The 85,197-nt window shown below is 65.5% G+C and carries 65 protein-coding genes, 1 tRNA gene and 1 pseudogene (1 of these 67 cut by a window edge); 26 read left to right on the forward strand and 41 right to left on the reverse strand.

The features are described 5' to 3' along the window. Both PKE71_RS13980 and PKE71_RS13985 read right to left on the reverse strand, forming a co-directional pair. Window positions 1–1,114, reverse strand: the 5' portion of a protein-coding gene (locus PKE71_RS13980) for a sulfatase-like hydrolase/transferase (protein ID WP_271187608.1). The gene continues 530 nt to the left of window position 1, outside the view; only the first 1,114 of its 1,644 coding nucleotides appear in the window; its start codon is at window positions 1,112–1,114; the stop codon falls past the left edge of the window. A 1-nt stretch (window position 1,115) separates the two neighbouring features. Further along, a complete protein-coding gene (locus PKE71_RS13985; RefSeq protein WP_271187609.1) occupies window positions 1,116–1,817 on the reverse strand; it encodes a glutathione S-transferase family protein in 702 nt (233 codons plus the stop codon). A 109-nt stretch (window positions 1,818–1,926) separates the two neighbouring features. Here PKE71_RS13985 and PKE71_RS13990 point away from each other — a divergent pair, with 109 nt between their 5' ends. The 4 genes from PKE71_RS13990 to PKE71_RS14005 are packed head-to-tail and all read left to right on the forward strand — an operon-like array spanning window position 1,927 to window position 5,853. After that, window positions 1,927–2,319: a hypothetical protein gene (locus PKE71_RS13990; protein ID WP_271187610.1), complete on the forward strand. Its 393-nt coding sequence runs from the start codon at window positions 1,927–1,929 to the stop codon at window positions 2,317–2,319. Further along, window positions 2,316–2,936, forward strand: coding sequence for a TetR/AcrR family transcriptional regulator (locus PKE71_RS13995; RefSeq protein ID WP_271187611.1), 621 nt, complete (start codon window positions 2,316–2,318; stop codon window positions 2,934–2,936). Before PKE71_RS13990 ends, PKE71_RS13995 begins: the two co-directional genes overlap by 4 nt. Beyond that, window positions 2,933–4,087, forward strand: coding sequence for a glutathione S-transferase family protein (locus PKE71_RS14000; RefSeq protein WP_271187612.1), 1,155 nt, complete (start codon window positions 2,933–2,935; stop codon window positions 4,085–4,087). Before PKE71_RS13995 ends, PKE71_RS14000 begins: the two co-directional genes overlap by 4 nt. A gap of 2 nt (window positions 4,088–4,089) precedes the next feature. Next, on the forward strand, window positions 4,090–5,853 hold the full coding sequence (locus PKE71_RS14005) for an arylsulfatase (protein ID WP_271187613.1): 1,764 nt from the start codon (window positions 4,090–4,092) through the stop codon (window positions 5,851–5,853). A 155-nt stretch (window positions 5,854–6,008) separates the two neighbouring features. Here the strand turns inward: PKE71_RS14005 and PKE71_RS14010 are convergent, their stop codons facing one another. The 7 genes from PKE71_RS14010 to PKE71_RS14040 form a co-directional block, all read right to left on the reverse strand. Further along, window positions 6,009–7,964 carry a serine hydrolase domain-containing protein gene (locus PKE71_RS14010; RefSeq protein WP_271187614.1) on the reverse strand — a complete coding sequence of 652 codons (1,956 nt, stop codon included), beginning with the start codon at window positions 7,962–7,964 and terminating at the stop codon, window positions 6,009–6,011. A gap of 52 nt (window positions 7,965–8,016) precedes the next feature. Then, complete coding sequence (locus PKE71_RS14015) at window positions 8,017–9,153, reverse strand: DUF819 family protein (protein WP_271187615.1); 1,137 nt, start codon at window positions 9,151–9,153, stop codon at window positions 8,017–8,019. Window positions 9,154–9,205: 52 nt separating this feature from the next. Further along, on the reverse strand, window positions 9,206–10,189 hold the full coding sequence (gene dgcA, locus PKE71_RS14020; RefSeq protein ID WP_271187616.1) for an N-acetyl-D-Glu racemase DgcA: 984 nt from the start codon (window positions 10,187–10,189) through the stop codon (window positions 9,206–9,208). Continuing rightward, complete coding sequence (locus tag PKE71_RS14025; protein ID WP_271187617.1) at window positions 10,186–11,274, reverse strand: DUF1611 domain-containing protein; 1,089 nt, start codon at window positions 11,272–11,274, stop codon at window positions 10,186–10,188. Before PKE71_RS14025 ends, dgcA (PKE71_RS14020) begins: the two co-directional genes overlap by 4 nt. After that, a complete protein-coding gene (locus PKE71_RS14030) occupies window positions 11,252–12,376 on the reverse strand; it encodes a YkvI family membrane protein (RefSeq protein WP_271187618.1) in 1,125 nt (374 codons plus the stop codon). Before PKE71_RS14030 ends, PKE71_RS14025 begins: the two co-directional genes overlap by 23 nt. A gap of 128 nt (window positions 12,377–12,504) precedes the next feature. Next, complete coding sequence (locus tag PKE71_RS14035) at window positions 12,505–14,844, reverse strand: TonB-dependent receptor (protein ID WP_271187619.1); 2,340 nt, start codon at window positions 14,842–14,844, stop codon at window positions 12,505–12,507. 231 nt (window positions 14,845–15,075) lie between these two features. Beyond that, window positions 15,076–15,777: a GntR family transcriptional regulator gene (locus PKE71_RS14040; RefSeq protein WP_271187620.1), complete on the reverse strand. Its 702-nt coding sequence runs from the start codon at window positions 15,775–15,777 to the stop codon at window positions 15,076–15,078. 169 nt (window positions 15,778–15,946) lie between these two features. Here PKE71_RS14040 and PKE71_RS14045 point away from each other — a divergent pair, with 169 nt between their 5' ends. The 5 genes from PKE71_RS14045 to PKE71_RS14065 are packed head-to-tail and all read left to right on the forward strand — an operon-like array spanning window position 15,947 to window position 23,814. Further along, window positions 15,947–17,140, forward strand: coding sequence for a dipeptidase (locus tag PKE71_RS14045; protein ID WP_271187621.1), 1,194 nt, complete (start codon window positions 15,947–15,949; stop codon window positions 17,138–17,140). A 28-nt stretch (window positions 17,141–17,168) separates the two neighbouring features. Further along, on the forward strand, window positions 17,169–18,731 hold the full coding sequence (locus PKE71_RS14050) for a serine hydrolase (RefSeq protein ID WP_271187622.1): 1,563 nt from the start codon (window positions 17,169–17,171) through the stop codon (window positions 18,729–18,731). 27 nt (window positions 18,732–18,758) lie between these two features. Continuing rightward, window positions 18,759–20,318, forward strand: coding sequence for an amidohydrolase family protein (locus PKE71_RS14055; RefSeq protein WP_271187623.1), 1,560 nt, complete (start codon window positions 18,759–18,761; stop codon window positions 20,316–20,318). A gap of 50 nt (window positions 20,319–20,368) precedes the next feature. Next, window positions 20,369–21,853, forward strand: a complete 1,485-nt coding sequence (locus PKE71_RS14060) for a serine hydrolase domain-containing protein (protein WP_271187624.1) — start codon at window positions 20,369–20,371, stop codon at window positions 21,851–21,853. Between the two features lie 11 nt (window positions 21,854–21,864). Beyond that, window positions 21,865–23,814 carry a serine hydrolase domain-containing protein gene (locus PKE71_RS14065; RefSeq protein WP_271187625.1) on the forward strand — a complete coding sequence of 650 codons (1,950 nt, stop codon included), beginning with the start codon at window positions 21,865–21,867 and terminating at the stop codon, window positions 23,812–23,814. A 40-nt stretch (window positions 23,815–23,854) separates the two neighbouring features. Here PKE71_RS14065 and PKE71_RS14070 read toward each other — a convergent pair whose 3' ends face one another. Together PKE71_RS14070 and PKE71_RS14075 are read right to left on the reverse strand one after the other, a co-directional pair. Next, complete coding sequence (locus PKE71_RS14070) at window positions 23,855–24,550, reverse strand: TetR/AcrR family transcriptional regulator (RefSeq protein ID WP_271187626.1); 696 nt, start codon at window positions 24,548–24,550, stop codon at window positions 23,855–23,857. A gap of 225 nt (window positions 24,551–24,775) precedes the next feature. Then, window positions 24,776–27,055, reverse strand: coding sequence for a TonB-dependent receptor (locus PKE71_RS14075; RefSeq protein ID WP_271187627.1), 2,280 nt, complete (start codon window positions 27,053–27,055; stop codon window positions 24,776–24,778). A 290-nt stretch (window positions 27,056–27,345) separates the two neighbouring features. Between PKE71_RS14075 and PKE71_RS14080 the strand changes: the two genes are divergently transcribed. The 6 genes from PKE71_RS14080 to PKE71_RS14105 all read left to right on the forward strand — a co-directional run bounded on the left by PKE71_RS14080 (window position 27,346) and on the right by PKE71_RS14105 (window position 36,123). Then, the gene (locus PKE71_RS14080) at window positions 27,346–28,041 is read left to right on the forward strand and encodes a TetR/AcrR family transcriptional regulator (protein ID WP_271187628.1); all 696 of its coding nucleotides are present in this window, start codon (window positions 27,346–27,348) and stop codon (window positions 28,039–28,041) included. Window positions 28,042–28,214: 173 nt separating this feature from the next. Beyond that, window positions 28,215–29,882 carry an MFS transporter gene (locus PKE71_RS14085; RefSeq protein ID WP_271187629.1) on the forward strand — a complete coding sequence of 556 codons (1,668 nt, stop codon included), beginning with the start codon at window positions 28,215–28,217 and terminating at the stop codon, window positions 29,880–29,882. Beyond that, window positions 29,875–31,197: a protease-associated domain-containing protein gene (locus PKE71_RS14090; RefSeq protein ID WP_271187630.1), complete on the forward strand. Its 1,323-nt coding sequence runs from the start codon at window positions 29,875–29,877 to the stop codon at window positions 31,195–31,197. The genes PKE71_RS14085 and PKE71_RS14090 overlap by 8 nt, the downstream gene beginning before the upstream one ends. Before the next feature lie 4 nt (window positions 31,198–31,201). Next, window positions 31,202–32,860: a carboxylesterase/lipase family protein gene (locus PKE71_RS14095; protein WP_271187631.1), complete on the forward strand. Its 1,659-nt coding sequence runs from the start codon at window positions 31,202–31,204 to the stop codon at window positions 32,858–32,860. Between the two features lie 231 nt (window positions 32,861–33,091). After that, entirely contained in the window at window positions 33,092–34,462 is a 1,371-nt protein-coding gene (locus tag PKE71_RS14100) for a spinster family MFS transporter (protein ID WP_271187632.1), read from the forward strand. Next, window positions 34,459–36,123 (forward strand): carboxylesterase/lipase family protein, encoded by a 1,665-nt coding sequence (locus PKE71_RS14105; RefSeq protein ID WP_271187633.1) that lies wholly within the window; start codon window positions 34,459–34,461, stop codon window positions 36,121–36,123. Before PKE71_RS14100 ends, PKE71_RS14105 begins: the two co-directional genes overlap by 4 nt. A gap of 63 nt (window positions 36,124–36,186) precedes the next feature. On the opposite strand, the gene PKE71_RS14110 is transcribed toward PKE71_RS14105, so the two are convergent. Beyond that, entirely contained in the window at window positions 36,187–36,900 is a 714-nt protein-coding gene (locus PKE71_RS14110; protein ID WP_271187634.1) for a TetR/AcrR family transcriptional regulator, read from the reverse strand. 13 nt (window positions 36,901–36,913) lie between these two features. After that, entirely contained in the window at window positions 36,914–38,497 is a 1,584-nt protein-coding gene (locus PKE71_RS14115) for an AMP-binding protein (RefSeq protein ID WP_271187635.1), read from the reverse strand. 357 nt (window positions 38,498–38,854) lie between these two features. On the opposite strand from PKE71_RS14115, the gene PKE71_RS14120 reads away from it, so the two are divergent. Next, window positions 38,855–39,745, forward strand: a complete 891-nt coding sequence (locus PKE71_RS14120) for an SDR family NAD(P)-dependent oxidoreductase (protein ID WP_271187636.1) — start codon at window positions 38,855–38,857, stop codon at window positions 39,743–39,745. A 204-nt stretch (window positions 39,746–39,949) separates the two neighbouring features. On the opposite strand, the gene PKE71_RS14125 is transcribed toward PKE71_RS14120, so the two are convergent. The 4 genes from PKE71_RS14125 to PKE71_RS14140 all read right to left on the reverse strand — a co-directional run bounded on the left by PKE71_RS14125 (window position 39,950) and on the right by PKE71_RS14140 (window position 46,146). After that, a complete protein-coding gene (locus tag PKE71_RS14125; protein WP_271187637.1) occupies window positions 39,950–40,645 on the reverse strand; it encodes an IS6 family transposase in 696 nt (231 codons plus the stop codon). A 140-nt stretch (window positions 40,646–40,785) separates the two neighbouring features. After that, window positions 40,786–44,028 (reverse strand): acetyl-CoA carboxylase family protein, encoded by a 3,243-nt coding sequence (locus PKE71_RS14130; protein ID WP_271187638.1) that lies wholly within the window; start codon window positions 44,026–44,028, stop codon window positions 40,786–40,788. Between the two features lie 22 nt (window positions 44,029–44,050). Further along, window positions 44,051–44,833 (reverse strand): SDR family NAD(P)-dependent oxidoreductase, encoded by a 783-nt coding sequence (locus PKE71_RS14135; protein WP_271187639.1) that lies wholly within the window; start codon window positions 44,831–44,833, stop codon window positions 44,051–44,053. Beyond that, window positions 44,830–46,146: an MFS transporter gene (locus tag PKE71_RS14140; RefSeq protein WP_271187640.1), complete on the reverse strand. Its 1,317-nt coding sequence runs from the start codon at window positions 46,144–46,146 to the stop codon at window positions 44,830–44,832. The genes PKE71_RS14135 and PKE71_RS14140 overlap by 4 nt, the downstream gene beginning before the upstream one ends. A gap of 165 nt (window positions 46,147–46,311) precedes the next feature. On the opposite strand from PKE71_RS14140, the gene PKE71_RS14145 reads away from it, so the two are divergent. The 3 genes from PKE71_RS14145 to PKE71_RS14155 are packed head-to-tail and all read left to right on the forward strand — an operon-like array spanning window position 46,312 to window position 49,230. Continuing rightward, on the forward strand, window positions 46,312–46,815 hold the full coding sequence (locus PKE71_RS14145) for a MaoC/PaaZ C-terminal domain-containing protein (RefSeq protein WP_271187641.1): 504 nt from the start codon (window positions 46,312–46,314) through the stop codon (window positions 46,813–46,815). Between the two features lie 31 nt (window positions 46,816–46,846). Further along, on the forward strand, window positions 46,847–48,478 hold the full coding sequence (locus tag PKE71_RS14150) for a class I adenylate-forming enzyme family protein (protein WP_271187642.1): 1,632 nt from the start codon (window positions 46,847–46,849) through the stop codon (window positions 48,476–48,478). Then, window positions 48,475–49,230: an enoyl-CoA hydratase/isomerase family protein gene (locus PKE71_RS14155; protein ID WP_271187643.1), complete on the forward strand. Its 756-nt coding sequence runs from the start codon at window positions 48,475–48,477 to the stop codon at window positions 49,228–49,230. Before PKE71_RS14150 ends, PKE71_RS14155 begins: the two co-directional genes overlap by 4 nt. 2 nt (window positions 49,231–49,232) lie before the next feature. On the opposite strand, the gene PKE71_RS14160 is transcribed toward PKE71_RS14155, so the two are convergent. From PKE71_RS14160 to PKE71_RS14200, 9 genes are all read right to left on the reverse strand, one after another. Continuing rightward, complete coding sequence (locus tag PKE71_RS14160) at window positions 49,233–51,101, reverse strand: CocE/NonD family hydrolase (protein ID WP_271187644.1); 1,869 nt, start codon at window positions 51,099–51,101, stop codon at window positions 49,233–49,235. A 10-nt stretch (window positions 51,102–51,111) separates the two neighbouring features. Beyond that, on the reverse strand, window positions 51,112–53,319 hold the full coding sequence (locus tag PKE71_RS14165) for a TonB-dependent receptor (protein WP_271187645.1): 2,208 nt from the start codon (window positions 53,317–53,319) through the stop codon (window positions 51,112–51,114). Between the two features lie 166 nt (window positions 53,320–53,485). Next, on the reverse strand, window positions 53,486–54,244 hold the full coding sequence (locus PKE71_RS14170) for a TetR/AcrR family transcriptional regulator (protein WP_271187646.1): 759 nt from the start codon (window positions 54,242–54,244) through the stop codon (window positions 53,486–53,488). A gap of 151 nt (window positions 54,245–54,395) precedes the next feature. Then, a complete protein-coding gene (locus PKE71_RS14175) occupies window positions 54,396–55,229 on the reverse strand; it encodes a M55 family metallopeptidase (RefSeq protein WP_271187647.1) in 834 nt (277 codons plus the stop codon). Between the two features lie 4 nt (window positions 55,230–55,233). Beyond that, entirely contained in the window at window positions 55,234–55,761 is a 528-nt protein-coding gene (locus PKE71_RS14180; protein ID WP_271187648.1) for a TRAP transporter small permease, read from the reverse strand. After that, window positions 55,758–56,759 carry a TRAP transporter substrate-binding protein gene (locus PKE71_RS14185; protein ID WP_271187649.1) on the reverse strand — a complete coding sequence of 334 codons (1,002 nt, stop codon included), beginning with the start codon at window positions 56,757–56,759 and terminating at the stop codon, window positions 55,758–55,760. The genes PKE71_RS14180 and PKE71_RS14185 overlap by 4 nt, the downstream gene beginning before the upstream one ends. Beyond that, window positions 56,756–58,033 carry a TRAP transporter large permease gene (locus tag PKE71_RS14190; protein ID WP_271187650.1) on the reverse strand — a complete coding sequence of 426 codons (1,278 nt, stop codon included), beginning with the start codon at window positions 58,031–58,033 and terminating at the stop codon, window positions 56,756–56,758. Before PKE71_RS14190 ends, PKE71_RS14185 begins: the two co-directional genes overlap by 4 nt. Before the next feature lie 19 nt (window positions 58,034–58,052). Then, on the reverse strand, window positions 58,053–60,230 hold the full coding sequence (locus PKE71_RS14195) for a TonB-dependent receptor (protein ID WP_271187651.1): 2,178 nt from the start codon (window positions 60,228–60,230) through the stop codon (window positions 58,053–58,055). Between the two features lie 59 nt (window positions 60,231–60,289). Next, a complete protein-coding gene (locus PKE71_RS14200; protein ID WP_271187652.1) occupies window positions 60,290–61,780 on the reverse strand; it encodes a M81 family metallopeptidase in 1,491 nt (496 codons plus the stop codon). Between the two features lie 138 nt (window positions 61,781–61,918). Here PKE71_RS14200 and PKE71_RS14205 point away from each other — a divergent pair, with 138 nt between their 5' ends. Genes PKE71_RS14205 through PKE71_RS14215 form a run of 3 tightly spaced genes read left to right on the forward strand, consistent with a single transcriptional unit; the run spans window position 61,919 to window position 65,329 of the window. Then, window positions 61,919–63,079, forward strand: a complete 1,161-nt coding sequence (locus tag PKE71_RS14205; RefSeq protein ID WP_271187653.1) for a DmpA family aminopeptidase — start codon at window positions 61,919–61,921, stop codon at window positions 63,077–63,079. Window positions 63,080–63,101: 22 nt separating this feature from the next. Continuing rightward, window positions 63,102–64,523 carry a serine hydrolase domain-containing protein gene (locus tag PKE71_RS14210; RefSeq protein ID WP_271187654.1) on the forward strand — a complete coding sequence of 474 codons (1,422 nt, stop codon included), beginning with the start codon at window positions 63,102–63,104 and terminating at the stop codon, window positions 64,521–64,523. Between the two features lie 5 nt (window positions 64,524–64,528). Beyond that, on the forward strand, window positions 64,529–65,329 hold the full coding sequence (locus PKE71_RS14215) for a phytanoyl-CoA dioxygenase family protein (RefSeq protein WP_271187655.1): 801 nt from the start codon (window positions 64,529–64,531) through the stop codon (window positions 65,327–65,329). Here the strand turns inward: PKE71_RS14215 and speB are convergent. The 5 genes and pseudogenes from speB to PKE71_RS14235 all read right to left on the reverse strand — a co-directional run bounded on the left by speB (window position 65,293) and on the right by PKE71_RS14235 (window position 69,254). After that, window positions 65,293–66,294, reverse strand: a complete 1,002-nt coding sequence (gene speB / locus PKE71_RS14220) for an agmatinase (protein WP_271187656.1) — start codon at window positions 66,292–66,294, stop codon at window positions 65,293–65,295. The two genes, PKE71_RS14215 and speB, sit on opposite strands and share 37 nt — an antisense overlap. 25 nt (window positions 66,295–66,319) lie before the next feature. After that, complete coding sequence (gene dgcA, locus PKE71_RS14225; protein ID WP_271187657.1) at window positions 66,320–67,297, reverse strand: N-acetyl-D-Glu racemase DgcA; 978 nt, start codon at window positions 67,295–67,297, stop codon at window positions 66,320–66,322. Then, window positions 67,297–68,313, reverse strand: coding sequence for a DUF1611 domain-containing protein (locus tag PKE71_RS14230; RefSeq protein WP_271187658.1), 1,017 nt, complete (start codon window positions 68,311–68,313; stop codon window positions 67,297–67,299). The genes dgcA (PKE71_RS14225) and PKE71_RS14230 overlap by 1 nt, the downstream gene beginning before the upstream one ends. A 188-nt stretch (window positions 68,314–68,501) precedes the next feature. Further along, window positions 68,502–69,035: pseudogene (locus tag PKE71_RS17650) on the reverse strand (RHS repeat-associated core domain-containing protein); the annotation flags it as partial. Window positions 69,036–69,164: 129 nt separating this feature from the next. Continuing rightward, window positions 69,165–69,254, reverse strand: a tRNA-Ser gene (locus PKE71_RS14235). A 139-nt stretch (window positions 69,255–69,393) separates the two neighbouring features. Here PKE71_RS14235 and msrA point away from each other — a divergent pair. Both msrA and PKE71_RS14245 read left to right on the forward strand, forming a co-directional pair. Continuing rightward, a complete protein-coding gene (gene msrA / locus PKE71_RS14240) occupies window positions 69,394–70,047 on the forward strand; it encodes a peptide-methionine (S)-S-oxide reductase MsrA (RefSeq protein ID WP_271187659.1) in 654 nt (217 codons plus the stop codon). 89 nt (window positions 70,048–70,136) lie between these two features. After that, window positions 70,137–70,811: an HAD-IB family phosphatase gene (locus tag PKE71_RS14245; RefSeq protein ID WP_271187660.1), complete on the forward strand. Its 675-nt coding sequence runs from the start codon at window positions 70,137–70,139 to the stop codon at window positions 70,809–70,811. Window positions 70,812–70,957: 146 nt separating this feature from the next. Here the strand turns inward: PKE71_RS14245 and serA are convergent, their stop codons facing one another. From serA to PKE71_RS14295, 10 genes are all read right to left on the reverse strand, one after another. Beyond that, entirely contained in the window at window positions 70,958–72,166 is a 1,209-nt protein-coding gene (serA, locus tag PKE71_RS14250) for a phosphoglycerate dehydrogenase (RefSeq protein WP_271187661.1), read from the reverse strand. A gap of 119 nt (window positions 72,167–72,285) precedes the next feature. After that, a complete protein-coding gene (locus PKE71_RS14255) occupies window positions 72,286–72,813 on the reverse strand; it encodes a peroxiredoxin (RefSeq protein ID WP_271187662.1) in 528 nt (175 codons plus the stop codon). 84 nt (window positions 72,814–72,897) lie between these two features. Further along, window positions 72,898–74,706 carry a translation elongation factor 4 gene (lepA, locus tag PKE71_RS14260; RefSeq protein WP_271187663.1) on the reverse strand — a complete coding sequence of 603 codons (1,809 nt, stop codon included), beginning with the start codon at window positions 74,704–74,706 and terminating at the stop codon, window positions 72,898–72,900. Window positions 74,707–74,999: 293 nt separating this feature from the next. After that, complete coding sequence (locus PKE71_RS14265; protein ID WP_271187664.1) at window positions 75,000–75,401, reverse strand: F0F1 ATP synthase subunit epsilon; 402 nt, start codon at window positions 75,399–75,401, stop codon at window positions 75,000–75,002. A gap of 31 nt (window positions 75,402–75,432) precedes the next feature. After that, entirely contained in the window at window positions 75,433–76,872 is a 1,440-nt protein-coding gene (atpD, locus tag PKE71_RS14270) for a F0F1 ATP synthase subunit beta (protein WP_271187665.1), read from the reverse strand. Between the two features lie 18 nt (window positions 76,873–76,890). Next, complete coding sequence (locus tag PKE71_RS14275; protein WP_271187666.1) at window positions 76,891–77,778, reverse strand: F0F1 ATP synthase subunit gamma; 888 nt, start codon at window positions 77,776–77,778, stop codon at window positions 76,891–76,893. A 33-nt stretch (window positions 77,779–77,811) separates the two neighbouring features. Continuing rightward, window positions 77,812–79,344 carry a F0F1 ATP synthase subunit alpha gene (gene atpA, locus PKE71_RS14280; RefSeq protein WP_271187667.1) on the reverse strand — a complete coding sequence of 511 codons (1,533 nt, stop codon included), beginning with the start codon at window positions 79,342–79,344 and terminating at the stop codon, window positions 77,812–77,814. Window positions 79,345–79,348: 4 nt separating this feature from the next. Then, window positions 79,349–79,888: a F0F1 ATP synthase subunit delta gene (locus PKE71_RS14285; RefSeq protein WP_271187668.1), complete on the reverse strand. Its 540-nt coding sequence runs from the start codon at window positions 79,886–79,888 to the stop codon at window positions 79,349–79,351. A gap of 272 nt (window positions 79,889–80,160) precedes the next feature. Continuing rightward, window positions 80,161–80,880, reverse strand: a complete 720-nt coding sequence (locus PKE71_RS14290) for a TerC family protein (RefSeq protein WP_271187669.1) — start codon at window positions 80,878–80,880, stop codon at window positions 80,161–80,163. A gap of 220 nt (window positions 80,881–81,100) precedes the next feature. Next, complete coding sequence (locus tag PKE71_RS14295; protein ID WP_271187670.1) at window positions 81,101–83,257, reverse strand: primosomal protein N'; 2,157 nt, start codon at window positions 83,255–83,257, stop codon at window positions 81,101–81,103. Between the two features lie 165 nt (window positions 83,258–83,422). Between PKE71_RS14295 and PKE71_RS14300 the strand changes: the two genes are divergently transcribed. Beyond that, the gene (locus tag PKE71_RS14300; RefSeq protein ID WP_271187671.1) at window positions 83,423–84,112 is read left to right on the forward strand and encodes a DUF484 family protein; all 690 of its coding nucleotides are present in this window, start codon (window positions 83,423–83,425) and stop codon (window positions 84,110–84,112) included. Next, window positions 84,091–85,029: a tyrosine recombinase XerC gene (locus PKE71_RS14305; RefSeq protein WP_271187672.1), complete on the forward strand. Its 939-nt coding sequence runs from the start codon at window positions 84,091–84,093 to the stop codon at window positions 85,027–85,029. Before PKE71_RS14300 ends, PKE71_RS14305 begins: the two co-directional genes overlap by 22 nt. Window positions 85,030–85,197: the final 168 nt, after the last annotated feature.

The following is an 85,197-nucleotide window of genomic DNA, read 5'->3' on the forward strand; positions in this document are numbered from 1 at the left end:
CGTTGAGATCGGCAAAGCCGATATAGCCCGGCGCGCCATTGTCGGAGGAGAAGACGATGATCGTGTTCTCCGCCAGGCCCTCCTCCGCCAGGGTCTCGCGCACCCGGCCCACGGCCCGGTCGACCGCCCGGATCATCGCTGCATAGATCCGCAGCCGCTCATCCTCGATATGGCCCAGCGCCTCGACGTCCGAACGCAGCGCCTGCAGCGGCGTGTGCGGGGCGTTGAGGGCGAGATAGAGGAAGAAGGGCCGGTTGCGGTTGGCCTGGATGGCGCTGACCGCCTGATCGGCAAAATAGTCGGTCATGTAGCCGTCCGGCGCAAAGCGCTGCGAGCCGTTCCAGCGCACGGCATAGTTCAGATTGGCCCACAGGAAGGGATCGATCGGATCGAAATCCTGGCGCAGATTGACCGCATCGGGATGGTCCGGCGGTAAAAAGAGCGCCGCGCCGGGATAGAAGCCGACCCATTCGTCAAAGCCCTGGTTCTGGGGCTGGAAAGGTTCCGCGGCGCCCAGATGCCACTTGCCGATGAACAGGGTCCGATAACCGCTGTCGCGCAGGATTTCCGCCATGGTGATCTCTTCCGGCGGCAGGCCCTGCTGGTCGGTCGGGATCGCCTCGGCGACCCGGTCCTCATGGAAGATCGCCTCGCGCGAGCCATAGTCGAACGAGCCGACCAGGCGGTGGAAGGCGACCGGCGCCGGTGTGAATTCAAAGCCGAACCGCGTGGCATAACGGCCGGTCATGATCGCCGCGCGCGAGGGCGCACAGGTGGCATTGCCGGCATAGCCGTTGACGAAGACCGCACCATTGGCGGCGATGGCGTCGATATTCGGGGTCGGCACATCGCCGGCCGCCAGCCCGCCGCCGAATGTGGTGATGTCGTTGATGCCCAGATCGTCGACCAGGATGACGATGACATTCGGCGACCGCTCGCCCGGGGCGGTATCGGCCGTCTGCGGCCCCTGATCCCAGACCACCTGTTGCGTCTCGCCGATCGGGTCGCGCCAGCGGTCGAGCATGCCGGGCAGGGCGATCCGGTGGGGCCAGGCCAGCGCCAGCGCGCCAGCCATAAGAACGGCGATCCCGCCGAGAATGAAGAGCCAGCGCATCTCAGTCGTCCTTGCCCGTTGTCACGATGGTGCGCGCACCGCGCACGAAGGTCTCGGCCTTGTTCTTCGCCTCGCTGCCGCCCAGCAGTTCGGAAATATCGACCGGCACCTTGACACCTGCCTGTGCGGCGGGCCGGTCCTCGATCTGCGCGATCCAGCGATTGAGATGGGGGAAGGGCTCGCGGTCGACACCGGACCAGAAGGCCGTGCGCGCCCAGCACCAGTTGGCGATATCGGCGATCGAGTAGTCCCCGGCCAGGAACTCATTCTGCGCCAGCTGACCGTCGAGCACACCAAAGAGGCGCGCCGTCTCGGCCTGATAGCGCTGGATGGCAGTTTCGATCTTCTCCGGCATGTAGCGATAGAAGACATTGGCCTGGCCCATCATCGGGCCCAGCCCGCCCATCTGGAACATCAGCCATTGCAGCACGGCCATGCGCTGTTTCGTGTCCGACGGCATGAAGCGGCCGGATTTCTCCGCCAGATAGATCAGGATGGCGCCGGATTCGAAGATCGTCAGATCGGCCTCGCGATCGACGATGACCGGGATGCGGCCGTTCGGATTGAGGGCGAGGAATTCGGGGGTCTTCTGCTGGCCCTTCATCAGGTCGACCGGGTGCACCTCGTAGGGAAGCCCCGTCTCCTCGAGCATGACCGACACTTTCCAGCCATTCGGCGTCGGCGCTGTATAGAGATCGATCATCGCGGTCCTCCCCGGCATTTCTGTCCCGCCCCTGCAGGCGATTTGACGTGACGCTAGATTGTGGCATTGTGCGTGTCAATTGTTTGCGTTCGAGCAGGAGACGCCTGGCATGCTGCAACCCATCCTTCGTGCGACGACCGGCCTGGCCGGCGCCGGCCTTGTCTTTCTGGGCCTTCTGGCCCTGCTGGTGCCGATGCGGCTGATGCCCCATGTCGGGCTGGAAAGCCCCGAGGCGCTGGGCCTCAACTTCATGCGCGGCGATGTCGCCGCCTCGCTCGGCCTGATCGGGCTTCTTGCCCTGCGCGCCGCGCTGGCGGGCGACGGCCGGCGTCTGGACATTCCGCTCGCCTGGGCCGGCCTCGTGATCGTGGGACGCCTGGTCGGACTGGTGCTGGATGACGGCGCCATGGCACACGCCTCCGCCCTCGTGCCGGGCCTTCTCCTCTTTGCCTTGATGATGCCCGCCCGCCTGTGGCTGCGCCCGGCCGGAGCGGCCGCATGAGCCGGCCGGTTCCCACCGATGGACGTCATGCCCGGCGCAATGCCAGCCGCGAGAAGATCACGCGCGCCTTCCTCGAATTCGTCCGCGAAGGGGTGAACGAGCCCGGCGCCCAGTCCGTCGCCGAACGCGCCGGCGTCAGCGTGCGCACCGTTTTCCGCTGTTTCGAGGACATGGAGGCGCTCTACCAGGAATTGTCCGCGGCCGTGCGCGCCGAATTCCTGCCGCGCGCCGTGCTGGATCTCAACACGGCCGACCGGATGGAGCGCCTGAAACGCCTCGTGGCCAACCGCGTGGCGATGTTCGGCGAGATGGAGCCCTATCGCCTGGCCGCCGAAAACTACCGCGACCGCTACGAGACTTTCGAGGACGACTACCACTTCCTGATCGCCAAGGAGCGCGAGCGCCTGGAGATCGCCATCAATCCGGACGGCGCACTGTCCGCCGAGCTCTTCGACGCGCTGACCGCCGTCACCGGCTTCGGCTACTGGCGCCGCCTGCGCTTCGATCTGGATCTCACCCGGGCCGGGGCTGCGCGGGTGATGGAGGTGTCGGCCTGCGCCATCCTGGACACGCTGGACCGCATTCCTCCGGTCGAGGACGAGGGCGGGGTAAGATGAGTGCGCCCCTCACCCTCTACGGCGTGCCGGCCTCGTATTTTTCCGGCAAGGCCCGCGCCTATCTGCGCAAGCAGGGCATTGCCTTCGAGGAGTATTCCAGCGCGCATCCGGGCTATGGCGAGCGCATCTTCCCGGCGATCGGGCGTTTCGTCCTGCCGGTGCTGGAAACCCCGGACGGCACGATCATCCAGGATTCCGACGACATTATCGGCTGGCTGGAAACCCACGCGGCGCCGCGCCTGAGCTGCCATCCGCCCGGACCGGTCCAGCAAGTGCTGTCGCACTTTTTCAACCTGGCGGGCAGCGAAGGCCTGATCCGCATGGCGATGCATTACCGCTGGAGCTATCTGGACCGGCAGGACCCGTTCATCGCCGCCGGCTTCATCCATGGCATCGCACCGGAAAGCCCCGCCGAAGAGGCCGATGCCCTCGCCCGCCCCATGATGGGCAAGCTGTCGGGCTATCTCGGCATTCTCGGCGTCAATCCCGGCACTATTCCGCATATCGAGGCCAGCTATCACCGGCTGCTCGACGCCTTCCAGGCCCATCTGGCGCACCATCCCTGCCTGTTCGGCGCCTGGCCAAGCCTGGGCGATTACGGGCTTTACGGTCCGCTGTTTGCCCATCTCGGCCGCGATCCGGTGCCCGCCTTCGAGATGAAGCAGCGCGCACCCCGCGTGTTCCGATGGACCGAGCGCGTTGGCGCGCCCAATCTCGATATCCTGGAATATCCCGGCTATCCGCATCACGGCTTCCTGCCGGACGATGCGGTGCCGGACACGCTGCTGGCGATCGCGCAGGTTCTGGCCGGCGAGCTCCTGCCGGAGATCACCGATCAGGTCGACGCCTTCAACCGCTGGGCATCGGAACAGACCGGCGGCGCCGGTACGCGCCTGCTCGACAAGCCGCACAAGCGGGCCGTCGGAACCACCCAGACGCGTTGTTACGGCATCGACTTCACCTCCGGCGTCTCGCCCTACCGCGTCTACCTGCTGCAAAGACTGCAGGACGCGCTGGCCGCCCTGGACGACGGGCCGCGCCGGCGCGCTGCCGACTGGTTCGGGGCCGCCGGGCTGACGCCCCTGTTCGACGCGAAGATCGACCGCCGCATTGCCCGGCAGGACAATGTCGAGGTCTGGGAGAGCGACTGATCATGACCCGCCACATCCTCACCACCGGCCTGGCCGTTCTGGGCCTTCTTGCCGCAAGCACCGGCACGGCCCCCGCCCAGGAAACGGACACGCGGCCGAACATACTGGTCGTGGTGGTGGACGATGCGGCCTTCATGGATTTCGGCGCCTATGGCGGCGAGGCCCGCACGCCGGCCATCGACGCCCTCGCCCGGCGCGGCATGCTGTTCACCGCCCACCGCTCGACACCGCTTTGCGCGCCCTCGCGCGCCATGCTGCTGACCGGTCTGGACGCACACCGGGCCGGCGTCGGCACCATTCCCGAAGTGATCCCGCCGGAACATCGCGGCGCGCCGGGCTATCGCCTGTCGCTGGATCCGTCGGTCGCCACCATCGCGGAAAGCCTGCAGGAGGCCGGCTATTACACCGCAATGACCGGCAAATGGCATCTGGGCCATGGCGCGGGCGAGACGCCGGACGCCCAGGGGTTCGAACGCTCCTTTGCGCTGGACGCCTCCGGGGCCGACAACTGGGAACAGAAATCCTACATGCCGTACTATCGCGGCGCGCCCTGGTTCGAGGACGGGCAGCCGGCAACACTGCCGGAGGACTTCTATTCCTCGCGCTTCATCGTCGACCGCATGATCGACTATCTCGACGCGCCGGAGCGGGACGGCCGGCCCTTCTTCGCCTATGTCGCCTTCCAGGCCATCCATATCCCGCTGCAGGTCGATCCGGCCTATACCGACACCTATGTCGACACCTACGCCGGCGGCTGGGACGCGCTGCGCGAAGACCGGCTGGACCGCGCCATCGATCTCGGCTTCGTTGCACCGGACACGACGCTTGCGGAAACGCCGGACAGGCTGCGCCCCTGGGACAGTCTCACCGAAGAACAGCGTACCCTCTACACCCGCTCCATGGCCGTGAATGCCGGCATGCTGGAGGCGATGGACGCCCATCTGGGCCGGCTGATCGATCATCTCGACGCGACCGGCGCGCTGGACAATACGCTGATCATTGTCACCTCCGACAACGGTCCCGAACCCAGCCATCCGGTGGGCGAGCCGGGCTTCCGCTTCTGGATGGCCCGCAACGGGATCAGCTGGGATGTCGAAACGCTGGGCGAGCCGGGCACCACGGCCTTTATCGGGCCGGAATGGGCCTTCGCCGCGGCATCGCCGTTCAACCTGTTCAAATTCTACGCCTCGGAGGGCGGGCTGCGCGTACCGCTGGTGATGGCCGGACCGGGCGTTGCGCAGGGCGGGCGGGTCGACGCCGCGACCAGCGTCGCCGATATCGCGCCCACGCTCGCCGACGCCGCCGGGATCGACACCGGCCCGGCCCGCTTCACCGGACGTTCGCTGGCCGGCCTTCTCGCCGGAGCGCCGGACACCGGTTTCGCCGAACGCAGTATCGGGTTCGAGGTCTCCGGCAATGCCGCCTTCGTGCAGGGCCGCTGGAAACTCGTGCGCAATCTGGCGCCCTGGGGCAGTGGCGAGTGGCAATTGTTCGACATCGAAACCGACCCCGGCGAGACCACCGATCTGGGGGATAACGAGCCCCTTGTCCTCGCCCGCATGATTGCGTCGTATAATGAGTGGGCGGAGACCGCCGGCGTCCTGGCCATGCCCGAGGGCTACAGCGTGCACCGGCAGATTTTCCGCAACGCGATCCGCCGCCAGCTGAGCTTCTACTGGCCCTGGCTGGCCGGTATCGCCCTGGTCCTGGCCGGAGGCATCGGCATGATCGTCTTCAGCCGGCGCCGCAAAACGCACAGCGGCTGAGCACAAACGGGGTCACAAGGGGCACGTTATGTCCCTCTTGTATGGACCCTATGTCATACCAATGGCGCAGGTGTGCACACGGTTCGAGCCACCAAAAGACCCGGGTGCCGAACGGTTTGACGCCGCCCGGCACCCCGTCAGTCGGAGGGGTGGCGTCAGAAGTTCGTTTCCCAGCTGAGCAGTCCGTTCAGGGCCGCAAACAGGATCACGATCAGGATCGCCACGGCGAGCACCAGGCTCCACAATCTGGCGAACCAGCTCTGCCGGCCCTGCCAGACGGTGAAGGCATTCCACAGCGCCATTGCGAAGGCCGCATAGAGCAGGAGCTGCATCGCCATCGTCACGAAGAGCTGGGTGCCGAAGCCGGACCCCAGTCCCGACAGGTCGGTGAACAGCGCCTGGAAGAGCAGCACCCAGGCGATCAGGAAGACGAAGACCAGCGCAATGCCGATCCGCACCAGCCGGTAGGACATCGCCTCCCGGCCGCTCAGCGCAAACGCCTGCCCATAGCGCCAGCGTACGACAGCCCGGACCGGCCACAGGAGCAGCGTCACCAGAAGGGCGCCCAGAGCCAGTGACAGGAGCGGCATGACCAGCGAGCCTGCGCGATACCAGGGCGCCGGGATCAGATGGATGATCGGCGAGACCGGTTCGAAGGTGACGTAGTCCAGTGAACCGTCATCGTCGAAAACCGCAGCCATCCGCTCGTAGCCGTCGACATGACGCCAGACGAAGGGCTCGACCTCGCGCCACACCGCCGGCTTGCCGAACAGCGCATATTCCAGGTCGCCGTCGGCATTCATGGTGATGCTTTCCTGGCCGAGGAAGCGCAGGATCGCCGCGAAATTCGTCACCACGGTGCGCGAGCTCTCATACTCGCCCACCACGAGCGCGCCGTGCTCGCTGGCCGTGTCCAGACGCGGGCCGACAGGCTCGACCGTCTCGGGGAAGTAGCGTTCGGCAAAAGCCGACGTCAGCGAAAAACGCAATGTGCCGGCACCCTCACCGGAGGAGTTCACGACGACATAGATGCCCACGCCCTCATCGATCAGCACATTGAGATCGGAGTGGAAGAAGCCGGTATCGCCGCCATGGCCGCGAATGCGCAGGCTGCCCTTGTCCAGCTCCCAGAAGCCCAGCGCCATGGCGTTGAGCGGCGGGGTGAGCTGGTACACCGTCTCGTACATCTGCTCCCAGGTCGCCGGAGCAAGCACGTCCGGATTGCGCTCGAGCAGGCCGATCATGAACCGCCCCATCGCCTCGCCGCTGGCCGCCAGAGAACCGGCCGGCGCCATCGGGACGATCTCGTAATACTGGGGCTCGCCGTCGGCGGCACTGAGATAGCCGTTCGACATGTAGGACTCGAACTGCTCCGGCAGAGGCTGGTGGAAAGTCGCCCGCTGCATGCCCATCGGCTCGAAAATGCGCGCGGCGACATAGTCCTCGAACGCCACGCCCGTGAGCCGCTGGACGATATAGCCGGCCAGCGCAGTGCCGTAGTTGGAATAGGCAGGCGTTTCACCCGGCGGGAAGATCTGCGCCGGCGGCGGCGCCTGCTTCAGGAAGTCCTCCAGCGGCAGGGCCAGCTCCGGATCGCCGATGATCAGATTGCGGAAACGCTCCTGGAAGCCTGGCGTATGGGTCATCAGATTGCGCATGGTGACCGGTTCGCCGAACGTGTGCGGGATCTCGAAATCGAGATAGGTATTGACGTCCTCATCCAGGTCGATGCGGCCCTCTTCGACCTGCTGCATCACGGCAATCCAGGTGAAGAGCTTGGAGATCGAGCCCGGCCGGAACATCGTGTCATAGCCGTCGACGGGCTGGAGCTCGGCCAGGTCGGCATAGCCGAAACCCCGGCTGGTCAGGATTTCCCCGTCGCGCACCACGGTGACCTGCGCGCCGACAATATCGCCCTCTGCGATGGCATGGGGCATGAAGCCATCCAGCCAGGCATCGACATCGCTCCGGGTGAGGCTGGGCTGTCCGGTCTCCGCCGCTTCGACCGCTGCAGCCTGCGGCGGTGGCACGGCGGCCGGATCAACGGTCTCGTCCTGCGCAAAGGCGGTGGCGAAGCTCAACGCCCCCAGTGCCCCCACCAACCACTTCATTCGCGTTTTCAAAGGCATGCCAGCCTCCATCCTTGTGGTACAAACAATGCGGTCACGGGGTGCTGCCGCCCAGCAGGGCGAAAATCCCGATACCGACGAAATTTCCGAGCACATAGCCGAGGATGCCGGTGAGGATTCCCGGCGCGACGAGGTTCCGCCATTTGAAGAGGATCGCGATCGCCGCCGCGATCGGCGGTCCGGCGATGCAGGCGAGCGACGCCGTGACCAGCTCGGCATAGTTCAGCCTGAGCAGGTGCCCGGCGACGAGCATGAAGACCAGGTGCGACACGAAGATACAGCCGACCATGACGAACATGCCGGGCGCTGCGGACAGCATCTCCATGACATCCGCCCCCGCGCCGATGACGGCGAAGAAGAGATACATGAACATCATCGCCAGCATGTCCTCGCCGCTGAGGCGGGACAGGTAGCGCCGGCCCGCGGTCGCAACCGCCGTGACCAGCACGGTGATGACCAGCAGGCGGTAGTCGGGAATGCCCACTGCGTCGGCGACGATGGCGCTGACGGCAACCGCTCCGGCGGCAAGTGCCAGGGCAAGCGTCAGCCCGAACAGGCTGCCGCCGGAACCGGCGCCGGCCGCATCCTGCGGTCCGGCGTGCAAAACCGCCTCCATCCGCCAGCCATAGCGGCGCTGCAGCAGCGACCAGCCGGCGGCAAGGTTCAGCAGAATGATGAAGCCCACGCCGAGAATATTGTCTATCGCCAGTGCGGCGGAGAGCTGGGAGCTGTCGTCGAAACCCACGGCTTCCGCCACGGCAACGAAGTTCAGGGAACCGCCGGTATAGGTGGCGGTGAACACGGCCGCGATGGCAGCCTCGCTATCACCGAGATCGACCAGCAGCGTCGCCAGCCAGGCCCCGAACACCGTGCCGGCCATACCGACCAGGAAGGCTACCAGCACGCGGCCGCCCTCGCTGAAGACCTTGACCAGGTCGGCCTTCAGCAGAAACAGCGCGATCGCCAGCGGAACAAGATAGGTCCAGATCGCGCCATAAAGCGGCGCGGATCTCGGCAGCACGCCGAACTGGGCCGCCGCGAGCGCGGTCAGGAGGATGATACCGGCGCCGGACAGGCGTTTGCCCCAGCGTGTCTGCTCCAGACCGGCTGCCAGGGCGCAGATCGCCAGAAGGGCCGCGAGCAGGCCGAATATGTTGTCCGGCGCGATCATGGCCTTGCCAATCCGGCACGCGCCGCGCCGGGACGATGTTGCGCACCGGACCTCATCCCCACAACCCGGCCTGGGGTGCGCCCACACAGCCGCTGCGATAGAGCATGCCGCCGGGCAGATCGGACTTCAGGTTCAACGGGCCGTCGAGATCGACGAAGTCGCACAATTGCGCGATGACGAAGGCCGGCGCCATGGAGAGCGATGTGCCCAGCATATTGCCGACCATCAGCCGCTTTCCGGCCCGGCGCGCCTCACGGGCAAGCGCCAGCGCCTCGGTCAGCCCGCCGGTCTTGTCGAGCTTGATGTTGATCATGTCATAGCGCTTGAGTGCGGCCGGCAGTTCACCGCGATGCAGGCAGCTCTCGTCGGCACACAGAGGGATCGGCGAGCGGAAGCCTTCCAGCGCCTCGTCGGCGCCGCGCGGAAGCGGCTGTTCGACCATCGCCACGCCCAGTTCGGCAAACGGCCCGAGGACCTGCTGCAACTGATCCATGGAGAAACCCTGATTGGCATCGATGATCAGTTCGGCGTCCGGCCTGGCCTTGCGGATCGCGGTGACCCGTTCGACCGGCTCGACATCGTTCAGCTTGATCTTGAGCAGCGGATAGCCCAGGGCCTGTTTGGCCTGCCGGGCCATCAGTTCAGGCGTTTCCTGGATCCCGAGCGTGTAGGCCGTGCGGCGGTCCTGCGGGGCAATGCCGGTCAGATCCCAGATCGACTTGCCCGACCGGCTGGCTTCCAGGTCCCACATGGCGCAGTCGACGGCATTTCGCGCGCCGCCCGGCGGCAACGCCTCCTGCAAGGCCTCGCGCGTCAGACCGCGCTCGATCTCCGGGCGGATCGCCTCGATCTGGTCGAGCATCTCCGGCGCGCTTTCCTTGAGATAATAGACCGGCACACCCTCGCCGCGCCCTTCTGCCCCGTCGCTTTCCAGCGTGACCACCACGGACTCAAGACTTTCGAAGACGTGGCCGGTGATGACGAAGGGCGCCTTCATCGGCCAGCTTTCGCGGTGAACGCCAAGACGCACGGTCATGCTGCGCCCCCCGCAACGAGGACATCGACAATCCGGGCGGCGCCATCCCTGATCGGGTCGATCGCCGGCAGACCGGTCTGGCGTTCCAGATCGGCCAGCAGCACGCGGCGGTCCGGATCCGGCAGCATCGAGGTGTTGACCGACAGTCCGACGAAACGGACCTGCGGATTGACGCGGCGCGCGAAGGTCAGGCACTGCGCGATGCTTTCGGTCACCGGCAGGACCGGATATTCACGGCGCGCGCTCGTGCCCAGCAGGAATTCGCGCGACGGGTCATGGCACAACACCAGGGCGTCCGGCTGGGACCCGTGCAGCAGGCCCAGGCTGACACCCGCAAAACTGGGGTGCGACAGGGCGCCCTGACCTTCGATGATATCCCAGTGATCGTCAGCGGCATCGGGCGAAAGAAGCTCTGCGGCGCCGGACAGGAAGTCGGACACGACGCAATCGAGCGGAATGCCCTGACCGGCAATCATGATCCCGGTCTGGCCCGTCGCACGGAAGTCGGCGTCGATGCCGCGGGCGCGCATTTCCTGCTCGATGGCCAGGGCGGTGTATTTCTTTCCGACCGCGCAGTCGGTACCCACGGTGAGAAGACGCTGGCCGGTGCGCTTGCGCCCGGTGCCGATGGGCAGATGGCGCGGCGGGGTGCGGACATCGATCAACCGCGCACCGGAAGCCCGGGCGGCCGCGACGATTTCTGGAAAGTCGGACAACCGGACATGCATGCCCGACACCACGTCCAGACCCGCCCGGGCCGCCTCGGCCAGATCGCCAACCCAGGCATCGGGGATGGAACCGCCTTCCGAGGCAACGCCGATGACGATCGAGCCGACGCCCGCACGCGCCGCCTGGGCGACCGACATGTCGGTCAGACCGCCATCGACCTTGCAGCCCGGCGACCGCAGCTGGCCGGCGCATTGCTCGCGCCGCCACTGGATGAGGCCCAGGCCCGTCTTGGCATGACCGGTATCCGGCACATTGCCGAAATAGATGAGATAGGGCGCGCGCAACTGTACCGCGGCAAGCCCGTCGGCCTGCGATGACTCGGCGTGCGTATCCTCAGTTCTGCTGGCGAGAGACACGGTGATCCTCCAATTGGCTGGGCGTTGCGGTCACGATTTTGAAGACGCCGATCGTGAGCAGGGGCAGGACGACGATGGCGATGAAGGCGTAGGACAGGAGGCCGTAGCCGCTGGCGATCAGATCGATGATCCCGATCGCTTCTGCGAGGAAGATCGCGGTCGCGAGCAGCGCAACGGCAACAGCGAGACGGGCCCGCCTGGAAAAGGCACGCCCGGCCGACTTCATCGCTGCGCCGATGCGTTCATTGATGGCGTGAATGATGCCGACGCCGGTCTCCACGAAGGTTCCGAACAGGACGATCTGGAACAGGATGGTCAGCCAGACGGCATTGAGGAGCTGGAGCAGGTAGACGACCGGAACGGCCTCCTCCTGGATCTGCAGGTAGCGGGCCAGCATGGCCACGAAGACCAGTATGCCCGGTACGATGCTGATCGCACCGGCAAGTGCGCCGGAGACGAGGGCTTCGCGGCGGGTCTTCAACTGCGGCAGAACGAACAGGACAGCAGCGAAGGCGATGAGATTGTAGGCCGCATAGCGCACGCCATCGAGCAGCCAGCCGCCCGTGCGGGCGCCCTCGCCCAGGGAGGTCGCGATAGCGTCGCCATAAGTGACGGACACATAGATGAAGAAGATGGCGTAGAGCGCGTAGAGCAGCAGCGACCACCAGGCCATGATGCGTTCAATGGCCTTGCTGCCGAAGAAGGCCAGGGCGCCGATCGCCAGCAACAGGCCGAGCGAGCCGATGACGGTGGGGACGCCGAAGGCTTCCGCCACCATGTGACCCGCTGCCGAACCGAGCACCGACAGCACGAGCAGCGCGATCAGTACGTACAGAATCTCGAACAACCGCCAGAACGGCCCCAGAAGCGCCTGGAAGAAGGTGCGGTAGTCATAGCCTTTTGTAAGGCGTGCGAACTCGAAGCCTAGTGCCAGAAGGACGGCCCAGACCGCAGCTGTCGTCATCAGGCCGAGCAATCCGCCGACGGCCCCGTGCGACAGGAAGAATTCGGCAATCTCGCGCCCGGTGCCGTAGCCGCCACCGATAATGACGGACTGAAAGACGAGTCCCGGCAATAGGTAGGTTCTGAAGACCGTGTTCATCACGCTTCCTGGTTGGGTCTGTTCGTGATTTCGGACGGGGCAGGCGCGGCCGTTTGCCGCCGTCTGCCACCGGGCGGGGCCTGCCCTGCAGGGCGCTAACGCGTTGCAGGGCAGGCCGGTCCGCGCGATCAGTAGCGGAAGCTGGCCCGTACCCCGACAGTCCGGGGCCGGTTGACGCTCGTCCCGATGACCGGCGCATCCAGCTCGCCGTCCGCAGTGATGAATTGCTGCAGCGGGTTGGAGCCGATGCTGACGGCTTCGATGTCGTTGAGCAGGTTGGTGCCGAACAAGCCAACCGACCAGACATCGTTCGACAGCTCGACGCTCAGATTGAGGCTTTCAAGCGTGTCGAGCCGGGCCGACGGGTAGTTCTGGACGTCGGAGTAACGCTCACCGATGTACTGGAAGGAACCGGTCGAGGTGAACATCCAGCCATTCGACCCCAGCGGACGGGTATAGGTATAGCCCGTCGACAGGGTGAATTCCGGGATGTTCGCCGGCTGGTTTCCCGCCCGCAGGTCGAAGGGACCGACCGAACCTCCCGGCGCGGCCGTGATGACGGTACCCGTCTCGAACTCGGCATCGACCACTGCCACATTCAGGAAGGTCGAGAGGTTTTCGCTGACCTGCAGCATCGTCTCGACTTCCATGCCGAAGATCGTCTGGTCAGGACCGTTGATCGTGTTGTTGGCCGGTGTGTTCACCCAGATCTGCGTATCCTCGTAGGTCGTGCGGAACACACCCACATTGGTGATCAGGTCGCCACCGAACCAGGATGCCTTCACGCCAGCGTCGATGGAAAGGACCTGGTCGTCGTTGAAGGACAGATTGTCGAAGAAGACATCCTGGTCGCCGCCCGACGCGCCCAGCGCCGCGATTGCATTGCCGATACCGCCATTGCGGGCGCCGCGGGCGGCATTGGCATAGAGGAGCACATCGTCGTTGAGTTCGTATTCGACCCCGACACGCGGCAGGATTTCCTCAAGCTCGAAATTGAACACCGTCCCGACGCCGGCCCCCTGCAGCACGGCCAGCGTGCTGACGAAGCCGATCGGATTGGTTTCAGTCCAAGGGATCAGATTGCCATTGCCATCGAACTGCGGAACGAGGTTCACCACGTCGTCCTGCATCAACGTCGCCGTCACCGTATCGTTGACGTAACGTGCACCCCCGATCAGGCGGAAGCTCGGTGTCACTTCAAAGGTGAACTCGGCAAAGGCCGAATACTGTTCGGTCTGGGTCTCGGAAAGACGGGTCGCCAGGCTTTCGCTTTGCGGCATCGTGACGGTGACGCAGCCTTCGCACGTCAGGAACTGGCCGCTGGTCTCGGAACGGTCGCGATAATAGGCACCCGCCGTGAAGTTGAGCGGACCGTCCAGGAAAGACACGAAGCGGAATTCCTGCGACCATTGCTCGAACTCACCCGAACCGGTCGAGAAAGACGTTGTGTCAACGGTCGGGAAGAAGGGCGCGAGCCCGAAGGAATTGCCCGCACTGAACAGCGACGAGGAGGTGCGGCGCTCGTAATAGCCGGTGATCGACGTCACCTGCATCCAGTCCATGTCATAGGAAACGCGGCCGGAATAGAGGTCGAAATCGTCCGTGTAGCTGCCCGAGAGCGGCGAAGCGGCGAAAGTCAGGTCTTCCGGATCCGAACCGGGATCGATCTGAGTCGACTCGCCGAGTTCGTCGCGCGACAGGAAGGCGGAGAGCCGCAGTTCGAGATTCACGGTCGGACGTGCAAGCAGCACGGCCCGGCCGCCAACAGTCTCGAAGTCATTGACGTCCTCACCTTCGCTCGGATTGTCGATGAAGCCGTCGTCTTCCCGCATGAAGCCGGAAACCCGCAGACCCAGCTTGCCCGGAACGAAGATGAAGGAGGTGGCATTGTCCACCGTATAGGCCAGACCGCCATCCGTGATCGTCTCGAGCCGGCCATTGGCCTGTCCGGTGATCGCAGGACCGTCGAGGTCCGGATCATTGGTGAAATAGCGGATCACGCCGCCGACAGCGCCTTCGCCGAAAAGGGTCGGCTGCGGACCGCGGATGACCTCGACGCGGTTGAGGTCGGCGGAGCTGAAGTCGCGAATATTCCCCGAACCCGTCACCGACACATCGTCGAGGAAAACGCTGAATACCGTGCTCGTCTCATAGCCGCTGCCGGCACTGCGAACGCCGCGGATGGCTATGTCGTTCGAGTTCTGGCGCGTGCGTACATTCTCCACGCCGGGAATCGTGCGGGCGAGATCCTCGATGTCCTGGATCCCCTGCAGGCGCATATCCTCCCCCGAGACGCCCACAATACTCGCACCGATATCCTGCACCGACTCTTCGCGGAACCGCGACGTCACCGTGATCACATCGTCCACGGTCTCCGGTTCGCTGCCGGCCTGACCGCCCTGTTGTGCGGCCACCGGCGCGGCCAGCGCGGCACCCGCAAGCAGAGCGATTTTGAAATGGCTAGACATAGCTTCCTCCCTGTCCCCCGTTATGGCTGCAGAGCGAGTATTTATCGCAGCCTTATTTCACCATAACGCAGCGAAACCGGGTTGGGAAGACACGGATTTGCCTGACGCCGCAGGAACCTCCGGGCGCACACGATCGACAGGACTCCATACGTATACGGAATCACCGCAACTCTCTGAAAAGCGGGGAAAAGTCGCCAGACAGCGAGACCCTGAGCGCGACCGCGGACTGCGTCAGTCCGGGACTTTGAGGTCCTGCATGTACATCTGGTCGTGCATGAAGATCGCATCCAGCAACCGCTCTTCCGAGCTGGACAGGATGCGATGCACCTGTTCGCGGATATCGTCCGACGCATCGCGCCGGATGGCCTCGACGAGCGCGCGCTGATGCTCCCAGGTATAGGGCAAAGTCCGGTTCAGTTTCACATACAGCCAGTAGATACGCATGGTCGTGTCTTCCAGCTGGCGGATCCAGTGGATCAGCAGCGGATACCGCACCTGCTGTGCCATGAAGACGTTGAACTGCTTGTTGGCCTTGAGCAAACGCAGCGCCTGTTCGTCATCATCCACCGGGGCCTTGTGCGCGGTTTCCTCATTCATACGGATGACCTGGTCGACATCGACCTGGGATGCAGCCATCGCGAAGATCTCCGGCTGGAGCATTTTTCGCATGGCGAAGTTCTGTTTCACATCAAGCAGGGTCAACGGAGCCACACGCGTGATCCGGGGCGAAACCGATACGAGGAATTGCTGGGCGGTGAGCTGCTCCATGATATTCCGCGCCGTTGTGCGGCTGATATCGAACATCTCGGTCAGGATGTTTTCCGACACTTTCTGGCTGGGCGCCAGTTTCTGCGTAACGATGGCATCCATGATGACATCGTAGGCCGAGGCCGGATCGACGCCGGTCTGACGGTTATTCTTCTGATTCTGCACCGAACTGCTCATTCCGCTCATCGCCTCACTGCCGGCGTTTCTGCAACTGTGACACGGCATCACGCCGCCCAAATGCCACTTATGGAAGCCTTATTGATAATTAAGGCTGTATTATTTTGAGTCTTTCGGTTAGCGTAGCGGCGAATACGCATATGAGGAAGCCGCTAGCATGAAGCAGGACACCCAAATCCGCGCCACACGCACTTCCGGAGCCACGCGTCGCGGCCTGCTGAAGGCTGGTCTGGCGACCGCGGTCGCAGCGCCCATGCTGAATTCCGGCCACTTCAAGGTCTTCGCCGCTTCGGAAACGACCTATTCGGCTCGCGCAATCGCACTGATCGAAGAAAATCTCGTCATCGACATGCTGTCCCTGCTGGCCGATCTCGGCGACATGCTGGAAGCCGGCTACAGTGATCAGCCCTCGATCCATGACGGTTACGCCGTCACGGATGCGCATCTGGAAAAGCTGCGCGCGTCCGGCATCAATGTCTTTCACCCGGCGGTCGGCCTGGGCGGGCGCGACAGCGCCCTCACCTTCGTTGCCCGGCTCAATGCCTATGCAGCGGAACGCCCGGATGTCTTCCGCCGCATCGATGCGGTGTCCGATTTCGACCGTGTGATGGACGAGGGCCGGATCGGCTACATCATCGGCATCCAGAACGCCCACCACTTCAACACGCCGAACGACGTCAACGAGTTCTACAATCTGGGCCAGCGCGTCAGCCAGCTGACCTACAACTCCCAGAACCGCATTGGCAGCGGCGCCACCGAACGGGTGGATGGCGGTATCAGCAATTTCGGCGTCGCGATCATCGAACGCATGAACGCCGTCGGCATGGCCGTCGATGTGTCGCACTGCGGCGACCGGACCACGCTGGACGCCTTCGAGATCTCGAACGTGCCGGCGCTGATCACCCATTCCAATGTCCGCGCACTGGCCGGCGGCCATCCCCGCGCCAAGTCGGACGAGGCCATCCAGGCCCTGGGCCGGGCTGGCAGCGTCATGGGCATCACCGGTGTGCGCAATTTCGTGCGCGACCGCGAGCCGACTACGATCGAGCACATGCTCGACCATTTCGACTATGTCGCCAACCTGATCGGCGTCGAACATGTCGGCATCGGCAGCGACATGGACGCAGACGGGTATGACGACGTTCCGACTGCCGCCTACGAGCGGCTGCGCCGGGGCTATGACGCGTCCTACGCCTTCCGCGGCCAGATCGATACGGACGGTTTCGACCATCCGCAAAAAATCTTCGACCTCACCGACGGCCTGATCCGGCGCGGCTACTCCGACGCCGATATCGCGCTCATCCTGGGCGGCAATTTCAGGCGGGTGCTCGGCGAGATCTGGAAACCATAAGGGCGCTCAAACGCCGGGGAGGAACAGCATGAAACGGACATTCCTGACAACGGTGGCGGCCGTCCTTGCGATGGGGAGCGCAAACGTCGCAGCACAGGAACTGACGCCGGAACGCGTTGACAGCGCCGCCCGCCAGACCATCGAGGCCTTCAACATCCCGGGACTGGTCGTCACCGTCACCCGCGGAGACGACGTCATCTACACCGGCGCCTACGGGCAGCGCGACGTGCGCCATCCCGACATCGCTGTCGACACGGATACGCTCTTCCCCTTTGCCTCGATCAGCAAGGCCTTCACCACGACAGCGCTCGCCATGCTGGTCGATGAAGGGGCGCTCGACTGGGATGATCCGGTGCGCCGCTACATCCCCGAATTCGAGATGTCCGACCCTTACATCACGGCAGAATTCAGCGTGCGCGATCTGGTCACGCACCGGTCCGGCCTGCCGCTCGGCGCGGGTGACCTGCTGGTCTTCCCCGACGGCAAGCCCGAGGTCAGCGACATCCTCGCCGCGATCCGCCACATCCCGCCGGCGACGAGTTTCCGCTCCGAATATGCCTATGACAACCTGATGTACATTATCGCCGGCGAGGTGCTGTCGCGCATCGACGGCCGCCCCTGGGCAGAGGCGATCGACGCGCGGATCTTCGATCCGCTGGCGATGGACAGCTGTGAAGCGCTTCCCTCCGAAGCAGCCGCCGACGACAACACCGTCACCCAGCACTCCCGCGCGCCCGGTCAGACCGAAGCCACACCGATCGACCCGCGCTTCATTATCGGCGACAGCACGTCCCCGGCAGGAGGGCTGAGCTGCTCCGTCGACGATTTCACGACCTGGGCACAGTTCTGGCTGAATGAAGGTGTGACGGCCGATGGCGACCGCCTGCTCTCCGAAGCCCAGTTCGCGGAAGTCTGGACCGGGGTGACTCCGCAAGGCGTGAGCCCGCTCCTCGCCCAGCTCGGTGGCACACACTTCTCGCTGTACGGCCTGGGCTGGTCGGTGCGTGACCTGCATGGCCAGCTTTTTGTCGGACACAGTGGCGGCCTGCTCGGCGCATCCTCCTATTTCGGCATCCTGCCGGAACAGGACATCGCCGTCTTCGTCAGCTCCAACGTCTCGACCTATGGCTCCACCGCCCTGGCCTTGCAGCTGCTTGCCGAAGCGGCTGCCGGCGACGAGGCGAGCGACTGGATCGGCGTCCTGCACGGCGTCTACCAGCGCAGCCAGGAAACCGCAGTCCGGGATTCCGGCGCCGGTGACCAGCCCGACATCGCCATCGATCCGGTGCGCGACTTGTCAGCCTATACAGGAACCTATGTGGACCCGTGGTACGGCCCGGTCTCGATCGAGATCCGCGACGGCAGCCTGTTCATCGACATGAGCCGTTCGGAGGTGCTCGACGCCCCGCTGGTGCCGGTCGCACCCGACCGCTTTGTCGCGCGCTGGCCCGACCGCAGCCTGAATGCGGACGCTTATGTCGACTTCACGGCATCGGATGATCGTATCGCCGGCATGACGATGGAGCCGGTCTCGGAAACGACGGACTTCTCGTTCGATTTCGGCGACCTCCACTTCACAAAACAGCCCTAGGGAAACGGCAAGCGAGGACACTCGATCATGATCAAGGCACTACCGATCTGCCTGGCCCTAGCCACCACACCCGCCGCCCTCGCCCAGACCGCCCCTGCGGACGAGACCTATGATCTCGCCATTCTGGGTGGTCGCGTCATCGATCCGGAAACGGGTCTCGATGCGATCCGGAATGTCGGTATCCGCGGCGACGAGATTGTCGAAATCACCGAAGACGCGATCGAAGGCGAACGCACGATCGACGCTGCGGGGCTGGTCGTTGCACCGGGCTTCATCGATCTTCACGCGCACGGACAGTCCATTCTGGCCGGCCGTGTCCAGGCCTTCGACGGCGTGACCACGGCGCTTGAACTCGAGTCCGGCGTCTACCCCGTCAACACCTTCTACGCGGCAGCGCAAGCCGAAGGCCGGCCCATCAATTACGGCGCCTCGGTAAACTGGTCTCGCGCGCGCTATGCCGCACTGACCGGTCATGATCCCGTCGATCACGAGGACGGGTTCGAGATGGCACCTGATGCTCCGGACTGGCGCTATACGCCGGCCAGTCCGGAACACACGCGGGAGGTTCTGGCCCGCGTCGAAACCGGCCTGGACGAGGGCGGTATCGGTATCGGCGTCCTGCTTGGCTATGTGCCGGGCTCCGGCCGCGGCGAGTACTACGCACTGCACGAGCTGGCCGCGGGCCGCGGCGTGCCGAGCTTCACTCATGCGCGCTATCTGTCGAACATCGAACCGGACAGCTCGCTGGAAGGCTTCCAGGAGATGATTGCCGTGTCGGCCGCCACCGGCGCCCACATGCATATCTCCCACCTCAACAGCATCAGCCTGCGCGATATCGGCGAAATCCGCCCGATGATCCAGAGCGCCCAGGCCAATGGCGTCAACATCACGGTCGAGGCCTATCCCTACGGCGCCGGTTCAACGGCGATCGGCACGGCCCTGTTCGAAGGCGAGAACTGGCAGGCCCGGCTCGGCGACATCTCGAAGTCCGACTTCACGCTGGACGGTGTCCCGCTATCCGATGCCGAGTTCGACCGCCTCCAGGCCGAAGAACCGGATACCGATATCGTCGTCCACTTCCTCGACCCCGACCATAATGCCGATGACAGCGCCCTTCTGTCCCAGTCCATCCTCTATCCCGGCGGCGCCATCGCATCGGACGGCGGGGGCTGGAGCCTGCGTGGCGAGCCTGTCGCGGACACGGAGTGGCCGCTGCCCGCTGCAGCGGAATCGCACCCGCGCAGCGCCGGGACCTTCTCGAAATTCCTGCGCGTCTATGTGCGAGAAAACCGGATGATCGGCCTGAGTGACGCGCTGGCCAAGCTCAGCCTCATCCCGGCGCAGATCCTGGAAGAGGCCGTGCCGCAGATGCGCACCAAGGGTCGCCTCCAGGAAGGCGCAGACGCCGATATCGTCATCTTCGATTTCGACACGGTCAGCGACCGCGCCACCTATGAGGAACCGGCACAACTGTCCGCCGGCTTCCACTACGTGATCGTTGCCGGCACGCCGGTCATCTGGGCGGGCGAGCTCGATACCGCGGCCCTGCCCGGCCAGGCGATCCGCGGCACCGTGCAGAACGACTAGGACCGCCCAAGCCGGCTTCAGCCGGGCGCTGCGGCGAAAGGGGAGAAACCATGCACACCAGACACGCCTGGAAAGGCGCAGCTGCGGCCCTCGCTCTGATGGCCTGCACCGGATATTCGCCCGCTCTGGCCCAACCGGCGGCACAAGGCGCCCCGGCAGAGACCGCCCGCCCGCAAATCGATGGTCTGGCAGACTTCATCGATGGGGTGATGGCGCAGCAGATCGCCAGCCATGAAATCGCCGGCGCTACCATCTCCGTCGTCCACGACAACGCGCTCCTGCTCTCGGCCGGCTATGGCTATGCCGATATCGAGGCCGGACACCGCGTCGTCCCGGAGACGACCCTGTTCCGGCCCGGCTCGGTCTCCAAACTCTTCACCTGGACCGCGCTGATGCAGCAGGTGGAAGGCGGGCAGGTCGATCTCGACGCCGATGTGAACACCTATATCGATTTCGAGATTCCGCCCTTTGAGGGGCAGCCGGTGCGCGTGCGGGACCTGATGACCCACAGCCCGGGCATGAGCGATGTCAGCGGTATCAGCGTCGCCTCGGTCGACGAGCTCACGCCCTATGGCAGCTGGATCCGACAGCACATTCCCCAGCGCCTCTGGGCGCCGGGTACCGAAATCGCCTATTCCAATTATGGAGTCGCCCTGGCGGGCTACATTGTCGAGCGCGTCTCCGACCAGCCCTTTGCCGACTACACCGAAGACCACGTCTTCACACCGCTGGGCATGACGTCCACCACATTCCGCGAACCCCTGCCGGCCCATCTGCAAAGCCGCATGGCGGCCGGCTACGAGCTGGAGGACGGACGCCTTGTCGCCCAGCCCTTCGAGCTGTTCAGCAACATCATGCCGGCCGGTTCCGGCACCTCGACCGCGCACGACATGGCGCGCTTCATCCAGGCGCTGCTCAATGGCGGCGAGCTTGACGGAACACGCATCCTGGAACCGGATTCGGTCGCGCTGCTGATGCAGGACTCCCTGCGCAATGCGCCCGGATTACCCGGCATGGCGCACGGTTTCTATGTCGTGCAGGAGAGCGGGCCGCGCCTGGTGGGCCATGGCGGCAATACTGGCGACTTCCACTCCAACCTGATCCTGGCACCGGAGGCCGGCTTCGGCTTCTTCGTGTCTGTGACAGGCGGTGATGAGAGCTCGGCAGGGCGCACAGACCTCACCAATGCGATCATCGGCCGGGTTTTCCCGCAAACACCGGCGCCGCGCGAACCGCGTGCAGAGGACGAGGCCCTGCCCGTCGGGGACTACCGCATGAACCGGCGCGACTACTCGCGGCCGCCGCGGGAGGAATACGATATCGAGGTGACAGAGGCGGGCGAGAACGCGATCCGGATCCGCTTCCTCGAGGACGTAACCTATTGGGAGCGGATCGGCCCGATGACCTACGAGAAGGTCACCGGGGCCCGGGCCGGCGGGCCTTTTGACCGCGTCCAGTTCCACTCAGGACAGGACGGCCTCGTGCTGTCGTTCAGCTACCAACCCTACATGGCCTATCACCGCGTCGCCGATTGAGGAGTTCTTTCATGTCCATGCCGACCCTGAAAACCGCCGCCTCCGCACTTGCCCTCATGGCATCCTGCATGGCCGTGCCGGCTTACGCACAATCCGGCGACGCGCCCGCCATCGTCCAGCCCGACGACTGGAGCCTCGTCCAGCGCGACGGCCTGTCCATTGTCACGGCGCCCGAGGGCAATCTCGACATTGCCGTCGTCGATGTCGGCCCGGCAGACGATGCCCTGGCCGCCGCGAACGCCGCCTGGCAGGTCTATGCACCGAACGCGCAACGCACCGTCGAGCTCACCACGCCGGCGGCATCGGAAAATGGCTGGGACCAGCGCGTGAGCATCAGCTACGCCACCTCGCCGTCCGAACAGGCAACCGTCAATGCACTGGCGCTGCGTCAGGGCGAGGCGTGGACGGTCGTCATCGTCAATGGCGCGCAGTCGACCGCGAATATCCGGTCGGCCGCGGTGTCCCTGGCACGCGATTCCGTCCAGGCCGAGGGCTATGAGCCGGAAGACTTCTCGGACCGCACCGCCCACCGCCTGACGCCGGAGCGCATCGCCCTGCTTCGCGACTTCGTCGCGGAAGCTGCAGAGACGCTGGACGTGCCGGGTGTCGGCCTTGCCCTGATCGACCAGGGCGAGGTTGTGTTCGAGGGCGGCGTCGGCGTGCGCTCGCTCAACGATCCGGCCCCGGTCGATGCCGACACGCGTTTCATGATCGCGTCGAACACGAAGGGCATGTCCACCCTCCTGCTCTCCATTCTGGTGGATCAGGGACAGCTCGACTGGGACCAGCAGGTTGTTGAGCTCTACCCCTCATTCCGGCTCGGTTCGGACAGCACGACGAACGGGACCCTTGTGCGTCACCTGCTGTGCGCCTGTACCGGTCTTCCGCGCAAGGACTGGGGCTTCATCCTCGCCGATCAGGACACGCCTGCCTCGGATGTGTTCCGGCAATTGTCGGAAACGGCCCCGACCAGCGCTTTCGGTGAACTCTTCCAGTATAACAACAACATGGCCGCCGCGGCGGGCTATGTCGGCGGCGCGCTGGCCTATCCGGACATGGAAATCGGCGCAGCCTATGACCGGGCCATGGACGAGCTGATCTTCCAGCCGCTGGACATGACCGACACGACATTCGACTTCGCTGCGGGCGAGACCGGCAATTGGGCACCGCCGCACGGGCTCGACGTCGATGGTAACCAGACCGTGATGTCGAACCACTTCAACCGCGGCGTCTACCCCTATCGTCCCGCCGGCGGCGCCTTCTCGACGGCATCGGACATGGCGCACTACGTGCAGCTGGAGCTGTCCCGCGGCCTGACGCCGGATGGCGCGCGGCTGGTCAGCGAGGAAAACCTGCTGGCGCGGCGTGAGCGTGGCGTGCAGGTCGCCGAATCCGTCTGGTACGGTATGGGCCTGTTCGACGAGGAACACTGGGGCGTGCCGGTAGTAACCCATGGCGGCACGCTGCTCGGCTATCACAGCAACTGGTATGCCCTGCCCGAGGCGGGTGTCGGGGCCGTCATCCTGACCAATGCGGATACCGGAGCTGTCATGCTGCGGCCCTTCCTGCGGCGGCTGGTCGAAGTGCTCTATGACGGGCACCCCGAGGCGATGAGCCAGGTGGAGGCCGCTGCGGCCCGCCTGGATGCACAGTCGCAAGTGCGCCGCCAGGGACTGGACATCCCGGGCGATCCGGCCGTGCTGGAAGGCCTGGCCGCCGCCTATGAGAGCCCGGGCATCGGCACCATCGCCATCTTCCAGAATGACGGCCAGACCTGGATCGAGGCCGGTTCAATCCGGGCGCCGCTGGCAACCCGCTCGAACCCCGACGGCACGGTGTCCATCGTCTCGGTTGGCCCCGGCGCCATCAGCCTGGAAGCCGAAGTCGGAACCCAGGATGGCCGCCGCACACTGACCCTGCGCGACAGCCAGCACGTCTACCAGTACACCGAAACCGACTGAGGCCGGCCGTCTTCGCCACCAGTCAGCCAGGCGTCGCCCTTCACCGCCTTTCGCCGCCCTGCGCCGCGATTGCGTGGAAGCCGGCGGCCATGAACTCGGCCATTCGCTGTTTGGCTGCCAGGAGATCGTCCGAGCGGCACACGCCGCCGGACAGCGCGTCGATCCGGCCCGTGCGGGCCAGGGTCAGCATGAAGGCGCCGGTGACGAAGTGATAGCCCCAGAACAGGTCGGTCTCGCTGCAGCCGGGCAGCGCGCGCTTGAGCAGATCGACGAGCCGGCGCACCACGGGGTCGAAGTGCTTTTCCATGATATCGGCACCCCAGTCGGGCGTATTGGCCACCTGTGCGCCCAAGGCGAGCGCATGCTTCCATTCCTCCTGGTGTTCGAGATAGAGCTCGAAGTCGGAGTCGAGGAAAGCATGCAACGCCCCTTCCACGGTGGGGGTGCCGCCACAGGCCTTTTCATAGGCTACCAGCGCTTCGGCGCGCCGTTTGCTGGACACCGGAGCCCGCCGGGCGAACACGGCATCGACCAAGGCGTTCTTGTCGTCAAAATAGTAGTGAACGAGCGTGTGATGGACCCCGGCATGAGCGGCGATGTCCTTGAGCGAGACGCCATGAAAGCCACGCTCGGCGAACAGCTGTTCCGCGGAATCGAGGATCTGCCGGATGGAATCGGCACGCCGTTCGGCCCGGCTACGGCGGGGAGTTCTCTCAGCCCGGCTTGTTGTTGCCACTTCGGTTTCCCAGTCTTCTTCCAAACCGGCGGGGATGAGACGTGCATTCCGCGCGCGCCCCGTCGGGCAGGATATAGGGTCAGGGCACCGCGAACCAAGCCGCCCGGTCAGCCCTTCCGCGCCTTGGCACCGCTGCAAGGGGCTGCACGTACCGGTTCCATCGCGGCCACGATGGAACCGGTACGCAAACGCTGGCCGTGGAAGGAACCGCCAGCGTTCCCCAAGCTAGTGCCGGTAATTCAACCGGACCCCGATCGTCCGCGGACGCAGCGTGCTGAAGCGTGCGTCGGCAAAGGCTTCGGGGTGGGAGTAGATCAGGGAGTCGTTGTCGAACGCGTTCTCGACATAGACCGTTGCCGTGAAGTTCTCACCGAAGTGAGCCCCCAGAGACGCGTTGACGGTCTGGTAGTCTTCCGTCGGAGCATAGGTCGGCGACTGGACGCCCGGCTGACCCGGTACGTTCGGGAACTGGTTCACGAAGCCGTCGACATGCCGCGCATTGACATTGGCAAAGGCCAGCGTGTCCGCCCCGATGCTCCATGCGTAGTTCACATAGATGGACCCCTGGAATTCCGGGAAAGCCATGGGAGCCCCCAGAACCGCGCCGGAAATCGCGGCCTGCGTGGCCGTCAGCTCGTCGACCTCGGCGCTGTTGAACGAGCCGTTGATGCCGATATTCAGCCCGTCAGTGGGCATGGCATTGACCTCGAACTCGATGCCCTGACTGGTCGCGCCGCCGATATTGGTCGCGAACTGTACCTGGTCGGAGACGCGATTGGCCTGGACCTGGATGTTGCTCCAGTCGATCAGGTAGGCCGCGATATTGGCCGAGAGGCGATTGTTGAACCAGTTGCCCTTGAGGCCGACCTCGAAGTTCTCGAGATCGTCCGAAACCGCACCATACGGGATGACGATGTCATTGGGATCGACCGTGCTCGGCAGGCCGCCGCGTGCATTCACCACCGGCGTCCGGAAGCCCGTTGCATAGGTTGCGTAGAGCGTGATGTTTTCCACCGGCTTGTAGGACGCGCTGAACTTGAAGGACGGACCTTCCTCGACCCCCTCATCGCCCACGGCGGCAACGTTCGGCGTCACGGTGAGCGGACCGGGAATGCCATAAATCGCGTTGACCAGGTAGTTACTGGTGTAACCGCCCTCCTCGGCAAACCCCTGCACATCCAGCGATCCGTAGCGCAATCCGCCGGTGAGCCAGAAATTGTCGCTGAAGCGGTAGGTCAGCTCCCCGAAGGCAGCCAGCTCGTTCGACACGAAGTGGCTGGAACTGCGCGAGTAGTACTCGTCAGGCAGACCGGTCATGCCGCGAGCCGCGAGGAAAGCCTCGTCGGAGCGGTAGTTATAGTCCACATCGCGGCGCTTGTAGTAATAGAAGGCACCGACGACCCAGTCCCAACGACCGTCTGTCTGTGACACGAGCCGCATTTCCTGGACGAAGGCCTCGTCATAAGCGAGCGCGTCGAGTGCGAACGGGATAGCACCGCCGAACGTCGCATCCAGATCGATGATGAAGGATTGGTCATAGTTCGAGAAGGTCGTCGAACTGGTGAAGTTGGCGAAGCCGAAGTCGTGATCCAGCGTGACATTGTAGGAGTCGAGATAGCCGGCGAAGATATCGGGACGGCGCGTGCGGCGCTGATCCCGGTCCGTACCGAGGTTCGGGTTGATCAGCTGGGAATCTTCCGGCTCGCTGGTCTCATGCAGGTACATGAAGCGAACCGACGTGTCCGGGGTCGGCTCCCATTGAAGGATCGCGCGGCCGCCATAGGACTCCAGCGTGTTTGCATTGTCCTCGCCCGTGCCGATGTTTTCGACCCAGCCTTCCTCGTTGCGGTAGAAGCCGACGACCCGCAGCGCGAGCCGGTCTTCGACCAGCGGGATGTTGACCATGCCATTATAGCGCTGGCGGAAGGAATCGCCCTCGGTCAGGCCGAAATCGACCAGAAGTTCGGCGTCGAACTCGTCGAGATCGGGACTGCGGGTGAGGATGCGCACGGCGCCGGCAAGCGACCCGGATCCGAAAAGGGTACCCTGCGGGCCGCGCAGGAATTCGACGCGCTCCACGTCGAAGAGCGTTGAGTCGAGCTGGGTCGAATTGCCGTTGGCCGAGATCGGAAGCTCGTCGATATAGACGGCCACCGTGTTCTGCAGGTTGGCGCCATAGCCATTGGTGGCCACGCCGCGTACCGAGAACGTATTGAAATTGGCGGTCGGCTTGTTGAGCACCGCGCCGGGCGTTTCCAGAGCCAGGCCCTCATAGCCGACGATCCCCTTCGTCGTCAGCTCTTCCTGTGAGAATGCGGTCACGCTGAGCGGAATGTCCTGGACGTTCATTTCGCGGCGGGTCGCCGTCACGACGATGACGTCGTCCCGATCGGATCTTTGCTGGTTTTCTTCTGCTGCCGTTTCGCCACCCGTCTGGGCAAGGGCCGGACATGGCAAGGCAATAAGAGCGACCGCGGAAACGGACGCACAGAGTACGTATTTCATCACTACTTCCTCCCCTGGTCGGTCTTTTGCCAACCTCGTTGATCACAGCATCACGCTATCGACAAATATATTCACTGACAAGTGTGTGAAGATCTTTTGAGGTGAAATTTTCGCGCGAGCCGCCGACCGGCGCACGCGTGCTGCTACATCAATGTCTTAGAGGACGGGATGAAAGCGGGGCCGGGAGCGCCCACATTGCGGCAAACCTATTGTAAGGCGACCGTCCGGGCGTTTATGACAGGCATACACGCCTTGCAGCAGGCGGACGGAATGATTCGAAAGGACAGCCTTTGGCAGCGGAACGCAAAGCCCCGCGGAAGCGTCAGACAAAGGCCGAAAAGCGCGCTGAGACGACGGAACAGATTCTCGACGTTGCCGAGTTTCTGTTCTCCCGCAACGGATTGCACGGCGTCACGCTGAAGGATGTCGCACGCGATGTCGGCGTCCATCACACGCTGCTGAACTATTATTTCAAGGACAAGCAGACGCTTTTCGACGCCGTCTTCGCGCGTCGGGCCGCCGTCACCTGCGAGCGCCGGATGAAGGCGCTGGAGGCTTACGAGGCGGAAGCCGGTGACAACCCGACCGTCGAGGGCGCCCTGCATGCCTTTCTGGACACCGACCTCGATCTCTACATCGAGGGCGGCCCGGGCTGGCGCAATTATGGCGCCTTGAGCGCCCAGGTCGCCAACACGCCCGAATGGGGCGCCGAGCTGATGGATCAGCATTTCGACCCGGTCGTGCTGCGACTGATCGGTCTGCTCAAGAAAGCCCTGCCGCACGCGTCCGAAGAGAACATCTTCTGGGGCTATCACTTCGTCAGCGGCGCGCTGATGCTGACCCTGGCGCGCACCGGACGGATCGACAAGCTGTCCGGCGGGCTGTGCAAGTCGGACGACTACGCCGCAGTCAAATCCCGCATGGCCCAGTTCATGGCCGCAGGCTTCCACAAGATCTGCGGTCCCGCCCCCGACACCGCGGACTGACGCAGCCGGCCGGATCGCCGTCTTTCCGCTTGATCTCGCCGGGATCATATTTCACTATCACGCGAGCGAATAACTTTGTTTGCGCTGTCTCCATGCGAGCGCAGCACAGACCCGCGGCGTGAAACCGGCACCAGACCGGCCCCGTGGCGGTGACATCAAGGGGAGGGCGGCCGATGGCCGACACAGCGAGCGCAGCGGCCGCTGCGAGCGATCTGAGACGCCGTGACATCAAGGTCATTGCCGCTTCGTCACTCGGCACAATGTTCGAGTGGTTCGACTTCTATCTCTACGGGCTGCTCGCCAGCTATATCTCCGCCCAGTTCTTTTCGGGCGTAAACGAGACGACCGGCTTCATCCTGGCGCTTGCCGCCTTCGCCGCGGGCTTTGCCATCCGGCCGCTGGGCTCGATCGTGTTCGGCCGCATCGGCGACCTGGTCGGGCGCAAATATACCTTCCTGGTAACGATGGGTCTGATGGGCCTGTCGACCTTCGCTGTCGGCTTCCTGCCGAACTACGCCACGATCGGCATCGCCGCGCCGGTCATCCTGGTGGGACTGCGCCTCGTTCAGGGGCTCGCCGTCGGCGGCGAGTACGGCGGTGCGGCCACCTATGTTGCCGAACACGCGCCGGACGGGCGTCGTGGTTTCTTCACGAGCTTCATCCAGACGACCGCCACGATCGGCCTCTTTGCCGCCCTGTTAATGGTCATCGGACTGCGCGGCCTGATGGGCGAGGACGCTTTTGCGGACTGGGGCTGGCGGATACCCTTCCTGCTGTCGATCTTCCTGCTGGCGATTTCCCTGTGGATCCGCTTCCAGCTGTCGGAAAGCCCCACCTTCCAGAAGATGAAGGAAGAGGGCGCAACCTCGAAGGCGCCGCTGGCAGAAGCCTTCGGGCGCTGGTCGAACCTCAAATACGTGCTCATCGCGCTTTTCGGCGGCGTCGCCGGCCAGGCCGTGATCGGCTATACGGGCCAGTTCTACACGCTCTTCTATCTGGAGCGGATCGCGGATGTGGACCCGGCGACCTCGAACGTGCTGCTGGTCATCTCACTGATCATCGCGACGCCGACTTTTGTCTTCTTCGGGTGGCTGAGCGACAAGATCGGCCGCAAGAAGATCATCATGACGGCGTGCATCCTGGCCGCGCTCACCCTGTTTCCGCTGTTCAAGGCCCTCACGCACGCCGCCAATCCGGAACTCGCCCGCGCGGTCCGTGAGGCGCCTGTCACTGTCGTCGCAGTGCCCGATGAATGCTCCGTCCAGTTCGACCCGATCGGCCGGAACACCTATGATTCCTCGAGCTGCGACATCGCGAAGGCCTATCTGGCGCGAAACGGCATCAACTACACCAATCTCGACGCCGAACCCGGTTCGATCGCGGAAATCCATGTCGGCGGCACAGTTATCGTCGCGCCCGATCCGTCTCGGCAGGACGCCGACAGCCTCGCCACGGCAATCGATGCCTTCCGTACCCAAGTCGGCGCGGAGCTGATCGCGGCGGGGTATCCCAGCGAAGCGGATCCGGCGCAGATCAACCGGCCGCTCGTCATCGCGATCATCGTCGCGATCATGCTGATGGTCACCGCCGCTTATGCACCGCTCGCGGCGATGCTCGTGGAGCTGTTTCCGGCGCGGGTGCGCTACACGTCGATGTCCCTGCCCTACCATATCGGCAATGGATGGTTCGGCGGCTTTCTCCCCACCACAGCCTTCGCCATGGTTGCGGCAACGGGAAACATCCATTTCGGCCTCTGGTATCCCGTGGTGATCGCCGGGATGACCGCCATTGTCGGCATTCTTTTCCTGCCGGAGACCTTCCGGAGAAATATCGATGCGTAGGCAGGACAGGAACAGTCTTTCGGCGACCCGGCGCGGCTTCCTGGCTGCGTCGGCCGCCACCCCTTTCATCGCCTCGGCTCCAGCTGCACCCGCCGGCACTCCCGGCGATGCCCATGACAGCATCGCCCGGGACCTGCAGCGCTATATCGGGTTCGGCAACAAGCAGTCCGGCGGTCTAGGCGACGAGGCGTGCGGCGCATGGCTGGAGGCAGAGCTGGAAGCAATCGGCTTCCAGACGCAAAGACAGTCCTTCTCCGCCCCCTGGTTCACACCGGAAACATCCGAAATCATCATCGGCGATGCACGCGCACACCTGTGGCCGCAGCCCATTGTGCAGACGACACCGCCGGACGGCCTGACCGCGCCGGCCGTCCGCGTTGACGGCAACGGGCGTTCAGACCGGCCGCTCGCCGGCGCGATAGCCCTGGTCGATCTGGCCCATGCGCGCTGGTCGTCCATGTTCTGGCCGGGCGTGGCCGGACCGGTCCGGGCGGCATTCGATCAGGGCGCGCTTGCCTGTGTCATCATCACGAACGGACCGAGCGGCAAGATCATCGCCCTGAATACGGACGGTCGCGCACCGCTCTACGACAGGCCGATCGCCTTGATGGCACCGGACGATGCCGCCCCCTTTCTTGCGGCGGCCCAGGCATCGCAACCGGTCAGTCTGACAATAACCGGACAGGGCGGACGCCGTCCGGCCTTCAATCTCGTCGGCGCACTCGACCGGGGCCGCGGCCGGTGGCTGGTCGTCTCCACCCCGCGGTCGGGCTGGTTCACCTGCGCCGGTGAACGCGGCGGCGGCATCGCGGCCTGGCTGCACATGGCGCGCTGGGCGAGCCGGCACGCGCCGGACTTTGACCTGTCCTTCGTCTGCAACAGCGGCCATGAATACCAGTATCTCGGCGCGGAAGAGCTGCTCCACAACGTGGCCCCACCGCCCGGTGAAACCGCGTTCTGGCTGCATCTCGGCGCCAATCTCGCAGCCCGGGACTGGCATTCCGGTGTCGGTGCGCGCCGCCCCCTGCCCGGCACGGACTCCCAACGCTATCTCGTCGTGAGCCCGCATCTCGTTCCGGCGGCCGCCGACGAATTCGCCGGGCTTTCCGGCCTGGAGGCCCCGTATTCCAGCGAGGAATTGTCTGCCGGCGAACTCACCAATGTGATCGAGGCCGGCTATGCGCCGGTTGCCGGCATTTTCGGCGTCCACCAATTCCATCATGTGGCGGACGATGACGCGCGTTGTGTTTCCGCCGCGGCGGTGAGCGAAACCACGCTCGCCTTTCGGCGCCTGCTTCAGCGCGCCTTGAGTTAGTCTGATGACCCGTATCGCAAAGCCCCTGAACACCCTTTCCGCGCTCGCAACGCTTCTGCTGACCGGGTGCAGCCAGCCCGAAGCGGCATCGGCGCCCCGGGTCCAGACCGCAAACGGTCTCGTGCAGGGGGTGGGCGCGAATGGCGTCGTCAGCTTCAAGGGCATTCCCTATGCACAGGCGCCGGTCGGCGATCTGCGCTGGCGTGCACCGCAGCCGGTCCTGCCCCACGACGGCGTTCTGGACGCGACGGTTTTCGGTCCCAGCTGTTTCCAGCAATCCATCCCTGCCACCAGCATCTACAACGACCCGCCATCGGCGATGTCGGAGGACTGTCTCAGTCTCAATATCTGGGCGCCGGAAGATGCAGCGGACGCACCGGTCATGGTGTGGATCCACGGCGGGTCGCTGCGCATCGGCGGCGCGGCACAGCCCATGTATGACGGTACCGTCTTCGCGGAGCGGGGCATTGTCTTCGTGTCCATAAACTACCGGCTCGGCGCGCTGGGCTGGATGGCCCACCCCGAACTCACTGCGGAGTCGCCGCACGGCGTGTCCGGCAATTACGGCCTGCTCGACCAGATCGAGGCGCTGCGCTGGGTCCGGGAGAATGTGGCGGGCTTCGGCGGCGCCCCGGGCAATGTGACCGTGATGGGCGAGTCGGCCGGCGCTTTGAGCGTGACCTATCTGCTGACCTCACCGCTTGCCGAAGGCCTGTTCGACAAAGCCATCGTCCAGAGTACGAATCTGCGTGCCTTTCCGGAACTGGACCGGGCTGTCTTCGGCCTGCCCTCCGCGGAGGATACCGGCCTGCAAATGGGCCATGCCCTGGGGCGCACGACCCTCGCCGGCCTGCGAGAGATGGATGCCGAAACACTGACGCAGGAAACCGCGCGTCTCCGGTTCAACAGCCAGGGCACGGTCGATGGATGGGCCCTGCCGGGACAGATCATCGATGTGCTGGACCGCAACAAGCAGGCGCCCGTGCCGCTACTGGCCGGCTTCAACAGCGACGAGCTGCGAACCCAGCGCATTCTGGTGCCAGCGGTACCGGACACACCCGAAGCGTATGAGCAGCTCATCCGGTGCGGATACGGGGAATACGCAGACGCGTATCTGGCGATCTATCCCCCTGACGACCCGGAACGGGCGACCTTCGATGCTTTCCGCGACACGATCTACGGCTGGGCCGGCGAACACCTCGTCCGATCCCAGACCGACATCGGAGCGCCCGCCTATCTGTACATGTTCGACCATTGCTATCCCGCCGCCGAAGCACTCGGCATTTGCGGCTTTCACGCCAGCGAACTGCCTTTCGTGTTCGGCCAGACCGGCGAGACTGCCGCGCTGACCGCGAACTGGCCAGCGCCAGGCGGTGACACGGATCAGGCACTGTCCGCAGCCATGATCGACTACTGGGTTTCCTTTGCCGCGACCGGCCAGCCGGTCAGCGAGGACGGGCCGGACTGGCCGTCCTATGCGCAGGAGCAGTCCTTCATGCACTTCGACGGCACGCCGCGTCTCGAACGCGACCCGGTCCCCGGCATGTACGAATTCCACCGCGACTGGGTCGCACGGCAACGCGCCCGCAACGAGCAATGGTTCCTGCAGGTCGGGATCAATGCGCCGCAGATCTGCCAGACCGCGGGAGCTGCCGAAGAATAGCCGCGGCAATCCGGCGGGGCCCCGGCGGAATGTTATTCACACACATTAGAATGAATATTGACATCGCGAGTCCGCCCCGCTCAAGATGCGCTTCAAACAGGCCAAGAGAGCCACAGTTTTCGGGAGGACACCGGTGCTTCACATACCGGATTATCCGGAATGCCCCGTTGCGGGCATCCGTTCGAATATCGCGCCACTCGGCCTGGCGGCCGCGCGAGGCGAGGGCCAGGCATGAGCTCTTTACCCCCGAGCCCCGACATCACCCAGATTCCCGCGGAACCGGGTGTGAAGCCCCGGCTCGAGCCGGACGGGGATGCGGCCGCCAGCCCGCCGGCGCCCGGGCGCCGCGCCTGGGTGGTGCTGGTCATCCTGTGCTTTGTCTACGTCCTCAACTTCCTCGACCGCCAACTCCTGTCCATCCTGGCCAAGCCGATCCAAGACACGCTGGGCATATCGGACAGCCAGCTGGGCCTGATCGGCGGACTCTACTTCGCCTTTTTCTACTGTTTCATCGCCATTCCGGTCGGCTGGCTGGCCGACAAGACGAACCGTGTCGGCATCCTGGCGCTGGCCTGTGCGATCTGGAGCGCTGCAACGATCGCCTGCGGTGCGGCCCGCAATTACGGACAGCTCGTCGTGGCACGCATGACGGTGGGCTTTGGCGAAGCCGGCGGCGTTCCGCCATCCTATGCGATCATCACCGACTACTTCCCCAAGGGCCGCCGCGGCACCGCACTGGGTATTTTCAATCTCGGCCCGCCGATCGGAGCGGCGCTTGGCATCGCCTTCGGCGCATCGATCGCCGCAGCCTTCAGCTGGCGCGACGCCTTCTACGTGCTCGGCGGGGTCGGCCTGGTCGCCGCCATTGTCGTCGCCGTGTTCGTTCGCGAACCCAAGCGCGGCGGGCTGGACGCGCCCAATCCGGAACTCGCATCCGAACCGTCCGGCTTCTGGGTCACACTGAAAATGTTCTTCTCCCACAAGGCGCTCATGCTGGCGGCGCTGGGCAGTGGCGCGACACAGTTCATCACCTACGGGCTCGGCAATTTCACCGCACTCTTCCTGATGCGCGAAAAGGGCATGACCCTGAACGAGATCGCCGTCTGGTATGCCCTGGTCGTGGGGATCGGCATGAGTGCCGGCATCTTCACGTCCGGCTGGGCGATCGACCGCTTCACCCGGATATCCAAACGCTATTACGCGCTGATCCCGGCGGCATCGCTGGCCTTGTGCATTCCCTTCTATATCGGGTTTGTGTGGGCACCGGGCTGGCAGCTGGCCACCCTGTTCCTGATCGGCCCGAGCTTCCTGAACTACTTCTATCTGTCGTCCTCGGTGGCCCTGGTCCAGGAAGAAGTCCGGCCCGACCAGCGCGTGATGTCCGGCGCCCTGCTCCTGCTGGTGATGAACTTCATCGGCCTTGGTCTGGGGCCGACCTATGTCGGCATCGCCAGCGACCTTTTCCGCGCCAGCTTCCCCGACAATTCCCTGCAGACCGCCCTGTACACGCTGGTGCCGTTCTACGGTCTGGCGATCGCCCTGTTCCTCGCCCTGGCGCGTGTGCTTGCGCGCGAAGAGGCCAAGCAAGGAGGTGCCTCATGACCTGGAAACTCGACACGCCCGCCCTCAGGGCCGGCGCCCTCGCCTGCCTGCTCGCCGGCTCCACGGCCTGTGCCCAGACCGGTGCCGACGACGGCGCGCCGGTCGTCGAGGCGCCGGCCGGCCCGATCGCCGGACAGGCCGCAGACGGGCTTCGCATCTTCAAGGGCATCCCCTACGCCCGGCCGCCCATCGGCGACGCCCGCTGGACACCCCCTCAACCGATGGAGCCGTGGCAGGGCACGCTGCAGGCACACGATTACGGCCCGTCCTGCGTGCAGCGTGTGCGCGAGACGACCAGTATCTACGCTTCCGACATAACCCCGGTCAGCGAAGACTGCCTCAGCCTGAACATCTGGGCACCGGAAGATGCCGATAATGCGCCGGTCTTCGTATGGATTCACGGCGGCGCGCTGTCGGCCGGATCAACCCGGGAACCGCTCTATGACGGCGCCCGGCTGGCGCAGGACGGCATCATCGTCGTGTCGATCAACTACCGCCTCGGCGTGCTCGGCTACATGGCCCACCCCGAACTCAGCGCGGAATCTCCCGATGGCGTGTCCGGCAATTACGGGCTGCTCGACCAGATCCAGGCCCTGCGCTGGATACAGGATAATATCGGTGCATTCGGCGGCGATGCCGGCAATGTCACGATTGCCGGTGAATCCGCCGGCGGTCTGAGCGTGATGTATCTGATGGCGGCCCCCGCCGCCCGCGGCCTGTTCTCGCGCGCCATCGCCCAGAGCGCCTACATGATCTCGACGCCGGAACTCAAGCGCCCGGTCCACGGCGCCTTCGCGGCCGAAGCCGTCGGCACCTATATCGCCAACCAGCTCGGAGCAGCAAACATCGCCGAACTTCGTGCCATGGATGCCCAAGCCGTGGTCGATGGCGCACTTGCTGCCGGCTATCTCACCTCCGGCACGATCGACGGTCATGTCCTGCCGCGGCAACTCGTCGAGACTTTCGATCGCGGCGAACAGGCCGACGTGCCGATCATTGCCGGGTTCAACCAGGGCGAGATCCGCACACTGACAGCGCTGGCACCCGCCGTGCCGGACAGCGCCGAGGCCTACGAGAGCCGTATCCGCGAGCTCCATGGCGACATGGCCGAGGATTTCCTGCAGCTCTATCCCGGCGACGACCTGCAGGAGAGCATCTACGAAACCACCCGCGACGCCTTGTACAGCTGGACCGCCGAGCGTCTGGTCCGCAGCCAGGAAGCCCTCGGGCAACCGGGTTATCTCTATATGTTCGACCACGGCTACCCCGCAGCCGACGAGCGGGGCCTGCACGCCTTCCACGCAGCCGAACTGCCCTACATGTTCGGCAATACGCGGCGCACGCCGCCCTACTGGCCGCCCCTGCCGGATACACCGGAAGAAGCCGCCTATGCCGATGCGATGACCGGCTACTGGTCCAGCTTTGCGCGAACCGGCGAACCGGTCGCCGACGGTGCGGCGGCCTGGCCGAATTACGGGCAGACACGCGCCTACATGCATTTCGCCGAAACACCGCAGGCAGGCGAGAACGTGCTTCCGGGCATGTATGAGTTCGTCGAGGAACTGGTTTGCCGCCGCAGGGTTGCAGGCGGCCAGGGCTGGCACTGGAATGTCGGGTTGGCCTCTCCGCCGGTGCCCGCCAGACAACCGGATTGCGGATAGTCGCGCGCCGGCAGTACACCCGAACCCTCTTGCCTGAGCGCCACGCCCCGACCGGGCGTGGCGCTATTGTTTCAGCGCAACAAAGCCGGCGGCCAGAAAGTCGCTGATCCGCTGCTTGATCGCGGGAAAGTCGTCCGCGTGGCAGACACCGTCCGAGAGGCGATCGATCCGGCCGGTGCGGGCCAGTGTCGTCATCAGGGCGCCGGTCACAAAGTGATAGCCCCAGAAGATGTCCTCTTCGCCGTGATCCGGCAGCGCGCGCCTGAGTATGCCGACAAGCTTCAGCACGACAGGATCGAAATGGGCGTCCATCAGCTCGGCGCCTTCAGGGGTATTGCTCACCCGGGCGCAGAAGGAGGCATAGTTCATCCACGCCTCGCCCCCCTCGAAATAGAGGTCCAGATCGGTATCGAGAAACGCGTGCAGCGCGCCTTCCACCGTCGGCCTGTCACCGGCCTGCGCCTCATACTCCGACAGCGCCGTCATGCGGCGTTCGCTCGTTACCGTGGCCCGCCGCGCGAACACGGCCTCGAACAGGTGTTTCTTGTCATCGAAATAATAGTGCAGCAGCGTGGTGTGGATGCCGACGCGCTTGCCGACATCGCGCAGCGTCACGCCGTGCAGGCCGTGCCGCGCAAACAGGTATTCTGCCGCATCGAGAATCTGCTCAAGCGTTTCGGCCCGCTGTTCGGCCTTGGAGCGGCGCGCCCGGCGCCGGGCTCGTGACACCGCTTTCGCGCCGGTACCGTCTGCACCCTTTGGTGATTGATCCGTCATACCCGTACCGGTCCTAGTCCGCCGCCGCATAGTCAAGCCGCAGCCTGCGCTTGTCGATCTTGCCGGTCGGGGCAAGCGGCATCGCATCGACCAGAATGAGCTGGTCGGGAATCCACCAGTCGGCGACCTGCCCGCGCAGGGCGCCTTGCAGGGCCGCCTGGTCCGGTTTCATGCCCTGGTTCGGCTCAACGATGAGCACCGGCCGTTCACCCCATTTCGGATCGGCACGGCCGATCACCGCGACCAGGCACACATCGGGGTGCCGCCCCACGATCTCCTCGATCTCGGCCGGATTGATCCACTCGCCACCGGATTTGATCAGGTCCTTGGCCCGGCCGCAGATTGTCAGATTGCCATCATCGTCGAGCGATGCGAGGTCGCCGGTGTCAAAATAGCCGTCGTCGTCCAGAGCGTCCGTCTCGGCTCGGAAGTACCGGTCCACGACGCTCGCGCCCTTCACCTTGAGGTGCCCGACGATATTTCGTTGCTCTGCAAGCTCGCGGCCGTCCCGGTCGGTCAGTTTCAGATCGATGCCCAATGGCGGACGCCCGGATGATTGCAGGGCCTGCGCAGGCGCCCCCGGCGGCGCGATCGTACCGACCGGCGACAATTCCGTCATGCCCCAGCTGGTCTGCACCTCCACCCCCAGGCGCGTCTCCATGCGGCGGATCAGGCTGTCGGGACATTTCGAACCGCCGATCAGAACCCGCTTGAGCTCGGGCAGGTCACCGCCGGTCTCGTCGAGGTGATCCATCACGCCAACCCAGATCGTCTGGACGCCCGCGGCCAGCGTCACCCCCTCCTCGCGCATCAGCTTGGCGAGGCTGGCGCCGTCGGCCCGGCGTCCGGGCAGGACCAGCCGCGCACCCACGGCGGGCGCCGCGAAAGGCAGGCCCCAGCCATTGGCGTGGAACATGGGCACCGCGACGAGGACCGTGTCCTGGCCGGTCAGCGCAATGGCGTCGGCCTGGAGTGCGCGCAGCGTGTGCAGGTAGTTGGAGCGGTGCGTGTAGAGGACCCCTTTGGGCCGGCCCGTCGTGCCGGATGTATAGCACAGTCCGGCCGGCGCATTCTCGTCGAACCCGCCCCACGTCACCGGCTTGCCGCAGGATTGCAGAAGGGTTTCGTACGGCCAGAACCGGACGGCCTCGCCCGCGCAGCACATTTTCGCCGGGCCTTCACCGTCAAGCCAGATCACATGCTCGATCACCGGACAGAGCGGCAGAAGCGCGGCCACCAGATCGGCAAGACTGGAGGCTACGGCGATGACCCGGTCCTCCGCCTCATTGATCATGGCGGCGAGATGGGACGGCGTGAGACGGGGATTGAGCGTATGACAGACCAGCCCGCAGCCCATCGACGCATAGTAGATTTCCAGGTGATGCTGTGTGTTCCAGCCGAGCGTTCCGATACGCTCGCCCGTCGACAGCCCCAGAGCCCCCAGTGCGCCCGACAAGTCGTTCGCCCGCCGCCGCAGGGCGCTGTAGGAAAGGCGGTCCACCCCTGCTTCGCCCCCGGCCGACACGACCCCGCGCTGCCCGTTCCATTTCGCTGCGTGGTCCAGGAATTTGTCGATGGTAAGCGAGTAGGTCTGCATCGCGGATACACACTTGTTGTCGAGGAAGCAGATTGCCGTCCGGGAAGTTCGGCAATTCGCTCCGTCTCTTGTTCGGAACAGGCCCGGATGGGGAGCACCGCACCCGCGCGAAGCGCAGGCCGGACCAATTGCGGAAAGAGGGGTCCAATCGCGACAGGACGACCGGCAACACGATGCAACCCCACTGGTACACAAGGCAAAACTAGCCGCCTGCCCAGACCCTTGTCAATGTTCATTATACTGTGAGCGAATAAGTTCACATGGCCCGCCCGATCGTGCTAGGGGATGCGATCAGGGCACTTCACCGTGCCAGATTCGGTTTGTACGGGACATCGAACGTCCCCGGGGGAGAGGTATATGATCGATCTTTCTAGACAAGTTGCCATCGTGACGGGTGCCGGTGGTGGTCTGGGCCGTTCGCACGCTCATCTTCTTGCGGCGCGGGGCGCTCACATACTGGTCAATGACCTCGGAGAAGGGGCCGAAACCGTCGCGGCAGAGATCTGCCGCAAGGGCGGCTCGGCCATCGCCTTTCAGGGCTCGGTCACAGACGCAGACGCCATGCAATCCATGGCGGACACCGCGATGGCGCACTGGGGCCGGATCGACATTCTCGTCAACAATGCCGGCATTCTGCGCGACAGGACCTTCGCGAAAATGCCGCTTTCGGACTTCCGGCTGGTCCTCGACGTGCATCTCACAGGTGCCGCCAACTGCACCAAGGCGGTCTGGCAGGCCATGCGAGACCAGGGCTATGGCCGGATCGTCATGACCACCTCGTCATCGGGCCTATACGGCAATTTCGGCCAGTCCAATTATGGCGCCGCCAAGCTCGGCCTTGTCGGACTGATGAACACGCTCGCGCTGGAGGGCAAGAAATACGGCATCCACGTCAACTGCCTCGCGCCGACAGCGGCCACGCAGATGATGGAAGGTATTCTTCCCGCCGAACAGCTCGAACGGCTCGACCCCGGCCGGGTCAGCCCGGCGGTCCTCGCCCTGTGTTCGAAGGATGCTCCGACACGCCAGATCCTGTGCGCCGGCGCAGGCGGTTTCGAACTGGCCCACATCACCCTGACCCGCGGCATCCATATCGCCGACGGACCGTACATGGCCGAGGCCCTGCTCGAACGCTGGTCCGAACTCGCCGACAGAAGCGGCGAACTCCTTCCCGAACAGGGTTTCGACCAGAGCCGCCTCGAGCTTGAAAAAGCCGGCTACACACTGCCTGACGAAGCTGCGGAGTAGCCGGTTCGGGGCAGCCGGTGCCGTCAGGACGGCCCCTCCTCGCCCGCGGCAGCTGGCGAAAACCGTAAGGACTGGCGCCATCCGGGCCGCCTATCACCTGGCGGGTCTTCCAGCGCGCTCGGATCCCCGCCCCTGAAAGAGCCCGTGTCGCGGTGCTGTCAGACAAAGCCGGAGTGGTCTCCAAAGGCCAGGGTCGAGGCTGATTCAGGCCGCCAGTTGACGCCATTCGTCGAGGGCGGTGGCGCGGTTTTCCTTGAAGTCGGATCGTGAGTAGAGGTGGCGTTCGAGGTTGAAGTGATTGTAGATCGACGATTGGACAGCAGCGAACTTTTGTAGACTTCGTGATCGCCGAAATCGCGCCATGATTTTCTCGCGCCGACGTAAGGGCTGGTGGGAATTTTCAGCTCGGTTATTCAGCCACCTCCCCGTCTCTTGGCGGTTCGCATTTCCGAGCTTCCGAAGCGCAGATTTGTAGCTGCACAACTTGTCAGTCACGACCACTTCCGGACGGCCATACCGTTTCATCGCCTTGCGCAGAAACTTCCACGCTGACTCGCGATTCCGGGTCTTGGTGACATACGCTTCAAGCACCTCTCCTTCGTGATCAACGGCGCGCCATAGATAGTGAGTTTCACCGTTGATCCGGACGAAAACCTCGTCGAGGTGCCAGGCGCAATTCGAGTAGTGCCTGTTCTCCACGCGGCGCTTGCGAATCTCGGCTGCGAACATCCGCCCGAACCGGTTCCACCAGAAGCGCGCCGTCTCGTGCGTGATATCGATGCCGCGCTCGTGGAGCAGATCCTCGACGTTCCGAAGCGACAGCGGGAACCGGACATACATCATCACGGCCAGGCGGATGATCTCGGGAGAAGTCTTGAAATACCTGAAGGGGTTACGCATCAGACGAGGCTATGAAACCGGCGCTCCACGCTCAAGCCAAAGTTCCTCTGACACTGCCCCCAGACCGGAAACCGGGGTCTGGGTGACGGGGCTGTCAGACCAATGCGGACAGGTCTCGGAATTGGTGTATGTCCGCGTTTTTAGGTGGTTAGCAACCGTGCTGCGACCGTATCCAATCCGCGCAGGATCCATTCCCTCGTAGAGGCTGGGTCAATAACGTCGTCGATTTCCATAAATTCTGCGACGGTGAGCGCCTTGCCCTCGTCGTAGAGGCCCTGGAGCTTGACATTGAAATAGGCGGCGCGTTCGGCCTCGTCCTCGATGGCTTCCAGCTCGCGGCGGAAGCCGAGACGGACGGCGCCTTCAAGCCCCATAGCCCCGAACTCGCCGGTCGGCCAGGCCACCGCGAAAAAGGGCGAGTGGAAACAGCCTCCGACCATGGCCTGGGCGCCGAGCCCGTAGGCCTTACGCACGACCACGCTGAACAACGGAACGGAGAGCTGGGCACCGGCGATGAACAGCCGGCACGCCTTGCGCACCTGGCCCTTCGCCTCGACATCAGGCCCCACCATGAAACCCGGCGTGTCGCACAACGACAAGACCGGCAGGCCGTGGGAGTCGCACAGGGTGAGGAAGTCCGTCATCTTGGAAGCCGCATCGGCGTCAATGGCCCCGGAAATCACCTGCGGATCATTGGCGATCAGCCCCATCGGACGCCCGCCGACGCGCACCAGTGCAGTGATCGCGGCCCGGCCGAAATCCGGTTTCAGCTCAAGCACGCTGTCCACATCGGCCAGCTGGTCGATCACCTCACGGATATCATAGACGCGCATCCGGTTTTCTGGGATCAGGCTGCGCAACCGCCGCGGATCGTGGGCCTCGAAATCGGTAACTCGCCCCTGGAAATAGGACAGGTAGCGCTTCGCGGCGACCACAGCTTCGGCCTCGTCGGCCACGACGATATCGATCACGCCATTGCGTCGCTGCATATCGACGGGGCCGACCTCGCCGGGCTTGAACACGCCGAGCCCGCCGCCCTCGATCATCGCCGGCCCGCCCATGCCGATACTGGCATTCTCGGTCGCGATGATGACGTCGGCACAGCCCAGCAGGGCTGCATTGCCGGCAAAACAATAGCCCGACACGATCCCCACCAGCGGGACCTTGCCAGAGAGTTTGGCAAACCGGGCGAAGGTGGGGATGTCCAGGCCCAGGCGTGTATCGGTCTCGCCGGGCCGGCCGCCGCCGCCCTCGGCGAACACGACCAGCGGCACGCCGGCGCGTGCGACCAGGTCGATCATCCGGTCCTTCTTCTTGTGATTATAGGCGCCCTGCGTGCCGGCAAAGACGGTGAAGTCGTAGGCGAAGACGCCGCAGCGCGACGCATCCTCGCCGAACGTGTCGCCATTGATGGAACCGAAGCCGGCAATCATGCCGTCGGCCGGACTCTTCTCGCGCAGTTCCTCCGGCGTGCGGCGGCTGCGCTGGGCAGCGAGGTTGAAGGCGCCATACTCCATGAAACTGCCCGGGTCGCACAGATCCTCGACATTCTCGCGCGCGGTGCGCTGGTTGCGGCTGCGTCGCCGCGCCACGGCATCCGGCCGGCTGGCATCCTCCAGCTCGGCCCGGCGCGCGAGCATCTCTTCCAGATCGGGGCGGATGTGATCGGGATCGAGGATGGCGGCGTCCACGGCCGCATCCTCCAGCCCCTCGACCGGTTCGAACGTGCCCAGGCACTGGTCTTCCGTGACCGGATCGCCGGGACCGACGCGCCAGTTCGCGACGACGCCGTCGGCGGGGGCGGCCACCTCGTGCTCCATCTTCATGGCTTCGATGATGAGCACGGGCTGCCCTGCCCGCATCGTGTCGCCCGCCGCCACCTCGACGGAGACCACCACGCCGGAGGTCGGCGCCCTGACGGCCTGCTGCCCCGCGGGCAACGGTGCTTCGGCCGACGGGGGTGAAAGGTCCGCGGCGGCCGTCTGGTCCGCATCCGCCTCCAGAGCCGTAGCCGAGACGACCAGCTCGCTCATCACCCGGTCGGCGAAGGCGGTGTCGGCCGTGCCGTCGAGCACTTCCGGCCGGTCGAGCAGGGCCGCCAGCAGGCTCCGATTGGTCTGACAGCCCTCGATCCGGAATTCGTGAAGCGCGCTCTTCGCCCGCGCCACCAGGGCCGAAAAGCCGCCGCGCTCGCTGTGGACGATCAGCTTGGCGAGTAAGGTATCGAAGGCAGGGTTCGGCCGGTATCCCGCATGACCGGCCGTATCGATCCGCAGCCCCGGGCCGGTTGGTGGTTCGAACCGGGTAATCTGGCCGGCCGCCGGCCGCACCGCCCCGTCGTCCGATACGATTTCCGCATTGATCCGGGCCTGCAGGGCGATGCCGCGCAGCGGCAGCGCGCCATCCGCCAGCCCCAACTCCGCCAGCGTCGCGCCTTGAGCCAGACGCAGCTGTGTCTGGACGAGGTCCAGCCCGGTCACCGCCTCGGTCACGGTATGCTCGACCTGCAGGCGCGGATTGGCCTCGATGAAGGCAAACCGCCCGTCCGGCCGCACAAGGAATTCGAAGGTTGCCAGCCCGAGCACGCCCGACGCTTCGGCCAGGCGCAGCGCGGCGGCGGTCATGGCCTGGCGCTGGTCCGGATCGATTGTCGGGCTCGGGGCAATCTCGACCAGTTTCTGCCGGTTGCGCTGCAGCGTACACTCGCGCTCATGGGCATGGATACAGGCGCCGGTGCGGTCGGCCAGGATCTGGATCTCGATATGGCGTGCGTGTTCGACCAGTTCCTCGACATAGAGGTCGGGATTGCCGAAGGAGGCCTGGGCCTCGGCCTGGCACGCCTTGAACGCGGCCTCGATCCCGGCGGCATCGCGCACCGGGCGGGTGCCACGCCCACCGCCGCCGGCGATCGCCTTGAGCATGACCGCACCGTCCTGGCCCAGTGAGCGAAGGAATTCGCGGACCGTGGCGGCATCCACCGGACCGCCCAGACCTTCAGGGACCGGCACACCGTGATCGCGAGCCAGATCGCGGGCGCGGGCCTTGTCGCCCAGCAGGGCGAGCGTGGCCGGCCCTGGCCCGACAAAGATCAGCCCCGCCTGCGCGCAGGCCTCGGAAAACGCCGCGCTTTCGCTGAGAAATCCATAGCCCGGATGGACCGCATCGCAGCCGTGTTCGCTTGCTGCGGCCACCAGGGCCTCTATATCGAGATAGGCCGCCGCACCCCGCCCCGGCAGGGCATGACGGACATCGCCGAAATCAAGATGACGGGCCGCGTCCTCGTCGGACGAATGGACCATGACGATGCGGAGCCCGACTTCGCGCGCGGCGCGGGCGATCCGGATGGCGATTTCACCACGATTGGCGACGAGCAGACCGGTCATCGGGCCTCCGATTGTTACAGGATCAGTCCTTGTGCATCACGCCGGCGGCCAAGAATCCCCCATCGACGGCCAATACATGGCCATTGATGTAACCGGCTTCGCGACTGGCGAGAAACAGGGCGGCCGCGGAGACTTCCTCCGGCGTGCCGTAGCGATCGGCCGGAATGGCCCGGCGATAGACCTTGCGGGTGGTGTCGCTGTGCATGCGGGCCACCAGTTCGGTCTCGATCGCGCCCGGCGCCAGTGCATTCACCGTGACGCCGGCTGCGGCCAGCTCGACGGCCAGAACGCGGCTGAGCATGATCACTCCGCCCTTGGCCGCACCATAGGCGGCCCGGCCGGTGCCGCCGGCGACGCCTGCGGTGGATGCCAAATTGACGATGCGACCGTACCCAGCCTCGGCCATGACCCGCCCTGCGGCCCGGTTGATGGCGAACGTCCCCGTGAGATCGGTGTCGATAATACGCGACCATTCCGCGTCTGTGGTATCCAGAAACGGCCGTTCGATACCGATCCCCGCGCTGTGAACGAGGACGTCCAGACGGCCACCTCCGGCCGCCAGGCATTGCGCCACCACCGCGTCACAACGGGCACTATCGGTGACGTCGAGCTCGACCCCGTCCACCGGGGTCGGCGTCAGGGCGGCAAGTTCGGCGACAGTCTCGCACAGACGGATCGCGTCACGGTCGGCCACGATCAGCCGCGCCCCAGCGCGGGCGAAGTCGCGCGCGACGGCACGACCTATACCGCTGGCACCGCCAGTGACGAGCGCCGTCTGGCCGGTGAAGTCGGCGATCAGGGTCATGAAACCGGGTCGGCGGCGGGCCGCGGCGTGCCCGCCCGGTACTGCAGCACGGCCGGCACGCTGAGCAGGGCCAGCGCGGACGGGATCAACGCCACCGCGACACGGATCCAAAACAGGGCGCGGTCGGACTGTGCCTCGGCACCGGAGACGAAGCCACCGGTGCTCAGGACCAGTCCGACCACGAGCGGGCCGAGGGCAAGCCCGCCCTTCTCGACGGCCGTCCACACACCGGTAAAGGTTCCGGCGGCATCGCGGCCGTCCTCGCGAGCGTCATGGATGATGTCGGTGAGCATGGCGAAGGGCAGGAGCTGGAGCCCCCCGAAGCCCATGCCGACCACGCCGGTCATGGCGATGACCAGCGTCCAGTCTTCGGGGCCCGCCGCCAGCCACAGCCCGGCCAGGCCGACGACCGTGATCAGCGCCGCGGCCAGATAGGCCGGCACTTTTCCGGTCAGGCGCGAGATCGCCGCCCAGGCGAACATGGACAGGATGGTGCCGCCCAGCAGGGCGAGAAAGACGGTAGAAATCGCCCCTTCGCTGCGGCCTGCGATCTGGGTGACATAGTAGGGCGTCGAACCGGTGAACACGCCGAGACCGCCGAGCTGGATGATGTAGGCCAGCGCCAGCATGCGGAAGCGCCCGTCGCGCAACGCGTCGAGGAAATGGGCCTTGCCGGCGGTCTTGGGCGCGGGCATCACCGGGGCCCGGGCGGTGCCGAAGAAGGCGACCAGCATGGTCGCGGCGCATGCGCCGCCGAGCACCCAGGACATGGCGGCGAAACCGCCCCGTCCACCGCCGAAGGCCTCCAGCAGTGCCGGCGCTGCGGCCGATCCGGCCAGCACGCCGGCCATCGCGAAACTCATCCGGTAGGCCATGATCGAGGCCCGCTCGTCGGGATTCGCGCTCATCTCGGCGGGCATGGACAGATAGGGGACGGCGAAGACGGTGTAGGCCGAGGCGCTGAGCACGTAGACCACGGTGACGTAGAGGAAGTTCCAGCGCTCGCCCGGCAGGTCCGGTGCGCTGAACAGGAAGACGAAGCTGAGCGCGGTCAGGATAGCGCCGGCCAGCAGATAGGGGCGCCGGCGCCCCAGCGGGGAGCGGGTCCGGTCGGATACCCACCCCATGAAGGGATCGGTTATCATGTCCCAGACCCGGGGTAGAAAGACCGCCAAACCGGCCAGGGCCGGCGAGACCGAGAGAATTTCGGTAAGATAGTAAAGCAGGAGGACGCCGGGCACCGTGAGATAGATACCGGTGCCGATAGAGCCAATGCTGAAGGCCAGAACTATACGTCGGGGCGTTCTCTGCACTGCGTCCTCCCGGAATGGCCCCGGACGACCGGCGGCCGCTCAAGGTGGGAGAGAACCTTGAATACGTCCAGACCGGACATCCGCCGCCCCTGTCCATTGACTAAAACTGAAAATGACGCCAACCTCATATTTAGTCAACACGAAGCTTCCGGACAGGATGTGAGCATGAGCGAAGCCGCACGCGAAATCAGCACCTTCTCCAACTTCGCCGCGGGCGACGAGGTCGGAGTATCGTCCTGGATACCGGTCGACCAGACCATGATCTCCGACTTCGGACGGGTCACGCTCGACCCCGACCCGATGCACATCGATCCGGACTGGGCCGTGGCCAACGGCCCCTATGGCGGCACCATCGCCTTCGGCTTCCTGACCGTCTCCCTGCTCACCCACATGCTGCACGACGCGATGGGCAGCGATCCCCAGCGCGCAACGGGCGAGAACGGCCACTTCCTCAACTACGGCATGGACTACATGCGCCTGCTCTCGCCGGTGAAGGTGGGCAGCCGCGTGCGCGGCCGTTTCAAGGTGCTGGAGACGCGGACCGACGCGAAGGAGCGTGACATCGTGAAATTCGGCTGCGAGATCGAGATTGAGGGGAGCGAGCGCCCCGCACTGGTCGCCGAATGGCTGTCCATCTGGATGCCGCCAGAAGCCGCAGCTTCCGCCTAAGTCCTCGGTCACGCCATCCGGAATCCACGTCATGACAGCACCGTCCCATCTGCCGCATACGCTTCCGCCGACCTTTCCTCGCATCAGCGATTATGTGGCCCATTACGCCGAACGCACGCCCGACGCCGAGGCGATGGTGCTTGACGATGAGCGTACCAGCTACCGCGTCTTCAACGACCGGATCGATGCCCTCGCCAGGGCGCTGATCGCGGCCGGCGTAAAGAGAGGCGACCGGGTGGCGACGCTGTCCACGCCCAGTCCCGACTACTTCCTGGCCTTCCTGGCCACGGCGTCAATCGGCGCGATCTGGGTGGGCATGAATCCGCGCTACCAGCTGGAAGAACTCGCCTATGTCGCCAGCGACAGCGCGCCGGTCATCCTGCTGGCCCGCTCGCAGATGGACGGACGCGACTATGCCGGTGACCTGCTGGAGCTGAAGGCGCGCACGCCGTCGATACGGCAGCTGGTCATCTTCGAGCGCGACAGCGATCACATACCGGACGGTGCAGTCGCATTCGCGAACTTTCTGGAGGCGGGCACGTTGATTTCCAGTGACTCCCTTGCCGCGCAAAGGAACGCAAGCGGCGGCCGCGACGCCTGCATGATCGTCTACACGTCCGGCTCGACCGGAAAGCCCAAGGGCGCCCTGCTGCATCATGAGGGGATTGTCGGCTTCAGCGTCGAGCAGCACGGCATCTGGCCGATCCGGCCCATGCGCGCACTCAACTATTTCCCGATCAATCATATCGGCTGCGTAGTCGACGTCTCGACCCCCACTCTCACCGCGGGCGGCACGATCGTGTTTCTCGAGCATTTCTCGCCGCGCCGCTCGCTGGAGCTGATGCAGGACGAGAAAGTGTCCTTCTGGGGCTCGGTGCCCAGCACCTTCCAGCTGCAGTTCGCCGATCCCGATTTCGACAGGTTCGACCTATCCGCCGTGCAGATGATCATGTGGGGCGGGGCGGTGATGCCACGCGAGCTGATCGAGCGCCTGCTGACCTACAATGTCCCGCTGGCCACGAATTACGGACTCACCGAATCCGGCAGCGCCATCACGATCGTGCCGCCGAGCCGCGATATCGATCTGTTGTCCGCGACCGTGGGCTATCCCTTCCCCGGCACCGAAGTGCGCCTGGTCGATCCGGACGGCAACACCGTTGCCGACGGCCAATCGGGCGAGATACTGGCCCACTCGGTCTACAACATGCTGGGCTACTGGAACCGGCCCGAGGCCACGGCGGAGACGCTGTTGCCGGGCGGCTGGCTGGCGACCGGCGATATCGGCCGGCGCAATCCGGACGGCAGCTACTCCATCGTCGGGCGGGTGAAGGAGATGTACAAGTCGGGCGGCTACAACGTCTATCCGCGCGAGGTAGAGACCGTCCTGGAAAGCCATCCGGCCGTCGACATGGCCGCCGTCGTCAGCACCGCCGACCCGGTCTGGCAGGAAGTGGGTGTCGCCTACATCCTGCCCGGGGGCGATCTCGACCTGGACGACCTCAAGGCCTTCTGCCGCGGCCGCTTGGCCAATTACAAACAGCCCAAGCGCTTCGTGGTTCTCGACGAACTGCCGCTGCTGCCGATCGGCAAGGTCGACAAGGTTGCACTGAAGAAGCGGGCCGCCGACGACTACCGGCCGGCGGCCGAAGGAGCGACGGTATGAGCCCGGTTCTCTACGAGACCGGTGGCCGCGTCGCGCGGATCACGCTGAACCGACCGGCCCGTCTCAACGCCATCAACGGAGCCATGCTGGACGGGCTCAACGCGGCGCTGCAGCAAGCTCACGACGACGCGGAGACAGACATCATCCTGCTCGCCGGATCGGGCACCGCCTTTTGTTCCGGCGACGACCTGGTCGAACTGGCGTCCAACCCACCCCGGCGGGAAGGGCTGGAAGTTGCAATCGATCGGTTGCAGACTATCACCCGACTGATCATGTTCGGCCCGAAAACCGTGGTCTGCGCCGTGCGCGGCTGGGCAATCGGCGGCGGCGCCTCCTGGCCGCTCAATGCCGACATGGCGATCTGGAGCGAAACGGCCGGCATCCGCTTTCCCGAAGGCCTGCACGGCCTCTTTCCCAGCGGCGGCGCAACGGTCCTGCTGGAACGCTTCTGTTCGCCGCACCGGGCGAACGAGATCCTGATGCTGGGCCGACCGCTGAAAGGGCCCGAGCTCGTCCGCGCTGGACTGGCCACCGACCTCGTTCCCGCCGCCGATTTCGACGACCGCGTCTCGGCCTGCCTGCACGGACTCCTGGCCCTGCCGGGCGACACGCTGGCCCGCTACAAGACGGCCCGCATCGCCTCCCTGCGCGATCCGGTCGAATGCGCGCTTCAGGCGGAAACCCGCCAGCTCACGGACGCGATCGATGCCCTGATCGCGTCCGGCCAATTCCCGGATATCAAGAGAGCCTGAACCTACTCGTCCGACCAAGGCCGCATCGGTACGGAGACGCGGCTGGCGGCCTCGCCCCCGCGCGCGATCTCGAACACCTCGTCCTCGCCGTTGGAATAGCGCCGGAAATAGGAGGCGTCGGTCCCGGCGATCGCCACGCGCAGCCGGTGACCGGCCTCGATCCGGGCCGCGACCGGGAAGAGCGCGAACTCCACCGTCATCTGCTCGCCCGGGACCACCGGCAGGGCGTCCTCGCGGCGATAGGAGTGCGGGGCTGGCCCCATGTCGTAGGGCAGGGTCTGCGGATCCGCCGGTGCCCGCTGGATGGCGCGGAACTGGCCCTCGGTGAGATAGGTCACGCGGCCGTCCGGCGCGACATCTTCGAGATAGACGTGGAAGACGGGGTCGTCGGTCGCGGTGGCGACGTACAGTTCGATCACCGGCGTGCCGGCGACCTCCATGTCCGCCTCGAAGGCCGCGGTATCGAAGACGATCAGCTTGCCGTCCTCTCCACGCCGGTCGGAATAGGCCGGCGCGGTGCCGAACTGGGTGGACCAGCGGGTGCGGTCGCCCGTCTGCGCGGTGAAGTCGACATGGTAGACATCGACGCCGGTCTCGTCCGGCCGGGCGGTGCTGAGCGTGTTGCCGGCAGCGAGGAAGAAGTCCGTCTCGGCGACGCCCTCCGGCGGCCAGTCCGCCGTCTCGCGATATTCGCCCGCACCCATCACATAGTAGTGGATGATGCGGTCGTCGTATCCGCTGTCCATGATGCGGCTGTAGAAACCGTCCATCACGGCGAACTGGTTGTCCGGGCCGGGACGGGGCGTCTCGACGTCCGGCAGGAAGGGATCGGCCAGCACGCGGTTGGAATGGTCATTGCCGGTGAGCCAGATTTCCATCGGCACATCCGGTGCCGAGCGCCAGCGCGCCAGGGCCGCCTCGGCGGTGCCGCCATCGACCCAGCTGCCCCAGACCTGGGCCGGCGTCGCCTCGCGGCGGATGCCGTCCAGATGAGCGGCCGGCGCCGACTGGAAGAAGACATAGCCGTTCAGCCCGGCATCGTCGTGGAATTCCATCTGCGCATAATCGTCCGGCGCCCAGCGCTGGCGCCCGGCCAGCGCCTCGCGCAGCAGGGCATAGTCGTCATCCCCGTCCACCGGCGCCAGGATCGGCCAGAGCGGCGCGCAGTCCTCGGCCCGGGCCAAGCAGTCATAGTCCTCGCCCGGCCGCGGCGAGCGGCCCTCATCGGCCATCTTAGTCGCCCCGCCCCAATTCTGCAGGAACCATTCGTTCGCCACCCCGCCTGGGAAGAAGAGCTGCAGGAAAACGTCGAAATCCACCTCGCGGATGATCGCCCCTTTCAGCGCCGGCGCCGGCCGGCTGGTGGCGATATCGGCCGTGTCCGCCATGTAGGACGTGCCCTGCGCAAAGACATTCCCGTCCGACCAGGGCTGGGCGGCGATATGGCCGATCAACACGTCCATGTCCGCGATTTCCGCCGGCCCGATATCCACCCGCCGGGGACCGAAGGACGAGGTCGACCCGCGCGTATCGACCGACGCCAGCACGTAGCCAGCCTCCACGAAGCGCTCGAAGCTGCGGATCATGCCCTCGCGCCCGTAACGGGTCTGCACTAGGATTGTCGGACGCGGCGTCTCGGGCTCGGCTCCGCCGGGATAATAGAGGCTCATCGCCACGCGGACACCGTCCGCCATCTCGACATAGTAGGACCGGTCGGAGTGCCGGACCCCGGCCTCAGCAGCCGGTTGCGTATCCTCGTGAGCTCCCTCACCCGTCAGCCCCGTGCCCGGGGAACAGGCCGCGAGCAGCAAGGCAAGAGCGGTCCCGGCGAGAAGGCCGGATGTGCGGCGGGTGCGGAGATGGCTCGGCATGGGATCTCTCCTAGTAGCGCAGGTTCAGGCTGACGCCGATGGTGGCCGGGTCGTTGAGCACGATGAATTTCTGGCCGACCACGTCCTGGTTGGACAGATCGAACAGGCGCTCCTTCACCGTCTCGTCGAAGATATTGCGGCCCCACAGATTGATCCGCCAGCGTCCATCCGACGATTCCAGTCCGATATTGAGGTTCACCAGGGCGTAGGCGTTGACATGGCCGTCCTCCTGGTTGTCGACGGTGAGATAGCTTTCGCCGCGCATCAGCACCTCGCCACCCACAAACCAGTCGGTGCCCGGCGTCATGGGCGCCCGGTATTCAGCATTCAGATTGGCCGTATAGTCCGGCGCCCTCGGGATGTCGGCAAGCGGTGCACCGTTGGGCAGCGTACCCTCGTCGAACTCGGCCTCCAGCAGCGCTGCGTTGAAGCCGAGCGTCAGATTGTCGGTCGGCTGGGCAAGGATTTCCAGTTCCAGCCCCTGGCTGTGCGCCGCGCCGGCATTGACGATGATCGGATCGTAAACGGGCGTCGCTGGATTGTCGCCTGCGACCTGGATATCACTCCAGTCCATATAGAAGGCCGTGACATTGGCCTGCATCAGTCCGTTGAACAACGTCGTCTTCAGGCCGGCCTCGTAGTTCCACAGAGTTTCCGGATCGAAGGAAATGCCGTTGGCATCGCCCAGTGCATCGTTGAAACCGCCGCTCTTGAAGCCGCGGCTGACGGTTGCATAGCCCATGACATCGGACGTGAAGCGGAAACGCACATTGGCACTGGGCGTGAATTCGGCCCAGTCGTCCTCGGCGGAGACGGCAAAGTCGCCACCCAGCAGGCCGACCGGATCGGACTGGGAATAGTCGATCGACTTTTCCTCGGTCGTGTAGCGGCCGCCCAGGGTGAAATCGAGCCGGTCGGATACATTCCACGTGCCCGCACCGAAGACGGCGATACTGGTCGTATCCATCGCCGCATCCGAGCCGGCCCGGATACCGGCCAGCGACGGCGCGCCGAGCAGCGTCATCAGGTCGCCGCCCAGCTCGATGAAGCTGAGATTGTTGGTTTCCTGCTGGTAGTAGTAGAGGCCGCCGACCCAGTCGAAATCACCGCTCGACCAGGACAGGCGCAGCTCGTTGGAAAAGCGCGAGACTTCCTCGGGGTCGCCGTCATAGGCCCATTCCAGCGCCGACCGGTCGGTGTCGGTGCGGTTGGCATAGTCGTGCGTGCGGTAGGCGGTGATGTTCACCAGCTCCACATCGCCGATCATGGTCGTGAAATGGGAGGCCACGCCCCAAGCTTCGGACCGCTCATAGGTGATGTCGTCGGCATAGACATTGCGGTCGAACGGGTCGGCGTTACGCGGCAGACCGTACAGATCCAGCACCGTCGCGAAGGTGGTGGCGTCGTTGTAGTTCAGCGTCTCGAAGACCAGCGAGTCCTGGTCCACCTCGCGATAGTCGGCGCTCAGCCGCCACTCGGTCCGGTCGCCGATATCGAACAGGAGTTGGCCGCGGGCGGACCAGGAATCCTCGGTGTTCACCTCCTCGTCGAGCACGACATTGTAGGACGTGCCGCCGCGCTGGTTGCGCACGAAGGCGAGCCGGCCGGACACACGGTCGCCGATCAGCGGACCGCTGATCCCGGCGCCGATGCGGCGGTGATCGTAGTCGCCGATCTCCGCTTCCAGATAGGCCTCGAACTCGTCGGTCGGACGCGCCGTGGTGTAGTGGATCAGCCCGCCGATCGTGTTGCGGCCGAACAGCGTGCCCTGCGGGCCGCGCAGAACCTCGATCCGCTCCATGTCGAACAGGTCGATCGTGGCGCCGACGCCCTGGCCCAGAAATACCTCGTCGAGATAAAAGCCCACCGCGCCATCGGCGCCGGCCGAGCCGGACCCGCCGATCACGCCGCGCAGGGAGGTCGGCGAGAGTTTCTCGTCGCCGTAATTGCCGTAGGCCAGGCCGGGCGTGCGGATCGCGACGTCGGCAATGTCGGTGATGCCGGCCCGCTCGATCATACCCTCGGTGAAGGCCGTCACCGAGATCGGCGTCTCCTGGATCGACTCCTCGCGCTTTCGGGCGGTGACGACGATCGTCTCGATGCCGCCGCGCACCTGCGTGTCGGCCGCGACATCGGTGTCCTGCGCCGAGACGGCCCCCGCCGCCGCAGTCAGGGCCAGAACGCTCGCACCCGCGAGTCCCGTTTTACGACAATTCATCCCCTGCCCTCCTCCAAGCATTTTATGAAACTGTCCTCAGTTTCGTATTTTGGGGAGCAGTTTTCCCTGCTGTCAATGGGGGATTTCCAAGCCGCAATTTGGGGCATGAAAACGCGGCCCCGGCGCAACGATGCGCAGGGCAGAAAGACACATATCAGGGAAGAGTTTACGCTTGGCCGCGTGTCGTCTCTCGCGGCTTGAACTCGAGCGCAGTCAAGGACTTGGCCAGACCTTCCAAGCCGCTCGGCAGGTCGAGGCCAGGGTAGAGGACCCTGAACCAGATGACCGAGAGCGCCTTCGCCAGATCGTCGGCCTCGGGCGCCGCCTTTTCCAGAAAATCGACGAAATCCGTGTCCGGATAGACCACGACCCGGCGCATGATCTCGTCCATCATCGAGCCCAGGGCCCAGACCGCGAACAGCGCTGCGCTTGGATCGACCGAACCGTCGGGATGATTCTTCACCACGCTGCGCGCGACGCGCTCGTACCAGGCTCGATTGGTGGAATGAACCAGACGGCTGAAATCGCCGTCCTCGTCGCTCATCTGGAAGACGCTGCGCATCAGGCCGGCATTAGCTCGCACGGTCTGAATCCAGCTGGCATTGGCATAGTGGATCGAGTCGAAGGGCCCGTGACCGCGACCGGCCTGATTGGTGCCGACGAGTTGCATACCTTCGAGGAATTCGCGCAGCACGGTCAGCGCCACATCCTTCTTGTCCTTGAAGTACATGTAGAAGGAACCGTCGGACGACTTGGCCGCCTTGGTAATGTCGCTGACCCGCATCGCATGATAGCCGGTCCGCTCCAGCACGCGCGCCGTGGCGAGCTTGAAACGTTCGCGGGTGCGCTCGCCCTTGCGCTTGGGCGGCTCGTTCTTCAGGCGCCGCGCGAGCTGCGCCTTGTAGCTTTCGACTGTGGCTTCCATCACTTCCCGCTTGTTCGCCCGCCTGTTCGTCATGCCGCGCGGCGCGGTTGTCTTGGCCGGAACAGGCATCCGGACAGATATGAGGTCCGCTTCATAACCGCTTTCGGCACATCATGACAAACGGCACATGCGCCGCCGTCGCACCGGCCGGTCAGAACAGCGCGCCCTTGGGATCGTAGGCGGTGACAAAATACAGCATCGCATTCAGCTCCAGCACGTCGCCCACCCGGAAACGCACGGTATGCGCCGCCGTCCGCTCGACGATCGGCAGATAGGCCAGCAGCTCTGTCGCCTGGCGTCGTTTCAACGTCAGCTCCACCTCCAGCGGCGCCTGCGGCAGGGCCGAAACCTCCGCCGACGGCAGGGCCCGCACGGCCTCTTCGGCGGCGGACCGGATTTTCGCCCGGCTGGCCGCCGGGGTCAGCGACCGGGCGGAACTCGCACCGAAGGCCGCCTTCGTGGTCACCGTGGCGGTGCCCGGCAGGATACGCTGTACATGGCCCGTATAGGCATCGTCGCCGGTGGCCAGCAGGACAGGCAAGCCGAACTGCGCGGCGATGGCGGCATTGAGGTCAGTTTCAGACCAGCTCTCGCCATTCACCTTCACATCCGCGATCAGACGCCCGCTCATCGTGTGGGCCAGCACGCCGTCCGTCGATCCGGCGCCGGCATGATGCCCAATGAAAAGCATGCCATCGAACCGGCCCTGTTCGATGCCCTGCATCATCACCAGCGGGCGCGGCCAGCCCTGGACCAGTTCGACCGCGTCGGGAAAATCCGGGATCAGCAGATTGCGGCCATTGCCGTGACTGTCGGCGACCACGATCTCACCGCCCCCGGCCGCCCGTACGCCCTCGATCGCGGCCAGCACTTCGCCGGTCATCAGGCGCCGCGCTTCGTCATGTCCCGATCCGGATGGCTGGAGCTGGTCGATATCGACCACGCCGGCCACCCCTTCGATATCCGCGCAGATATAGAACCGCATGGCGTTACCCCTCATCCGCGACCGCGCCGCCACCGGCGGCACGCAGCTCGAAAATTGCCAGTTTCAGCACAGCCTGGATCATGACCAGGCCGGCATAGAGCGGCAGGATCCCCACCACGATGCCGAGATTCCAGTCCAGTGATTCGGTATGGCGGGCCGAGGCCCGAGCCACGAAACCGAGCGAGTTCACCAGAAGCACACCGAGGAAGACCACGATGCAGGCACTGCCCGACCAAGCCCGCAGGCGACGCAACCACAGGGGATGCCGGTCAGTGACCTGGACCAGCACCGGGTCGGCATCCTGGTGGAAAGCCACCACACCGCCCAGAAGTCCGCTCCACACCATCGCATAGCGCGCGCCCTCCTCGGTCCAGGACGGCGCATCGCTGAAACCGTAGCGGCCGACGATCTGGATGAAGACCAGCCCCAGCATCAGGACGAGAAATCCCGCCGCGCCGGCCCAGACGAAACGGTTCAGCGCCCCGGCGACCCGCTCCAGTCCGGCCGCGATGCGGTGCGCGGTGCCGCTCATGCCCGTGTCTCCTGCGCCAGTTCGACAAAACGCGCCACCGCCTCCGGCGGCGCCATGCGCGGATAGGCGGCCCGCACACGCTCGGCGAAGATGCGGCGCAGGGCGGGATCCGGTTCGATCACCTCGATATCGATCTCCGCCAGCGCCGCCATTTCCCGCTCCCGGCCATTCAGGGCCCAGTCGCGATTTGCCTGACGCCCGGCCGCCACGGCCCGGTCGACGACGGCGCGATGTTCCGGCGTCAACGTCTCCAGCCAGCGCACCGACAGCACCACGGCACGATGCGCGGCGCTCATGTTGAGGTCGAGGAAATAGCCAATCTGCGAGCCGTGTCCGAACAGGACCGGCGCAAGCGGCGGATTGAAATAGCCCTGGGCGATGCCGGTCTGCAATGCCTGGGGCACCTCCTCCCAAGCCACCTGCACGCCCGAGGCGCCCAACGCCTCGATCATCAGGAGGTCGAGCCGACCCATCGCCCGCAGGCGCAAGCGTTCCACATCCGCGATCGCGTGAATCGGCGTGCGCGCCGTGAACAGTCCGCTCATCCCGCCCAGCAGAGCCGCATCGGCGAAGACCAGCCCCGCCGGATCGAGCTCGCGCGCCAGCCAGGCGCGGAAGGCCGGCGCGGCGATGAAGCGTTCGAAATGGCCGATATCGTCCAGGAGGAAAGGCAGGCCCGGCGCGCGATAGGCGTCGGAATAAGCCACCAGTTCGGTGATGCCGGCGTCATTGGCGTGCAGCAGGCCCAGCCCCGTCATCTCGGTGCGGTCCGGTTCGCTGCCGAGCGCGGAATTGGCCGAGACCTCGACGCTCATCCCGGCCGCGTTGAGCGTGCGCGCGAAGGCGTCCATCCAGATCCACACGCCGTTGACCGGCGAATTCGCTGCGCCGGCCAGCGCCGCCAGCACGTCACGCCGCGGTCCCGGGGCCCCGCAGGCCGTCACGGCCAACGCCCCGCCGGCGGCGAGCACCGCCCGGCGTGTCCGGCCCCGGCTCATGCCAGCCCCAGGGCGCGCGGCAGCGCCAGGATGAGGTCCGGCGTGAAGGTCAGGAAGAGCAGGATCGCGATCTCCAGCACGATGAAAGGCGCGATCGCCCGCATCAGCCGCCAATAGGACGCCCCGGTCACTGAGGAGACGATCAGCACGGCGCCGCCCAGGGGCGGCGTGATGAGGCCCATCGTGATGGCCAGGCAGATCATCACACCCAGATGCACCGGGTCGGCGCCGAGCACGTAGGCGGCCGGCGCCAGGATGGGCGCGATCAGTACCAGGGCGATCTGGGTGTCCAGGATCATGCCGCTGACCAGGAAGACGCCGATCAGGATCAGCAGGAAGGTGTCGAGCCCGACGCCCAGCCCCTCGGTCCAGGCGCGCACCAGTTCGGGCACGCCCATCAGCGACGCCAGGAAGTTGGCCGCCGCGCCAGCGACCAGGAGCGAGAAGATCGCGCCGGTCAGCCGCGTCGCCCCGCCGATGGAGTCGCGCAGCATCGACCAGTCCAGTGTGCGGTAGATCGCCGCCGCAGCCAGCGCGGCGAGCACGGCCAGGGCGCCGGCCTCGGTCGGGGTGACCAGGCCGAAGACGATGCCTGCGAGGATCACCACCGGCATCAGCAGCGACGGGGCCGCTTGCACGGTGGTTGCGACGGCCGGCGGGCGCCGCTCGGCGGCCGGATGATCGCCCAGCCGCGCGAAGACGGCATTGGCGGCGAACAGGCCGGCGGCGAGCACCAGGCCGGGCACGATCGCCGCGGCAAATAGCGCCGCCACGTCGACGCCCATGATGGCGCCGTAGAAGATCAGGATGATGCTGGGCGGGATGATCGGCCCGATCATCGAGGAGGCCGCCGTGATCGCGCCCGCATAGTCAGCCGTGTATCCGCGCTCGCGCATGGCAGGGACCAGCGTCGTCGACAGTGCCGCGGCATCCGCCATGGCCGATCCGGACACGCCGGCGAAGAACAGCGAGGTCGCGATGTTTACATGCCCCAGCCCGCCGCGGGCACGGCCGACTAGAAGCGCGGAAAAGTCTATCAGGGCGCGCGTGACGCCGCCCCGGTTCATCAGCTCGCCCACCAGTACGAAAAGCGGCATCGCCATCAGTGCGAACACATCGAGCTGGGAAAAGGCACGCCGGGGCAGAGCGGCGAGAAAGGCCTCCTGCCCCAGCGCGGGGAAAGCCAGTATCCCGGCCGCGCCGAGCGCCCAGGCCAAGCCGGCGCCGGCGGCGATCGCGGCCAGGGGCGCCAGAATGGCGAGGGGTTTGAGCACGGGGCGTGGGCTCCGGTGTCTAGAAGCGGCCGCGCAGTTCGACACCCCAGGTCTGCGGGGCACCGAGCGCCTGGATCTGCTGTCCGGGGATGATCACGCCGGCGCTGCGGCGCACCGCATAGATTTCGTCGCCGATATTGCGTCCCCACAGCATCACGCTCCAGCGGTTGTCCTGGAAGGTGAAGCCCGCCCGCGCATTGACGAGCGTCACATCGTCCTGGCTGTAGTCCGGATTGTTCTCCGGACCGAAGAAGAGCGAGCTGCGATAGCTGAGATCGGCGTGAGCGACGAACTCCATGCCCTCGGCGACCGGCGTTGTGAAGTCGGCCGCAAGGGAGAGTGTATGATCGGGCGCCTGCGGCAGATCGTTGCCGGAATAGTCGGCGCCGGCCGAGGTGGCGTTGGTGAAGTCCTCGAAGCTCGCATCCAGGAAGCTGTAGGAGCCGGAGAATGACAGCGCGCCGGTGACCTGCCAGAGGCCTTCCAGCTCGATGCCCGACGCTTCGGCAGTCGCGGCATTGGAGGTGGTGAAGGTCGGCACGCCGCCCACATTGATCAGCTGGTTCACTTGCAGGTCGGAATAGTCGAGCCAGAACACCGAGCCGGCCAGATAGACCGCACCACCGGCCAGCGTGGTCTTCACACCCGCCTCGTAGCTGTTGACGAATTCGGGGTCGTACTCGGCATTGTCGTTCGGCATGATCGAGAAGACGTTGTAGCCGCCCGACTTGTAGCCCCGGCTGTAGGAGGCATAGACCAGCCAGGTTGCATTGGGCTCCCAGTTCAGCGTGATCGACGGGGTCACTTCAGCGTCGGAGCGTGAGAAGCTGCGCTCGGGCTGGGTCGGGGCGAGAAGTTGGTAGGGGTCGCCGATCTGGCTGTGGGTGACTTCCTTCTCGTCTTCGGAATAGCGCAGCGCGCCGGTCACGCTGACCGCATCGGAAAAGTGGTACGTGCCCTGTCCGAACACGGCATAGCTGGTGGTCTCCAGATCGCCGAAAATGTCGGCGCTGACCTCGGTGGGGTAGATCCCCAGATCAGGCCCGATCACCGCGTTGGAAATGGTGTCGAAGGTCTCGTGACTGAAGAAGCCGCCGACGATGTAGTCGAACACGCCGCCGGTGTCCGAGGTGAAGCGGATTTCCTGGGAGAATTGTTCGTGATCCTCGCTGATGCCCGAGCGCAGCTGGTTGAGAATGCTGAAATCATTGTCGTTCGAGTTGTACCACTCGAAAGTGCGGAAGGCCGTGAGCGAGGTCAGCACGCCGCTGTCGAAGTCCCAGTCGGCCTGCAGCGACACGCCCCAAACATCTCGGGTCTGTTCGGTACCGAAATCCTGCGCGACCTGCCGGTCTTCCGGATCGGCGTCAGCCAGCGGCGTGCCCGCCAGGGCGCCATTGGCCAGGATTTCTGAGGACCCGCCATTGGTGTCGTTCGTGGCCATGTCGGCCCGGAAGGTCAGCTGCAGCGTGTCGGACGGATTCGCCACGAAGGTGAGACGCGCGCCCAGCTCGTCCTGGTCGTCCAGCTCATCGCCGGTGAATATGTTGTCGGTGTAGCCGCTGCGGGTCTGCGAGGAGACGGAGACGCGGGCCCGGGCATCGGGCGTGAAGATCACGTCTCCGGCGGCATAGAGGCTCAGCGCGCTATAGTTGCCAGCCGAGACCACTGCCTCGAAGCCGGGCTCCTCGCCAGGCCCTTCGGTGATCATGTTGAGCGCGCCGGCAATGGTGTTCTTGCCATAGAGCGCGCCCTGCGGACCGCGGATCACCTCGACTCGCTCCAGATCGTAGAGATTGGTATTGATTGTCGTCGGACGGGCCTGATAGACGCCATCCACGAAAACGCCAACCGACTGTTCCACGCCCGGATTGTTGGGATTGGACGAGATGCCGCGCACCGTGATGATCGTCGAGCGCAGGCCGTTGCCCGTATTTATGTAGACGTTCGGGAAGACCGAGGCGATGTCGTCGAGACGCTCCACGCCCCGCTCCTCCAGCTCCGCCGCGCCAAGCGCGCTGACCGAGGCGGACACGTCGAGGATCGACTGCTCGCGCCGCTGCGCGGTGACGACGATCACGTCGGCCGATGCGGTCTCGTCATTCTGCGCTTGGGCGGCGACGGTCGCCAGCCCTGCAGCGAGAACCGCGCTCGCCGCGGTCGAGATCAGTTCCTGTTTCCAAGTCGTACGGCTCATGGTCATTCCCCCAAGAAAACCTGCTGCGAAACACGCCCAAACGAAATATGAGATCAGTTTCACTTATTTTGCAAATCTGTCAACAAGCTTGCGGCCGGCAGCACTTCGTCGACCGGCCAGATCTGCCGCTGAAGATGCTTGTAGGGCAGGCTCGCAAGGTCCGGATTCATCGCGGTGGGCGTGCCGATCGACAAGATCCGGTCCGCCAGCGGCGCGAACGATGCGCGAAAATGGGTTGAGGATTTCAGGACGATCAAGGCGTAGTCCGACGGATCGGCGCCGGTCGCGGTGAACAGGCCCGGCCACAGCGCCTCGCGCCGGCTGCCGCACAGGATGAAATCGGCAAAGCCGGTCCTGAACCGCGCCACCGGTCCGACCGGCGGGCCCGCGGCCGCGTCCGCCGGGCCTCGCTCGATCCGCTCTGCCAGTCCCGCAACCTCCCCGTCGACCCGGACGGGCGCGCCGGAGAACCGGGACATTCGGCCGCCGATCTCCAGCGTCAGACGCGCTCCGGCCCCGGCATTCAGGCAGGCCTTCAGCGACACGGGATCGTTGAACAGGGCGACGCCGATACCGGTGTGACCAGCGTCGCGCAGGGCCGCGACCAGATGCGTTGCATCGCCGTCGGCACCGCCGCCGGGATTGTCGGACGCGTCGGCCAACACGATCCGCTCGCCGGCATGATCGGCGATGTGCGCCAACCCTTCGGCGATGGATAGCGGCCGTTCCGCCGCCTCTTCCGCGATGGCAGCGAAGTATTCGGCCAGGACCAGAGCCGTCCGATCGGCCAGCGCCCGGTCGCCATCCGCATAGACCAGGAGTTTGGCGCCATTGTCGGCACTGTCGCTCCAGGGAAATCCGTGGATCAGCGACACCGAGAGCACGCCGCCCGCACCGGTCTCGGCCTCCCGCATGGCGCGGACGAAGGCACGCATCGGATCGCGCGTCGTCGGAAACCCGCCCAGGGCCCGGCAGGCCGCAACCGCCGCCACGGGTCGCGTTTGCCCCTTCACCAGCGCGTGTGCGAGGGTGAACAGCTCCCGGCCGCGCTCGGCCACATCGGTATGGGGATATTCCTTGTAGGCATGCAGCAGATCCGCCGCGTTCAGCATGGCGGAGCTCAGCGTGGCATGCAGGTCCAGCAGGCCGGCCACAACAGTGGCCCGGCCGGCGACCTCGCGGATCGCGGCCAGCAGATCACCTTCGCAGTCCGGCACGCCATGCGCCGCCATCGCGCCGTGCAGGTCGAGCAGGACGAGGTCGACCGGCATGCAGGCACGCAGGGCGTCTAGGATTTCCCGCTTCAGAGCGGCATAGGCCCCGGCCGTGACAGGCCCGCCGGGCACGGCATAGGCCACGGGTCCTCGGTACACCTCCATCCCGGCTGCCCGTGCCGACTCAATCATGGCGCTACAGCCAGGATGGGTCGGGGCGCACACCCGCCCCTCGCCCGCCGCCGAATAGGCTCCGGCCCGGAAGCCCGCAAGCGTCGTGGCGCGCGCGACAAAACTGTTCGTTTCCGTCCGCAGGGCGGCGACGTAAGCTTTCATGCCGCAATCCTGACAATTTTATGAGGTTGACGTCAATTTCATTTTTTTTCACTGTTCCGTTCAAACAGCCCTTGCTGTCCCAGAACCGGAACAGCGAAAGGGACCGACCCCGTTGTCCATGCCGGAGACCATGAGACCATGAAGAGCAGTCATTCCTTGATATCCATCGCCCTTGCCGGCGGCCTTGTCATCGCCTCGGCGGCCTGCGCCCAGGATGCGCCCCGGGCCCGCGACCTCGGCATTCCGCTGGAGGGCGAGACCGGACCGCTCAATGCCATCACCGATGTGGCGGGCGTCGAGGTCGGCCAGTTCAACCTCAACGAAGACGATACGCATACCGGCGTCACCACGATCTTCCCGCGCGGCCGCACGGCGACCGACGGCGTCGCCGCCGGCCTCTTTTCCTTCAACGGCACCGGCGAGATGACCGGCGCGCACCTGATCAACGAGTTCGGCGCCTTTTTCGGTCCGGTCGCGATCACCGGCACGCTGGGCGTCGGCGCCGCCCGCGACGGCATCCTGGACTGGACCGCGCAGAATTTCGACGATCCCACCGTGCGCTTCAGCCGCGTCCTGCCGGTCGTGGCGGAAACCTATGATGGCGGGCTGAGCGATGTCTGGAGCATGGCCCTGACCCCCGAGCATGTCGTAGCGGCGCTGGACGCCGCCCGTACCGGACCGGTCGCGGAAGGCTCTGTCGGCGGCGGAACCGGCATGGTCTGCTACTACTTCAAATGCGGTATCGGCACGTCGTCGCGCGTCGTGCACTACGGCGAGGACATCGCCTTCACCGTCGGCGTGCTCGTCCAGGCGAATCATGGCGTGCGCGACCAGTTGCGCATCGCCGGCACGCCGGCCGGCCGGGAGATCGACGACCTGATGCCGCGCCGCGCCAGCCAGGCCGATGCGGCCGGCGAGGGCGACGGTTCGATCATCATCGTGATCGCCACCGATGCACCGCTGCTGCCCGACCAGCTGCGCCGCCTGGCGCGCCGCGCCACGATCGGAATGGGCCGCACCGGCGGACAGGGCGATTCCAGCTCCGGCGACATCTTCCTCGCCTTCACCACCGCCAATCCGGTGACGCTCGGCGCGAGCGCGCCGCTCGACTATCAGAGCATTCCCGGCGAAGCGCTCGACCCGCTGTTTGACGGCGTCGTGCAGGCCACCGAGGAAGCCATTCTCAACGCGCTCGTCGCCGGCAAGGACACGACCGGGCGGGGCAATTCGCACGTCTACGGCCTGCCCCACGACCGGGTTCGCGAGATTCTCGCCCGCTACGGCCGGCTCGAAGACTGATCCACACACAAGGACACACGCCATGATCCAGAGACTTGCCCTGCCGGCCGCCATGACGGCCCTCGCCGCCACCGGCAGCCTGCTCGCCGGTTGCGCCACCGCGCAGCCCGCAGCCGATCTCCACACCGCCGCCATCGACGCCCTGGTCGCCGATGCCCAGTCGTCGGCGCCCTATCCGGGCCTTGCGGTATCCGTGCGCCGCGGCGACACCCTCATCTACGAGGCGGCCTACGGCGAGGCGGACCTGGAACAGCACGCCGCGGCCACGCCGGACACGGTGTTCCAGATCGGCTCCATCACGAAATCCTTCACCGCCCTCCTGATCGCCCAGCTCGCGGCCGAGGGCCGGATCAACATCGAGGCGCCGATCTCCACCTACCTGCCAGACTATTCCGGGCCGGCCCGGGATCTGCCGGTGCGCTATCTGATGAACCACACGGCCGGGCTGGTGAACTACACCGCCCTGCCGGACTTCCCCCAGGGCAGCCAGCGCACCGTCACGCGCGACGTCATGCGCGACTATTTCGAGGATGCCGACCTGATGTTCGAACCGGGAACGGCGTTTTCGTATTCCAATTCTGGCACCTATACGCTCGGTCTGATCATCGAGGCGGTAACCGGGCAGACCTATGACGCCGCGCTCGCCGAGCGCGTGCTGGAACCGCTCGGCCTCGACCGCACCTACTATGCGGGCTACGAGCCCGTGATCGAGGGCCGGGCCGAGGGTTATGTCGTCGGCGAGGACGGCTTCCGCAATGCGCCCCAGCTCGATCCGCTGGTGCCCTTCTCGGCCGGTGCCCTTCTGTCCACCGTCCAAGACATCCAGGACTATATCGACCAGGTGCAACGCCAGAACGTGTTCGGCGACGCGGTCCGCGACATGCTTTACGAGCAGGTCGAACTGGGCGACGACACGCTGGCCTATGCGCTCGGCGCGCTGGTGATCCGCGACTGGGAAGGCCATCGCAAGATCGCCCATGCCGGCGATATCGACGGGTTCGCGGCCTACATGTCATACTATCCCGACGACGATCTCTCGATCGTGGTGATGGGCAGCACGCGCGACGTGGCGCCCACGCCGGTCGGGCTGGAACAGAAGATCGCCCGCATCGTCTTCGACCAGCCGCGGCCCGCACCGTCGATGGCGCCGCTGGCCGACAGCGAGATCGCGGCCATCGCCGGCAATTACGACGCCAGCTATATGCGGATCGGCATCGACCGTATCGGCATTCTGCCGCGCGAGGGCGGAATCGCCTTCCGCATCGGCGGTGTCGATGCCCAGGGCCCGGCCATTCCGCTGCTTCACCTGGAGGGCCGTACCTTCCTGGCTGCCCATGACGACGAGATGGTGTTCAGCTTCGCGCCGGATACCGGCACGCCGGGAGACCTGACGGTCGACTGGCTGGGCGGCGGCATTCCCTTCGTCCGCGCAGCTGGGGAGTAGGCGGGATGATCGACGACGACGCGAAGGCAGACTACGCACGCGACGGTGTCTGCGTGCTGCGCGGCGCCTTCGCGCCGGCGTGGATCGAGACCGTGGCCGAGGGGGTTCGCCAGGCGCTCGACGCGCCCGGCCCCCACGGCGAGCGCTACGGCCCGGCCGGGGCCGAGCGCTTCTTCGGCGATCTGGACATGTGGACGCGCCTGGACCCGTTCCGGGACTTCGTCATGAACTCGCCCGCCGCCGAGATCGCCGGCCGGACGATGGGGTCGTCCACGGCGACCTTTCTCTACGACCAGATGCTGGTGAAGGAGCCGGGCAGTCAGCAGCGCACGCCCTGGCATCAGGACCAGCCCTACTGGGCCGTCAGCGGATTCCAGGTCTGCTCGATCTGGATGCCGCTGGATCCGGTACCCAGCGAGGTGTCGCTGGAATTCGTCCGCGGCAGCCATCGCTGGGACCAGACCTTCAATCCCACCCATTTCGCAGACGGCACTCCCTATGCCGGAACCGGCCTGCCCAGCCTGCCCGATATCGAGGCTGACCGGTCGGCCTATGACATCGTGTCCTGGGATCTGGAACCCGGCGACTGCGTGGTGTTCCAGGCGATGCTGGTGCATGGCGCGCCGGCCAATCCCAGCGCCGGGCGCCGGCGGGTCCTGTCGACGCGCTGGCTGGGCGACGATGCCCGCTATGAAAAGCATGCCGGAGAAATAGCCATTCCCACGGACAGTTCCGGGCTAGTAGAAGGCGAGGCGTATGGCGGACCTCGTCATCCCTGCGTCTGGCGAGACAAAGCCGCGCGCTGAAGCGGCGCCATCGCGACAAGACAGACGATTTCGAACATTATCTGTGCTGCCACTAACGCTGTGCAGTCATTGGCGTCATACATGGGCGCCACCTCGACGACGTCACCGCCGACAATGTCGAGCCCTGCCAGCCCGGTGAGCAGATCTATCGCATCGCCGGCGCTGAGCCCCCCTGGTTCCGGCGTGCCCGTACCTGGCGCCACGCTCGGGTCGAGGGCATCAATATCGAAGCTCACATAAACTGGGCCGTCCCCCACGATCCTTCGAGCCTGGTCCACCACATCGGCAATGCCACGGCGGCGCAGTGCTTCGGCATGCACGACGGTCATTCCGCACTCGTAGGAGAATGTCCACGCCGGCTCGGCAGCACCACGTATGCCGATCTGGATCGTACGGGCTGGATCCAGAACTCCCTCCAGCACGGCCTCCCTGAATGGGCCGCCATGATGGAATTTGAGTCCGTCGATCGGGCCTTCCGTATCGCAATGAGCATCGATATGAATCAGGCCAAGTGGCTGCGAGCGGCCGAGTGCCTTCAGGATCGGAAGCGTAATCGAATGATCGCCGCCGATTGCCACCGGCCGGCAATCCGCAGCAGAAACGGCCCGGACGAAATCCTCGATATCGGCATGCCCGCGTTCAATATCATAGCGCGACCGGAACGGCGTGTCGCCAATATCCAGTATTCTGAATCGTTCGAACGGGTTCAGCCTGTGGATGTGATTATAGGGGCCTACCCGCTCGATCGCGCGCAGGGCCCGCGGCCCGAAGCGCGCGCCCGGACGGTTGGTGACACCCAGATCGAAGGGAACGCCGAAAAGTGCAATCTCGCAATCCATGATGCGCCCGGTTGCCAGGGCATCCGCGTCGGAAGACGCATTGAGTAAGGTCGTGGCCTCCATGTAGGCAGGCTCGGAGCGCTTCTCCGGCTCTGTCCAGTCGATGCTGTTTTTGCCTGTGCCCATCGCTTCCCGCTCGCTTGCTCTCTGCCTAGCCCCAGAGTTCCGGCCGGGGCGGATCGACCCGGCCGGTCTCGTATCTGAGCCCGTTCGGCCAGTCCTGTGCCAGAAGAACGGGACCGTCGATATCCACGAAGTCGCACAGGCAACCGACGACGAAGCTGGGCGCCATCGCCAGCGAGGTCCCCATCATGTTACCGACCATCAGGCCCAGTTCCTCCGCGCGCGCCGACCGCGCCAGGCGCAGCGCTTCTGTCAACCCACCGGTCTTGTCGAGCTTGATGTTGATGCGTTGGTAGCGGCCGCGCACGACGTCGAGTTCGCCACTGTGGAGGCAGCTTTCGTCGGCACACAGGGGCACCGGCGAGACGTAACCATCCAGTGCCGCATCCTGGCCGCGCGGCAGCGGCTGTTCGAGCATTTCCACGCCCAGGCGCGCCATGGCGGGCGCCACGTCGCGAAGCTGTTCGATCGTCCAGCCTTCATTCACATCGACAACCAGGACCGCGTCGGGCCGCACGGCGCGGATCGCCTCGATCCGCTCGACCGGGCGGTCGGCATTCAGCTTAACCTTGAGCACCGGAACCGGGCCGGCCCGTCGGGCCTTGTCCGCCATCATCTCCGGGTCCGGCTCCAGACCGATGGTGACGGCAGTGGTCAACGGGCGCGGCTCGACGCCGGTCAGGGCCCAGATCGACCGTCCGCTCCGCTTCGCCTCCAGATCCCAAAGGGCGCAGTCGACAGCATTGCGTGCGCCGCCCGGCGGCAGGACAGTCTGCAGTGCATCGCGCGTGATGCCGTCCGGGTACGCGGCGATTAAGGCTCGCGTCTCGTCCAGAATGCTCTGCGCCGTCTCGCCGCAATAGAAGACGCCCTCGGCCTCGCCCCGGCCGCGATGGCGACCCTCCTCGGCCGTGACGATGAGCGCATGGGTGGCATCGAAGACGGCGCTTGCAATACGGAACGGGGCCTTCAGCGAAAACCGGTGGAGCTCGACGGTCAGGCGCATTACGCCTCGCCCCTGCCCTGCAGTAGCCGATCGGCGATCGCACCGCCGCCGGTGCGGACCGGATCGATGACCGGCAGACCCAACCGAGCCGCAGTCTCCGCGATCAGCGCCTCTGCCGCCGCAGCGTCCAGGCCCGCGGTGTTCAGACTGACCCCTGCGCAGTAACAGTCCGGACTGGTCAGCCGGGCCGCCTCCAGATTACGGGCGATCGCGGTCTCCAGCGCCGGCGTGGGATAACCGTCGAAGAATGCGATCTTGTCGCGGCCCGCCTGGTGGCAGAGCACGACGGCTTCCGGTTGGGCGCCGTGTAGCAGACCGAGCGACACGCCTGCATAGGCGGGATGGAAGAGCGAGCCCTGCCCCTCGATCACGTCCCAGTGATCCGCTCCGGCCGCCGGCGCCAGCACTTCGGCGGCCCCGGACATGAAGTCGCCAATCACCGAGTCGATGGCAAAGCCGCGGCCGGAGATCAGCACGCCGGTCTGGCCCGTCGCACAAAAGTCCGCATCAACGCCGCGTTCGCACAGGGCCCGCCAGAGGGCGAGGGCCGTATACTTCTTGCCCACGGCGCAGTCCGTACCGACAGTTAGCACACGATGCCCCGAACGCGGCAGTCCGCTGCCGATCGGCAGACCCGGCGGCGGGTCGCGCAGGTCCGTGAGTTTACACCCCGTCGCGTCGGCCAGAGCACGCAGCGCGCCGAGTGAGTTGAGCCGGATGTGCAAGCCCGCGGCAATATCCAGACCAGCCTCAAGCGCGGCGCGGAACACATCGAGCCAGCGGTCGTCCATAGCACCGCCCGGGCTGGCCGTGCCCACCACCAGCGTTTTCACGCCCGCCGCCCGCGCGGCCTCGATCGTCATGTCGGGCAGGCCGAGATCGACAGTCCCGGCGCTCAGGCGCAGCTGCCCCGCACAGCGTTCCGGCGCCCAGTCGGCGATCCCCGCCCCGGTCTTGGCGATCAGACGGTCCGGCGCATCACCGAGGAAGATGAGATAGGGTGGGAGGACCTTCATGCTCGCAATCGCTTTGCTATCCACGCCCACAAACGGGCCATGTTACTAAATATGATGTCAATTTCATTTTTTGACAAGAGTTCTAGGCGCCTTACGCGACGCGTCCTTCACAAGCGGACGTTTGCAAGCCGCCCGCACCGTAGAAGCTCTCAAAAAAAATCGAAAAGGCAGCCGGCATACCGGCGGCGTCACGCGAATTGCCACGCCGTTCCGTGGTCCCCTTCTGTGACATTCGACTCCGCACCATCCGCTCCGCGAATATCCTCCATGATCTCGTCAGCTGTCCCGCCGGTTGGCCGATTATCATAAACACGCCGGCGACCGCGAGCACCTGTACGGTCAGGTTGAGCCCCACCGGAAATTCGGCCCTTAGCGCCCGCGCGGTCTTGAGGTCCTTTAGGCTCACCGGTTTGATCGTCATTCAAAACAGACTGGCGACAAACGCGACGGTCGTGGTGCCGACCACTTGCGCGGTGGCCCGACACGGCGCACTCGCAGTACAATGAGCAGCTGCTGCACGGCATGGCGCGGGAACTGCGCATCGCGCCACTGCAGCGCATGCTGGAGGGTGGTGTCAGACTTACCCGTTGGATCAGCGGGTTGTTTGCGACATACGCATACCGGTTGAAATATGCCGTTCCGCCGCTTGCGAACCCGACGGGGTCCGAGGAGAGGAAGCGTCCGATGGCGGGGTCGTAGTAGCGGGCCTGCATGTAGATGAGGCCGGTATAGCTCTCGCCGTTGTCATTGGCCGCCGGCTGCTGACGCCTCGTCGAACGGCGTGTAGGCCTCCCGCCACAACAGCGTGCCCGAAGCCCGCGAGCGGGTTGTTCTTACAATGTCAGGGAATATGGCGGTGAGGGTGGGATTCGAACCCACGAGACGGTTGCCCGCCTACACGCGTTCCAGGCGTGCGCCTTCGACCACTCGGCCACCTCACCGCAGAAGGCGCGGACTATACTCATCGATGCACAATGGGCAAGGGCTGAGTCAGCACGTCGGGCGGTGCCGCTGCAGAGGCTGGCAATCGGCGCGCAAGCTCCTATCTTGACAAGCAAAAGCGCGACCCTGGAGCCCGCCATGTCCGACCCCGTCTGGAAGTCTCAGATCATCCCCGCCGAGCGCGCCCTGCCCGGCCGTCCCGATGCCATCGCTACCGCGCCGACGCATTTCGTCACCGGCCGGGATCTCAAGGCCGCCGCGCCTGAGGCGATGCAGGAAATCGTGCTGGGGATGGGTTGTTTCTGGGGCGTGGAACGCCTGTTCTGGCAGACGCCGGGCGTGTGGCACACGGCGGTCGGCTATGCCGGCGGCAGCACGCCTAATCCGACCTATGAGGAAGTGTGCTCGGGCGGTACCGGCCATGCCGAAGTGGTGCGCGTGGTGTTCGACCCGGCGCAGCTGTCGCTGGACGATCTCCTGAAAGTGTTCTGGGAAGGTCATGACCCGACCCAGGGCATGCGCCAGGGCAATGATCTGGGCACGCAATACCGCTCGGTTATCCAGACCCTCGACGACGCCCAGGCCGAAGCCGCCCGCGCCAGCCAGGCGCGTTACCAGGCCGAGCTTGACCGCTCCGGGCTTGGCGCCATCACGACGATCATCGAGCCGGCCGGCGAATTCTACTATGCCGAGGACTATCACCAGCAATACCTCGCGAAAAATCCCGGCGGCTATTGCGGTATCGGCGGCACCGGCGTGGTCTGTCCGATCGGAACCGGCGTTTCGGCCTGACGTTCATATTGCTCAGGCCTGTTGCCTGCAGGCCCGGTCTCGTCGAGGCTGGCGGGAAGCGCTGACATCCGTAACGACAGGACACTTGCTTGCAAAGACTGATCGCCTTTGACGTGGATTCAACACTGCTGCGTGTGGAATCCCTGGACACGGCCCTTGAGGCCGCGCTGGCGGCCCTGCCGGATGCGGCCGAGGCGCGCCGCCGCCTGCACGAGATCACCAATGCCGGCATGACCGGCCGCATGGCCCTGCGTGACAGCCTGGAAGCGCGGCTGAAGCTGGCGGCGCTCGACAAGGGCGGGGTCGACGAGATGGCCGAGCGCCTGCGCAAGCGCGTCACCCCGGGCATGGCACCCCTGCTGAAAAAGCTCCGCGCCCGCGGCGATCAGATCCACGCCATTTCCGGCGGCTTTGCCGACCTGATCGAACCGGTGCTGGGCGATCTGGGCTTCCAGCGTGGCGATATCCACGCCAACCGCTTTGTCTGGCAGGACGAGCGCGTGGTGGGACTGGACATCGACAGCCCGCTCTCGCGCAATGGCGGCAAGGCCGAAGTGCTCGACCGGATTGCCGCGGCCAGCAGCGAGACCATCATTGTCGGCGACGGGATGACCGATTTCGAGGCCTTCGAGAGCGGCGCCGCCGACCGTTTCATCGGCTTCGGCCTGATCGCCCGGCGCGATGTCGTGGTCGCGGCGTGCGAGTATTCCGGCGCCGACTATGTGCGCACGGTGGAAGGCCTGGGCAAGCTGCTGGGGGTTTAGGCGCCCTGTTCCTCCCTCTCCCCGGGGAGAGGGATCGAGGGAGAGGGGGGAGACACCGCCATTGGCGCTTCAAACGCCAGCACCGGGGTTTTCCCTCATCCGCCCTTCGGGCACCTTCTCCCCGGGGAGAAGGCGTGTTTGTCTGCCTACGGCCGGATCAGTCTGGCCCGGATCGAGCCTTCCAGCGCGTTGACGCGGTCGAGGAAATCGTCCGGCAGCGGGCCTTCCAGATCGGACACCACATAGCCCAGACCATTGCGCGTCTCGAGGCGCTGGGCGGCGATATTGGCCGAAGTCGAAGAGATCGACTCATTGAGCCGCGTCAGGAAGCCCGGCGCATTGGCGTGGAAGCTCAGGAGACGCACCCGGCCGGCCTTGATCTCGCCCGGCTCGATCTCCGGCACATTCACCGCGCCCTTGGTCGAACCCTGGGAGAGATAGCGCGCCAGCTTGCTCGACACGTCCTCGCCGATCGAGGCCTGGGCCTCCAGCGTCGAACCGCCGATATGCGGCGTCAGGATCACATTCTCAAATCGTTGCAGCGGCGAAACGAAGGCTTCGTCCTTGGAGGCCGGCTCCTTGGGAAAGACGTCGACCGCCGCCCCCAGAAGGGCGCCGCTTTCCAGCGCATCGGCCAGGGCATCGATATCGACAAGGTCACCGCGCGCCTGGTTGATCAGGATGGCGCCCTTTTTCATCTTCGCGATGGCATCGCGGTTCATGATGTTGCGGGTCTGCTCGGTCGAGGGGACGTGCAGCGTCACCACGTCGGAGATTTCCAGCAGCTCGTCCAGCGAGCCGCAGGACCGTGCATTGCCGTGCGCCAGCTTGGGTTCGATGTCGTAGAAATAGACATGCATGCCCAGCGCGCTGGCGAGCACGGACAGCTGGGAACCGATATTGCCGTACCCGACAATGCCCAGCTTCTTGGCGCGCACCTCGTGGGAATCCGTCGCCGATTTCTGCCACTCGCCGCGCTTGGCCGCCGAGGAGCGGGCGGGGATGCCGCGCATCAGCATGATCACCGAGGCGAGGGTCAGTTCTGCGACCGAGCGGGTGTTGCCGAAGGGGCCGTTGAAGACGGGGATGCCGCGCGCTTCGGCCGTGTCCAGGTCGACCTGGTTGGTGCCGATGCAGAAACAGCCCAGCGCCTGCAGGCCGGGCGCCGCGTCGAAGGCCGCCTTGTCCATCCTGGTGCGCGAGCGGATGCCGGCCAGAAGCGCGCCGGACAGCCGGTCGTGCAGGTCGGAGACGGCCAGCGCGGCCGCATGACGCTCGATGGGCAAACCGGCCGCCTCGAAGGCGCGGTCGGCGAGCGGGTGCACATTTTCGAACAGGACGACAGTGTCGGACATGGCGGGGTTTCCTGAGGATCGGTCGGGGTTAAGTTAGGCGTGCTTCGCCGCAGCGCAACATGCAAATCCCCTTATGTCCACAGCCCGCAGCGGCGCCCCGCCAGGCCCGTCACGCAAGACTATTCGGCGTTCAGCGCCCGAACCGCCGCAATCGTCCGGTCGACGTGTTCGTAGGGGTTCATTTCCGACCAGGTCAGCGTGATCGTCGAATTTTGATCGATCACGTAGGATGTGCGCGAAGTCCAGCCCGGACGCATCAGCATGCCCACATCATAGTCGCGCATCATGCCCTCGCCGATGGCGAAGACCGGGAAGGCCGACGCACAGTGCTGGGTGGAGAAGTCGGCGAGACGGTCGGTATTGCCCGCGGTGATGCCGATCACCTGCGCACCCTCGGCCTCGAACTCGCCGATCGCCTCGGCAAAGCTGGCTGCCTGGGCCTCGCAGCCCGAAGTGAAGGCCGCCGGAAAGAAGAAGACCACGACCGGCCCGCTTTCCAGCGCCTCGGCGAGATGGAAGCTGACCGGCTCGCCGGCCTGGAAGCCCTCGACGGTGAAGTCCGGAGCGGTATCGCCCAGCTCCAGCTCGGCAAGGGCCGGAGCGGAGATGGCGGCGACGGCGGCAAGGCCGGCAATGAGATGACGCATGGGGATCCCCTCCTCGGATCGAGACAGTGTCGGCAGACAAGATGAGGCGTTTGACGGCCGGGACAAGGCCCCGGCCATCACAAGCTAGTCATCATCCATCTTCAGCGCGGCGATGAAGGCCTCCTGCGGGATTTCGACCTTGCCGAACTGGCGCATCTTCTTCTTGCCGGCCTTCTGCTTGTCCAGCAGCTTGCGCTTGCGGGTGGCGTCACCGCCATAGCATTTCGCCGTCACGTCCTTGCGAAGGGCCGAGAGAGTCTCGCGGGCGATGATCCGGCCGCCCAGGGCCGCCTGGATCGGGATCTTGAACATGTGCCGCGGGATCAGGTCCTTCAGCTTCTCGCACATGGCCCGGCCGCGCACTTCGGCGCGTGCGCGGTGGACCACCATGGAGAGCGCATCGACCGGCTCGTCATTGACCAGGATCGACATCTTCACCAGATCGCCGACACGGTCCTCGATCCACTGATAGTCGAAACTGGCATAGCCCTTGGTGACCGATTTCAGGCGGTCGTAGAAGTCGAACACGACCTCGTTGAGCGGCAGCTCGTAGACCACCATGGCCCGGTTGCCGGCATAGGTGAGTTCCTTCTGGACGCCGCGGCGGTCCTGGCAGAGCTTCAGCACGCCGCCCAGATACTCGTCCGGCACCAGGATGGTCGCCTTGATCCAGGGCTCGGCAATCGTGTCGATCTTCACCGGATCGGGCATGTCGGCCGGATTGTGCAGATCCATTTCCGTACCGTCCGTCATGGTCAGACGGTAGACCACGGACGGCGCCGTGGTGATCAGCTCGATATCGTATTCCCGCTCCAGCCGCTCGCGGATCACTTCCAGATGCAACAGGCCGAGGAACCCGCAGCGGAAGCCGAAGCCGAGCGCGGCCGAGGTTTCCATCTCGTAGGAGAAGGACGCATCGTTCAGCGCCAGTTTCTCGATCGCCTCGCGCAGATCCTCGAACTCGGCGCTGTCGACCGGGAAGAGACCGCAGAACACCACGGGCTGGGCCGGCTTGTAGCCGGTCAGCGGCTTGTCGGCCGGGCGGCGGTCGTCGGTGACCGTGTCGCCGACACGCGCATCGCGCACCTGCTTGATCGAGGCATTGAGGAAGCCGATCTCGCCCGGGCCCAGCTCGGCGATCGCTTCCTTTTTCGGACGGAACACGCCGACACCGTCGACCGGATAGGCCGCACCGGTGCCCATCAGGCGCACCTTCATGCCCTTTTTAAGCGTGCCCTCGATGATCCGCACCAGGCAGATCACGCCGAGATAGGGATCGTACCAGCTGTCGACCAGCATCGCCTTGAGCGGCGCGTCCGGATCGCCGGCGGCGGGCGGCGGCAGACGCTTGACGATAGCTTCGAGCACGTCGGGCACGCCCAGGCCGGTCTTGGCAGAGATCTCGACGGCCTCGGAGGCGTCGATACCGATCACATCCTCGATCTGCTCCTTGACCCGCTCCGGCTCGGCCGCCGGCAGGTCGATCTTGTTGAGCACGGGCACGATCTCGTGGTCGACCTCGATGGCCTGGTAGACATTGGCCAGGGTCTGCGCTTCCACACCCTGCGAGGCGTCCACGACCAGCAGCGAGCCTTCGCACGCCGCCAGCGAGCGGTTGACCTCATAGGCGAAGTCGACATGGCCGGGCGTGTCGATCAGGTTGAGGACGTAGGTCTTGCCGTCCTTGGCCGTATAGTCGAGACGCACGGTCTGCGCCTTGATGGTGATGCCGCGCTCGCGCTCGAGTTCCATCGAGTCGAGCACCTGCTCCTTCATCTCACGCTCGGTAAGCCCGCCGGTGACCTGGATCAGCCGGTCGGCGAGGGTGGATTTGCCATGGTCGATATGGGCGACGATGGAGAAATTTCGGATCAGGGACGGATCTGTGCTCATGGCGCGGGCACGTAGCATTCAAAAGGGGTTTGGCCAAGCGGGATGGGCTGTTGGGTTGCGAGGCTTCCCCTGCGCGAGCGGGGGAAGTGGCCGAACCCGACCTTGGGTCGGGTGAGGTCGATGGGGGCAAGTACATGCGCGCTGACGCGCTCTGCGCCGCTTGCGCGCCGCCCCCTCAGCCCGCTACGCGGACAGCTCCCCCGCAAGCGGGGCGAGCCCTTCTGCGCACCCCCAAACGAAAAAGGCCGCCCCGGCAGGAGCGGCCTTTTTGAGATCCTTGCGGCAGCGAACGCCTAGTTCGCCAGAACCGCCTGCATCGCCTCGTACTTCTCGACGAGACCTTCGGCGTGTTCGCGCTCTTCCTCGCTCTTGGCCACCGCGACGTCTTCGCGGGCATTGGCCAGGTCCTGGGCGAGCTTGTCGGCGTCGATCTCGGAGACCGGCACGGCTTCTTCGGCCAGGATGGTCAGGCCGGCCGGGGTCACCTCGGCGAAACCGCCATGGATGAAGGTGCGCTCGACCGAGCCGTCATTCATCACCGCGATGGCGCCCGGACGGATCACCGACATGAAGGGGGCGTGATCCGGCAGTACGCCGAAATCGCCCTCTTCGCCGGGAACCACGACCTGGTCCACCTGGCCGGCAAACACCCGGCGCTCCGGAGAGACGAGATCGAAATGGAGTTTGTCAGCCATCAGGCGTGTCTCCGGTTAGACCGAAGCTGCGTTACGCAGCTTCCGCGGCCAGCTTCTCGGCCTTCTTCACAGCGTCTTCGATGGTGCCGACCATGTAGAATGCCGCTTCCGGCAGGTGGTCGTACTCACCGTCGCAGATCGCCTTGAAGCCCTTCACGGTTTCCGCAACCGGCACCTGGATGCCCGGGAAGCCGGTGAAGATTTCAGCCACGTCGAACGGCTGCGACAGGAAGCGCTCGACCTTGCGGGCGCGGGCCACGGTCAGCTTGTCTTCTTCCGACAGCTCGTCCATGCCCAGGATCGCGATGATGTCCTGCAGGGCCTTGTAGCGCTGGAGGATTTCCTGAACGCGGCGCGCCGTCTTGTAGTGTTCTTCGCCAACGATGCGCGGCTCGAGGATACGCGAGGTGGAGTCGAGCGGGTCCACGGCCGGGTAGATACCCTTTTCCGAGATCGCGCGGTTGAGAACCGTGGTCGCGTCCAGGTGGGCGAAGGTGGTGGCCGGGGCCGGGTCGGTCAGGTCGTCGGCCGGCACGTAGACGGCCTGCACGGACGTGATCGAACCCTTGGTGGTCGAGGTGATCCGCTCCTGCAGCGCACCCATGTCGGTGGCCAGGGTCGGCTGGTAACCCACGGCGGACGGGATCCGGCCCAGAAGGGCGGACACTTCGGCGCCGGCCTGGGTGAAGCGGAAGATGTTGTCCACGAAGAACAGCACGTCCTTGCCTTCCTCGTCGCGGAAATATTCCGCCTGGGCGAGACCGGACAGGGCGACGCGGGCGCGGGCGCCCGGCGGCTCGTTCATCTGGCCGAAGACCAGGGCGCAACGCGAACCTTCCGTGGACCCGCCATGTTCCTTGGGGTCCTTGTTCACGCCGGATTCGATCATTTCCCAGTACAGGTCGTTACCCTCACGGGTCCGCTCACCCACACCGGCGAAGACCGAGTAGCCGCCGAACATCTTGGCGATATTGTTGATCAGTTCCTGGATCAGAACCGTCTTGCCGACGCCGGCGCCGCCGAACAGGCCGATCTTGCCGCCCTTGGCGTAGGGGCAGAGCAGGTCGACGACCTTGATACCCGTCGGCAGGATTTCGGCGGAGGTCGCCTGCTCCTCGAAGGACGGGGCCGGACGGTGGATCGGCGCGCGCTGCGTGTGCGCTACATCGCCGGCTTCGTCGATGGCTTCACCCGTGACGCTCATGATGCGGCCGAGCGTGCCCGGGCCGACCGGAACCGTGATCGGCGAACCCGTGTCGGTCACTTCCGTGCCGCGCTGCAGGCCTTCCGTCGCGTCCATGGCGATCGTACGGACGGTGTTCTCGCCGAGGTGCTGGGCGACCTCGAGGACGAGCTTCTTGCCGTCATTGGTGGTTTCCAGGGCGTTGAGGATGTCCGGCAGGGTGCCTTCGAACTCAACGTCCACGACAGCGCCCGTGATCTGGACGATGCGGCCTTGGGATTTGCTCATAGCGGGTATTCCTCTCGCCTAGAGGGCCTCGGCGCCGGAGATGATTTCAGTCAGCTCCGTGGTGATCTGCGCCTGACGCGTGCGGTTATAAACAAGGTTCAGTTTGTCGATGAGTTCGCCGGCGTTGCGCGTGGCGTTGTCCATCGCGGCCATCTTGGCCCCCATCTCGCCTGCCACGTTTTCCAGCAGGGCGGACAGGATGACGGTATCGGCATAGCGCGGCAGCAGCGTGTTGAGGATCGTCTCCTCATCCGGCTCGGCTTCGTAGATCGCGCCCTTCAGGTCGGGACGTTCCACGCCCTCGTCGATCGCATCGATCGCGGGGATCAGCACTTTCGCGCGCGGCTTCTGCGAGATCACCGACACGAATTCGGCCGAGACCAGCTCGCAGACATCGAACTCGCCATTCTCGAACATGATACGGATCTTTTCACCGATCCGGCCCGAAGTGGCGCTGGTGACGGTCTTCTCGCCCGACAGCTCGATCCGCTCGACGATGAGCTTGGCGAACTGGCGCTTCAGCTGGTCGCCGCCCTTCTTGCCGACGCAGATCAGCTTGACGGTCTTGCCTTCGGCCTGCAGTGCCGTGATGCGCTCGCGGGCCTTCTTCACGATATTCGTGTTGAAGCCGCCGCACAGGCCGCGATCGGCCGTCATCACGACCAGCAGATAGGTGTCCGAGCGGCCGGTACCGACCAGCAGCGGCGACGCGCCGGGCGTGCCGGCCATCGCCGTCGACAGGTTGGCCATGACAGCCGCCATGCGCTCGGCATAGGGGCGCGCGGCTTCCGCGGCCTCCTGTGCCCGGCGCAGCTTGGCGGCGGCCACCATCTGCATCGCCTTCGTGATCTTTTGCGTCGATCGAACCGAAGAGATGCGGTTTTTCAGGTCCTTAAGGCTCGCCATAAGGCTCTCCTCAGCGGTTGGTCTCGATCAGGCTCACGCGAAATGTTCGGTGAACTTGTCGAGTGCCGCCTTCAGCTTGCCTTCCGAGTCGTCGGTCAGCTTCTTCTCTTCGCGGATCGAGGAGAGAAGATCGGCGTGTTCGGCATGCAGGTGACGCAGCAGGTCGGCTTCGTAGCGGGCGATGTCCGACACGGCCAGGCCGTCCAGATAGCCCCGCGTACCGGCGTAGATCACGCAGACCTGTTCTTCCATCGACAGCGGCGAGAATTGCGGCTGCTTCAGGAGTTCGGTGAGGCGCTGACCGCGGTTCAGCAGCTTCTGGGTCGCGGCATCGAGGTCGGAACCGAACTGGGCGAAGGCCGCCATCTCGCGGTACTGGGCCAGTTCGCCCTTCATCTTGCCGGCAACCTGCTTCATCGCCTTGGTCTGGGCGGCAGAACCCACGCGCGACACCGACAGGCCGACGTTCACGGCCGGGCGGATGCCCTGGTAGAACAGGTCGGTTTCCAGGAAGATCTGGCCGTCGGTGATCGAGATCACATTGGTCGGGATGTAGGCCGACACGTCGTTGGCCTGGGTTTCGATGACCGGCAGGGCCGTCAGCGAACCATTGCCATTGGCGTCGTTCAGCTTCGCCGCGCGCTCCAGCAGACGGGAGTGCAGGTAGAAGACGTCGCCCGGATAGGCTTCGCGGCCCGGCGGGCGGCGCAGCAGCAGGGACATCTGGCGATAGGCGACGGCCTGTTTGGACAGGTCATCATACACGATCAGGGCGTGCATGCCGTTATCGCGGAAGTATTCACCCATGGCGCAGGCGGTGAACGGTGCCAGGAACTGCATCGGAGCCGGGTCCGACGCGGTCGCGGCAACCACGATGGTGTAATCCATCGCGCCGTTTTCCTCGAGCGTCTTCACGATCTGGGCGACCGTGGAGCGCTTCTGGCCGACGGCGACGTAGATGCAGTAGAGCTTGGCGCTCTCGTCATCGCCTTCGTTGATGGCTTTCTGGTTCAGGATCGTGTCGAGCGCGATCGCGGTCTTGCCGGTCTGGCGGTCACCGATGATCAGCTCGCGCTGGCCGCGGCCGACCGGGATCATGGCGTCGATCGCCTTGATGCCCGTTGCCATCGGCTCGTGCACGGATTTGCGCGGGATGATGCCCGGGGCCTTCACATCGACGCGGCGGCGCTCGGCAACATCCTTCAGCGGACCCTTGCCATCGATCGGCTCGCCCAGACCGTCCACGACACGGCCCAGCAGGCCCTTGCCCACGGAGGTGTCGACGATCGAGCCGAGACGCTTAACGGTGTCGCCTTCCTTGATGCCCCGGTCGTCGCCGAAGATCACGCAGCCGACATTGTCGCGCTCGAGGTTCAGGGCCATGCCCTTGATGCCGCCCGGGAACTCGACGAGCTCACCGGCCTTCACCTCGTCCAGCCCGTAGACGCGCGCGATACCGTCACCGACGGACAGCACGCTACCGACGTCCGAAACCTTCGCTTCGGAACCGTAATTCTTGATCTGATCCTTGAGGATCGCAGAGATTTCTGCGGCACGGATGTCCATGGACCTAGGCCTCTTTCATCGCATTCTTCATCCCGTCCAGCTTGGTGCGGAGGGAACTATCGAACATGCGGGAGCCGACCTTCACGATCAGCCCGCCCAACAATTCGGGCCGCACATCCGTGCGCACCTCGATCTCGCGCCCGAAGGCACCCTTCAGCGAAGCCGCCAGGGCCTCGGTCTGTTTCTTCGTCAGCGCCGCTGCCGTGGTCACGTCGGCGGTCACCACGCCGCGGTCGGCCGCAGCCAGCGCAGCATAGATCTTTGCGACGGTGCCCAGCTCGCCGGCGCGGCCATTGTGCGCGGCCACGCCGAACATGTTGCGGGTCAGCGCGTTGAACTTGGCCTTCTTCGCCAGCTCGGCCAGCACGCCGTCCTTGGCGTCGGCCGGATGCAGCGGCGAGGCGAGCGCCTCGGCCAGGTCCGGGGATTCCTCGAGCATCGCGCGGAAAGCCGACAGGTCGGCTTCCACCGCGTCAGCGGCACCCGAGGTCTTCGCCAGCTCGAACAGGGCAGTTGCGTAGCGTCCTGCCGCGTTGGCTGTCATGGCGTCTTCGCCGGTCTTCACCGTGACGTCACTCTCTAGCTGGATCGCACCCGTGGATCGCCGGATGGCGCAAGTGCTTGTTATTCAACGATTTTCACAAACGAACACACGGTGTTGCACCGCACGTTCTCGTGGTTCGGCGCTGCGATAGCACAGGCATAGGGGCACAGCAAGCCACTCACACCGGGCGTTTCAGCGCACGGACAGTGTTTTGGCGACGCTCTCGTCCGCCCGGCCGGGCGCACAGGGGCGCTTCAGGAAGGATGTCGCTGTCACGTCCCCTTCCGCCGCGCCTTTTTCGCCAGGATGTTCATCGTCTCGACGAACAGCGAGAAGGCAATGGCAAAGTAGAGATAGCCGCGCGGGATATGGAAATGCAGCGCATCGGCGACCAGTGCGACCCCGATCAGCAGCAGGAAGGACAGGGCCAGCATCTTGGTCGTGGGATGCCGCTCGATGAAGCGCGACACCGTGCCCGAGGCGAGCAGCATGATCGCCATGGCGATGGCGACTGCCGTGATCATCACCGGCAGATGGTCTGTCATGCCGACCGCGGTGATCACACTGTCCAGCGAGAAGACGATATCGATCAGCACGATCTGGAACACCACAGCCCCGAAGGCCGCCACCACCGGGTTCTCGTGATGGGTATTGTCGCCCTCCACCGAATGGTGGATCTCCAGCGTCGCCTTGACGATCAGGAAGAGGCCGCCGCCCATCAGGATCACATCGCGCCAGGACACATCGAAACCGGCAATCGAGAAGACCGGCTCCTCCAGATGCGCAATCCACACCAGGCCGAACAGCATGATGACCCGGAAGATGAGCGCCAGGCCCAGCCCGAGCGCCCGCGCCTTCGGCCGCTGTGCCTCCGGCAACCGCCCGGCCATCAGCGCGACGAAGATCACATTGTCGATCCCCAGCACGATTTCCAGAAAGGTCAGCGTGGCCAGCGAGAGGAAGACTTCGGGGGTCAGCAGGGCGTCGAGCATGATCGGTCCGTGAGCGGCTGTCCGGCACATACTCGCAACTGTCGCCGTCTTGTCCAGCCTGCCGGCCGCTCTCCGGACCGTCCTTCCGGCGAAAGCCGGAACCCAGCTTAAAAAGCCGGGTCGGGCCAGACCTGGCACCGCTTCGCCCGATGATCCGGACCCTGGCCTTCGTCAGGATGACGGTGTCCGGGGGCTGCGCGTGTCTGCCAGAACCCGTTTCTCAGATGAAGCTGTACGGTTCGACGTCGATAGACACCCGCACCGAGGACGGGGTCTTCACCCGTCCTGCCCAGGCGCGCAGATAGGCGGAGATGTCGACCGTCTTGTCGGCGCGCACCAGGATGCGGCGGCGATGCCAGCCGCGCACCATCGCGCGCGGCGGTTCGGCCGGCCCCCAGATCTCCACCCCGTCGGTCACCGGCGCCGCGGCGGCCCAGTCGGCGGCAGCCTTTTCGACATTGGCGGGGTCCTGGCTCATCAGCCCGATCGCGGCGAGCCGGCCGAAGGGCGGCAGGCCCAGCGCCTCGCGCGCCATGAATTCCATGTCGAGGAAGCGGTCGCGATCGCCGGCGATGAGCGCCTGGATCGCCTCGTGTTCGGGCTGGTGCGTCTGCAAGAGCGCCCGCCCCGGCCGGTCGGCACGCCCCGCCCGGCCGGCCACCTGGACCAGCGTCTGGAAGGTACGCTCCCCGGCCCGCGGATCGCCGCCCGCCAGGCCCAGATCGGCATCCACCACGCCGACCAGCGTCAGATTGGGGAAGTTGTGGCCCTTGGCGGCAATCTGGGTGCCGACCAGGATGTCGATCTCGCCCTTCTCCATCGCCGCCACGATCTCGGCCCCGCGCTGGGTGTCGGAGGAATAGATCTCCACCCGCGCCCCGGGGAAACGCCGCTTGGCCTCCTCGGCCACCCGCTCGACACCCGGCCCGACACTGGTCAGCGAATCCTCCGCCCCGCATTCCGGACAGGCTTTCGGCTTGGGCATGGAAAAGCCCGTGACATGGCAAACGAGGCGGCCGGTATAGCGGTGTTCGACGAGATAGGACTGGGTGTCCGGTGACACCATGCGATGACCGCAGGCGCGGCACAGCACCAGCGGCGCATAGCCCCGGCGGTTGAGATAGAGCAGGCTCTGCTCGCCGCGCGCAAAGGTCTCGGCCATGGCGGCGACCAGCGGCGGCGACAGCCAGCAACCGGTCTCGGCCGGGGTCTCGCGCAGATCGATCGTGCCGATCTCCGGCAGGATGGCCGCGCCCGGCCGCGCCGGCAGATGCACATGCACATAGCGGCCGGCCTGCACATTGGCGAGGCTTTCCAGCGAGGGCGTCGCCGAGGCCAGCACCACCATCGCCCCTTCCAGCTTGGCGCGGACAATGGCGAGGTCGCGGGCCTGGTAGGCCAGGCCCTCATCCTGCTTGTAGGTCGGGTCGTGCTCCTCGTCGACGACGATCAGAGCGAGCCGCATGAAGGGCAGGAACAGCGCCGAGCGCGCGCCCACGACGATCCGCGCCCGGCCCTCGGCCACTTCGCGCCAGACGCGGCGGCGATTCTTCGGTCCGGCGCCGGAATGCCACAGGGCCGGTTTCACGCCGAAGCGTTTTTCAAAGCGCGACAGCACCGCCTCGGTCAGCGCGATCTCCGGCAGCATGATCAGGATCTGGGCCTTCGGGTCCCGGCGCAGCACTTCCGCCACAGCCTCGAAATAGACCTCGGTCTTGCCCGAGCCCGTCACCCCGTCCAGCAAAGCCGACTGGAAACCGCCGGCCCGGACCAGACGCCGCAGCACGCCGGACGCCTCGCCCTGCATGGCGGTCAGATCGAGCCCGGCATGATCGGGATCCGGTTCCTCGAAGGGCGGATCGACCAGGCGTTTTTCCTCGGACAGCGCACCGCACTTCGCCAGTCCCTTCACCACAGAGGCCGTCACGCCCGCCTCGCGCGCCAGATCGGCGGCCGTCGCCTCGCCCAGCGCTGCGGCGGCGTCGAGCACGCGCTGACGCGCCTCGGTCATCCGCCCCGGATCGCCGGAGCCGGGCTTGTAGACCGTTTCCGCAGGCGAGGGTTTTAGCGCATCCGTCGAGCGCAGGACCGAACGCAGCACGATCCCGGGCGACTGCACCAGATAACGCGCCAGCCAGTCGACAAAGCGCCGCGTGCCCTCCGGCAGGGGCGGACCGCCGGTCGCGCTGTCGAGCGGTTTCAGCTTGCGGGCAGGGTCGTCCGGCTTGATGGCCCAGACCACGCCACGCGCCAGCCGCTTGCCTAGCGGTGCGAGAACATGATCGCCCGGCTGCACCTCGACATCCTCCGGCACGACATAGTCGAAGGCTTCCGGCAGCGGCAGCGGAAACAGGATGGCGGCGATGCGGCGTGACACGGTCGGACTTGTCCTCGATTCCGGCCAAGCTTAACCGCCCCCGCCCGGTTTGCGACAGTCCCGGCTGCTGCGCCGCTGTGGAGTAGGCCGGCGCTGGCAGGCGGGTTTGCATTTCGGAAAGGGAATACGCCAAAACTGGCACGCGAAACGGGCAGGGAGCCAGACATGACCGGCAGCGCAGACCAGGATGACGACCTTCGGCTCGATGCAGCCTCCGTGCGCACCTATCTCATGGCCCATCCCGATATCGTCCGCGAGGATGCCGAGCTGATGGCCCTGCTCGCCCGGCGCGACGCGGGCGGCGACGTGGTCGATCTCGGCTCGGCCGCGCGCGAGAAACTGCTCGAGGAGGTGCGCCAGCTCAAGGCGCTCAATGCCGGTATTGTCGAGACCGCACGCGCCAATCTGGCGACCCAGTCGCAGATCCACATGGCGGTGCTCGCCCTTCTGGAAGCCGACAGCCTCGCCGCCCTCGACCGCAAGATTTCCGGCCGCCTGACCGGCGCGCTCGGGGTCGATGTCTGCCGTATCCTGATCGAAGGGCACGCCCCGCTGAGGGCCGGCGAGTCCATTCTCGGCGCCTCCGAAGGCTTTGTCGGCGATGTGCTGGGCCAGAAGGTGGAACGGCTCGGCCCGGTCGACCCGGAGATCGCCCATGCGCTTTATGGCCAGCAGGGCGCGCGGGTGAAGAGCGAGGCCGTCGTACGGCTCGACTTCCACGGCCAGGACGGGCTGATGGCCCTGGCGGCGCGCGATGCGCACCTGTTCGAGGCCGGACAGGGTACCGAGCTTTTGAACTTCCTGGCCCGCGCCATCGAGCGCATGATCGTGCAATGGCTGCATCACACGCCCTGACCCTGCCCCTGGGCGCCGCACTGGACGCCTTCTACGCCCATCTCGCCGGCGAGCGCCGTCTCGCCGCCCGCACGCTCGACGCCTATCGCCGCGATCTGGACGGGTTCGCCGCATTTCTCGGCCTGCACCTGGGCTGCGAGCCCGCCCTCTGCGACCTTGCCACCCTGCGCGCGAGCGATTTCCGCGCCTGGATGGCCGATCGCCGCCGCGGCGGCCTGTCGGCCCGCTCGCTGGCCCGTGAACTGTCGGCCGTGCGCACCTTTTTCAGCTATGCCCGCCGCCGCTGGTCGCTGGAAAACGCCGCCCTTTCCCTGATCGAAGGACCGAAATTCGCCCACTCGAAGCCCAGACCGGTCAGCGAGGCTGCCGCCCGTGAGCTGATCGCCGAGACCGGCCATCGCGACGGGCGCGGCTGGGTGCAGGCCCGCGACAGCGCCGTCCTGCTCCTGCTCTATGGCTGCGGCCTGCGGATCTCCGAAGCCCTGGGCCTGACAGGACGCGATCATCCGCTCGGCGAGACGCTGCGCATCACCGGCAAGGGCGGCAAGATGCGTGTCGTACCGGTCCTGCCTGCCGTGCGCGAGGCCTGTGCCGAGTATGTGCGCCTGTGCCCATTCGATCTTGAACCCGCCGCCGCCCTGTTCCGCGGCACACGCGGCGGCGCGCTGGGTCCACGCAGCGTCCAGGCGCTGATGAGCGATCTGCGCGGCCGGCTCGGCCTGCCCGCCAGCGCCACCCCCCACGCCCTGCGCCACGCCTTTGCCACCCACCTCCTGGCCAATGGCGGCGATCTGCGCGCCATCCAGGAGCTTCTGGGCCATGCCAGCCTCTCGACCACCCAGGTCTATGCCGACGTCGAGACCCGCCGCCTGATGTCCGTCTACGACCAGACCCACCCCCGCGCCCGGCGGGGATAGCATTGCGGTATTCCTTCCGCAGGGCGGATGAAGTGCGCTCCGCGCCCCGCTTCCGCGGGCCTTCGTCCGGAAAAAATTTGGAGGGTGGAAGACAGAGTGAGAGCGCCGCACCAAACACCGTCACCCTGACACCCGCTTTCGCGGGCGCAGGCTTCAGTCAGGGCCCAG

This window comes from Maricaulis virginensis, assembly GCF_027922185.1.
Taxonomy (GTDB): Bacteria; Pseudomonadota; Alphaproteobacteria; order Caulobacterales; family Maricaulaceae; genus Maricaulis; species Maricaulis virginensis.

Coding starts and splice junctions, on each gene's coding strand:
- PKE71_RS13985 (WP_271187609.1), bottom strand. CDS start 1,817: ATGATCGATCTCTATACAGCGCCGACGCCGAATGGCTGGAAAGTGTCG.
- PKE71_RS13990 (WP_271187610.1), top strand. CDS start 1,927: ATGCTGCAACCCATCCTTCGTGCGACGACCGGCCTGGCCGGCGCCGGC.
- PKE71_RS13995 (WP_271187611.1), top strand. CDS start 2,316: ATGAGCCGGCCGGTTCCCACCGATGGACGTCATGCCCGGCGCAATGCC.
- PKE71_RS14000 (WP_271187612.1), top strand. CDS start 2,933: ATGAGTGCGCCCCTCACCCTCTACGGCGTGCCGGCCTCGTATTTTTCC.
- PKE71_RS14005 (WP_271187613.1), top strand. CDS start 4,090: ATGACCCGCCACATCCTCACCACCGGCCTGGCCGTTCTGGGCCTTCTT.
- PKE71_RS14010 (WP_271187614.1), bottom strand. CDS start 7,964: ATGAAGTGGTTGGTGGGGGCACTGGGGGCGTTGAGCTTCGCCACCGCC.
- PKE71_RS14015 (WP_271187615.1), bottom strand. CDS start 9,153: ATGATCGCGCCGGACAACATATTCGGCCTGCTCGCGGCCCTTCTGGCG.
- dgcA (WP_271187616.1), bottom strand. CDS start 10,189: ATGACCGTGCGTCTTGGCGTTCACCGCGAAAGCTGGCCGATGAAGGCG.
- PKE71_RS14030 (WP_271187618.1), bottom strand. CDS start 12,376: ATGAACACGGTCTTCAGAACCTACCTATTGCCGGGACTCGTCTTTCAG.
- PKE71_RS14035 (WP_271187619.1), bottom strand. CDS start 14,844: ATGTCTAGCCATTTCAAAATCGCTCTGCTTGCGGGTGCCGCGCTGGCC.
- PKE71_RS14045 (WP_271187621.1), top strand. CDS start 15,947: ATGAAGCAGGACACCCAAATCCGCGCCACACGCACTTCCGGAGCCACG.
- PKE71_RS14050 (WP_271187622.1), top strand. CDS start 17,169: ATGAAACGGACATTCCTGACAACGGTGGCGGCCGTCCTTGCGATGGGG.
- PKE71_RS14055 (WP_271187623.1), top strand. CDS start 18,759: ATGATCAAGGCACTACCGATCTGCCTGGCCCTAGCCACCACACCCGCC.
- PKE71_RS14060 (WP_271187624.1), top strand. CDS start 20,369: ATGCACACCAGACACGCCTGGAAAGGCGCAGCTGCGGCCCTCGCTCTG.
- PKE71_RS14065 (WP_271187625.1), top strand. CDS start 21,865: ATGTCCATGCCGACCCTGAAAACCGCCGCCTCCGCACTTGCCCTCATG.
- PKE71_RS14075 (WP_271187627.1), bottom strand. CDS start 27,055: ATGAAATACGTACTCTGTGCGTCCGTTTCCGCGGTCGCTCTTATTGCC.
- PKE71_RS14085 (WP_271187629.1), top strand. CDS start 28,215: ATGGCCGACACAGCGAGCGCAGCGGCCGCTGCGAGCGATCTGAGACGC.
- PKE71_RS14090 (WP_271187630.1), top strand. CDS start 29,875: ATGCGTAGGCAGGACAGGAACAGTCTTTCGGCGACCCGGCGCGGCTTC.
- PKE71_RS14095 (WP_271187631.1), top strand. CDS start 31,202: ATGACCCGTATCGCAAAGCCCCTGAACACCCTTTCCGCGCTCGCAACG.
- PKE71_RS14100 (WP_271187632.1), top strand. CDS start 33,092: ATGAGCTCTTTACCCCCGAGCCCCGACATCACCCAGATTCCCGCGGAA.
- PKE71_RS14105 (WP_271187633.1), top strand. CDS start 34,459: ATGACCTGGAAACTCGACACGCCCGCCCTCAGGGCCGGCGCCCTCGCC.
- PKE71_RS14110 (WP_271187634.1), bottom strand. CDS start 36,900: ATGACGGATCAATCACCAAAGGGTGCAGACGGTACCGGCGCGAAAGCG.
- PKE71_RS14115 (WP_271187635.1), bottom strand. CDS start 38,497: ATGCAGACCTACTCGCTTACCATCGACAAATTCCTGGACCACGCAGCG.
- PKE71_RS14120 (WP_271187636.1), top strand. CDS start 38,855: ATGATCGATCTTTCTAGACAAGTTGCCATCGTGACGGGTGCCGGTGGT.
- PKE71_RS14125 (WP_271187637.1), bottom strand. CDS start 40,645: ATGCGTAACCCCTTCAGGTATTTCAAGACTTCTCCCGAGATCATCCGC.
- PKE71_RS14130 (WP_271187638.1), bottom strand. CDS start 44,028: ATGACCGGTCTGCTCGTCGCCAATCGTGGTGAAATCGCCATCCGGATC.
- PKE71_RS14135 (WP_271187639.1), bottom strand. CDS start 44,833: ATGACCCTGATCGCCGACTTCACCGGCCAGACGGCGCTCGTCACTGGC.
- PKE71_RS14145 (WP_271187641.1), top strand. CDS start 46,312: ATGAGCGAAGCCGCACGCGAAATCAGCACCTTCTCCAACTTCGCCGCG.
- PKE71_RS14150 (WP_271187642.1), top strand. CDS start 46,847: ATGACAGCACCGTCCCATCTGCCGCATACGCTTCCGCCGACCTTTCCT.
- PKE71_RS14155 (WP_271187643.1), top strand. CDS start 48,475: ATGAGCCCGGTTCTCTACGAGACCGGTGGCCGCGTCGCGCGGATCACG.
- PKE71_RS14160 (WP_271187644.1), bottom strand. CDS start 51,101: ATGCCGAGCCATCTCCGCACCCGCCGCACATCCGGCCTTCTCGCCGGG.
- PKE71_RS14165 (WP_271187645.1), bottom strand. CDS start 53,319: ATGAATTGTCGTAAAACGGGACTCGCGGGTGCGAGCGTTCTGGCCCTG.
- PKE71_RS14170 (WP_271187646.1), bottom strand. CDS start 54,244: ATGGAAGCCACAGTCGAAAGCTACAAGGCGCAGCTCGCGCGGCGCCTG.
- PKE71_RS14175 (WP_271187647.1), bottom strand. CDS start 55,229: ATGCGGTTCTATATCTGCGCGGATATCGAAGGGGTGGCCGGCGTGGTC.
- PKE71_RS14180 (WP_271187648.1), bottom strand. CDS start 55,761: ATGAGCGGCACCGCGCACCGCATCGCGGCCGGACTGGAGCGGGTCGCC.
- PKE71_RS14185 (WP_271187649.1), bottom strand. CDS start 56,759: ATGAGCCGGGGCCGGACACGCCGGGCGGTGCTCGCCGCCGGCGGGGCG.
- PKE71_RS14195 (WP_271187651.1), bottom strand. CDS start 60,230: ATGAGCCGTACGACTTGGAAACAGGAACTGATCTCGACCGCGGCGAGC.
- PKE71_RS14200 (WP_271187652.1), bottom strand. CDS start 61,780: ATGAAAGCTTACGTCGCCGCCCTGCGGACGGAAACGAACAGTTTTGTC.
- PKE71_RS14205 (WP_271187653.1), top strand. CDS start 61,919: ATGAAGAGCAGTCATTCCTTGATATCCATCGCCCTTGCCGGCGGCCTT.
- PKE71_RS14210 (WP_271187654.1), top strand. CDS start 63,102: ATGATCCAGAGACTTGCCCTGCCGGCCGCCATGACGGCCCTCGCCGCC.
- PKE71_RS14215 (WP_271187655.1), top strand. CDS start 64,529: ATGATCGACGACGACGCGAAGGCAGACTACGCACGCGACGGTGTCTGC.
- speB (WP_271187656.1), bottom strand. CDS start 66,294: ATGGGCACAGGCAAAAACAGCATCGACTGGACAGAGCCGGAGAAGCGC.
- dgcA (WP_271187657.1), bottom strand. CDS start 67,297: ATGCGCCTGACCGTCGAGCTCCACCGGTTTTCGCTGAAGGCCCCGTTC.
- PKE71_RS14230 (WP_271187658.1), bottom strand. CDS start 68,313: ATGAAGGTCCTCCCACCCTATCTCATCTTCCTCGGTGATGCGCCGGAC.
- msrA (WP_271187659.1), top strand. CDS start 69,394: ATGTCCGACCCCGTCTGGAAGTCTCAGATCATCCCCGCCGAGCGCGCC.
- serA (WP_271187661.1), bottom strand. CDS start 72,166: ATGTCCGACACTGTCGTCCTGTTCGAAAATGTGCACCCGCTCGCCGAC.
- PKE71_RS14255 (WP_271187662.1), bottom strand. CDS start 72,813: ATGCGTCATCTCATTGCCGGCCTTGCCGCCGTCGCCGCCATCTCCGCT.
- lepA (WP_271187663.1), bottom strand. CDS start 74,706: ATGAGCACAGATCCGTCCCTGATCCGAAATTTCTCCATCGTCGCCCAT.
- PKE71_RS14265 (WP_271187664.1), bottom strand. CDS start 75,401: ATGGCTGACAAACTCCATTTCGATCTCGTCTCTCCGGAGCGCCGGGTG.
- atpD (WP_271187665.1), bottom strand. CDS start 76,872: ATGAGCAAATCCCAAGGCCGCATCGTCCAGATCACGGGCGCTGTCGTG.
- PKE71_RS14275 (WP_271187666.1), bottom strand. CDS start 77,778: ATGGCGAGCCTTAAGGACCTGAAAAACCGCATCTCTTCGGTTCGATCG.
- atpA (WP_271187667.1), bottom strand. CDS start 79,344: ATGGACATCCGTGCCGCAGAAATCTCTGCGATCCTCAAGGATCAGATC.
- PKE71_RS14285 (WP_271187668.1), bottom strand. CDS start 79,888: ATGACAGCCAACGCGGCAGGACGCTACGCAACTGCCCTGTTCGAGCTG.
- PKE71_RS14290 (WP_271187669.1), bottom strand. CDS start 80,880: ATGCTCGACGCCCTGCTGACCCCCGAAGTCTTCCTCTCGCTGGCCACG.
- PKE71_RS14300 (WP_271187671.1), top strand. CDS start 83,423: ATGACCGGCAGCGCAGACCAGGATGACGACCTTCGGCTCGATGCAGCC.
- PKE71_RS14305 (WP_271187672.1), top strand. CDS start 84,091: ATGGCTGCATCACACGCCCTGACCCTGCCCCTGGGCGCCGCACTGGAC.